The sequence below is a fragment of the Roseovarius sp. MBR-6 genome (assembly GCF_040547525.1).
GTDB lineage: Bacteria > Pseudomonadota > Alphaproteobacteria > Rhodobacterales > Rhodobacteraceae > Roseovarius.
Genome location: NZ_JBEPPW010000009.1, coordinates 1 through 114324, shown reverse-complemented (window position 1 = coordinate 114324; position 114324 = coordinate 1). Strand labels below are relative to the sequence as shown.

The following is a 114324-nucleotide window of genomic DNA, read 5'->3' as shown; positions in this document are numbered from 1 at the left end:
GTTGTTGCCCGACTGGTTCGTGAAGTCGAGCGCGTTGCCCTGGCTGTCGAGAATGCGGATCGTCGAGCCGTCATCCGAGGTGGTGGTGAAGCGGTAGGTGCCCGCATCGGGCGAGAACAGCGTCGATGTCAGGATCACCCCGAAATCGTTGGGGTCGGCCTGCCCGGTGGCGGCCTGCCCGAGCGGGGTGATGTTGAGCGTGTCGGTGGTGCCCGACCCGGCCAGCGTGCCGCTCTCGATGGTGAAGGCCTGCCCGTTGGCGGAGGTGAAATCCTGCGTGAAGACCTCATAGGCCCAGCGGGCCGAGGCACCGTCGCCAAAGAGCGTGTCGGCCCCGTTGCCACCCAGCACCGTGTCATTGCCCGCGCCGCCGGTCAGCGTGTCGTTGCCGCCCTCACCGAGCAGGCTGTCATTGCCCGCGCCGCCGAGGATGGAATCGGCGCCGGTGCCGCCGAACACCGTGTCATCGCCAAGCCCCGCGAACACCGTGTCATTGCCCGCGCCCGCCTCGATCACATCGGCATTGCCGCCACCCACCCCATCATTGTTGTCGACCCGGTCCGAGCCGTTGGGGATCGGTTCGATGTAACCTGCGTCGATCAGGTCATTTCCCGCCGTGCCCTGCACGATACCGTCGTCGATCCCGATATCGGCGCGGTCTGCCCCGAGGTTCGTGTTGGTGGAGGTATCGACCGTATTGAAGGTGACGGATTCGATCGGGCGCGCTGTCAGGGCCGCGATATTGCCCGCATTCGCGGCGGTCGTGTTGAGCGGCGGGGCAAGGAAGAGATGGCCGGTCGTGTCCTGAGCCAGCACCGCGAGAAATGACGCGGTCGTGCCATCGGTATAGGTGATGGTCGCATTGTAGGTGGACAGACCGTCAAAGATGAAGGTCTGCGGTCCATTGCCGATATCGGTGGTGAACTGGTCGTTCGTCACCGCATTGTTCATGTCGAGCGCACCCGCCGCCCCACCATTGTCGATGGTCGTGGTGCGCGTGACCTGCTGAAAGAGCGGGTTTGCCGGGGATCCGAAGGTCAGCCCGGTAAAGAGCGCAGCCCCCTCGGCGTTGCTGTTGCCCTCGGTCGGATCGAGGATAAGGCTCGATTGTCCCAGGTAGATCCAGTTGAATGTCGTCGGCATCCCGGTAACCCGCACATTTTGCGCAAAAGCGCGTGACTGTTTCCAAAACGGATACGGCCTGACTGCGGCGGGATTTTTAGCGCGGTGCGTTGAATTTTAGGCAAATTGAGGCGGAAATCGGGTTTTGCCGCCGTGGGGTTGCGCGTCGCCGCTCAGGTGACGGCGGCGCGTGTGCGATATTCGGGCCGGTCCCAGAGGCGGCCTGCCATGACCTCGGACAGGTGTCGCGCGGCGGCGCGCACCTCGTCCGCACCCAGATAGAGCGGGGTAAAGCCGAAGCGCAGGATGTCGGGCGCGCGGAAATCGCCGATCACGCCGCGTGCGATGAGCGCCTGGATGATGGCATAGCCCTCGGCGTGGCGGAACGATACCTGAGAGCCGCGCCGGGCCGGATCACGCGGGCTGGCGAGGCTCAGCATCGGGCAGGCGGCCTCGACCTCGGAAATGAAAAGCTCCGACAGTTCGATCGAGCGCGCGCGCAGCGCGGCCATGTCCACCCCCTCCCAGAGATCGAGCGCCGCATCGAGCGCGGCCATCGCCAGCACCGGTGGCGTCCCGACGCGCATCCGCTCGATGCCCGGGCCGGGGCGGTATTCCTGCTCGAACGCGAAGGGCGCGTCATGGCCGAGCCAGCCCGAAAGGGCTGGAAAGGCGGCCTCGGCATGGCGCGGCGCGACATGGATGAACGCAGGCGCGCCGGGGCCGCCATTGAGATATTTATAGGTGCAGCCGACGGCGAAATCCGCGCCCGCGCCCGCCACATCCACGGGCAGCGCGCCCGCGCTGTGCGCGAGATCCCAGACCGTGAGCGCCCCCGCCGCATGGGCGCGCGCGGTCAGGTCCTTCATGTCATGCAGGCGGCCCGTGCGGTAATCAACCTCGGTGATCAGCGTGACGGCCACCTCTTCGGTGATCGCGTCCGCCACCTCTTCGGGGGCCACCACGCGCAACTCGTGGCCTTGGCCGAGCGCCTTTATCAAACCTTCTGCCATGTAAAGATCGGAGGGGAAATTGCCGCTGTCCGAAAGGATCACGCGGCGGTCGGGGCAGAGCGCAAGGGCTGCGGCGAGCGCCTGATAGACCTTGACCGAGAGCGTATCGCCCAGCACGACATGGCCCGGCTCCGCCCCGATCAGCCGCGCGATCCGGTCGCCAAGCCTGCGCGGTTGCGCCATCCACCCGGCCCGGTTCCAGCCGGTGATCAGCATCTCGCCCCATTCGTCGCGCATCACCCGTGCCATGGCCGCCTCGGCGGCGCGGGGCAGGGGACCCAAGGAGTTGCCGTCGAGATAGATTACCCCCTCGGGCAGGTGGAACATGGCGCGGGTAGCGGTGAAATCGGTCATGGTCTGTCTCCTGCTCCCTGCGTCCGAAGGACACGCGCCGTCATTGCCCGGCGCGACCGGGCAATCTCCGGCCTCCCGCCTTGGGGGAGATGCTCCGGTCGGGCCGGAGCATGACGCGCGCCCGGGGCGATGGTGTCCCGCCCGCTCAAAACTGCCCGCCTGCAATCTCGATGGCCTGACCGTTGACGCTCTGCGATCCCGGCCCGCAGAGCCAGAGCACGGCCTGGGCCACCTCCTCGGGGGCGATGAGCCGGTTGTGGCGATTTGCGCTGACCATCATGGCGCGCGCCTCGTCGGGCGAGACGCCGGCGCGATCAGAAATGGCGGTCACGTTGCGGCTGACGATCTCGGTATCGACATAGCCGGGGCAGATGGCGTTGAATGTCAGGCCCGTGCCGAGGTAATCTTCGCTCAGGGATCGGATGAGACCGATCATCCCGTGTTTGCTGGCCGAATAGGCCGCCGCCCCCTTCAGACCCTTGAGCCCGGCAATCGAGGAAATGGCGATCACGCGGCCCCACTCCGCCTTGCGCATGTCGTGCAGACATTCGCGCACCGTGTAGAACGCGCCGTCGAGATTGGTGGCCATGATCTGCCGCCAGAACGCGGCGTCGGTCTTGTGCAGGGCGCGCCCCTCGGCCAGCCCCGCGTTGGGGATGCAGATCTGCACCGGGCCGCGCGCGGCGACGGCGGCCTTGACGCCTGCTGTCACCTGCGCCTCGTCGGTCACGTCCATGACCAGCGGGTGAAGCCTGCCGCCTGCCGCCTCGTCCAGCACGGCGCCGCGCCGGCCGGTGATCGTGACCTCGGCCCCCGCACCCGCAAGTGCGCGCGCGATGGCCAGCCCGATGCCCGAGCCTCCGCCGGTGACAAGGGCATGTTTTCCGTCGAGTTTCATGGGGGCCTCCGGGTTGCCTGGGGGGAGCGTAGCGGTGACAGGGGGCGCGGCCAAGGGGGAGGTTCGGAATGGGGAGCTAAGGGGGACGTTGGATGCTTGGTGCTCTTGCGCGGCTCTCTCCCGCCATCCCCTTCCGGCCAAAAACTCCCATGCAACCATTCGCCCTTTTGACATCGTCCTTCCGCCGTGCATTCTGCCCGCGACACCCCATACCGGAGCGTTGCCACAATGCTGAAATGGATCGACATGCCGCCTGTCTGGCTGGCCGGGTTCCTGGCTCTCGCCTGGGGGCAGGCCACGTATTTTCCGATGGGGCTGCGCCTTGGCGGTGGCTGGGTCGATTTCGTGGGGGGGCTGCTGCTCGGCGCGGGCCTCTTGCTCATCGCGCTGGCGGCGATGGAGTTTCGCCGCCACAAGACAACCATCGTGCCGCATGAGACGCCCGCGCGGCTGATCACCTCGGGGATATTCAAGCGCACGCGCAATCCGATCTATCTGGGCGACGCGCTCATCCTTGCAGGGCTGATCCTGCGGTGGGAGGCGGTGCTGGCGCTGCCGCTGATTCCCGTCTTTGTCTGGGTGATCGAGAAACGCTTCATCGAACCCGAAGAGAACCGGATGCGCCGGACCTTCCGTGCCGATTTTGCACGCTACTGCGAAAAAACGCGGCGCTGGGTGTAATCCCTGCGGCAAAGTTGATATCGCCAGTCGGGAAAGAGTGTGAAATAACCGCTTTCGGACAAACCATCGGGCCCCGCATTGCCGGGGCCTACTGCACATGATCTGCCAGAGGGGGAGATGACAGGTGAAGATCGGAACGCCTAAGGAGGTGCTGGACGGCGAGAACCGGGTGGCGATGACGCCCGATTCGGCGATTCAGCTACAAAAGCTGGGTCATAGCTGCGCCATCGAGACTGGTGCGGGCGCGCGCGCGGGGTTCACCGATGCGGCCTACGAGGCCGCCGGGGTCGAGGTGATCAAGACCGCCGCCGCGCTCTGGAAAGAGTGCGACATCGTCGCCAAGGTGCGCATCCCGACCGACACCGAGCTCAAACGGCTGCGCGAGGGGCAGACGCTGATCACCTTCTTCAACCCGGCGGGCAATGCCGAGGGGCTGGAGACCGCGTCGAAAAAGGGCGCGACGGTCATCGCCATGGAAATGGTGCCGCGCATCAGCCGTGCGCAGAAGATGGACGCGCTCTCAAGCATGGCCAATATCGCGGGCTATCGCGCGGTGATCGAGGCCGGCAACAACTTTGGCCGCTTCTTCACCGGGCAGATCACGGCGGCGGGCAAGGTGCCCCCGGCCAAGGTGCTCGTGGTGGGCGCGGGCGTGGCGGGGCTGGCGGCCATCGGCACGGCGACAAGCCTTGGCGCGATCACCTATGCGTTCGACGTGCGCCCCGAAGTGGCCGAACAGGTCGAATCGATGGGCGCGCAATTCGTCTATCTCGATTTCGAGGAAGCGCAGCAGGACGGTGCCGCCACCGGCGGCTATGCCTCTGTCTCCAGCCCCGAATTCCGCGAGGCGCAGCTTGCCAAGTTCCGCGAACTGGCCCCCGAGATGGATATCGTCATCACCACGGCGCTGATCCCCAACCGCGAGGCGCCGGAGCTTTGGACCGAGGACATGGTGAAATCCATGAAACGCGGTTCCGTGATCGTCGATCTGGCCGCCGAGAAGGGCGGCAACTGCAAGTTGACGGTGATGGACGAGAAGATCGTCACCGAGAACGGCGTGACGATCATCGGCTACACCGATTTCCCGAGCCGGATGGCCGCGCAGGCCAGCACGCTTTATGCCACCAACATCCGCCACATGATGACCGACCTCACCCCCGACAAGGATGGCGCGGTCAATCACAACATGGAAGATGACGTCATTCGCGGGGCCACCGTTACCCACAAGGGTGAGATCACCTGGCCGCCGCCACCGCCCAAGGTCGCGGCCATCGCCGCCGCCAAGCCCAAGGAAAAGGCCAAGGAGCTGACCCCCGAGGAGAGGCGCGCGAAGGAAATCGCAACCTTCAAGGCGCAGACCAAGAGCCAGGTCACGCTTCTGGTGGTCGGTGCGGCGCTCCTGCTCGCGGTGGGTCTGGTGGCCCCGGCCAGCTTCATGCAGCATTTCATCGTTTTCGTGCTGGCGGTCTTTGTCGGCTTCTCGGTGATCTGGAACGTGAGCCACAGCCTGCACACGCCGCTGATGGCGATCACCAACGCGATCTCGTCGATCATCATCCTCGGCGCACTGGTGCAGATCGGCTCAAGCTCTGTTCTCATCACGATCATGGCCGCGCTCGCAGTGTTCATGGCCGCCATCAACATCTTCGGTGGCTTCCTCGTGACGCGGCGGATGCTCGCCATGTTCCAGAAATCATAAGGCGGAGGGCGAGATGGATTTCGGTTTCACGATTGCGGCCTATGCGGTCGCGGCGGTGCTCTTCATCCTCAGCCTTGGCGGTCTGAGCGGGCAGGAGAGCGCCAAGCGCGCCATCTGGTATGGCATTGTCGGCATGACCATCGCGGTTCTGGCGACGCTGATCGGGCCGGGGCAGGGGCTGTGGCTTCTGTCGGTGGTGATGATCGGGTTGGGCGCGGTGGTCGGGCACCAACTGGCCACACGGGTGCAGATGACGCAGATGCCCGAACTTGTGGCGATCATGCACAGCCTTGTCGGCCTTGCGGCGGTCTTTGTCGGCTTCAACGCCGATATCGAGATCGGGCGCGTCGCGGCGGCCTTTGCCGGCGCGAACCTGCCCTATCCGCAGCCCGAGACGGTGGCGGCGGAAGCGGCGGCCTTCGCCAAGACGTTCTCCGGCTTTGCCGCCATCGTCGCCAAGAAGACGGCGGTGGAGGTCACCATCCTGCGGGTGGAGCTTGTGCTCGGCATCTGGATCGGCGCGGTCACATTTACCGGCTCGGTCATCGCCTATGGCAAGCTGGCGGGCAAGGTGAACACGGCGGCCAAGCAGCTTCCGGGCGGGCACATGCTCAATGCCGGTGCGGCGGCGCTGTCGCTGGTGTTCACGCTCATGTATCTGGGCGGCGCGGGAAGCTGGACGCTTGTGCTGCTCACGCTGCTGGCGCTTTTCATCGGCTATCACCTGATCATGGGGATCGGCGGCGCGGACATGCCGGTGGTCGTCTCGATGCTCAACAGCTACTCGGGCTGGGCGGCGGCGGCGATCGGTTTCAGCCTTGGCAATGACCTCCTGATCGTGGTCGGCGCGCTTGTCGGCTCCTCGGGTGCGATCCTGAGCTACATCATGTGCAAGGCGATGAACCGTCAGTTCGTGAGCGTGATCCTCGGCGGCTTCGGGGGAACCTCGGGGCCTGCGGCGGAGATCGAGGGCGAGCAGATCGCCATCGACGCGGATGGTGTGGCAAGCGCGCTCAACGAGGCCGACAGCATCATCATCATTCCGGGCTATGGCATGGCGGTGGCGCAGGCGCAGGGGGCGGTGTCGGAACTGACCTCGAAACTGCGCGCACGCGGCAAGAATGTCCGCTTTGCCATCCACCCGGTGGCAGGACGCTTGCCGGGGCATATGAACGTGCTTCTGGCCGAGGCGAAGGTGCCTTATGACATCGTGATGGAAATGGACGAGATCAACGAGGATTTCCCCTCGACCGATGTGGTCATCGTCATCGGCTCCAACGATATCGTCAATCCGGCGGCGCAGGACGATCCCAACTCGCCCATCGCCGGCATGCCGGTGCTGGAATGCTGGAAGGCGAAACAGGTGTTCGTGTCCAAGCGTGGGCAGGGCACCGGCTATTCCGGGATCGAGAACCCGCTGTTCTACAAGGAAAACACACGCATGTTCTACGGTGATGCCAAGGCCAGCGTGTCGAGCCTCTTGCCCAAGATCGAGTGATCGGGGCAAGGACCTGAGACAGGGGGCGTGGCCTGCGGGCCGCGCCCTTTTCGTGTGCTGCGACGCGTGGTGGCGTCGCAAGATCGAGTATTTTTTGAACGATGAAGGGCAGGGCGCGCGTGGTATGCGGTGGTGTGCGGCTAAGGCTCTGTGTTTGAAGGAAAAACCACTTTGAGTCGGGCGCAGGGCGCGCTAGATTGCGCGCGGACAAGGAGACAGGCCATGCCGCCCATCGAGGATCATCCGCTGCGCTACATGCTCTCCAACGAGTTGCACGCGCGCCCCTTTCCGACGCTGACCGCGCCCTCTACCGCCGTGTTTCTGGCGATCAAGCAGCCGCAGGATGCGGCCAAGCGCGACCGGGCGGCGGACATGGCGCATCTGGTGGCGCTTCTCGAGCGTTACGGCGTCAAGCATCCGCAACCGGGGGCCACGCATTATTCCGGCGAGATCGGGCGTCATGTGCTCAAGTGGGAAAGCCATACCGAGATGGTGACCTACACGGTCTTTACCCAAGGGGTGAGCAGCCGCCCGTTCGATCCGGCGGATTTCGATGTGTTTCCGGCCGACTGGCTCGAGTCCGCGCCGGGGGTGCGGATCACCTCGGCGATGATCCGGGTGGTGCCTTGGGCCAGCCGCGAGGCCACGCGCACCGATATCGACGGCTGGTTTGTCTCGGAAAGCGTGGCGGTGGCGCGCGTGCTTGACGATGCGGGGGTTGTCGCGGGCGATTTCCGCATCGACCCGGCCGGGCATCAGCGGTTCTCGCTGCATGTGGCGCCAAGCACGGGGGCGCGGCGGATCGGGCGGATCGTGCAGCGGCTCTGCGAGATCGAGACCTACAAGACCATGTCGATGCTGGGCTTTGCCCGCGTGCGCGAGATGGGCCGCCAGATGGGCGAGACCGAGACGCAGCTGAGCCGTCTGGTGAACGACATGACCGAGGGGGGACAGCCTGCGGAGGAGACGCTGAAGGGCCTCTTGCACGTCTCGGCGGAGTTGGAGGCACTGGTGGCGCAATCCTCGTTCCGGTTCGGGGCGACGGCGGCCTATGAGCAGATCGTGCATCAGCGCATCGGCGCGCTGCGCGAGGACCGGTTCGAGGGGCGGCAGACCTTTGGCGAGTTCATGATGCGCCGCTACGATCCGGCGATGCGCACCGTCACCGCCACCAAGGAGCGGCTGAGCGCCATGTCGGACCGGGCGATGCGGGCGGGGGACCTCTTGCGCACGCGGGTGGATGTGGAGCGCAGCGCGCAGAATCAGGCGCTCTTGGAAAGCATGGACAAGCGCGCGGATGTGCAGCTTCGGCTTCAGCGCACGGTCGAGGGGCTGTCAGTGGTGGCGATCAGCTATTACGCCGTGTCGCTGGCGGGCTACCTGCTCTACCCGGTGGCCGATGCACTTGGTGTCAGCAAGGGCATGGTCACTGCCGCCGTGACGCTGCCGGTCATCGCCCTTGTGTGGTGGATGGTGCAGCGGATACGGAAAAAGCTGCACTGAGTCTGCTCAGGTGACGTAGTGCAGCCGGTCGAACGTCTGTCGCCACTCCGATACCTCGGGCAAAAGCGCGGCGGGATCATTGCAGCGCAGCGCGCGGGCGATGAGGGCTGCCATGCGCGGGGCATGCTCGGGCGTGATGCCCCAGCGGACAAGTTCCGGCGTGCCGATGCGCAGCCCGTTCATGTCGCCCGCCACGTGGGCCACGGGCAGGCCGATGCCGCAGGCGAGAAAGCCCGCGCGGCGCAAGGTCTTTGACGCTGCCTGACCGCCGCCGAAGCCCGCCGCCATGAGCGCGAATTGATGCGAGGCGGTGGCTACACCTTGGGTCTTGAACACCGGCAGCCCCTCGGCCTCCAGTGCCCCGGCCAGCGCCTGCGCCACCGCGATCATCTGCGCGGCATAGGCGCGACCATGGGTTTTCCAATCGCACAGCGTGATGGCCAGCGCCGCCGATTTGGCGGCGTCGAAATTGGCGGTGAGGCCGGGAAAGGCGATAGCGTCCAGGCGCTGCGCGAGATCAGCGTCATTGGTGACGATGAGGCCGCCCGCCGGGCCACCAAGGCTCTTGTAGGTGCTCATCGTCATCAGATGCGCGCCCTCGGCAAGCGGGTTCTTCCACGCGCCCCCGGCGATGATGCCGCATTGATGCGCCGCGTCGAAGAGAAGATGCGCGCCCACCTCGTCGGCGATGGCGCGGGTCTCGGCCACGGGGTGTTCATGCAGGTTGAGGCTTGCCCCCAGCGTAATGAGGCGGGGCCGCACCCTTTGGGCCAGCGTGCGCAGGGCGTCCACATCGACCGTGTAGCCGTCCGCGTTCACCGGGGCCTCGACGATCTTGAGGCCATAAAGCCCCGCGCAACCGGGGGCGTGATGGGTGACATGGCCGCCGATGCTGGCAGGCGGTGCGATGATCGTGTCGCCGGGGCGGCAGGTGGCCATGAAGCCCATGAGATTGGCCAGCGCGCCCGAGGGCACGCGGATCTCGGCATAGGCCGCGTCGAACACCTCGGCGGCGAGGGTGGCGGCGATGATCTCGATTTCCTCGATCGCCTCCAGCCCCATCTCGTATTTGTCGCCGGGATAGCCCAAGGACGGGCGCGCGCCGATACCCGAGGCCAGCATCGCCTCGGCGCGGGGGTTCATCACGTTGGTGGCGGGGTTGAGATTGAAGCACTCGGCCTCGTGGATACGGCGGTTGTCCCCGGCCAGCGCCTCGATACGCGCGGATGTGGCCTCGGGCGGCTCGGCGGTGGTGCGGGTGGCGATGTGCTCGATCAGGTCTTCGCAGGGCTTGGGCACCCAGGGGCGGCGGGCAAGGGGCATGGTGTTTTCCTTCGGTCGATGCGCGCAGTCTGCGCGAGACCTGCGCGGGGCGCAAACGGGAAATGCGGGGGCGCTCGGCTCTGGCCATTGCCGCGCGGCTGCGCTATCCGGGCGGGGCTTGAGAAGGGGGCGCGCCATGACCGACAGAGCCGCATTCGAGACGCCGGGGCCGGTGGAGACCGATCTGCGCGAGGCGATATCGCCGATCGAAGAGATCATCAATGACGCGCGCCGGGGCGCGATGTTCATCCTCGTCGATCACGAGGACCGCGAGAACGAGGGCGATCTGGTCATTGCCGCAGAGTTCGCCACACCGGAGGCGGTGAATTTCATGGCCACGCACGGGCGCGGCCTCATTTGCCTGCCGATGACCGCAGAGCGGATCGACCGGTTGGGCCTGCCGATGATGGCGGTCAACAATTCCTCGCGCCACGAGACGGCCTTCACCGTGTCGATCGAGGCGCGCGAAGGGGTGAGCACCGGCATATCCGCCCATGACCGCGCGCTGACCATTGCCACGGCGATAGGTGAGCAGAACACGATGGCAAGCCTTGCCACGCCCGGCCATGTCTTTCCCTTGCGCGCGCGGCGCGGCGGCGTTCTGGTGCGCGCGGGCCATACCGAGGCGGCTGTGGATATCGCGCGGCTGGCCGGGCTGAACCCGTCGGGTGTGATCTGCGAGATCATGAACGAGGATGGCTCCATGGCGCGGCTGCCGGACCTGATCGGCTTTGCCAGACAGCACGGGCTGAAGATCGGCACCATTTCCGACCTGATCGCCTATCGCCACAAGCACGACAACCTGGTGATCGAGACCGGCCATGAGAGCGTCACCTCCTGCCATGGCGGCGACTGGGAGATGCGGATTTTCGCCGACCAGATCACCGGGACCGAACATGTCGTGCTGATCAAGGGCGACATCACCGATGGTGCGCCGGTGCTGACGCGGGCGCATGCGCTCAACGCGCTGGAGGATGTGCTGGGGATCGGCGCAGAACCCGCGCACGGGCCCGCGGGCAAGCTGCCGCGCGCCATGGAGATCATCGCGCGGGAAGGGCGCGGCGCGGTGTTCCTGTTCCGCCAGCCACGGCCCAAGCTCGCGGGCGAGATGGAAGAGGATGACGGGCCGCGCATCATCAAGCAGACCGGGCTTGGCGCGCAGATCATGGCGGTTCTGGGGATTCACAAGCTGATCCTGCTCACCGACAGCCCCGATACGCGCTATCTTGGCCTTGACGCCTACGGGATCAGCATTGTGGGCACCCGGCCCCTGAAAGAGGTGTGAGAGAATGGCCGAACATGAATACAGCCTGCCGCGTGCCGAATTCGACCGGCCGGTGAAGATCCTGATCGTGGTGGCGCCGTTCTACCGCGACATCGCCGACAACCTGATTGCGGGGGCCGTGGCCGAGATCGAGGCGACGGGCGCGACCCATGAGATCGCCGAGGTGCCGGGCGCGCTGGAAATTCCCACCGCCATCGGCATCGCCGAGCGGATGGCGAATTTCGACGGCTATGTGGCGCTTGGCTGCGTGATCCGGGGCGAGACCACGCATTACGAGACGGTGTGCAATGACAGCTCTCGGGGGATCACGCTTCTGGGTCTTCAGGGTCTGTGCATCGGCAACGGTATCCTGACGGTGGAAAATCGCGCGCAAGCCGAGGTGCGGGCCGATCCAAAGGCGATGAACAAGGGGGCAGGGGCGGCGGCTGCGGCCTTGCATCTGGTGGCGCTGGCCCGTAAATGGGGCGGCCCGCGCAAGGGGGTGGGGTTTGTCCCTGCCTCCGAGGATTACCGTATCGCGGGCGGAACCAAGGATACCCCCACCGCATGAGCGCCCCACAGACCCGCCATTCCCTCAAATCCGCGGCACGGCTTTATGCCGTGCAGGCGCTCTACCAGATGGAGCAGTCGGGCCAGACCGTCGAGGCGGTGCGGCGCGAGTTTCTCGAATTCCGCTTCGGCGAGGAGGTCGAGGACGGCGTCGAGATGGCCGAGGGCGATGCCACGCTTTTCGGTGAATTGCTGGACGCGGCGGTGAACTGGCAGGCCAGCATCGACCAGATGACCGACCGGGCGCTGGTGGCGAAATGGCCCATTGCGCGGATAGACCCGGTTCTGCGCGCGCTTTTTCGCGCGGCAGGGGCCGAGATGAGCCAGACCGGTACGCCGCCCAAGGTGGTGATCATGGAATTCGTCGACGTGGCCAAGGCGTTCTACCCCGAAGGGCGCGAGCCGAAATTCGTCAATGCCGTGCTTGACCACATGGCGCGCGAGGCGCGGCCCGAGGCGTTCTGAAAGGCCACTGCAAGACGCGCCATCGTGGTGCGCGCCTGACAGGTGTTTTCCGATGGCGGTCGGACCCGGACAGTTGCGGTGTTCGTGTGGGGTAGTCGTGGTTATTGGCCTGTTGCTGCCGTCCGATAAGACGCACGGAGCCGCGCATCGACGGGCCGCGGTGCGGCGATCCAAGGTTCGTTTGGCAGCGCTTTATCTCGTCAAATCCGAAAAACCTCTTGGCACGGCGCAGGTGGCAGCCAAATCGCCGTGCCGGGGGGCGGCCCGGCGATGCGCGGCGGCGCGTTCCGCGCCTTGATTCCGCGCAAGGGGACTGCGCCTTGAATGTCCCCTTCAGGCCAAATGCCGCCCCCACAGCACCGGGCACCTGCTACCAGGTGCCGAACACGCCCGCCTGCACGTCCCGCCCGGCGGCTCAGCCGCGCCCGCCAAGCCCCTTGGCCAGACGCAGCAGTTTCTTGCCGGTATGTGTGCCAAGGCGCGAAATACGCTGCGCCTGAAGCGCGAGCGGGTCCGAGCGCACCCAGTTCACCTGCACCATGCGCCGCTCGCCGTCAAAGCGCTTGTAGCCGTGATAGCTGTTGTTCGACCGCTTGAACCCCAGAAGCGTGCCGCCGATCGGCGTCACCTCGGCCACGTAATCCTCGATGTCATGCTTGCTGCGCAGCATCCGCAGCTTGCCGCCCTCCTGATGCCATTCGGGGTTGAAGTAGAGCAGCACGGTCATGATCTTGGACCAGTGATCGGTGTGGATATTGCCGTCGCTCGGCTCCGACAGCTTGCGCACGGTGATGGTCTTGGTGGTCTGGCTCAGGTCGATGTCGAACTTGCGCGAGATCATCCGCTCGAATTCGGGGCTGTCGAGATCCTCGAGGATCTGCGCGAAGAGCGGGCCGTAGGTCAGGCTCTCGGGCTTGAAGTTGGCGGGCCGGTCGATATGCGGGTAATCCGCGTTCACCCGCTCCAGCATGTCCGCCGGGATCACGTCCTTGGCGACCATGAAGCTGAACGGTTCGGTGGTGAGCGGGGCCTTGTCGACGGCGTCGAAATTCAGGAGTTTGGTTGCTGTGGTGGTCATGTCTGCATCTTTCTTTCGATGAAGGAACAGGGGGCGGGCAGGGGCGGGCCCTCAGGTCGGGGCAGGCTGCGGCGCGGGGGCCGCCTTGGCATAACGCTGAAGCACAACATAATCATCGACCGAGTCGACGTCCACCGAGGCGTGCGCATAGGGCAGCACGACCACGCCGATGCGCAGCCCCGCCTTGCGCGACAAAAGCGCCAGCGCGCGGTCGAGCGTGAGCCAGCCCATCCGGTAGCGCAGCACCGCAAGCACGCCCAGCATGCGGATCACCACCAGCGGCTTCTTGCGCTCGCGCTCGATCCTTCGCCAGAAATCGGCCATGCGGCGGCCATCGGCGGTGAGGAAGGCAAAGAGGTTGCAGCCGCAATATTGCCCGTCGGCAAAGCGCAGCACGGTTTTCTTGAGGTCGGGATAGGCCCCACGCACCAGATCGTAGGGCGCGAGCCCCACCACCACGTCACAGCCAGAGCGCGCCGCGTCGCGGCAGAAATGATCGACGATCTCGCTGGACAGAAGCGGATGATCGGCGGTGGTGATCATGACCTTTTGGCCCTCGGGAAAACCGGTGAGCATCGCATAGGCGCTGGTCGAGGGGCTGGGTCCCGGCGCGGTCCAGTCCACGCGCCCCGCCTCGATCAGCCCCGAGAGCACGTCCGAGCCGGTCACGACCGCCTCCGCCGGGCCGCTCAGATGCACCGAGGCGACCCGCGCGGCCCCCTCGAGCGCCGCGATGACCCGCGCGATCATGGGCTTGCCCGCGATCTCGATCAGCGCCTTGCTGGCAACGCCTGCGTGATCGCGCAAATCGTCCTGCGCGTCGCGCTCACCGGCAAGGATGACGGCGGCGAAATCGGGCGTCTGGGTCTCGGGTTCGGTCATGGGGGGCCTCAGAGCGGCTTTTGATAGAGGCGGTAGCGTTTGTGGATGGTGCTGCCGACCTCCTCGATGATGTGGCGCATACCGGCGTTATCCTCCAGAATCCAGCCCATCTCGACCCGGCTCACGCCGCGACGGATCATCTGCTTGCGCACCGCGTCGATCACCAGAAAGGCCACCGTCGGCCCGAGGCGCGAATACTGGTGCTCCTTGCGCACGCCCATCAGCGCGACGCGCGTGCTTTTGGCGCCGCGCACCTTCAGCCGCCACAAAAGCTTCGCCCAGCCGAACGGGAACAGCCGCCCGCGAAGGTCGTGGATCATCTCGTTGAGGTTCGGGAACGCGGTGATGAAGGCCACCGGCTTGCCGTCGATCTCGGCAAACTGGATATAGTCGTCGGGCAAAAGCATCAGGAGCGCCTTGGCGGTCTCGTCGAATTCCTCGGGCGTAAAGGGCACGAACCCCCAGTTATCCGACCAGGCATCGTTGAAGATGTCGCGCATCGCCGCAATGTCGGCGGCCTTGTCCTTGCGGTTGAAGGGGCGGATCCTGACCTTGCGGCTGGCGCGCTCCGCCAGCTTGGTCATGACGGGCGGTGCCACGAAATCGGGCTGCACCATGTAGGTCAGCAGGTCCTTGACGCCCGCAAAGCCCTGTTGCTCGATGCGCGGGCCATAGTAGCGCGGCGCATGGCCCATCATGATGTAGGGGGGGCTGTCGAAATTCTCGACCAGAAGGCCGATTTCCTCGTTGATCGTCAGGTTGTAGGGGCCGCGCACATGTGCCGCGCCGCGCGCGCGCAGCCACGCCCCGGCCGTCTCGAAGAGGGCCGCGAACACGGCCGCGTCATCGACCGCCTCGAGCATCCCGAAATAGCCGAGCTTGCCGCCCTCCACCTCGGGCTGGAGGCGGTCCATCTGCGCGGTGATGCGGCCCACGGCCTCGGCCCCGCGATACGCCACCCAGCGGGCCACCTCGCAATGCGCGAACAGCGGCTTGTTCTGATAGACGCGCTGTTTCTGCTCGAAGAGGAGCGGCGGCACAAAGGCCGCGTCACCGGCATAAATCCGCTCAGGCAGGCGCAGGAAATCGCGCGCCGCGCGGCCACTTTCCGCCGGACGGACGTCGATCGGGGCGCTTGCGGGCGCGGGGATTGCCATCTGGTGCCTTTCGTTATGCCGGGGGCGGATGCCTTGGCGGTCCGTCTGCAGACGCTCAAGCCTTGCCGCATCGGGGCCATGAAGGGCAAGCCCCCCTGCCTGCCGGGGATCCGAAACCGGTAAGATTGTTACAGATCCGTGCGCCACGGGCGGCGGGCCCATGCCACAAAAGGCTTGCAGATCAGAGGTCAAACCCCGATGAACCGGGGACAACCGTTCACCGCTCAGGGGGCCGTCTTGGCCAAGTTCATCCTCGGAAGCCATCTCCGCCACAAGGCGCTTGAAAGCCGGGCCGTTAGCAATGCGTTGTGGTTCGTCGATCTGGCCTTTGTCGGCACCATGGCGGGGTTTTTCCGGATTCTGCCGCTGCCGTGGGCCTCGGCCACGGGGGCGGGGTTTGGCCGGTTTCTGGGCCGCATCTTCAAGAACCGCACCCGCCATGTGCGCGCCAACCTGACGCTCGCGCTGCCGGGCAAATCGCCCGCCGAGATCGACCGTCTGGCCGAAGAGGTCTGGGGGAATGCGGGCGCGGTCTTCGCCGAATATCCGCATCTTGCCAAGTATACCGACCCAAAGCGCGGCCTTCTGCGCATCGAGACGGTCGAGAATGACCCGGCCTATTGCCGCCCCGGCACGCCCGTGGTCTTCGTCGCCGCCCATCTCGGCAACTGGGAGGTGGCCTGCGCCGCGATGACGCAGATGGGGATCCGCTCCTATGCGCTTTATGCGCCGCTGGCCAATCCGTGGCTGGACAAGATCATGCTGCGCTATCGCGCGCGGCTTGGCTGCGAAACGGTGTCGCGCGACGCCGGGGTGCGGGTTTTCATGCAGGCGCTCAAGAAGGGCGAGGCCCCGGCGATGATCATCGACCGCCGCGTTGAAGGGGGCAAGCCGATCCCGTTTTTCGGCGCGGACAAGGACAGCTCCACCCTGCCTGCGGGCCTTGCGCTGCGCTTTGGCGCGCCGCTTGTGCCGGTGCAGGTCGAGCGGCACGCGGGCGCGCGCTTTACCGTGCGCTTTCACGCGCCGCTTGTCCTGCGCAACCCCGAGGCCGACACGGACGCGCAGGCGCTCGACCTCACCCGCCAGATCCACGAGCGGTTCGAGGAATGGATCACCGCGCGGCCGGGCGAATGGCTTTGCACCAGCAAAATCTGGCGCGGCGCTGTTCTTCGGGCGAGAACCGACATATATAAGCCGGTATGATGCCGCGCATGCAGCCAAGAGGCCACCCGATGTCCGATCTTCAACCCAGCCGCCGTCACCGCGTGGACGACTCTGTCCGCCTGTTCAAGAATCCGCTGCTGGAAAAACTCAGCCATGTGCATCCGATCGTGCCGCTGCTGGTCTGGGGGCCGGTCGCGGTCTGGCTGATCTGGCGGGCGGTCGTGGTTCATAGTCTCGGCCTGGGCGGGCTGGCGATCATCGGCGTGGCGGGGCTGGTGACATGGACGCTGGCGGAATACCTGCTGCACCGCTACCTGTTTCACTTCGAGCCGAAAACCGATCTGGGCCGCCGCTTCATCTATCTCTTTCACGGCGTCCACCACGACACGCCGCAGGACAAGACGCGCCTTCTGATGCCGCCCGCGGGGGCACTGCCGATCATCGCGGTGCTCTATCTCATGTTCTGGCTGGTGCTGCCCTATCCCTGGGCCGAGCCGTTCACCGGTTTCTTCATCATCGGTTATCTGGTCTACGACTATATTCACTACGCCACGCATCACTTCCCGATGAAGCATCCGGCGCTGCAATTCCTCAAGCATTACCACATGCGCCATCATTTTTCGGGGGAACATGGGCGCTACGGGGTATCCTCGCCGTTCTGGGACCGGGTGTTCGGCACCTATCCCGAGAAATCGGACCGCGCCGCCCGCCGCTGAGGCGCGCGGCGCCGGGATCGAGCCATGGCGAAATACTACCTGCTGCCCAAATCCCTGATGGACCGCCTGCCGGGCCTGCAAACCCCGGTCTGGCTGCTGGAGGCGGGGGTGTTTCACCTGCTTTACGGGCTGGCGCGGCTTATGCCGGTGGATGCGGCGGGGCGGGTCTTTGGCTGGCTACTGGGCACGCTGGGAAAGTATAACCCCAACAAACAGCGCCCTGTCCGGCGCAATCTCGCGGTGGTGATGCCCGAGGCGGATGAGGCCACGCGCGAGCGGGTGATGCGCGAGATCTTCCGCTCCACCGGGTTGGCTGCGGTGGAGTTGTTCCTGCTCGACCGGATCTGGCGCGGGCGCGACCGCTATCTGGAATTCTCGGTCCACCCCGAGGCGGAGGCCCTGATCCGCCGCAAGGCCCCGATCGTGTTTGCCACCGCCCATACCGGCGCGTGGCAGTTGACCAGTCTCATCGGCCGCAAGCATGACCTGTCCATCGCCGTGCTCTATGCGCCTGACAGCAACCCCTGGATGGACCGTTTCTTCCTTGCGCGCAGGCGGCATTTCGGCGGGCCGCTGGTGCCAAGCGCGGGTGGTGCGCGCGACACGCTGCGCGAACTGGCCGCCGGACGCTCGGTCGGGGCGGCGTTCGATACGCGCATCGACGAGGGCGAGCCGGTGCCGTTCTTCGGCGTGCCCGCGATGACCAACACGCTGCCCGCCATGCTGGCGCTGCGCGGCTATCCGCTCATTCCGATCCGGGCGGTGCGCCTGCCCGGCGCGCGCTACCGGATCGAGGTCATGGCCCCGCTCGCCCCCGCCGACACGGATGCCCCGCGCAAGGATCAGGTGCTGGAGCTGACTGCGCGGCTCAATGCCGTGTTCGAGGGCTGGATCCGGGAGGATCCGGGCCAATGGCTGTGCATGAAGCGGCGCTGGCCCAAGCCCCGCCCGCCACGGGCCGCCGATGTCTGAGCCGCGCGTCTGGGTGCTCGACGCCTACCGCGCGGGCGAGCGCACGCAACTCAGCGCGCTGGCGACGGCGCTTGGCTGGCCTTTCGAGGTCAAGCGGCTCTCCTATCGCCGGTTCGGGCTGGCAAGCGCGCTTTTCCTGCGCAACGATCTGAAGGGCGTCGATCCGGCGGGGTCCGATCCGCTTGGCCCCCCCTGGCCCGATCTGGTGCTTTCCATCGGGATGCGCAACGAGCCGGTGGCGCGCTGGGTCCGCGACCGCTCGGGCGGGCGCACGAAGCTTGTGTTCCTCGGGCGGCAATGGGCCGATCCGCGCCATTTCGACCTGATCATCACCACGCCGCAATATCCGGTGCCCGACCGGCCCAACGTCTTGCGCAACGCGCTGCCGTTGCACGGGGTCACGCGGGCGCGGCTCGATGCGGCTGCCGCCCTCTGGGCATCGCGCCTGGCGCATCTGCCGCGCCCCTGGCTCACGGTGAATATCGGCGGCACGAGCGGGCCCTATGCCTTTGGTCCTCATGCGGCCGCGCGCCTCGTGCGCGATACGCTGGCGCTGGCGCGTGCGCGGGGTGGCTCGCTTCTGGTCAGTTCCAGTGCGCGCACACCGGCCGTTGCGCTCGACGCCTTTGCCGCACAGCGCGAGGTGCCGATGCAGCTCTATCGCTGGCGGCGCGACGATCCGGACAACCCCTATCTGGGCTTTCTGGCGCTCGCCGATGAGGTGATCGTGACCGCCGACAGCATTTCCATGCTGGCCGAGGCCCATGCCACGGGCCGCCCTGTGCATATGTTCGATACCGGCGCGGGGCTGGGTTCGATGCGTCATGACATGCTCTGTGCTGCGGGCGAGGGGGACGCGGCCCGCGCATGGGCCAAGGCTGATCCCGACCGTGCCGACCATGCCCCCGGCGCGCGCGCCTATCGCGCGCTGATGCGCTATGGCTGGTCCTATCTGAGCCGCGATATCAGCCGGTTGCACCTGCGGCTTGTGCGCTCGGGGCGGATGGTCTGGCTGGGGGACGCGCCGCCGCCCTCACGCGGCGGGCAAGAGCCTGACGACATGGCCCGCGCCCGCGACGCCATTCGTGCGCTTATCCCGCGCGGCTGAGCGTGCCGCCCACCTCGAGCCGGTGCACCACGTCTGCGGCCTGCGCAAGGCTCTCGTTATGGGTGATGGCGAGGATCGTCAGATCGGTCTTGAGCGCCTGAAGCGTGGCGATGATATCGGCCTCGCTTTCGGGATCGAGCGCGCTTGTCGCCTCGTCGAGGATGAGCAGGCAGGGCGCGTTGATCAGCGCGCGGGCAATGGCGATGCGCTGGCGTTGGCCACCCGAGAGCCTGCCGCCACGCTCGCCCACCACCGTCTCCAGCCCCTCGGGCAGGGCGCGCACAAACTCCCAGGCCCCGGCCTTTTCCAGCGCGGCGCGCGCCTGTGCCTGGGAAATCGCCGGGTCGCCAAGCGTGACATTGTGCAACACCGTGTCGTGCAGAAGCACCGTCTCCTGCGGCACATAGCCCACCATCCGCCGCCAGACGCGAAGATCGACCGTCTCGAACGGCACGCCATCAATACTGATCTCGCCACGTTCGGGGCGCAGAAGGCCGATCACCAGATCGACGATCGTGGTCTTGCCCGAACCGGACGGCCCCACCAGCGTGGTGATCCGGTGCGCGGGGATGTCAAGGTCAAGCCCGCCAAGGACCGCATGCCCCTCATAGGCAAAGCGCACATCCTTTAGGGTGATCCCGCGCTCCAATGTCGGCGTGACATGGCCGCCCAGATGCTCCTGTTCGGCCAAGGCACGCGCGCTGGTTTCCTTGAGCGACCAATAGGCGCTCTCGGCCTGCGCGAGCTTCTGATATTGCTTCTGCACCTTGCCGAGAAAGGCGAACGTCCGCCCGAGCGCCACCGCGAGGATGAGCACGGTGGCGAATTCCATCGAGAGCACGCCAATCGCCAGATAGACGCCGAAGGCGATCAGCATGACGAACATCAGGTCCTGGCCCGCATCGAGCGCCGCCCCTGCCAGCACCTGCTTGCGCAGCGCCTTGTTGAGGCGGTTGGTCTCACCGCGCAGCATGTCGTCGGTCTGGTTCTCGCGCGCCATCGCCTTGAGCGGCTTGACCGATTGCAGCATGTCGGTGAGGTGCGACATGAGCGAGATCATCAGCTCGGTCTGCCGCTTGCCCGCCCGCCGCGTCATCCGCACCAGGAAATGCGACACCCAGATCACCACCGCCCCGGCCATGAGGCCAAGCACCGTTGCCTTCCACGACACGGCAAGCGCGACAGAGCCATAGACAATCGCCTGAATGAAGAAGGTGAGGGCGGTTGCGCCGAACATGTAGGCGTCCGCCCCCCGCTGTGCCTCGGTGGCAAGCGCATTGGTCAGCTTGCCCGCCGGTTGATGCAGGAAAAAGCTCCAGCGGCTGCGCATCATGTTGCGCAACACTTCAAGGCGCATGTCCGTCGCCACCCGCGCCGCCGTATAGCCGACCTGCCGCTGCGCCACGAGCAGCAGGATCGCCTTGAGCGTCGCCATGGCCACGATGAGCAGCAAGAGCGCCCCAAGCGTCGGTGGCACCCCGAGCCAGGCCAGCACGTCAAGCACCACCTGTTCCAACTCCCCCGGCGGGCTGGCATTTTCGGCACCCTCGCCCGAGGACAGCGCGATCTTGAGCATCGGCAGCATCGCCGAGAGGCCCAGGCCCTCGGCCAGCCCTGACAGAAAGAGCGCCAGCACCATGAGGAAACTCGGCATCGGATAGGCGCGGAAGAGGTGGATCATCAGGCGCATGGCGTGGCTTTCCGGTTGAGTGTGCGCTCTATCGCCTCGGGGCGCGGGAATGTCCACCGGCCCCGGGCGCGTTACGGCGCGGCATGGGCGCGCGCGAGGTGATGGGTGGCGGCATGGCTTGTCTCCATGCCGTCGGTCGTGTGGCGACGGGCCGTCAGAGCGACCTGCCAGCCCCCCGCGACCGGGGCGATATGGTAGAGGTGGTAGGCGGCCGCTTCGGGATGGGTGGCCGAGGCGGAAGGCACGCCGATCACCGGGGCCACGCCGCTGGCGGTGTCCATCTGCTGGTGGTGGCTGCGGTGGCTGTGGCCGTGGAGCACCAGTTCCGCTCCCTCGCGCGCCAGCACCGCGCGCAGCGCGGGCGCATCCAGCAGCCGCTTGCGCGCCGTCACCGTGCCGTCGAGCGGCGGGTGATGCACCATGACCACGCGGCAGAGGCCCTCGGCGCGCGCCTGTGCCAGCACCCCCGCCAGCCGGTCAAGCTGCGCCGCCCCCACCGCGCCCACGGCACGGCCGGGGGCAGAGGCGACGGCACTCGACACGCCGATCAGCGCCAGTCCCCCGCGCTGCCGCAGCCAGGGAAAACCACCCCCGTCATCGCCCTGCCAGTAGGGCCGCCACGCAGGCGCGCCCGCCTCCCACGAGCCGCGCACCAGCGCCTCGTGATTGCCGGGAATGAGCATGACGCGGGACGCATCGCCCAGTGCGTCGAGCCATTTGCGTGCGCCGTCATATTCCACCGGCAGGCCCAGATTGGTGAGGTCCCCCGTCACCGCGATCAGATCAGGCGTGGCCGCTTGCATATCGGCCACCAGCCGCGCCAGAACCTCGGGCCGGTGCACCTTGTGCCGCTTGCGCCGCCAGGACAGCAGGCTCAGCGCGCGCTTGTTGAGCACGTCGCGCCAGTCCACGCGCGCGGGCAGCGGCAAATGCACATCCGACAGATGCGCCAGCATCACGCCGCGCTCGGGGGTTGCCTGCACCGCCTGCCGCCTCCTGCCGTTACTCGGCCACCGCCGTGGCAGCCCCGGCGCGCACAGTCTCGAAGGCCGCCAGGATGCGGTCGATCTGATCGAAGCTGTGCCCGGCGCTCAGACTGCACCGCAGCAGCGATGCGCCCTCAGGCGCGGCAGGCGGCACCACGAGGTTGACATAGACCCCCTGATCCAGGAGCGCGTTCCACATGCGCGCGGCCTCGTCATGCGAGGGCACCTGCACCGCGATCACCGGGCTTGGCCCCGAGGCGAGCCGGAAGCCAAGGGCCGTCAACCCTTCATGCAGCCTGCGCGCATTGGCCCAGAGGCTTTGCTTCAACTCGGGCCGCCCGCGCACCGCCTTGAGGGCGGTATGCGCCGCTGCGATGCTGGCGGGGCTGGACGAGGCGGTAAAGATATAGGGCCGGCTGCCATAGCGCAGAAGCTGCAATTCGGGGTGGCGGCTGACGCAGAATCCGCCCAGCGAGGCGAGGCTTTTTGAAAACGTCCCGGTGATGAAATCCACCTGATCGAGGATGCCCTCCTCCTCGCACAATCCGCGCCCGGTCTCGCCATAGACGCCGAAGGAATGCGCCTCATCGACCATGAACCAGGCGCCGAATTCCTTGGCCACGGCGCAGAGATCAGAGAGCGGCGCGGTATCGCCCCACATGCTGTAAAGCCCCTCGGCGATGACGAGCGACCCCTCCGCCGCGCCGCCCAGACGGCGCAGCCGCTTGCGCAGGTCCTCCGCGTCATTGTGCTTGAACGCGAAGAAATCCGCGCCGCTGATCCGGCAGCCGTCATAGATGCAGGCATGGCTGTGGCTGTCCAGCACGACCTTGTCGCCGGGTTGCAACAGCGCCATCAGGAGGCCGAGATTGGTCTGATACCCGGTGGAAAACAGCATCGCCGAGGGCACGCCGTAAAAGCGCGCGAATTCCTCTTCAAGGGCGGCATGGCTGGAAAAACTGCCATTGGCCATGCGCGAGCCGGTGGTGCCGCTCCCCTCTTCGTGCATCGCCTTGCAGGCGGCCTCGATGATTTCGGGATCGAACGTCAGGCCCATGTAGTTGTTGGTGCCGGCAAGGATCGTCGGGCGTCCCGCGATCACCGCCTCGGTGGACGAGAGAAACCGCTCCATCACGATGCGGCTCGGGTCGGCCTTCAGCCCGCGCAGCCCGTCGCGGACCTGCGCCATCTCATTGAACCGTGTGGTGATGCTCATGCCCTGTCCTCGATGAGTTGCGTGATCTTGGCGGCCAGTTCGCGGATCGTGGTGATATCGGCCATCATGTTGAGCGGCAGGCCGATATCATAGTGATCCTCGATCTCGACCAGCAATTCCATCAGGTTGACCGAATCGAGGCTCAGATCGTCGGCCAGCTTCGTGTCGGGGCCAAGATTGCCGGCGGCCTTGGGGAACCGCTCCAGAAAGCCGTAAAGCGTCTCGATGATCTCGTCCTGTGTCTCAGTTGACATGGCTCTTGCCTCTCTCGGGTTGCGGCTGTGGTGCCTGCCAGAGCCCGCGAAGCCCCTCGGCCAGCGGGATGTGCGGTTGCCAGCCGGTGGCGGCGCAGAGCGCGGTATTGTCGGCCACCCAGTCGGGGTGCCGCAACTCGCGCAGCTTGCCGGGGCTCAGCATCGGCTGATAGCCGAAAAGCCGCGCGGCGAAAAGATTGGTCGTGGCGATCATGTGCATGAGCGCGCCGGGAAGGGGGATGCGCCAGCCGCGCCCGCGCCCCGCGACGCGCTCGACGATGGCCGCGATCTCCTCCCAGCCATAGCCGCCCGCGCGCCCGTCATCGAGCTCGAACGTGCCGGGGACGGGGTGCGCCATGAGCGCGAGAATGGCGCGCGCCAGATCGTCGACATGCAGAAGCGAGGCGCGCGCGCCCTTCGCCCCCGGCAGCGGCACGATGCCGCGTGCCATGGTCTCGAAGAGCGGCACAAGCTCGCGGTCGCCGGGGCCGTAGATCGCGGGCGGCCGCAGGATGGTGTGATCAAGGCCCGAGGCGGCCAGAAGCGCCTCACCCTCGCGCTTGCTTGCGGCGTAATGCGAAAGCTGCGGCTCCCGCGCGGCGAGCGAGGAAATCAGGATCATGCGCGGCGGTGTGGGCTGTGCCTTGGCGATGCCCGCCACGCGCGCCACGCCTGTCGCATTGACGGGGCGAAAATCGCGCGCGTCGCGCCCGCGCACCACGCCTGCCACATGAATCACGGTGCCCACGCCCGCCATCAGCCGCCCGAGCGCCGCCTCGTCGGCAAGGTCGCCCGTCACGCTCTCAAGCGCGGGATGCGAGAGGCCGAGCGGCGTGCGGTGAACCAGCGCGCGCACGCCGTAGCCCTCGGCCAGAAGCCGCGCGACCAGGGCCTGCCCGACAAAGCCCGCAGCGCCCGTGACCGCGACCCTTTGGGTCATGCAATGTAACGGATCGGTGCCTCGTCCACGGCCTCGGGTTGCGCAGGGGCAGGCTGCACGGGCACCGAGGCCGCCGCCTGTTGCCGCGCCATATGGTCCAGCCGCGCGCGCGCGCGCGCCAGCTTGCCCGAAGAGGTGCGCGGCAGCGTCCGGGTTGGCACCAGTTCCACCCGGCAATCAATGCCGAATTCGCTGCGCACCATGCCGGTGATGGTCTTGACCAGACGCGCGCGCTTGATCTCGTCGCGCTCGCGGCATTGCACCACGATCACCGCCTTTTCCGTCTGACCGTCCTCGGACGGCACCGAGAAGGCCGCGACATCGTTATAGCTCACCCCCGGCTGGCTTTTCGCCAGATGTTCGAGGTCTTGCGGCCAGATATTGCGGCCGTGAATGATGATCATGTCCTTCTTGCGGCCCGTCAGGAACAACCGCCCGCCCGCGAGATAGCCGATATCGCCGGTATTGAGCCAGCCATCGGCGCTCAGCGCCTCGCGCGTCATCTCGGGGTCCTGGAAATAGCCGCTCATCACGCTCGGGCCACGCAGATGGATCACGCCCGCGTGCCGCTCGGGCAGGGGCCGGCCGTTTTCGTCACGGATTTCGATGTCAAAGGTCGGGAGCAATGCACCGCAATCGACATAGCGCGCAACGCGGCGTTCGGTGCCCTCGGCCTCGGCGGGGTCGAGCGGGCGGGCGATGCCGTCATGCTGCATGTCCTCGGAATCGATATGGTCGATCCGCACCTCTTCATCGAGGCCGAGAAAGCTGATCCCGAGCGAACATTCCGCCATGCCGTAGCAGGGCAGGAAGGCGGTCTTGCGGAAACCGGCGGGGGCCAGCACCTCGGCAAACCGCTCGAGCGGCTCGGGGGTGATCATCTCGGCCCCCACGCAGGCCACGCGCAGCGCGCTGAGGTCGAGCCCCTCGGCATCGCGCGCGCGAATACGCATCACCGCCAGTTCATAGGCAAAGGGCGGTGCGGAGGTGATCGTGGCACGGTTGGCCGACATCATCTCAAGCCATTTGCGCGGGCGCATGGCGAAATCATGGGTGCCGAGAAAATCGACCGAGCGCTGCGTCGCCATCGGCATGATGATGAAGGCGACAAGCCCCATGTCGTGATAGAAGGGCAGCCACGAGGAGAACCGGTCGTCCTCGTGCAGCTTGAGCCCGTTCTCGGCCATGTCGCGGATATTGGCCAGAACCGTCTTCTGGTCGATCACCACGCCGCGCGGAAAGCGCGTGCTGCCGGAGGTATACTGGATATAGGCGGTGCTTTCGGGGGTCACGCCGGGCAGATCGCCCGTGGCCTCGGGCAGCGCGTCAAACGTCTCGGGCGTGCCCGCGCAGGCAAGGTCCATATCGGCCACCGCCTCAGCGAGGAAATCGGCCCAGTCCGCTGTCGCCATCGCCGCCGAGGCCCCGCAGTTGCGGATCAGTTGCGCCAGCTGCGCCACATAGGCCGCGTGCCCGCCGATCTGGATCGTGGCAGGCATTGGCACCGGCACGAGGCCCGCATACTGACAGGCCCAGAAGAAGCGCACGAAATGCGGCGAGGTCTCGGCCACCAGCGCCACGCGCCCGCCACGCTCGATCCCGAGGCCCATGAGGCGGCGCGCCAGCGTCATCGCCTCATTGCGCAACTCGGCATAGGTGGACGAGGCATAGATCTCGCCCTTCGCGTTGTAGAAATTGACCCCGGTTGTCCCTTGCGCGGCGTAATCAAGCGCCTCGCACAGGGTGGAGAAATCAGCCTTTCGCAAGGCCAGATCATGCGAACTGCCGGTCGCTTGCATCGGGTTGTCCTTTGTCCTCGGGGCCTCGTTCTGCCAATCCGTCGGGCATCGGGCCATTCTGCTCGCCACGTCTGGTGGGTGACAGCTTGGATAGATACAACCTGTCGTTTTATGTCAAGCGTGCTGCCCGATGGCCCCGGGGGACACCGGAAAACATAGGCGATATCCTGCGATTTGCGTCACGAATGGTTTCCGTTTCGTAACAGTGTGACGAAACCGGGGCACGGGCTGCGCGCGTTACCCGTCGCAAGACCCTAGCCCACGGGCGCGAAACCGCGTTAGGATCGGGCAAACCTGCCCCATCGAAAGGCCCTGCCGATGACCCAAGCCGCCCCGTTCCGCTCTGGCATCCACCGCGTCGAGGAAGGCTGGATCGACTATAACGGCCACATGAACATGGGCTATTATACCGTCCTTCTGGATCGTTGTGGCGACGAGGCCTTTGCCGCGATGGGCTTTGGCCCCGATTACGTGGCGGCGCGGGGGCTGACCACCTACACGGCGGAATTCCACATCCGCTACCTGCGCGAGGTCAAGCTGGGCGACCGGCTTTTCAGCACGTTCTATCTGCTCGATCATGACGAAAAGCGGTTTCATGCGTTCCAGGAGCTTTACCACGAGGATGGCTGGCTTGCCGCGACCGGCGAGGGGCTGACGTTGCATGTCGATCTGTCGGGTCCGCGCGTCGTGGCCATGCCCGACGATATCGCGGCGCGCGTGGCCGACATGGCCCGCGCCCATGCCGACCTGCCGCGCCCCGAAGGCGTGGGCAGCCGCATCGGCATCCGGCGCAAATAGCCCTCAGCGCAGCCGCAGCACCGGTGCGGGGCCGATGGGCACCGGCCCCAGCCAGATGCGCCCGCCCCGCAATCCCAGCGGAATGTCGAGCGTCTCGGGGTTGCCCGCCATGCGCGCCATCATGCCCAGCCCCGACTCGACGCTGCCCGCAAGGCTCTCGGGCAGGACGCCCGCCACGCGCATCAAGGTCACGATCTCGCGCCAGTTGCGCGCCTTGAGCGTGATCTCGCCCTCGGGGAGGCCTTGCGCATCCACCTTCACCGTGCCCGCCGCCTGAAGCTGCAACTCGCCCCAGCGGCCATCGGCAAGCGCGACCTTGATTTGCGTGGGCTGCGGGCGGGCGCGCTCGATGGCGCTTCGGTCCCAGGGCTTGTCAAAGGTCACGGTCAGATCGGCGCTGGCCCCGCTGATCTGCTGCGGCAGGCGGTTCTCGGGATCGAGCATCGCGCGCCAGGGCGCGGCGAGGGTCAGCCCCTCGGCGCGTAGCCCAAGGCGATAGGTCGCCCCCTCCATCCGCTCGGCGGCCAGTGTGAGCGCCGAGAGCGCGGTGGTCTCATCAACCCGCGCCTGCGGTGTCACGCGCAGGAACTCGGCGGTCAGCGTCATCCGCCGGGGGGCCAGCGCGGTATCCGGCGCGATGACCAGCGAGGCCCGCATGTCGCGGCTCTCGACCACGAATTTCTCCTGCGGGGTGGCGACAAGCTGCCGGTCGGGCCAAACCGCGATGACATGGTTGGGCCGGTAGCTCAGCGCGTTGATCTGAAAGCGCGGCACCTCCCACGCAAGCCCGCTGCGCGGATCGGCCAACACCAGATCCTCGAACACCGTGTCGAACCGGTTGGGAAACCCCTGCACGCCGAGCGCGCCGGTTTCAGCCACCCAGGCTTCGGCGCGGCGCGCGTCGAACCACTGCGCGAACGCCGCCTCGATCCCGCGACTGCCCACAAACCAGTAACCGCCCCAGAGCGACGCGCCCAGAATGAGGATGGCAAGCAAGCTGCGCATGACAAAAGCCCCTTTCATGCCCGGTTCGAGCCGTGTTTATAAGGGCGTGTGCGCGAGGAACAGGGGAAACGGCATGTGGGTGTTCGGCTATGGGTCGCTGGTGTGGAATCCGGGCTTTGACACGGTCGAGCGCGTGATCGCGCGGCTGCCGGACTATCGGCGCAGCTTCTGCATGCGCTCGATCCACCATCGCGGCACGGTCGAGGCACCGGGGCTGGTGCTGGCGCTCGACCGGGTGCCGGGCGGCGCGTGCGAGGGGGTGGCGCTGCGCGCCCATCCCGACCGCGCCGAGGAGGTGCTGGCCTATTTGCGCGAGCGCGAACTGATCTCCTCGGCCTATCTGGAACGGCAACTCGACCTTTCGCTCGCCGATGGCCGCCGCGTCGCGGCGGTGACCTATGTGGTCGACCCCGACCACGATCAGTATTGCGGCGGGCTCGATCTTGAGGAACAGGCGCAGATCATCGCCCGCGCCCATGGCGGGCGGGGGCCGAATACCGAATATCTCTTCAACACGACCGCCCATCTTCAAGAGCTTGGCCTGCACGACTCAGAGCTGGACTGGCTGGTGCGCCGGGTGCGCCATATCTGTGGATAAGCCTTGGCTTGACCGCCCAAGCCGCGTAGGCTGCGCGCGATAAACACCGTGTCGGGAGCGTCCACATGGACCAGCCGGACCGCGAGGTCGAGCCGCAGTTTTCCTATCCCTACCGCCAGATCGTGCTCATGCTCGTGGTTCTGGGGCTGACGGCGCTTGGTGCCTTCGTTGCCGCCCCGCGCGTGTTGCCGGTCTTCGAGGCCAACCCGTGGCTCAACGGGTTCATCTTCTTCGTTTTCGTGCTGGGCGTGATCGCCACCTTCTGGCAGGTCGTGCAACTGATCGGCTCGGCGCGCTGGATCGAGGGCTTTGCCGGCGAGGTGCCGGGCCACGAGATGACGCGCCCGCCCGCCATGCTGGCACCGCTGGCCACGATGCTGCGCGGGCGCGGGCGGCGGATGCAGATCGCCTCGACCTCCGCGCGCTCGATCCTCGATTCGGTGGCGCAGCGCATCGACGAGGCGCGCGAGATCACCCGCTACATCGTCAGCCTGCTGATTTTCCTCGGCCTTCTGGGCACGTTCTATGGCCTCGCCACCACCATTCCGGCGGTGGTGGACACGATCCGCAGCCTCGCGCCGCAACCCGGAGAGGAAGGGGTGGATATCTTCAATCGCCTCATGACCGGGCTCGAGGCGCAACTGGGCGGCATGGGCGTGGCTTTTGCCTCGTCGCTTCTGGGGCTGTCGGGCTCCCTGGTAGTGGGGCTACTCGAACTCTTCGCAGGTCACGGCCAGAACCGCTTTTACCGCGAGCTTGAGGAATGGATTTCGACCATTACCCGTCTGGGTTTCGCCGAGGGAGAGGGCGAGGGCAGCGGTGTGGCCCATGTGCTCGACGCGATGGCCGAGCAGATGGGCGAGCAGATGGACGCGCTTCAGGCGATGTTTTCGCAGGCCGAGATGAGCCGCGCGGTGGTCGACGAAAAGCTTGGCGTGCTGGCCGACTCCCTTGAACGGCTGACCCACCGGATGAGCGAGCAGAACCCGGTTCAACTGGCGCTCTTGCGCGTGGCCGAGGGGCAGGAGCGGTTGGCCGAGGCGATCGAGGCGCGCGAAACCTCCGAGGGGCTCGATGCCGAGAGCCGGATGCGCCTGCGCTCGATCGACTTGCAGATGCTGCGCATCCTCGAAGAGATCAGCGCCGGACGGCAGGAAACCATGACCGAATTGCGCACCGATCTGGCCGCGCTCAGCCGCCTTCTGGGACAGGCGCGGGCGGGGGCACCACGCCCGGTGCGCCCGGTTGTGCCGCGCGGCGAGGAGGGTTGAGATGGCGCTCTCGCGGCGCACGGGGGCACGGTTTCAGAGCGCGATCTGGCCGGGTTTCGTCGATGCGATGACCGGGCTTCTCTTGGTGCTGATGTTCGTGCTGACGATCTTCATGGTGGTGCAATTCGTGCTGCGCGAGGAAATCACCGGTCAGGCCTCGCGCCTCGATACGCTCTCGGCCGAGGTGGCGGCGCTGTCGCGCGCACTGGGCCTTGCCGAGGATCGCAACGCCGACCTGTCGGCGCGGGTCGGCACGCTGACCGCCACATTGGGCGACGCGCGCGCGCGGGCCGAGGAACAGGCGGCGCTCATCGCGCAACTGCGCAGCAGAGGCACTGAGCAGGCCGCCGCGCTGGAGGCCGCCGAGGGGCGCATTGCCTCGTTCGAGGAGCAGGTCGCCAGCCTTCTGGCCGAACGCGACCGCGCCCTAGGGCAGGTGGCGGATCTCGAAGGGGAGCGTGCGGCGCTGCGCGACGAGCGGGCCGCGCTCGACCTCGCACTTGCGGGCTTGCGCGATGAGGTGGACGCCCAGACCGAAGCCGCGCGGCTGGCAGCGGCGCGGCGCGAGGCGCTTGAGGCCCTTGTCGCCGATCTGCGTGCTCGCGAGGCCGAAGCGGGCGCGGCGCAGGCTGCGCTTGCCGAGGACGTGGCCACACTTGAAGCGCAACTGAGCGAGGAAGAGGCCGCGCGGCTGACCGAAGCGGCAGCGGCGGAGGCGCTGCGCGCGCGGCTGGAAGGGGCGCAAACGGAACTTACCGCGATGACACTGGTACTGGAAGAGGAGCGCCGCCGCGCCGAGGAGACGCTGACGCTTCTGGCCGCCGCCGAGACCGCGCAGGCGGATCTCGACAGCCAGTTGGCGCAGGCGCTGTTGTCGCTTGAGACGACCGAGGCGGCGCGCGCGGCAGAGACGGCGCGCCTTGAGGCGGCGCTGTCCGAGGCCGAGGCGGCACTCGGGCGGACCGGCGGCACGCTTGACGAGACCCGCGCCGCGCTGGCCGGGGCCGAGGCACGCATCGCGCGGCTGGAGGCGCAACTTGCCGAGGCGTTGGCGGCGCGCGAGGCCGAGGCGCTTGATGCAGCACAGGTGCGCGACCGGCTGGTGGCCGCATTGGCGGCGCGGCGCGCAGCGGAGGCCGAGGCCGAGGCACGGCTGAGTGCCGCAGAGGAGCGCGCGGCGCTTCTCGCGCAGGCGCGCGCGCAGCTTTCGACGCAGGAGGCCGCGACCGAGGCCGCGCAGCGCGAACAGGCATTGCTCAACAGCCAGGTGGCGGCGCTGCGCACGCAGCTTTCGGAGTTGCAGAGCCTGCTTGACGATGCGCGCGACCGCGAGTCCGAGGCGGAGGTGCAGTTGCAATCGCTCGGCAACGAGCTCAACACCGCACTGGCCCGCGTTGCCGCCGAGGAACGCCGCCGCCGTCAGGCCGAGGAGGAGCGCGCCGCGCTCTTGCAGGCCGAGGCCGAACGGCTGGCCGCCGAAAAGGAGGATCTGGAGAAATACCGCTCGGATTTCTTCGGACGGATGCGCGACATTCTCGGGCAGCAACAGGGCGTGCGCATCGTCGGCGACCGCTTCGTGTTCTCGTCCGAGGTGCTGTTTTCCCTTGGTTCGGCGGACCTTTCGGAGGCGGGCGCGCGCGAGATCGCAGGCGTGGCGGACATCCTTCTTGGTGTCATCGGCGAAATCCCCGAAGGCATTGACTGGGTGTTGCAGGTCGATGGCCATACCGATGATCTGCCGCTCGCCCCCGGTGCGCGCTTTGCCGACAACTGGGCGCTGAGCCAGGCGCGGGCGCTTTCGGTGGTGCGGTATCTGGTTGAGTTTCTCGGGTTTCCGCCGGACCGCCTATCGGCCAACGGCTATGGTGAGTTCCAGCCCGTCAATCCCGCCGACACGCCCGAGGCGCGCGCGCAGAACCGGCGGATCGAGTTGAAGCTGACGACGCGCTGACGCTCAGCGCCTTACCTCTATATCGGCATGGCGCGTGGCGATAAGGACCTCACCGCGCCAGAGCCGGACATAGCCGCGATAGGCCCCCTCGGGCCAACCGTCCGGTGGGGCCTTGCGCCCGAAGGCCCGGAAAAGCTGCGCTTTCGGGTCGTCGAGCGTGACGGCGTTTGCAAGGATCTCGCCCTTGGGCCCGTTTGCCTCAAAGGTGAGTTGGTCTCCGGCCTCTGCATGGAACACATGGCCGTAGAGCACCAGCGCAGAGCCGGGTGCGACGCTGTCTTGCCGCGCCGCGCCGGATTGAACATCGGCGAAGTCGGGCACGCGCCCGGAGAATCCGGCGGTAAAAAGCCCCGTCTTGTGATAGGGCAGGTCGATCTCCCAGAGCGTCGGGCCGCCCGTGCCGCAGCTCTCACGGTTTTCCGGGTTGAAGGGGTCGACGATCCGGCCCTCGTGCAGAACGCCCAGATGCAGGTGCGGCGCGTTGGTGAGGCCGCTGAGACCGACCTTGCCCAGCACGTCGCCCGTCTCGACCCTGTCGCCCTGCCGCACGGCGATCGAGCCGCGTTTCATATGGCAATAAAGCGTCTGCCAGCCCTGCCCATGGTCGATGCGCACCGCGTTGCCGCATTCGCGCCCCGCGATCTGCGCGCGGTTCCCGGAGGTGACGGGCCTGTCCTCTACCCCGTCGCGGGTGGCGGCGACCACGCCGGGAGCGGCGGCAAGCACCGCAACACCAGCCTCCAGCGCGGCGAAATCGGGGAGCATGAAGTCGACGCCGCGATGATCGTCGCGGCTCTTGAGGCCGCAGGTATAGTCATGCTGGCCGGGGCCCGGATCGGCATCGACGTAATCCTCGATCACGCAGCTTCGCCCGTAATCGCAGTCAAGCGGCAGCGACAGGCGCGGCGGTTCGGCGGCGGCCGGGGCCGCCGCCAGCAGAAGCGCGAGCGCCGCCGCCCTCATTCGGCGGTGAGCAGCGGCGGCTTTTTCTTGCCGGTCAGGCGGCGCGTGGCCGGACCCTCGACATCAAGTGCTATCTTGCCGTCGCGCAGGCCCACCTTGACCACACCGCCCTTGGCGAGCTTGCCGAAGAGCAACTCTTCGGCCAGCGGCTTCTTGATGCTTTCCTGAATGACGCGGCCAAGCGGGCGTGCGCCCATCCGGTCATCATAGCCCTTTTCGGCCAGCCAGAGCGCGGCCTCCTCGGTCAACTCGATGGTCACGTCACGGTCGAGCAACTGCGCTTCGAGCTGAAGCACGAATTTCTCGACCACCTTGACGATCACCTCGCGCGGCAGCGCCCCGAAGGAGATCACCGCATCGAGCCGGTTGCGGAACTCGGGCGTGAAGGTGCGCTCGATGGCGGCGGTATCTTCGCCTTCGCGCCGGTCGCGGCCAAAGCCGATGGCCGATTTCGCCTGTTCGGCAGCCCCTGCGTTCGAGGTCATGATCAGCACGACATTGCGGAAATCGACCTTGCGCCCGTTGTGATCGGTGAGCGTGCCGTGGTCCATCACCTGCAGAAGTATGTTGAACACATCCGGGTGCGCCTTCTCGATCTCGTCGAGCAGCAATACGCAATGCGGGTGCTGATCGATCCCGTCGGTCAGCAAGCCGCCCTGATCGAACCCGACATAGCCCGGCGGCGCGCCGATGAGGCGGGAAACCGCGTGTTTCTCCATGTATTCCGACATATCGAACCGAAGCAGTTCCACGCCGAGGGTTTCGGCAAGCTGCTTGGCCACCTCGGTCTTGCCCACGCCCGTGGGCCCGGCGAAGAGGTAGTTGCCGATGGGCTTTTCCGGCTCGCGCAGACCCGCGCGTGCCAGCTTGATCGCCGAGGACAGCGCCTCGATGGCGGTGTCCTGACCGAAGACCACGCGCTTGAGCGCGCCTTCCAGATCGCGCAGCACCTCGGCGTCGTTCTTGGAGACGTTCTTGGGCGGGATGCGGGCGATCTTGGCGACCACATCCTCGATTTCCTTGACGCCGATCGACTTGCGCCGCTTGGAGGCGGCCACCAGATGCTGCGCCGCGCCCGCCTCGTCGATCACGTCGATGGCCTTGTCGGGCAGCTTGCGGTCGTTGATGTAGCGCGCCGAGAGGTCAACCGCCGTGCGGATCGCGTCATTGGTGTATTTGACCGAATGGTGATCCTCGAAATAGGGCTTGAGGCCGAAGAGGATCTTGATCGCGTCCTCCACCGTCGGCTCGCTCACGTCGATCTTCTGGAAGCGGCGGGCGAGCGCACGGTCCTTCTCGAAATGCTGGCGGAACTCCTTGTAGGTGGTGGAACCCATGCAGCGCAGCTTGCCCCCCTGAAGCGCGGGCTTGAGCAGGTTGGAGGCGTCCATCGCGCCGCCCGAGGTGGCCCCCGCGCCGATCACGGTATGGATCTCGTCGATGAAGAGCACCGCGTCGGGGTGTTTCTCAAGCTCGGTCACGACCGCCTTGAGCCGTTCCTCGAAGTCGCCGCGATAGCGGGTGCCCGCCAGAAGCGCGCCCATGTCGAGCGAATAGATCGTGGTGCGCGAGAGCACGGCAGGCGTGTCTCCCTTGACGATCTTGTGCGCGAGCCCCTCTGCGATGGCGGTCTTGCCCACGCCGGGATCGCCCACCAGAAGCGGGTTGTTCTTGCGCCGACGGCACAGCACCTGGATGCAGCGCTCCACCTCGTGATCCCGCCCGATGAGCGGGTCTATGTCGCCGCGCCGCGCCTTTTCGTTGAGATCGACGCAGTATTTGGCCAGCGCGGAATCGCCTGCCTCGACCGCCTCGGGTTCGAGCTTGGCGCCGCTGGCCTCATCCTCCATCTCGGCGGCACCCGTCACGGGCCGGGATTCGCCGTAAGCGGGGTTCTTGGCGACGCCATGGGCAATGAAATTCACCGCATCATAGCGCGTCATGTCCTGTTCCTGGAGGAAATAGGCCGCGTTCGATTCGCGTTCGGCAAAGATCGCCACCAGCACGTTGGCGCCCGTCACCTCGGTGCGCCCCGAGCTTTGCACATGGATCGCCGCACGCTGGATCACCCGCTGGAAAGCGGCCGTCGGCACCGCCTCGGATCCGTCGATGTCGGTGATGAGATTGGCGAGATCCTCGTCGATGAACTCCACCAGCGTGGTGCGAAGATCCTCGGTATCGACGCTGCACGCCTTCATCACGCGGGCGGCGTCGGGCTCGTCCACCAGTGCGAGCAGCAGGTGTTCAAGCGTTGCGAATTCGTGCCGTCGCGCATTGGCAAGCGCGAGCGCGGCGTGGATTGCCTGTTCGAGTGTTGTCGAGAATGAAGGCACGGTCGTGCTCCTTCTGATCTTGGCCGTCAGGCAGTATGCCGGACAACCATGGCCTCATAGTGTTAAAGTTTGGTCGATGACGGCCCGGCTTCAAGGTTTATTTTGTAAATCCGCCTCACATTTCATCAGCCTTTCGGGCGTGTGTCGTAACATTGCATCAGAACCGGTCCTTTCTGCTGCGGATTTCGGCGAAAACATCGGCGTCGCTCGCCCCGTCCATCCCGAGCCGCGCGCGGATCGCCGGATCATGGGCGCGCAAAAACGGGTTGGTGGCCAGTTCCTCTTCCAGCCGCGAGGGGACGGTAGGGCGATTTGCGCCGCGCGCCACCTCGATTTCGCGCACCCGCGCGGCAAGGTGCGCGTTGTCCGGGTCGATGGTGACGGCAAAGCGGGCATTGGCGGCGGTGTATTCATGGCCCGAGTAAACCAGCGTGTCGGGCGGCAGAGCGGCCAGCTTGGCAAGGCTGCCATGCATCTGCGCCATCGTGCCCTCGAACACCCGCCCGCAGCCGAGCGCCATCAGGCTGTCGGCGGTGAAGACCGCGCCGCTTTGGGGAAAATGAAACGCGACATGACCGACCGTGTGCCCGGAGACGTCGATGACATGGCCGGTCTCGGAGCCGATCCCAACCGTGTCACCCTCGGCCACGGCCCGGTCGAGCGGCGGCAGGCGATGCGCATCCGCCGCCGCCCCGATGACGCGCGCCGGGGCCTCCGAGAGAAGTGCCGAAAGCCCCTGAACGTGATCGGCGTGGTGATGGGTCAGCAGCACATCCGAAAGTGTCCAGCCCTGCGCGCGCAGCGCGGCAAGGATCGGTGCTGCCTCCGGCACATCGACCGCCGCCGTCGCGCCGGTTGCCGGATCATGGGCCAGATAGGCGTAATTATCCGAAAGGCAGGGAATCGTGACGATCTGCAAGGCCATGCTCTGTTCCCCCGTGTCGTTTCTGCTGTTAGGCTCAGAGTGACGCATCAGGGGCGGCACTTCAATGCATCTCGACGTGCAGGACTTGCGAAACTTCTATTACCGCAACCCACTGGGGCGCGCGGTGCAAAAGACGTTGCGCGCGCAGCTTGCCACGTTCTGGCCCGAGGCGCAGGGGCAGACGGTGGCGGGGTTCGGGTTTGCCGTGCCGTTTCTGCGGCCTTATCTCGCGGATGCGCGCCGCGTGGTTGGTCTCATGCCCGCGCCGCAAGGCGTGATCGGCTGGCCGCAGGGGATGCCCAATGTCTCGGTGCTCTGCGAGGAAACGCTCTGGCCGCTGGAAACCGGCCATGTGGACAAGCTTCTGGTCGTGCACGGGCTGGAGACATCGGAGCGGCCCGGCGATCTGCTGGAGGAATGCTGGCGCGTGCTTGGCCCCGGCGGCTCGGCGCTTTTCGTGGTGCCGAACCGGGCCGGGATCTGGTCGCGCACGGACCGCACGCCGTTCGGATTCGGGCGGCCCTACAGCCAGACGCAACTGGAAAACCAGTTGAAATCGCATAACTTCCTGCCTGAGCGGCACGCCACCGCGCTTTATCAACCGCCCTCGGACCGCCCGTTCTGGCGGCGCACGGCGGGCATGTGGGAGCGGATGGGCATGCGGTTTTCCATGGTGGCCGCGGGCGGGGTGCTGATGGTGGAGGCGACCAAGCGCGTGCAGGCCCCGAGCGGACCGGGTCTGCGCGAAAAGGTCAAGCGGCCCCTTGGCGTGCTGGTCCCGCAGCCCGAGGCCAAGCCGGTCTAGAGTGTGTCGCGTTCATTCGAATTCACACGATACGCTCTAACTTATTGATTTCGAGTGTTCGAGAAGCTCAAAACCGGTTCCCACTTTTGAGCAACATGCTCTAGCCGCCAGCGCCGTCATAGCCGAAGACTGGATCAAGCCGCCCCTCGACCATCGCATCGACCTGCGCCAGCTCTTCGGGTGTGAAGTAGTCGCGGTAGCCGCCGACCTTGCCGCGCCGCACCTTGAAGCTGTCGGGATTGCTCTCGTCGCCGGGTTTGACGCGCTGGCCGCTGGCGCGCATCCCCTCGTTTTTCGCCTCGCGCTTTTTCATGTTCTCATAGGCGGCATAGTCGCGCGCGGCCTCGATATGCGCAGGATCACCCGGCGTGCCGGTATGGGTCACGGCGGCTTGCAGCGCGGTTGCGGGGTCGGCGCGCATGTCCTCGTAGCGGATCATCAGAAGGTCGTCGCCCATCATCGGCATGGCCCGCGCCCAGCCATTGAAATAATCGACAATGCGCGGGATGCCGCAGTCGGGGTTCGCCACAAAGTCGAAAATCTCCACCTCGGCCCCGTGGGGGGGATAGAAATTCAGCTCTTTCTTGCCGGGCAGCATCCGGTATTTCCACTGGAAATACTGCGACACCGCCACGTCGCGCGGATCGCGCACCAGCAGAACCACCTTCTTGCCCTTGAAATGCGCAAGGCTCTCCCATTCGCGCAGATAGTCGCGCATGTAGTTGTTATGGCTGAACAGCACCTTGGGCGCGGCCGGGTTCAGGCGGTGGAAATTGTCAAACTCCAGCATGTTCTCGGTCGGCAGGGCGAAATGAAGCTGGTAAAAGCGCGAGAGCATGACGCGAAACCAGGTGCGCCCGCTCTTGCCCCAGGACATCAGCACCCAGTCGGTTTCCTGCAATTTGCGGTATTCTTCGCGGCCCCGCAGGCGCCGCTCAAGCGCAAGCTTGCGGGGCTTGGGCAGGAAGAAGAGCGCGCCGAGGATCAGGTGGCGGCTGGCCGTGGCGCGGATTTCCCGGGGTGTGGTGTTGAACATCGTGAGGCGTCTTTCGGGCGGTCGGGGCTTTAAGTCGCGGGGCGATCCGGTGCATAGGAGGCTGGGGCCGGACCGCGCCCCTTTGAACGCAAGCGGCGGGATGATGCAAGCGAAAGTCTGGACATTGCTGGGCCGCAAGGCGGGCGACAACACGCAGGTGGAGACGTTGGCGGCGATGCTCGGCTGGCCGGTCGAGGCCAAGCATATCCGCGCGCGGGCCTGGGAATTGCTGCCGCATCTTGTGTTGGGCGAGACGCTTCTGGGCATCGACCGGGCGGCCTCGTCGGCGTTGGCAACGCCCTGGCCCGATCTGGTGATCAGCGCGGGACGGCGCAACGAGCCGGTGGCGCGCTGGATCAGGGCGCAGGCCGGGGGGCGGGTCAGGTTGGTGCATGTGGGTCGGCCCTGGGCACCACCCGAAACATACGACCTCATCGTCACGACGCCGCAATATTTCCTGCCCGAGGGGGGCAATGTGCTGGTCAATCCGTTGCCCTTGCACGGTCTCAACCGCGATAGCGTGGCCGGGGATGCGGCGCGCCTCGCCCCGCGTCTGGCGCATCTGCCGCGCCCCTGGGTGACGGTGCTGATCGGCGGCGACAGCGGGGCGTTCGTGTTCACCCCCGAGACGGGGCGGCGGCTGGCGGAGGGGGTGGGCCGTCTGGTGGCGGCGACGGGCGGCAGCGTTCTGGTGAGCGACAGCGCGCGCACGCCCGCGCCCGCGCGCGCGGCCTTTCAGGCGGCGCTCGATGTGCCCGCGGCCTGTTATTGGTTCGACGCGAAAGAAGCCTGGCCCGAGAACCCCTATCGCGGGTTTCTGGGGCTGGCGGAGCGCTTTGTCGTCACCGGCGAGAGCATGTCGATGCTGGCCGAGGCCGCCGCCATGGCCCGCCCGCTCTATGTGTTCGATCCCGCTGAGCCGGGGCCGTGGTGGCGGCGCGCGCATCATTACGGTGTGAAACCGCTCAGCCACCGGCTTGCGATGCGGTTGGCACCGATGAGGATGCGCCGCGATGTCGGGCGGATACAGGCGGCGCTTGTGGCCCAAGGCCAGGCGCGCTGGCTGGAGGAGGCCCCCGGCCTGATCGCGGCGGGGGAGGGGTGGTTTTCAGCGGCAGAGGTTGATCCGCTGAGTGGTGCGCGCCGCGCGGCGGCGCGCATCCATGCTCTTTTTGACGCCGCTTAGGCCGCCATCGCCAGATTGCCCGCGCTCAGCGGATGCGCCGGGGCAGGGGGCAGGTCTGGCGTCCGCTCGAGCATCTCGAAGGCGTCGTGGCGGACGTGGTTCTGCGCCATCTCGCTGCGCAGAAACTCCTCCGAGATCTTGCCCTCGGTCACGCATTCCTTGAGCAGGCCCATGAAGAACCGTTCCTGGTTCTTGTCGGGGTGCGCCTTGTAATTGCCCATCAGACCGTATTCGCCAAAGAGCTGGCGGCGCAGGCGCAGCACCCATCCGGCGGGCGGGAAGGCGCGGAACCGCTCGGCGGGCCGCCAATCGACCTTGAGGCCGGTTTTCCACGGCTGGGTCTTGCGGCGGGTGGTGTGCAGCATCTTGGTCTCGACCGTGAACTTGTCGAAATCGTTCCACTCTTTCTCGATGAACTCGATCGTCTCGCGCGGTTCCTTGCGCAGGCCGATCCAGTCCTGATAATCGAGCGTGCCCGCGAACATCGCGCGAAATTGTTCCTCGACCTTCCAGTGGGTCAGTTTCGAGCAGTCGAGCAGCATGACCGAAGAGGCGACATTGCCATCAATGAGGCCCTTGGGGCCCGAGCGCATCCGCGCCATGATCGCCTTGCCGTGCATATCGCGGCTGAGCAGATCCCAGATGTCGGCGCAGGCGAACACATCGGGGTCGATCACCACCGCGCGCCCCTCGTAGCCCATCAACTCGGGCGGCATCATCCGGGTGGGCGTAAAGGATTGCAGGTCGTCATTGAGCCACACGCGCTTGACCCCGTCGCGCAGGTATTCGCGGCCCTCGTGCTCGGCGAAGAACGGGTAGTCGCGGCTGTCGACGATATGAATGTCGAACTTGTCGTTATGCGACGAATAGCGCCGCAGGGCATGCTCGGCCACGATCGCGCCGACGATCTGTTTGTGGTTGGTCTGGATGAAGACACCGTATTTCATGGGCGAGGTCCGTCCCTTGTCTGTTTTCTGTCATTGTCGATCTTACATGAAGGCGGCGCGGGGTTCCATGACCGCTGCGTTCACGATCAATGAAACACGCCGCGCCGGTAAAGCTGCCAGAAGAGGCCCCAGATATGCAGGAGCGGGCGGCGGCGCACCTTGTCGGGGATCACGACCTGCTGCCCGGAATGGCGCGTGAGCTTCCAAGCGAGATAATCCAGGCCCCCCTCGAAGGTAAAAAGCCCCTTGATGAGCCGCGCCATCGAGAGCACCTTGCCCTGCACGCGCCGCAGCCCCCAGAGGAGCGGCGCGAACCGGCGCGCGCGGGCCGGGAGTTGCGCGGTGTATAGAAGCGCGCCGTCGCGCGCGTGGAGCGTGATCCGATCGCCCAGGCGCGGCAAGAGCGCGCGCGTCATCGCGGCGTAGAAATCGCGCCCGTGGCCCGCCAGTTCGGCGGCGCGGGTCTTGCGCTCGGCGCGCAACTCGGTGGCATAGCTGAGCGCGAGCGCGCCCTGCCAGAGCGCCTCGACGGAACCCTCGGGCGGCAGGGCGGGCAGGGCACGGCGCAAAAGCGTCTCGCCAGCGGTGAGAAAGGCCGCGTGGAGGCGCGCCCTGGTCGCGGGGCTGTCGGCCCAGATCACCCGGACCGGCTGTGCGAAGCGCCCCCAGAGATAGGATTCGAACCGGCCCGGTCCGGTGCCGCGCTCGAATTGGCGCAGGCTGAGCACGGCATATTTGCAGCGCACGGTGGCCTGCCCCAGCGGCGCCTCGAGGTAATAGACATTGGGCGGCAGCATCCGGCCCGCCAGCCGCAGCGCCGCGCGCGGCTCGGCGCGCGGCGTGGGATCGACCAGCACATAAAGATCCACCAGCCCGTCGAGCAGATCGCCGCCGCGCAGGCACGACCCGTAAAGGATCACCGCCTGAAGCCCCGCGCCGAACCGCGCGACCAGAGCGGCATGAAGCACGCCGAGCGCGGGCGTGTCGTCGAGCGTGGGGCCGGGGGCGGCGGGATAGGTCATGCGGGCCTCATCGTGGCGGGCGCAGGAACTGGATCGGACCTTGCGCGCTCACGATAAGCGGATTTTCGCTGGCGCTGGTCACGAAAAGCTCTCCATCAAGGTTCAACTCGCCGTCGAGATACATCTCGATGCGGTCGCCCCGAAAGCTTTCATAGCCATTCTCGGGCGTGGCGTGGCGATTGGGCCGCCCGCGCAACACCGACAGGATCGTGCGCCCGAACTGTCCCGCGCCGCCCTGAATGGCCGTCAGGCCGATGCGCCCGCTTTCCCGCGCCCAGAACGGGCGCATCCCCAGAAAGAGCCGGTCGAGCGTGCTGGCCACGAGGATCAGCATGGGGGCCGCGTCACGTGTGACGGGGCCGCCCGCGCCAGATATGCCAAGACCCACATGGGTGGGCTGGTAGAACCGCGGATCCTGCCGGATCAGCCCCCAGAGCGCGCGGATGAGGATAAGCCCGAGGCTCAATTCCCCGCCCAGACCCCGCGAATGGACATTGTCATGGGCAAAGCGCGTGGCCTGCATGATCGCGCCGGTGCCCAGGAACATGCCGTAGCGCACCGTGCCATCGGTGCCCCCCTCGACCCGCATGATATGGCGGCTGCGGATGTCCGCGCCGACCAGTGGCGCGCCCGCGTCGAGCCAATCGCAAAGCCGGTCGAGCGCGCGGCGCGGGCCGGAGGCCAGACCGATATCGCCCGCCGTCATGTTGGCGGTGCCTCCCGGCAGCAGCATGATGAGCGGCAGGTCCTCGGCGCGCCACTGCTCCAGCATCAGGCCGAGCGTGGCGGCAATCGTGCCGTCGCCACCGTTGATCACCACCACCTCGGGGGCCTCGGTTCGCAGGGCGGGCATCAGCGCGCGCGCCTCCTCGGGCGAACGGGTGACATGGTGGGTCACCGCGCGGTAGGCGGCAAGGCGGTCGGTGACAGCCTCAAGCCCCTTGCGGTTGTTGCCGCTCACGGCGTTGGACAGGACGCAAACGCGGATCATCGGGCCTCTCGCGGCAAAAGGGCGTCGATGCGCGCCAGCATGCAGGCCATATCGGCATCGGTCTCGGTGGCGGTGGCGGTGTCGGCGCGTGTGGCCGTGCCGTCGTCACCGATCCAGGTGGCAAGGCCCCGGTCGATCAGGGTCTGGTGAAAGCGCGGGAAATGCCGGGTCTGCGGCATGAGCCGCAACCGGAAAAGGGCCCGGGCAAGTGCTATGCGCGCAGCCTCAAGGGCGCTGCCGTGCTGCGGCGGCTGGAAGAGCCGGCTGGCCGCCTGCCTGCGCACGTGATCGAGCCAGCCAAGCCCACCCGTGGGCAGGGGCAGGATTTCCAGCGGTTTGCCAATGCGCGCCACCTCCACTTGCATCGAGATGCTGTCGCCGGTGACCACGAACCGCTCGCCAAGTGCCAGCAACCCGGCATAGGGGTTCTCGCCCTCGGGCGCGTGCCAATCAAAGCTGCGCGCGCCCGCCATCCCCTCGGAAAGCGCCGTGATCAGCCCTTCGGGCGTGCGGCGCGAGCCGACGATATAGGGCGTGCCGCCCTCGGCCAGCACCGCCGCAATGCGCGCGCGCAGCCGCTCGGCGACGCCGGCATCATAGACAAAGGGATTGGTCGGGCCGCCGATGAGGAAGGCCACGAGCGGGCGGGGCAGGGGGCCAAGCCGCGCCTGCCACTCCGCGCGCCCCGTGTCGAGCCGCGCGGGGTCGATGCGCATCAGTGGCAGGCCGATGTTGACGACATTGGGAAAGGGCGCGACCAGGGTCTCGGCGCTGGTGATGATGAGGTCGAAATGGTCCATCATCCCTGAGGGCTTGCCCACCAGAACGATGCGCGCGCGCCCGCCCGATTGCGCCTTGATCCAGAGGGCCGCGTTGGCGGGGCGGCGGCCGCTGGTCAGGATGAGGTCGGGCCAGGGCGGCGCGAGCGCGTCCGAGCGGGCCATGTCGAGATGCGAGAGCGACGCGGCGACGGGCGGCTTGCCCAGCACCCATTGGGGCTGCATTTCGAGATGGCGCAAGTCCGAGGTCCAGCCGCGTTCGCGCAAAAGCGCGTTGGCGATCATCTCCACCTGACCGTTATCGCCGCGCTTGTCGCCAAGCACCCGCCAGATGCGCGGCCCCGTTGCCCCCGCGCTCATGGGCGCCTCACAGCGCCTGCGTCGCGGCCGCGCCGATCCCGAAGAGGGTTTTCAGGCGCGGCGCAAGATCACGCTCGACCAGCGCCTCAAGCTCCGCCACCTGAGCCTCGTCGAAGTAATCGCGGTAGCCGCCCACCTTGGCGCGGCGCACCTTGAAGCTTTCGGGATCATTGGCGTTGCGCAGGGTCAGGCCACCGGAACGGAAAAACCCCTCGCTCTCCATCTTGCGCAGGTTGTCGAAGGAGGCGAATTCGACCGCGTCGGCGATCTCGGCCTCGTCAAAGCTGTCGCCCATCAGCGTCGTGATCTTGCGCAACACGCCGGCCGGATCGGCGCGCAACTCCTCGTAGGAGGTGAGCAGCGTGTGCGGCAGCGCGCCAAGCGCCGCATCCCAGTAATTCAGAAACGCGATGAGCGAAGGCAGGCCGATCTCGCTTTCGCGGACAAACTCCCACATGCCGATATTGCGCCGGTCCACGGGGTTCGAGAGGCCCGCATTGATCAGTTCCTGCTTGTGATCGGACTGCCGCTTGGTGAACTGAAAGAACCATGACACGGCGATGTCGAGCGGATTGCGCGCCAGCAGAACCACCGGTTTCGCGGCCAGATCCCGGTCCTGACGGCCCGGTTGCAAGAGGTCGCCGACCGCGCGTTCATAACTATACCAGCCATTCGTGGCGGCAAAGCCGGGGATCGCGGGGTTGGCATCGGCCAGCGCGGGATAACGGGCGAAATCGCTTTCCGGGATGCCGTGGCGCTGGGCGTAAAGCCGCGTCAGCATGACCTTGAGCCAGGTGTTGCCGCTCTTGGGATGGGCGATGATGATGAGCGAGGAGCGCCGCGCGATATCCACCTCGAGCGCGCCGAGCCGCGCCTTGCGGGCAGAGATGCGCAGGCGGGCAGGCAACACGGCGGTGCTGCCGATGATGGCGGCCTTGCGGATATTGTCGCGGCCGAGATTGCGCAGGGAGGGAATAAGGCTCATGGGATCGGTCCAAAGATGGGGCAGGGATGCACCGGGGCGCGGTCAAGGCCAGCCCTTTGCCGCATCCGGGGCGGGAAGTCCACCCCGGCGGCCCGCGCCCGCCCGCTCAACCGCCGCCCGGGCCGTCACAGTGTTTCGGCGGCGTGAGCGAAACCGGGACGATCCTGCCCGCCCGCCGCCCGCTGCGGTGATGCGCGCGGTTGACCTTGACGGCCCCCCCCGGATATAGCCACCGCGACGCGTGGACAGTCCGATGACTTCGCTTGACAGGTCCGCCACCGCGCACGGGCGGGAGCCACCGGAAAGCGGGTGACGGGATCGAGGATTGGAAAAGACGATGACACAGACCACCCCCCAAGACACCGCCAAAGAGAACGCCAAGGATTACTGCGTTTTCATTCAGGCCAACCACAAGCAGTATATCGGCGCGCTCATCGCCGAATACGCGATCCGGCGGAATTCGAAACACAACGACAAGTTCGATATCCGCATCATGCATTACGATGATTTCCCCGTGTTCAAGGCGCATGAGGGCAAGAAATTCCTGCGCGACGGGGAATGGCGCGAATGGGTCCGCAACGATCTGCAATCCTTTACGCCGACGCGCTTTGCCCCGCCGCAGCTCATGGGGTTCAAGGGCCGCGCCATCGTGATCGACCCCGACGTGTTCGTGATCGCCGATATCTGGGATCTCTTCTCGCGCGACATGCAGGGGGCCGCCGTGATGTGCCGTCCGAAATCGGGGTCCAAGGGCAAGCGCGGGGCGCTCGCCACCTCGGTGATGCTGCTCGACAACGCCAAGCTCACCCACTGGAAATTCGACGAGCAGTTCGCCGCCATGTTCGACGGCTCGCGCGATTACATGCCGTGGATCTCGCTGAAATACGAGGATATCGACACGGTTGCCCTCTTCGAGAACGAGTGGAACGATTTCGACCATCTCGACGAGAACACCAAGGCCATCCACAACACCCAACGCAAGACGCAGCCGTGGAAGACCGGCCTGCCGGTCGATTACCGCGCCGCCGATTCGTTCCGCATCTTCCCGCCGCGCCACTGGTTCCGCCGTGCGCGCCGTGCGCTCTTCGGCGATTACGGTATGGCGGGGCATTACAAGCGTCACCCCGACCCCAAGCAGGAGGCGTTCTTTTTCGGTCTCGTGCGCGAGGCAGTGGAAAAAGGCGTCATCTCGGAGGAGATGCTGCGCGAGGAGATGCGCCAGAACCACGTTCGCCACGATGCGCTCGACCTGATCAAGACGGTCCCGCCGGTCGCCTATCCGGTGACGGCCTGATCCACCGGGTTTCCCTGCGGGCGGGGGGTCGCCCGCAGTCCCCGGTTACTGTTACGAAGCCACCTTTTCCTACAATGGGCACGTCAAAATCGCGGGCATGGATTTGGAGAGGTGGTCGCGAAATTTCGGACCAGTTGTATCGTCGGATGGACGCGGATCCGCGCCACCCGGAGGTGGGGCGCGATCCATCGCGCATCTGCGGTGACGTGATGCCGAGGGCCGTTTCCGGCCCCCGCTTCAGCCTTTTGCCAGCCCGATTCCCCGAAGCGCGTCCTTGATCTCGTCAAGGATTGCCGGGTCGTCGATCGTGGCGGGCATCTTGTAGTCCTGCGCGTCGGCGATCTTGACCATGATCGCGCGCAGGATCTTGCCCGAGCGGGTCTTGGGCAGCCGGTCCACCACCACCGCCAGCTTGAACGCCGCCACCGGGCCGATCTGATCGCGGATCAGTTTGACGCATTCGGCGGTGATTTCGGCATGGGGGCGGTTGACGCCCTTGGTCAGGCAGACAAATCCCACCGGCGTCTGGCCCTTCAATTCATCCGCCGCGCCGATCACGGCACATTCGGCCACGTCCGGGTGGCTGGCCAGAACCTCCTCCATCGCGCCGGTGCTCAGGCGGTGACCGGCCACGTTGATCACGTCATCGGTGCGCGCCATGATCCAGAGATAGCCATCCTCGTCCTTCATGCCCGCATCGCCTGTCTCGTAATAGCCGGGGAAGGTGTTGAGATAGGATTTGCGATAGCGCGCATCGGCATTCCACAGCGTCGGCAGCGTGCCCGGTGGCAAGGGCAGCTTGACCGCAATCGCGCCCAGCGTGCCGGGGGGCACCTCGTGCCCGCCCTCGTCGAGGATGCGCACATCATAGCCGGGCATCGCCACGGTCGGAGAGCCGACCTTGACCGGCAGCGCCTCAAGCCCCACGGGATTGCCCGCGATGGTCCAGCCGGTCTCGGTCTGCCACCAATGGTCATAGACCGGCACGCCCATCTTGTCGGCGGCCCAGTTGATCGTATCCGGGTCTGCCCGCTCGCCCGCGAGATAGAGCGCGCGCAGGTGCGAGATGTCGTATTTCGCCAGTTCCTTTGCCTCGGGATCGTCGCGCTTGATCGCGCGCAGGGCCGTGGGGGCGGTGAAAAAGCTGCGCACCTTGTGCTCGGAGATCACGCGCCAGAACGTGCCCGCATCGGGGGTGCCCACCGGCTTGCCCTCGAACACGATGGTGGTGTTGCCGTGGATGAGCGGCCCGTAGCAGATATAGCTGTGGCCCACGACCCAGCCCACATCGGACGCCGCCCAGAACACCTCGCCCGGATCGACATTGTAGATGTTCTTCATCGTCCAGTTGAGCGCCACCAGATGCCCCCCCGTGGGGCGCACCACGCCCTTGGGCGCGCCGGTGGTGCCGGAGGTATAGAGGATATAGGCCGGGTGATTGCCCTCCACAGGCAGGCATTCGGCGGGCTCCACCCCGTATTGGAAGGCGTGCCAGTCGAAATCGCGGCCCTCGATGAGCTTGGCCACCTCTTCCTCGCGCTGGAAGATCACGCAGAATTCGGGCTTGTGCGCGGCCTGCTCGATGGCGCCGTCCAAGAGCGGCTTGTAATGCACCACGCGCCCCGGCTCGATCCCGCAGGAAGCGGCGATGATGCATTTGGGGGCGCAATCGTCGATCCGGACCGCCAGCTCATGCGCGGCAAAGCCGCCGAACACGACTGAGTGCACCGCGCCGATGCGCGCGCAGGCCAGCATCGCCTCCAGTGCCTCGGGCACCATCGGCATGTAGATGATGACGCGGTCGCCCTTCTCCACGCCCTTCGCACGCAGCGCCCCCGCCAGACGGGCCACGCGACTGCGCAGTTGCGCATAGCTGATCTTGTGCTTGGTGCCGGTCACGGGGCTGTCATGGATGATGGCCGCCTGCGCGCCGCGCCCGGCCTCGACATGGCGATCCACCGCGTTCCAGCAGGTATTCACCAGCCCGTCGGAGAACCATTCATAGAGCGGGGCATTGTCGTCAAAAAGCGCCTTCGAGGGCTTTTGCACCCAGTCGATCTTGTCGGCCTCTTCCATCCAGAAGCCTTCGGGGTCCGCCAGCGACCGCGCATAGATATCCTTGTATCCCATGGTATCCTCCTCCGATCCATTGCAATCCTGTTACGAGGCCACTGCCCTTGCGGCAAGCCTCATGGGCACGGGCGTGGCAGAAGGCCGCGAAAAATTTGCAGAAATCGGAGAGATGTGGTTGCAAACTTATGCAAATACCCCCTGCATATGCCTTCAGGGCCGGTTCTGAACCGGATTTTGCAAATTCATGCTGGATCGCCTGCGAAGCGGCGATTCTACCCGTAATGCGCCACCGGCGTACCTGCGATGGCCGCCATGTTGAGAAGGCCGCGCGCCGTGATCCCCGGTGTCACGACATGCGCGCGGTTGCCCATGCCCATCAGGATCGGCCCCACCTCAAGCCCGCCGGCCTTCATCTTGAGGATGTTGCGCACGCCCGAGGCCGCGTCGGCATGGCCGAAGACAAGCACGTTGGCCGCGCCCTCCAGCCGGTTGCCGGGCAGCAGCCGCTCGCGCAATTCCGGATCGAGCGCGGCGTCGATGTTCATTTCGCCTTCATAGGCGAAATCGCGCGGCGCGCGGTCGAGAAGGGCAATCGCGGCGCGCAGCCGCTGCCCGGACCCCTCGGCCTGGTTGCCGAATTGCGATTGCGAGCAGAACGCCACCTTGGGGGTCAGGCCGAAGCGGCGCACATGGCGCGCGGCGCCAATGGCGATTTCGGCCAGGTTTTCGGGCGTGGGGCGCGAATAGACATGGGTGTCGGCGATGAACAGCGGCCCGTCCTCGAGGATCATCATGCTGAGCGCGCCATGCGGGTGGTGCGTCTCGTCCTGAAGAAGCTGCGTGACATAATTGAGATGCCAGCGGAATTCCCCGAAGGTGCCGCAAATGAGGCAGTCGGCCTCTCCGCGCTGCACCATCACGGCGCCGATGGCGGTGGTGTTGGTACGCATGACGGCCCGTGCGATATCGGGCGTCACGCCGCGCCGCGCCATGATCGAATGGTAGGTTTCCCAATAGTCGCGGTAGCGCGGATCGTTTTCGGGGTTGACGATGGTCAGGTCGCGCTCGGGGTGGATGGTGAGGCCCGCGCGTTCGCATCGCCGCGCGATGACCTCGGGGCGTCCGATCAGGATCGGCTGTTCCGTGGTCTCCTCAAGGATCGCCTGCGCGGCGCGCAACACGCGCTCGTCCTCCCCTTCGGCAAAGACGATGCGGCGCGAGGCGCTGCGCGCGGCCTCGAAGACCGGGCGCATGAGCAGCGCGGATTTGAACTGGCTCGCGTCAAGATCGGCCTTGTATTGGGCAAGGTCCTCGATGGGGCGCGTGGCCACGCCCGTCTCCATGGCCGCGCGCGCCACGGCGGTCGAGACGACGCCGGCAAGGCGCGGATCAAACGGCTTCGGGATCAGGTAATCGGCACCGAATGTCATCTCTTCGCCGCGATAGGCCGCCGCCGCCTCGGCGCTTGTCGTGGCGCGGGCCAGCTCTGCGATACCTTGCACGCAGGCCACCTGCATGGCGTCGTTGATCTCGGTCGCGCCCACGTCGAGCGCCCCCCGGAAGATGAACGGGAAGCACAGCACGTTGTTGACCTGATTGGGAAAATCCGAGCGGCCCGTGGCGATGATCGCGTCGGGCACAGCGGCACGGGCCAGATCTGGCATGATTTCGGGATTGGGATTGGCGAGCGCAAAGACGATGGGCCGCGCGGCCATCTGCGTCACCATCTCGGGCTTCAGGATATCCGGTCCCGAAAGGCCGAGGAAGAGATCCGCGCCGCCGATCACCTCGCCAAGCGTGCGCAGGTCGCTCACCTGTGCAAATGCCGCCTTCTCGGGGTTCATATCCACCTCGCGGCCCTCGTGAACCAGCCCGTGAATGTCGCACAGCCATACATTCCCGCGCTTCACGCCCAGCTTCAGCAGCATGTTGAGGCAGGCGATGCCCGCAGCACCGCCGCCGGTCGAGACCACCTTGATATCCTCGAACCGCTTGCCCGCCACATGCAGCGCATTGACCGCCGCCGCCCCGACAACAATGGCTGTGCCGTGCTGATCGTCGTGGAATACGGGGATGTTCATGCGCGCACGGCAAATCCGTTCAACGATGAAACAATCGGGTGCCTTGATGTCTTCGAGGTTGATCGCGCCAAAGGTCGGCTCCAGCGCGCAGACGATCTCGGCGAGCTTTTCGGGGTCGGGTTCGTTCACCTCGATGTCGAAACAGTCGATATGGGCGAATTTCTTGAAGAGCACGGCCTTGCCCTCCATCACCGGCTTGGAGGCCAGCGCGCCAATGTTTCCAAGACCCAGAACGGCGGTGCCGTTGGTCACCACCGCAACCAGATTGCCGCGCGCGGTAAAACGGCGCGCGCTTTGCGGATCGGCCTTGATTTCGAGACAGGCCTCGGCGACGCCGGGGCTGTAGGCGCGCGCAAGGTCGCGCCCGTTCGCCATCGGCTTGGTGGCGCGGATTTCCAGTTTGCCGGGCTTCGGAAACTCGTGGTAATCGAGCGCCGCCTGCCGCAGCGAATCCCCGTGGCTGTCCGTCATGTCCATCCTCCCTGCCGATAACTGGTTTAGCGTTAAACCATCTCCCGGCGTCGTCATAAGCAGCCCCGCGCCGCAATACAAGCGCAGCTTGCACCCTGCCGCGCTGTCCCGCAATCCCGGCGTTGCCTCAAGCGGCATTTTCTGGAATGACACGCCAACCCGACCGCAAGAGGCCCGCCATGACCCAGCATCTGACCATCGTCGAGCACCCGCTCGTGCAGCACAAGCTGACGCTTATGCGGCAAAAGGAGACCTCGACCGCCGTGTTCCGCCAGTTGCTGCGCGAGATAAGCCAGCTTTTGGCCTATGAGGTCACTCGCAGCCTGCCGATGTCCACGCGCCCGATCGAGACCCCGCTGACCGAGATGGACGCGCCGGTGCTCGCCGGGCGAAAGCTCGCGCTCATTTCCATCCTGCGCGCGGGCAACGGACTTCTGGACGGGATGCTGGAGCTGATCCCGTCGGCGCGTGTGGGCTTTGTCGGGCTATACCGCGACGAGGAGACGTTGCAGCCGGTGAAATACTATTTCAAGGTGCCCGACCTGCTGGATCAGCGCCTGACCATCGTGGTCGATCCGATGCTCGCCACGGGCAATTCATCGGTTGCGGCGATTTCCATGCTCAAGGAGGCGGGCGCGCGCGATCTGCGCTTTCTGTGCCTTCTGGCCGCGCCCGAAGGTGTGGCGCGGATGCGCGAGGTGCATCCCGATGTGCCGGTCGTCACCGCCGCCCTCGACGAGCGGCTCAATGACAAGGGCTATATCCTGCCGGGACTAGGGGATGCGGGCGACCGCATGTTCGGCACCAAATAAGCTATTCACTGTTTACTCACTGCGCAAAATAAGGCAATCTTGCCATGTTTTGTTCGGGGGGACGACATGACGGTTTCCAGACTTGCGATCCTTGCCGCTGTCGCGGCCATTTCCGGTGCATCTGCCGCATCCGCACAATCGCTGCGCAACCTGTCCACGCCGGCAGAGTTTCCGCCATCGAGTTTCGCCGGAAATCAGTATGTTGACAGCAAGGGCTGTGTCTTCATCCGCGCCGGTGTCGGGGCGAACACCAATTGGGTCCCGCGCCTGACCGGCGCGCGCCAGCAGATGTGCGGATTCGAGCCGTCCCTTGCCCGTGCCGCGCCCGCCCCGCAACCGCAGGCCGCGCCGCAGACCCGGACGGCCACCGCCCCGGCCCCCCGCGCTCAGCGGGCACCGCAACCACAGGCCCGCGCACAGGCCCGCACCGCCGCACCCGCACCGCAAACCCGCACCGCAGCGGCCCCGGCCCCGAGCGCGCAGCAGCAGCCACCGCGCGCGGTGGCCACTGCTCCGGCACCGCGCCAGCAGGCGGCCCCGCAACAGACTGTCCGTGTCGCTGCGCCTGCGCCTGCGCCCGTGCGCGCCGCCGCGCCGGCACCGCAGGTGGTCCGGGTCGAGACCACGACCGTGCCCCCGCGCCCGACCGGCACCGCGCGCGTCCTGACCCCGCCCGATCCGGGCCGGACAGCCTGCGCCGGGGCCTCCGGTGTTTCTGCGGCCTATATGGTGCAGCACAACGGCTCGCCCGTGCGTTGCGGCCCGCAGGCGGCACCTTATGTCACCTATGCACGCGGCAGCGGAACGCGTGGGACCGTGGTTTCTGCCGCACCCCGCCCCGGCACCCGCGCCACGCCCGCCACCGTGCCGCCGCAAACCCGCATCGCGCCGCGCCAAGTCTATCAGGAGCAGGTCACGAGCCTTGCCGGGATCGCGGTGCCACCGGGGATGAAACCCGTCTGGGACGATGACCGCCTCAACCCGCAGCGCGCCCACCAGACGTTCGAGGGCAGGGAGCAGATGCAGGTGATGTGGACAAACACGGTGCCGCAGCGTCTGATCGACCGGCGCACCGGGGCGGATGTGATCCACAATTTCCCCGGCCTCCAGCCCCCGTTCACCAGTTTCGAGGAGCAGCGCGCCGCCGGTGTGCGCGTTGCCACGCGCGGGGTCTATGTGCCCGATCCGGTGACCGTGCGCAGAAGCGGGACGGGCGCGCCGCGCGCCACCGCAGTTGCGCGCGCGGCGCAATCCCCGGCCCCGCAGGCAGTGGCACAGGCCCCGGCGGCACCGAGCGCCACGGTCTCGACCCGCTCCGCGCCGGACGCCGCGCGGCCGCGCTATGTGCAGGCCGGGCTCTATGCCGACCCGGCACAGGCGCGCGCGGCCGCCGGACGGATCGCCGGGGCGGGCCTGCCGGCACGCCAGGGGACGTTGACACGGAACGGGCGCGACCTCACGCTGGTGCTCGCCGGTCCCTTTGCGTCACAGGCAGAGGCGCAACGCGGCGCGGCGCGGCTGTCGGGCATGGGATTCGCCAATCTCCGGCTGAGATGAGGCCCTGACGCCCGCATCGACGCCCGCATCGGGCTTCGGCGGGGGCAAGGGGCGCGCGTCGGGCCGCGAGGGCCTCCGTTCGCGGTCAAATGCCCTGCATGACGCCCTCGCGCGACTACAAATATCCGCGACATGTCGCTTTTTCGGCGTAATCCTGCATACATTGAAAAGAGAGCGCGACACGCGCGCCTGACCAAAAGCAGGTGAGCCATGCCCTGGCGTGACTGGACAAAGGCGATCTATGACTGGCTGCGCCCCGGCCCGACCGGAGAGCATACGGCCTTTGCCCATCGGCGCGGGCCGGTCAATCATGTGCTCATCCTCGACGGCACCATGTCGACGCTGGCCAAGGGCTATGAGACGAATGCGGGCCTCACCTTCAAATTGCTGCGCGAGGTGGCGGGGCCGGACCTGTCGCTGTTCTACGAGGCGGGGATTCAATGGCGCGACTGGCGTGCGACCGGCGATATCGTGCTGGGGCGCGGCATCAACCGGCAGATCCGCCGCGCCTATGGCTATCTGTCGAGCCGGTATCGCCCCGGCGACCGGATTTTCCTGCTGGGCTATTCGCGCGGGGCCTATGCGGTGCGCTCGCTGGCGGGGGTGATCGACCGGATCGGCCTGTTGCGATCGGAGGTGGCGACGGAGCGGAACGTGCAGGCGGCCTACCGTCACTATCAATGCCATCCCGATGGGGCGGCGGCGCGCGCCTTTGCGCAGGCCAATTGCCATGCCGATACCCATGTCGAAATGATCGGCGTCTGGGATACGGTCAAGGCGCTCGGCCTGCGCGTGCCGATCCTGTGGCGGTTCCGCGCGGACCGTCACGGGTTTCACAATCATCACCTTGGTCATACCACGCGCCACGGATTTCACGCGCTGGCGCTCGATGAGACGCGGCGCGCCTATACGCCGGTGCTGTGGGAGTGCCCGCCCGGTTTCGACGGGCATGTGGAGCAGGTCTGGTTTCGTGGCTGTCATTCGGATGTGGGCGGGCAGTTATGCGGTTTTCATGCCGCGCGTCCGCTGGCGAATATCCCGCTGGTGTGGATGCTGGAGCGGATGGAGGGCTGTGCCCTGCCGCTGCCCGAGGGCTGGCGCGCGCGGTTCCCGACGGACGTGACGGCGCCCTCGACCGGGACTTGGGCGGGGTGGAGCAAGATCCTGCTGCTGCGCGGCCCGCGCGTGGTGGGGCGCGACATGTCCGAGCGCCTCCACGAGAGTGTGACCGGCCCCTTGCGGCGCGGCTGGCGCGGTCCGCGCCTCACCGGGCGGCTCAGCGAGACGGCGGATGTCCCGGCGCCGGGCGTTACCCGGGACGCATGACAAGGCAGGTGGTGGAGCCGGTGGCGTAGAGCCGGCCGTCCTCGATCCCGCGCAATTCCCCCATGGCGACGGCGGTAGAGCGGCCCTTGTGCTGGATGAGGCCGGTGGCGCGCACGGGCAGATCAAGCGGCAGGGCGCGGGCGATGTTCACCTTGAATTCCAGCGTGGTATAAAGCTCTCCGCGTTCCAGTTCGGTCATCACCGCGCAGCCCATGCAACTGTCGAGAATGGCCCCATACCAGCCGCCATGCACGCCCCCCATCGGGTTCATCGCGTCGAAGGTGGCGGCCCCCTCGAACGCCACCCGCCCGCGCGCGGCCTCGGTTGGCGCAAAGCCGAGCGTGCGCCCGATGGGCGGCTGTGGCAGGCGGCCCGCGATCATGTCTTCGATGAAATTCAGCCCCGTGCGCGTGAGGATCGCGTCGCGGCCGGGCAGGTCGGCGGGGGAGGCGGCAAAGGTCATGACGTGGTCTCCGGTCGGTGATCCCTGCCTTGGTAGGCAAAGCCGGGACGGTCGGCAACCGCCCAGTCGGCAACCGCCCAGTCGCCAACCGCCCGGTCGCCGGATCAGGCGTCGCAACCTCTCGCGCGGGCCTGCCGCCGCTTGTGGCGCGCATAGATGACCCGCGCGACGATATGGGTATAGCCCCAGCGGCATAGGGTGTGGACCCCCGGCACCCGCCCGATCCGCGCCAGCCAGCGATAGCGCGGCATCTGGTCCCAGAGCACCAGAAAGGCATCGAAACCCACATGGAGCCGCCCCTCGTGCAGCACATGCAACAGGCGCGCGGCCTCGTCTTCGGTCACGCCCCAACGGTCAAGATCGGTGCGGTTGAGATCGTCAAACGCAATTGGCAGGGCCGCGCGCGCGGCATAGCCCTCATAGACGGCCATCTCGGATTTGCAGACCGGGCAATCGCCGTTGAAGAGCGCGCGGGTATGGGGGGCGGTGGTCATGGTTGAGCTTCCTTTCAGTCGTGGAAGTGGCGCGCCGCCCGATCATGTCCAGAGGCCGATTGCCGCAGCGCGCGCTTGCAAATGCGGGGGGGCGCGCGCATATCCTGCGGGCATGACACGGATCCTCACGCTTTGCGCGGTGCTCTGGACCGCGCTTTTCGCCCCGGCCCTGGCGCAAGTGCCCCAGAGCCGCGCAGAAATGTCGCTCAGCTTTGCCCCGGTGGTGCGCGAGGCCGCCCCGGCAGTGGTCAATATCTACGCCAGCCGCGTGGTCGCCGCGCGCGCCAGCCCGTTCCGGGGCGATCCGTTCTTCGAGCGGTTCTTTCAGGATTTTGGCGCGACGCGCCCACGGGTGCAGAACTCGCTTGGCTCGGGCGTGATCCTGTCGTCGGACGGCATCGTTGTCTCGAACTATCACGTTGTGGGCGAGGCCACGGAAATCCGCGTGGTGCTCAATGACCGGCGCGAATATGCGGCAAGGGTGCTTCTGGGCGATGAGGAGGCGGATCTGGCGGTGCTTCAGGTCGAGGGTGCGCCGGTGTTGCCCGCGCTCGAGTTGCGCGACAGCGATACGGTCGAAGTGGGCGAGTTGGTGCTGGCCATCGGCAACCCGTTCGGCGTGGGCCAGACCGTGAGTAGCGGGATCGTGTCGGGGCTGGCGCGCTCAGGCACGGCCATGGGCAATGCGCGCGGCTATTTCATCCAGACCGATGCGCCGATCAATCCGGGCAATTCCGGCGGCGCGCTGGTCGATATCAATGGACGGCTCATCGGCATCAACACGGCGATCCTGTCACGTTCGGGCGGCTCGAACGGGATCGGCTTTGCCATTCCCTCGGGCCTTGTGGCGCAGTTCGTGGCGCAGGCGCGGGCGGGCAAGGCGGAGTTTGCGCGGCCCTGGGCGGGCCTGGGCGGTCAGCCGGTGACGCCCGATGTGGCCGAGGGGCTGGGGCTTGCGCGGCCCGATGGCATCGTGATCTCGCAGGTTCATCCGCAGAGCGGCTTTGCCGGGGTGTTGCGCCCCGGCGATGTGGTGGCGGCGGTGGATGGCGCGCCCGTCAACAGCCCTGCCGAGATGGTTTACCGCCTGTCGCTGGCCGGGATCGGGGCAGAGGCCAGGATCACCCGGCTGCGCGAGGGCGAGGAGGAAGAGATCACCGTGGGTCTGATCGCCGCGCCGGATGATCCGCCGCGCAACCGTATCGTCACGGGGCCGCGCGCGGCATTGCCGGAGGTCACGCTTGTCACCATCAACCCGGCGGTGATTGACGCCTTTCGCCTGCCGCTCTCGGCGGAGGGGGTGCTGGTCGAGGCGCCGGGACCCTACGGCGCGCGCGCGGGACTGCGGGCGGGCGACATCCTGCGCGGCGTGAATGGGGCCGGGACGCGCGACAGCGCCGAGGCGGCGCGGGCGCTGGAGGCGGCGGGTCGAACCCTTGCGTTGGAGGTCGAGCGGGGCGGGCAGCGGCGTGTGCTGCGGCTGAGGCGCTAGGCGGTGGCGGACCTTTTCGACGGCGACACCCCCGCGCCCCGCGCCGCCCCGCCGCGCCCGCTTGCGGACCGGTTGCGCCCGCGCACGCTCACAGAGGTGATCGGGCAGGATCAGGTGCTGGGACCGGAGGCCCCGCTTGGCGTGATGCTGGCCTCGGGCAGTCTCGGCTCGCTCATCCTCTGGGGGCCGCCGGGGGTGGGCAAGACCACCATCGCGCGGCTGTTGGCCGATGAGACCGACCTGCATTTCGTGCAGATCAGCGCGATTTTCACCGGCGTGCCGGAATTGCGGCGCGTGTTCGAGGAGGCGCGGCACCGGCGCGGCAACGGTCAGGGCACGCTGCTTTTCGTCGATGAGATCCACCGCTTCAACAAGGCGCAGCAGGACGGGTTCCTGCCGCATATGGAGGATGGCACGATCCTTCTGGTGGGGGCGACGACGGAAAACCCGTCATTCGAGTTGAACGCGGCGCTGCTCAGCCGGGCGCAGGTGCTGGTGCTGGAGCGGCTGTCGCTGGCGGAACTGGAGCGGCTGGCGCAGCGGGCCGAAAAGGAGCTGGGCCGCGCGCTGCCGCTGGATGGCCCCGCGCGCGAGACGCTTCTGGAGATGGCCGATGGCGACGGGCGCGCGCTTCTGAACCTGATCGAGCAGGTGGCGGCGTGGCGCGTCGAGGAGCGGCTGAACAGTGCCGCGTTGGCCGCGCGGCTGATGAAGCGGGCGGCGCAGTATGACAAGTCGGGCGATGCGCATTACAACCTGATTTCGGCGCTGCACAAATCGGTGCGCGGCTCGGACCCGGATGCCGCGCTTTACTGGCTGGCGCGGATGCTGGCGGGGGGCGAGGACCCGCGTTATCTGGCCCGCAGGATCACGCGCATGGCGATCGAGGATATCGGCCTCGCCGACAGCCACGCGCAGACGGTGTGCCTGCACGCCTGGGAGGTCTATGAGCGGCTGGGCAGTCCCGAGGGCGAACTGGCGCTTGGTCAGGCGGTGATCTACCTCGCGCTCGCGCCCAAGTCGAACGCGGGCTATGCGGCGTTCAAGGCGGCGCTGCGCGAGGCGAAGCGGACGGGCAGCGAACCGCCGCCCAAGCATATCCTGAACGCGCCCACCCGGTTGATGAAAGAGCAGGGCTATGGCGCGGGCTATGCCTATGACCACGACGAGGAAGACGGGTTCTCGGGGCAGAATTACTTTCCCGAAGGGATGAAGCGGCCTGTCCTCTACACCCCGCCCGAGCGCGGTTTCGAGCGCGAATTGAAGAAACGACTCGATTATTTCGCCAGGCTGCGCGCGCGGAAGGGGTGATCTTTTCGTCGGATTTGTCGGGCGATGTCGTTTTCTGACATGCCCCTTTAAGACAAAAACCTTGGCATCAAGGGTGGCAACGCGGGATATTTCGTGTTTTGATACAGTCATGTCGTTTTTGAGCATCCAGACAGACCCCCTGGCTAGGAAGCTGAAGTCCAAGGCCGCGCCTGCGCGTCTTGCAACGACAGATCAACCAAAAAACAGGGAAAACACATGACCAGGAAAACCGACCAGATGTTGATGGACAAGCTGGCGATGGCGGCCCGTTCGGGCAGCATCTCGCGCCGCTCGTTCATGCACTATGCCGCCGTGGCGGGGGTGACCACCTCTGCCGCGACCGGGCTTTGGACCAAATCCGCCGCCGCGGCACCGCAGCGCGGCGGCACATTCCGCTGGGGCGTGCATGACGGCAACACCTCGGACACACATGACCCGGGCACCTATGTGACCCGGCAGATGATCTATCTGGCCCATACCTATCGCAGCTACCTGACGATGATCACGCCGGAAAACGCGCTCGGCCCGGATCTCGCCACCGGCTGGGAGGCAAGCCCCGACGCCGCGGAATGGACCTTCTCGCTCAATGAGAACGCCACTTTCCACAGTGGCCGGAAATGCACGTCTGCCGACGTGGTGGCGAGCTTCAATCATCACCGCGGCGATGACAGCACCTCGGCGGCCAAGGCGCTTCTGAGCGATGTGACCGACATTCGCGCCGATGGCGATTACAAGGTTGTCTTCACGCTGTCGCGCGGCAATGCCGACCTGCCCTGGCTGATGACCGACTATCACTTTGCCATTTGTCCGGCCAATGACGACGGGTCGATCAACTGGCAGTCGGGTGACGGCACCGGACCCTACAAGATCGAGACCGGCAATTTCGGTATTCAGTGGGAACTCTCGCGCCACGATGGCTGGCACGGCGAGGGGGCTTATTTCGACAGGGTCAACATGATCGTGCTCAACGACCCCAACGCGCGCCAGACCGCTCTTGTGACGGGCGATGTGGACGCGGTCTCGCTCATCGAGCTCAAGACCATGGCGCTGTTGCAGCGCAACCCCGACATCAACGTGGAAAACGTCCCCTCAGGCGGGGCGATCACCATGCCGATGTTCTGCGACACGGCACCCTTCAGCGATGTGCGCGTGCGCACCGCGCTCAAGCTGGCGATGGACCGCGACGAGATCATCGAGAAGATCGCGTTCGGCGCGGCCACCAAGGGCAACGATTTCCACCTCTCGCCGGTCCAGCCCTACTGGCCCGACGACATCCCGCAGCGCGCGTATGACCCGGACCAGGCGAAATCGCTGCTGAAAGAGGCTGGTCACGACGGGCTTTCGGTCAACATGTCGGTGGCCGAGACCGTCTATACCGGCGCGGTGGACATGTGCGTGCTCTATGCCGAACAGGCCAAGGCGGCGGGCATCAACATCAACGTCGTGCGCGAGCCGAATGATGGCTACTACTCCGATGTGTGGCTGAAAAAGCCGTTCTCGGCCGTATCCTGGGGCGCGCGCCCGACGCCGGACGTGATGTTCACGCTGGCCTACAAGGACGATGCCGCCTGGAACGAAAGCCGCTGGCAGAACGAGCGGTTCAACGAGCTGCTGCTCAAGGCCAAGGCAGAGCTTGACGACACCCTGCGCGGCGAGATGTATCGCGAGATGTGCCTGCTCATGCGCGATGATGGGGGCACGTTGCTGCCCTTCTTCAACAACTGGGTCTATGCGCGCGGCAAGGGCGTCGAGCGTGCCGAGAACATCGCGGCAAGCTGGGAGTGCGACGGCGCACGCGCTGCGAGCCGCTGGTGGTTCTCGGCCTGATCGCGGCCCATTGAGACGGGTTCGGCCCCCTGAAGCGGGGGCCGGACGCCCATTTTGGCGGGAAGCCGGGAAAAAAACGGCACCGCCCACGAAAAAAGCCGCTACGCTGGTCGCATGAGTCTGCGCGACGTCGCGGGCCAAGAAAAAGAATAACAACAGGAGGGAAAGATGGGGGATATCCTTGGGCTGGTCGCCAAGCGGCTTGGTCTGGGACTGGTCATTTTGCTGATCATTTCCGTGATCATCTTCTTCATGGTCGAGCTTTTGCCCGGCGATATCGCGCAGGCCGTGCTGGGGCAGGGGGCGACACCCGAAAACCTGGCCGCGCTGCGCAAGGAGATGGGGCTCGATCAGCCGGCCATCGTGCGGTATCTGGACTGGCTTTCGGGCGCGGTGATGCTCGATTTCGGCAATTCCATCGTCACCGGCGCGAGCGTCTCGGAGACCATCGGCGAGCGGTTCGCCAACACGCTGTTCCTCGCCACCTACGCGGCGGCCATCGCGGTGCCGATCTCGATCATCCTCGGGGTGCTGGTGGCGCTGGCGCGCAACTCGATCTTCGACCGGGTGGCGAACGTGGCGACGCTGACCTCGATCTCCTCCCCCGAGTTTTTCCTCGGTTACATCCTCATCCTCTATCTCGCGGTCAAGACGGGCATGTTCCCGGCCATCGCAAGCCTGCGGGAGGGGATGGATTTCTGGGATCTGCTTTACCGCACCTTCCTGCCCGCGCTGACGCTGGTGCTGGTGGTGACGGCGCATATGATGCGCATGACGCGGGCGGCGATCATCAACCTTCTGGCAAGCCCCTATATCGAGATGGCGCGCCTCAAGGGCACACCGCCCTGGAAGGTGATCGTGAAACACGCGCTGCCCAATGCCTGGGCGCCGATCATCAACGTGGTGGCGCTCAACCTCGCGTATCTCATCACCGGCGTGGTGCTGGTGGAGGTGGTGTTCGTCTATCCGGGCATCGGTCAGGCGCTGGTGGACGCGGTCAGCAAGCGCGATTTCCCGGTGGTTCAGGCCTGCTGCCTGATCTTTGCGGCGACGTTCATCCTGCTCAACCTCGCGGCGGATGTTGGGGCAATCCTCACCAATCCGCGTCTGCGGCATCCGAAATAAGGGGGCAGAGACATGAGCGTTTTCGTCATCATCTACTATACTCTGCTTCTCGGCGCGTCCTGCCTTGCGGCCTATTTCAACAAGCGGTCGGCGTTTTTGCTGATCTTCTCGCTCACGCTGGTCTCCTTCGTGCTGGGGATCGTGGGCGGGGTGGGCGCGCTGCGCGGCGTGGCCATTGCGGCGGGCTTGCTGGCGCTGGCGGCGATGGTGTCCTACGCCTTCCGCGAGTTCCTGATTGCCATCGCCTCGCACAACATGGCCAAGGAGTTGCGCACCGCGCCGCTGACGGCCGCCTTTGGCATGTTCGTGATCTTCACCTATGCCATCGCAGGCATCTTCGCCCCCTGGATCGCGCCCTTCGGCGAGGCGCAGGTGATTTCCTCGGCCTTCGCGCCGGCGGATGAGAACATGCTGCTCGGGGCCGATCAGCTTGGCCGCGACATGTTCAGCCGGATCATCTATGGCGCGCGCAACACGGTGGCGCTGGCGCTGGCGGGGACGGTTCTGGCCTTCACGCTGGGGGCGATGGCGGGGCTTCTGGCGGCGACCACGGGGGGCTATTTCGATCAGTTCCTCGGGCGCATGTCCGACGTGATCATGTCGATCCCGTCCTTGATCTTCGCGCTCTTGATGCTGTCGATCTTTGGCGGCGAATTGGCCAACGACACCACGAGCTTCTGGCTCCTGACCGGGTTCGCGGTGCTGGTGGGGCTCTTGTTCGTCACGGCGGTGGCGGAGGGCAATATCCTGTCCTGGGTCATCGGGCTTGCGATCATGGTCGGGGTGGCGGTGGCCTTTGCCGGGGGGATGTTGGTCATCTTCAACCCCTCCGAGATCATCCTCGTGCTGGTCGTGGCGGTGATCTACAGCCCGCGCGTGTTCCGACTGACGCGGGCGGTCGCGGGCAACGTGGTGGTGATGGATTATATCGAGGCGGCCAAGCTGCGGGGCGAGCGGCGCTGGTATCTGATCCGCCGCGAGATCCTGCCCAACTCGGCCGCGCCGCTGGTGGCGGAATTCGGCCTCGAATTCTGCTTCGTGTTCCTGCTCATCGCGGGGCTTTCGTTCCTCGGCCTCGGGATTCAGCCGCCAACGGCGGATTGGGGCTCGATGGTGCGCGAGAATGCGACGCTGATTTCGTTCGGCGAACTGACCCCGCTCATCCCGGCCGCGGCCATCGCGCTTTTGACGGTGGCGGTCAACTTCGTGGTGGACTGGATGCTCTACCGCTCCTCCGGCCTGAAGGTGTGAACCCATGATCAAGAAAAAAGACGTTCTTCTCAAAATCCGTGACCTGAAGATCGAGGGCTATTCGGACGAGACCTGGGTGCCGATCATCAAGGGGGTGGATCTGACGCTCCACCGGGGCGAGGTGATGGGCCTCATCGGCGAGTCGGGGGCGGGCAAGTCCACCATCGGGGCGGCCTGCATGGGCTATGCCCGTGACGGTACGCGCATCTCGAACGGGTCGATCGAGTTCGACGGGATGGAGTTGACCACCGCCACCGAGGCCGACCGGCGGATGCTGCGCGGCTCGCGCATCGCCTATGTCGCGCAATCGGCGGCAGCCTCGTTCAACCCGGCGCACAAGATCATCGACCAGCACACCGAGGCGCCGCTGCAATACCGGCTCAAGAAACGGCTGGAGGCGCAGGAAGACGCGATGGAGCTTTATGAAAAGCTGCGCCTGCCCAATCCGCAGGAAATCGGCTTTCGCTATCCGCATCAGGTCTCGGGCGGGCAGTTGCAGCGCGCGATGACCGCGATGGCGATGTCGTGCCGCCCCGATCTCATCATCTTCGACGAGCCGACGACCGCGCTTGACGTGACCACGCAGATCGAGGTTCTGGCCGCGATCCGCGATATCGTCGACGAGTTCAACACAGCGGCGATCTACATCACCCACGATCTGGCGGTGGTGGCGCAGATGGCCGACACGATCAAGGTGCTGCTCAAGGGCGAGGAGGTCGAGGAGGCCCCGACCAAGGAGATGCTCGACAACCCGCAGGAGGAATATACCAAATCCCTCTGGGCGGTCCGCAGCTTTGAAAGCCCGCAGAAACATCGCCCCAAGGACGGCGTGCCGCTCATTTCCGTGCGCCATGTCGATGCGGCCTATACCAAGGGCGAAAAGATCCTCGATGATGTGAGTTTCGATATCTACGAGGGCATGACCGTGGCCGTGGTGGGCGAATCCGGCTCGGGCAAATCCACCACCGCGCGCGTGATCACCGGGCTGTTGCCACCGATGAAGGGCGAGGTGCTGTTCAAGGGCACGCCGTTCCCGCCGGATTATCGCAACCGCACCAAGGACCAGTTGCGCCAGTGCCAGATGATCTATCAGATGGCCGATACCGCGCTCAATCCGAAGCTCAGGATCTCGGAACTGATCGGGCGGCCGGCGCAGTTCTATGGCGGGCTGAAGGGGGTCGCGCTCAAGAACCGGGTGGATGCCCTTCTTGACATGATCGAGCTGGAGCCGTCGCAATATTACAACCGCTACCCGACCGAGCTTTCGGGCGGGCAGAAGCAGCGCATCGGCATCGCCCGAGCGCTCGCCGCCGAGCCCAGCTTCATCGTCTGCGACGAGGTGACATCGGCGCTCGATCAGCTTGTGGCCGAGGGCATTTTGCGCCTGCTCGACCGGCTGCAACGGGATCTGAACCTCGCTTACATGTTCATCACGCACGATCTTGCGACCGTGCGTTCCATCGCCGACGAGGTGGTGGTGATGCAGCATGGCAAGGTGGTGGAGCAGGGGCCCAAGGACGACATGTTCACGCCGCCGCACCATCCCTATACCGACCTTCTGCTGAGTTCGGTGCCCGAGATGGATCCCAACTGGCTGACCACGCTGCTGGAAGAGCGTGGCATCGACAATGTGGGCGACGCGGCCGCGGCCCGCCTTGATCCGAAGGACCCCAAGCTGACGGGGGCCGATGCCTGATCGACTTGCCCCGGCCTTGTGTGATGCAGGACCGGGGCAAGGATCCGGGCGCTACCGCTTGCCGTAGTAGAGGCCGACCACATGCTCGGCCTCGGCGAAGAACAGCCAGCGCGAGGCGGCGATGCCCGCAAGATGACTGACCACCGCAAGGGCAGCAAGCGCATGGCCGAAGGGCAGGGCGAGCAACACCACCGGCACCGCATACCCAAGCGCCAGCGCGATCACACGCAGACGGCGCGCATGTCTGCGCCCGACCTCGTGGACCATCTCGCGCAGAAGGTAGTTCGTGCCGGTGTGCGGCGGGGCAAAGCTGCGCACGGTGCCGATGCGCCCCAGCCCCGTGGCGCTGGCGATGTCGGTCGCGCTCTCGGCCAGGGCCCGGTCGCCCCGCCGCCACCAGATGAGTTGCACCAGCCCCGCGAGCGCCAATAGCGCCATCGCTGCCGTGACCTGTCCCGCCAGCAGCGCCCCGCCGCCGAGCGCGATGGTGATGAAGAGGGCCGGGGTGAGCGGGCTTTGCCAGCGCGGCACCGTGCGCAACTGCGCATAGATCATCGAGGTGGTGAAGACGGTGCCGAGGCTGAGGGCCGCCCCAAGCCACCCAAGCGGTGCCAGCCGCGTGCCGAAAAACACCAGCCCCGCGCCATAGGCCCCCATGCTCAGAAGGGCCGCCACCGCGCAGACGCCTTCGCGGCTGAGCCAGCTTGACCGCCACTGGCTGAACGCCTTCCACGCGCGCTCGGGGTGGCCGAGATGGAAGGTCGAGGCCATGAGACCGCCCGCCGCGAGCGCGAAGGCGATGGCGAAAAAGACGAAGGCCACCCAGCCGGTGACGGCAGGCAGGCCAAGCCCCAGCCAGAAGAGCAGGCCGAAGCCCGCGCCGGAGAGAGTGGTAAAGGCGATGACGGACGGGGCCGGGTGCATGTCAGAGCCTTTCCAGCGCGCGGTCGAGCCAGCCGAGAAAGCCCGTGGGCTCTGCCGCCACGGGGGCCAGCAAGGGGGCGAGCACGTCCACCTCGTCCAGCCGGTCGCGCGGGCGCGGCGGCAGGTATTTGTTCACGGGCTTCGTGCCCTGTTCGGGCATGAGGTCCATGCCGCCGCGTGTCGCCACAAGCTTCGAGACATCGCTCTCGGGGTCGCCCAGATCGCCGAAATGGCGCGCACCCGCAGGGCAGGTGCGCACGCAGGCGGGCACCCGGTCCACCTCCGGCAGGTTCTCGTTATAGATGCGGTCCACGCAGAGCGTGCATTTCTTCATCACGCCCTCGGCCTGATCCATCTCGCGTGCGCCGTAGGGGCAGGCCCAGGCACAGAGGCCGCAGCCGATGCAATCGCTCTCGTTGACCAGAACGATCCCGTCCTCCACGCGCTTGTAGCTCGCGCCCGTGGGGCAGACGGTGACGCAAGGCGCATCCTCGCAATGCAGGCAGGATTTGGGGAAATGCACGAGTTGCGCGGTGCCGGTCGCGGGCTGCACCTCGTAGCTGTGGATGCGGTTGAGGAAAGTGCCGGAGGGGGCGGCACCGTAGGGGTCCTGATCGCTGAGGGGCGCGCCGTAATTCTCGGTGTTCCAGCCTTTGCAGGCGATAACACAGGCATGACAGCCGACGCAGGTGTCAAGGTCGATCACGAGGCCGAGTTTGCGGGTGGTGGCTTCGGGAAGCGTGGTCATGGTCAGCCCTCGCTCTGGTGGTTGGGGGTGGACTGGGGCGCTGCCCCAGACCCCGGGATATTTCGGGCCAGAAGAAACCGGGTCATTTTCCCACCGTCCATGCGAGGTGATCGGGGCCTTGCCCGACCGGCGATTTGATCGGCGCGAAGCCGGGTTGCGCCTCTGACGGGGCGGTGGCTTTCTCGATCTTTACCCGCAGGTCGAACCATGCCGCCTGCCCGGTGATCGGATCGGAGTTGGACCATCTGAGGCCGTCGCCCCTGGGCGGCAAAAGCTCGTGGATGAGGTGGTTGAGCAGGAAGCCGCGTGTCGCCTCCGGCGCGTCCTCGGAGAGTGCCCAGGCCCCCTTGCGCTTGCCGATGGCGTTCCATGTCCAGACGGTGTTCTCATTCAGCGCCGCCATATGGGCCACGGGCACGGTGATCTCGCCATGGGGCGAGGTGACGCGCGCCCAATCGCCCGTCGCAAAGCCGTGCTTCTGCCACAGCTTTGTCGGCAGGTAGAGCGGGTTGTGCCCGTGGATCTGCCGCAGCCAGGCGTTTTGCGTGCCCCAGGAATGATACATCGCCATCGGGCGTTGCGTGAGCGCGTGGATGGGGAATTCGTCGGTATCGATGGCCGTATCCTCGAAGGGCGGATACCAGATCGGCAGCGGGTCCATCGTGGATTTGATGCGGTCGCGCAGGTGATCCGGGGGCTGACGCTCGCCATGCCCCTCGGCGGCCAGTTGGAACCTGCGCATCGGCTCGGCGTAGAGGTCGAAGATGTAGGGCTGGGGTTTGTCGAAAATGCCGATGCCCACGGCCCAGTCCTGATAGGCCCTGTTCCAGGGTTTGTAATACTGCGCCGCCTCGGGAATGTGGCTGACGAAAAAGCCGCCGTTCTCGATATAACGGTCGATCTGCGCGGGGTTGGGCGCGCCGCGCCCCGTATCAGACCCGTCGCCGCGAAAGCCAATGAGCGGGCCGATGCCCGGCTTGCGTTCGTGGTTGACCATGTAATCGGCGTAATCGGTGTAGCGCGCGGTGCCGTCCTCGGTGGTGAAACCGGGCAGTTTCAGCTTGTTGGCAAGCTGCACAAGCACCGTCTGGAAGCCGCGCACGTCGCGGTCGGGCGTGACCACCGGCCAGCGGATCGCATCCGCCGCCGCGTCCGCCTCGCAAATCGGGCGGTCGAGCAGGGAAATGCAGTCGTGCCGCTCCAGATAGGTGGTATCGGGCAGGATCAGGTCGGCATAGGCGACCATTTCGGAACTGTAGGCGTCCGAGTAGATGATATGGGGAATGACATAATCGCCGTTTGCATCCCGGTCGGTGAGCATCTCCATCACTCGGGCCGTGTTCATCGAGGAATTCCACGCCATGTTGGCCATATACATGAAGAGCGTGTCGATCCTGTAGGGATCGCCCGCATGGGCATTGGAGATGACCATATGCATCAGCCCATGCGCCGACATCGGGTTTTCCCAGGTGAACGCCTTGTCGATGCGCGCGGCGCTGCCGTCTTCCTTGAGGGCGAGATCTTCGGGGCCGCGCGGATAGCCCAGATGCGGGCCATCGAGCGGCTGGCCGGGCGTGGTTTTGCAATGCGGCGTGGGGTGGGCGCTGACCGGTCTGGGATAGGGCGGCTTGAACCGGAAACCGCCGGGCACCTCGACCGTGCCCAGCAGGATTTGCAGCACATGCAGCGCGCGGGCGGTCTGAAAGCCGTTGGAATGGGCCGAGATGCCGCGCATGGCGTGAAAACTCACCGGGCGACCCACCATCGTCTGATGCGTCTCGCCGCGAAAATCGGTCCATGCGTGATCGAGGGTGATTTCCTCGTCAAAGGCCACGCGGGCGATCTCGGCGGCGATGCGGCGGATCTTGTCGGGGCTGATGCCGCAACGCGCGGCCACCGCCTCGGGGGCGTATTGCGGATCGAGATAGCGTTCGGCCATCAGGTGCATGACCGGGCGGTGGGTGATGCCATTCGCTTCATGGGTGGCGCTGAGGTCGGGGCGCACGCCGGGGGTGTCAAAAGCGGTGAGTTGGCCGGTGGTGCGGTCGATGACCAGCGGCTTACCATCGGCGTCGCGCATAAACAGCCCGTATTCGGGCGAGGCGGGATCGCCGTTGATGAACACCGGCGCGTTGGTGTAGCGGGCGAGGTAATCGAGGTCGATCTTGCCCGCGCGCATGAGCACGTGCACCAGCGACAGGATGAAGAGCCCGTCGGTGCCCGGCGTGATCCCCACCCAGTCATCGGCCACGGCGTTATAGCCCGTGCGAATGGGGTTGACGCCGATCACACGCGCGCCACGCGCCTTGATGCGTCCGATCCCCATCTTGATCGGGTTTGAATCGTGATCCTCGGCCACCCCAAAAAGGATGAATAGCTTGGTGTGGTCCCAATCGGGCTGCCCGAACTCCCAGAACGCGCCGCCCATCGTGTAGATGCCCGCCGCCGCCATGTTGACCGAGCAGAACCCGCCATGGGCGGCATAGTTGGGCGTGCCGAAATTCTGCGCCCAGTAGCTGGTGAAGCTTTGGCTCTGGTCGCGCCCGGTGAAGAAGGCGAGTTTCGACGGGTCGTCGCGGCGAATGGGTTCCAGCCAGTCGCAGGCGATCTGCAGCGCCTCGTCCCAGGAGATTTCCTCGAACTCGCCCGAACCGCGCGGGCCCACACGCTTCAGCGGCGCGCGCAGGCGGGAGGGCGCGTTGTGCTGCATGATCCCCGCCGAGCCCTTGGCGCAGAGCACGCCGCGGTTCACCGGGTGGTCGCGGTTGCCCTCGATATAGGCGACCTTTCCGCCCTTCATGTGCACGTTGATGCCGCAGCGGCAGGCGCACATGTAGCATGTCGTGCGGCGCACCTCGTCCGAGACATGGGGCGAGGTATCGAGCCGGGGTTGGTGTGTCATGCGCGCGCGCCTCCTTGGGCGGGAGATTAGGACAGGATCGCGGGGCTTGCGACCCGTATTCCGCTAAATTCCTGTTTTCCGAACATATGTTTTGGCAATCCGAAAATCACAGGATGGACGTTCCCCCATCAGGCACCGAGCAGGGCAAGCGCATCTGCCGCGATGCGCGCCTCTTCGGCGGCCGGGACGATCCAGATGGGCAGGGAGCCTGCCGCGTGAAGGCGGGGCGCGCCTGCCTCGTTGGCCACCGCGTCGAGCCGCGCGCCAAGCCAGTCCAGCCCCTCGACGATCCGCGCGCGCACCGGGGCTGCGTTCTCGCCGATGCCCCCGGTGAAGGCGAGCGCATCGACGCCGCCCATGGCGGCGATCAGCGATCCGGCTTGGCGCGTGGCCCAGTAGCAGAAATGATCGACCGCAAAGGCGCTGCCCGGGGACGGATCGGCCAGAAGCGCGCGCATGTCTGACGGCCCGCCCGAGAGGCCGCGCAACCCGCTCTCGTGGTTGAGCAGGTGGCGGGTGGCGTCGATGCCGTCCTCCTCGGCGAGACGCAGCACCGCGTTGCCGTCGATCTCACCGGCGCGGGTGCCCATGGTCAGCCCGCTGAGCGGCGAATAACCCATGGTTGTGGCGACAGACTTCCCGTCGCGGATGGCGCAGAGCGAGCAGCCGTTACCCAGATGCAGCGCCAGAAGGCGGGCGGGCAACGGCGCACCCGAAAGGCGCGGCAGCGCCTCGGTGAGCGCGGCGAAGGAGATGCCGTGAAAGCCGTAGCGCCGGATGCCGCGCGCGGCGATATGGGCGGGCACGGCGTAGCGGGTGGCCAGATCGGGGTTGGTGGCGTGAAAGGCGGTGTCGAAACTCGCGGTTTGCGGCAGGTCGGGGGCCAGCCGCGCCAGCGTTTCGATCGCGGCGAGGTTGTGGGGGTTGTGCAGCGGGGCGAGCGGGATGGCGGCGCGGATGGTGGCAAGGGTGTCGGGCGTGAGGCGCGCGGGCGCGGTCAGGCTACCGCCATGCACCACGCGATGCGCCGCCGCGCGAAAGGTGTCGAGCGGCGCGCCCTGCCCGCTCAGCGCGTCGAGAAGCGCCGAGAGCGCGGCGGCGTGGTCGGGGAAATCTCCCTCGCGCCGCGCGTCGCCCAGCCGCAGCCGCCCCGCGCCGCCGATCCCCTCGACCAGCCCCGAAAGCCGCGCCGCGCCGCCCGCAAACACCGCCAGCTTGATCGAGGAGGACCCGGCGTTGATGACCAGAACCGGCGGTTGTTTCCGTGCCTGCATGGTGTCAACCACGGGTGTTGAGGGGCGGCTTGCCGGGGCCGCCTATTCTTCGGTTGTCTTGGCCGCCGTTTGGGCGGCCTTGGCCTCTTCGGCTGTCATGATCTTGATCGGAGGCTTGCATCCCTTGGCATCGTGGCGGGTCGCCAGCCCGTTGATCCGATCCTGCAAGGCCTTGGCCTCTTCTTTCGCCGCCCCTTTCAAATTCATGAAGAACAGCGCGGGGAAAAACACCACCGCGCCAACCACGACGGCTGCGGTATTCTTGCCCTGAATCTCTTTCTGGTCGCCAAGCAGACGCGACAAGTTTTGCGAGCTGATTTCGATTTCCTGACGCAGTTCGCTGCAGGAAAGACCAGAATCTCCCTCTTGAATGGTTTGAACGGGGTTTGCATCGCGTCCCGCGCAGCCGCTGACAATCACTGCACTCAGCACAACGGCCGAAGACGTTTTCTTCATAATATCGATCCACTTGACACTCGCCGGGTAACGGCCCGACGGGCGTTTTCATGGGGTATCGGAGTGGGGTGCGCAACCCTGAATTCATACTTTTTGTGCACGCATGTCGGCGGGGTCGATCCCGGCCACGGCCACCGGTTTCTTCATCGCATCGCGGCGGAACGGTTCGCCCAGTTCCTGATTGATCATCGCCTCGATGAGGGTGGTCTTGCCATGCTCCATCTGGTCGCGGATGGCGGTTGCCAGCGCGGCGGTCAGCTCTTCCATGGTGCGCGCAACCACGCCTTGCAGGCCGCAGGCGCGGGCGATGCCTGCATAGCTGACCTGTTCGTCAAGTTCGGTGCCGATGAAATTGTCGTCATACCAGAGCGTCGAATTGCGCTTTTCCGCGCCCCATTGGTAGTTGCGGAACACGACCTGCGTGATCGCGGGCCATTCGGGGCGGCCGATGGCGGTCAGTTCGGTGACGGCGATGCCAAAGGCCCCGTCGCCAGCGAAGCCCACCACCGGCACATCGGGGCAGGCGATTTTCGCGCCGACAATGGACGGCAGACCATAGCCGCAGGGGCCGAAAAGCCCCGGCGCGAGGTATTTCCGCCCCGCCTCGAACGACGGGTAGGCGTTGCCGATGGCGCAGTTATTGCCGATGTCGCTGGAGATGATCGCCTCTTTCGGGAGTGCGGCCTGAATCGCCCGCCAGGCCATGCGCGGGCTCATCCAGTCGGGCTTGGCCTTGCGGGCGCGCTCGTTCCAGGTGGTGCCGGGATCGTCCTCTTCGTGGTCCATCGAGGACAGCTGCTGCGCCCAGGCCGATTTGCGTTGCGCAATCTCGGCGCGGCGCTCGTCCCGGCCCGCGTCGCCGGCGCTCTCGGAAAGGTGGTCGAGGATCGCCTCGGCCACCTGTTTCGCGTCGCCCACGATGCCCACAGAGACCGGCTTGGTCAGGCCGATGCGGTCGGGGTTGAGATCGACCTGGATGATTTTTGCTTCGCGCGGCCAGTAGTCGATGCCATAGCCCGGCAGGGTCGAGAACGGGTTGAGGCGGGTGCCGAGGCAGAGCACCACGTCGGCCTTGGAGATGAGCTCCATCGCCGCCTTGGAGCCGTTATAACCCAGCGGCCCGGCAAAGAGCGGGTGCGAGCCGGGGAAGGCGTCATTGTGCTGATAGCCCACGCAGACCGGCGCATCGAGCCGCTCGGCCAGCGCGCGCGAGGCCTCGATGCCGCCTGCGAGCACCACGCCCGCGCCGTTGAGGATGACCGGGAATTTGGCCTCCGACAGCAGCCGCGCCGCCTCGGCAATCGCCGCAGCCCCGCCCGCGGGCCGCTCGAAGGCCACCATGGCGGGCAGGTCGATATCCACCACCTGCGTCCAGACATCGCGCGGAATGTTGATCTGCGCGGGCGCAGAGGCACGTTTGGCCTTGAGGATCACGCGGTTGAGCACCTCGGCGATGCGGCTGGGGTCGCGCACCTCTTCCTGATAGGCGACGCAATCGGCAAAGAGGTTCATCTGTTCCATTTCCTGAAACCCGCCCTGCCCGATGGTCTTGTTGGCGGCCTGCGGCGTGACCAGCAGCAGCGGCGTGTGGTTCCAGTAGGCGGTCTTGACCGGCGTCACGAAATTGGTGATGCCGGGTCCGTTCTGCGCGATCATCATCGACATGCGGCCCGAGGCGCGGGTATAGCCATCGGCCATCATCCCGCCCGAGCCCTCATGCGCGCAGTCCCAGAAGGTGATCCCCGCCTTGGGGAAGAGATCGGAAATCGGCATGAAGGCCGAGCCGATGATCCCGAAAGCATGTTGAATCCCATGCCTTTGCAGGGTTTTGACAAAGGCTTCCTCGGTGGTCATCTTCATGGGCGTATCCTCGGGAATGGGGGTATCATCGGCGCGGATGTTAGCGGCCCCGGTCGGGCGGGGTTAGGGCCAGTTGCGAGGGGCATTTCATGCCAATGGGCGTCTGCAAGCCGTCATGCGCGCCGCAAGAGCACCGCGACGCCCTGACCGACACCGACACAGAGCGTGGCGATGGCCATGGCGGCCTCGCCCTTCGAGATGGCCAGGGCCGCCGTGCCGACAAGGCGCGCGCCTGACATGCCAAGGGGATGGCCGAGCGCGATGGCCCCGCCGCGCGGGTTGATATGCGGCGCGAACGGGTCGAGGGAAAGCGCGCGACAGGTGGCGATGGCCTGTGCGGCGAAGGCCTCGTTCAGCTCGATCAACTCGATCTCCGCCACCGCCACCCCTTGCCGCTCGCAAAGTCGCGTGACCGCCGGAACGGGGCCGATGCCCATGACGCGCGGTGCCACACCCGCCGAGGCCGCGCCGACATATTCCGCGAGCGGCGTAAGGCCGTGGCGCGCCACCGCGCGTTCCGACGCCAGAAGCAGCGCCGCCGCGCCGTCATTGACGCCCGAGGCATTGCCCGCCGTCACGCTGCCGCCCGCACGGAACGGCGTGGGCAGGGCGGCGAGTTTCTCAAGCGTGGTCGCGCGGGGGTGTTCATCGCGGTCGACAATGACGGCCGCGCCCCGGCGCTGCGGCAGGGTCACGGGGGCGATCTCCTCGGCCATGCGGCCGCTGTCGATGGCGCGGGCCGCGCGGGTCTGGCTGGACAGCGCAAAGCGGTCCTGATCTTCGCGGCTGACGCCATGGGCCTCGGCCACGTTTTCGGCGGTCTCGGGCATGGAGCAGGTGCCGAAGCGGGCCGCGATCACCGGATTGACGAAGCGCCAGCCGATCGTGGTGTCGTGGATTTCCGCGCGGCGGTCATAGGCGGTGGCGGGTTTGGGCATCACGAAGGGCGCGCGGCTCATGCTTTCGGAGCCGCCTGCGATGACCAGATCACCCTCGCCGCACTGGATCTGGCGCGCGCCCGCGATGACCGCATCCATTCCCGAGGCGCAGAGCCGGTTGATCGTGTGGGCGGGCACGCTCTCGGGCAGGCCCGCGAGCAGCACCACCATGCGCGCGAGGTTGCGATTATCCTCGCCCGCCTGATTGGCGGCACCCATCACCACCTGATCCACTGCCGCCCAGTCGAGATCGGGCTGCCGCGCCATCAGCGCCTGAACGGGATGCGCGGCCAGATCGTCGGCGCGCATCGCCGCCAGCGCGCCGCCATAGCGCCCGATGGGGCTGCGGATATAGTCGCAGACAAAGACGCGGGTCATTGCAGATGCGCGGTGGCTTCGATCTCGACCAGCGCCTCGTCCTCGATCAGACCCGCGACCACGACCATGGACATGGCCGGAAAATGCCGCCCGAACACCTCGCGGTAGGCGGCACCGACCTCGGGCTGACGCGCGAGATACTCGCGCTTGTCGGTCACGAACCAAGTCAGGCGGGTGACATCCTCGACCCTGCCGCCCGCCGCCTCGACAATGGCGCGGATGTTGTGCAGGGCCTGACGCATCTGGCCTATGAAATCGTGGCTCTCGAAACGCTGCTCACCGGTCCAGCCGATCTGGCCGCCGATGTGCAGCACGCCGTCGCGCGTGAGCACGCCGTTGGCATAGCCCTTGGCGGGCAGCCAGCCGTCGGGCTGAATGATCTTGTGGGTCACGGGGTTGGCTCCGTTCTCTGGGTCAGTTTGTCTCGGATCGCATCGGGCCATGGCACGGGGCGGCCACCCGGCCCGATCAGGACGAGGGTGGCGCGGGTCTCGAAGCGGGGTTCGCCGTCGCAGGCGGCGGTAAGGAGATAGGTCAGGGAGGTGCGCCCCACGGCGCGGATGGCCAGACGCAGGATCAGCGTTTCACCATGGCGCGACGGCGCGGAAAACCGCGTGTCGATCTGCACCGTGGGCACCGCGCCCTGGCCGTGCAGCCGTTCCCACGGCCAGTCGAGCTCGTCGGCGAAGAAGCCCTCGAGACAGTCGTTCACCATCTCGAAATAGCGCGGAAAGAACACGATCCCCGCCGGGTCGCAGTGGCGGAACAGCACCTTTTGCGTGACGTGATAGCCCATCACACCCCCACGTAACGTTCGCTGAGGTCAGGGGTAAGATCATCCATGGCCCCCGCCCAGACGGTGCGCCCGCGCTCCAGAATCACGGCGCGGTCCGACACGCCCGCAAGCTCGCGCACCGATTTGTCGATGAGCAGGATGGAAAGCTGTGTGTCACGTTTGAGCGCCCGGATCGCGGACCAGATTTCCTGCCGCACGATGGGGGCAAGGCCCTCGGTCGCCTCGTCGAGGATCAGAAGGCGCGGATTGGTCATCAGCGCCCGCCCGATGGCCAGCATCTGCTGCTCGCCCCCCGAGAGCGAGGCGGCGCGCTGCGTCAGCCGCTCGCCCAGACGCGGGAAAAGCGCGGTCACGCGCACCTCGGTCCAGTCGCCGGGGCGCGCGGCGGCGATCAGGTTTTCATGCACCGTCAGATCGGCGAAACAGCGCCGCCCCTCGGGGACCAGCCCGACACCCAGCCGCGCGACGCGGTGGCTGGGCAAGGGGTGCAGGTCCTGGCCCGCAAGGCTGAGATGGCCGCCCGATTGGATCATGCGGCAGATCGCCTTGACGGTGGTGGTCTTGCCCATGCCGTTACGGCCCATGAGCGCAACCACCTCACCCTCTGCAATCTCCAGATCGACACCGAAAAGCGCCTGAGAGGTGCCGTAGCTGGCCGTCAGCCCGTGGAGATTCAGCAAGCTCATGCCTCCTCTCCCAGATAGGCGGTGCGCACGGCGCGGTCGGCGCGGATTTCGGCCACCGTGCCGGAGGCGATGACACGGCCCGAGGCCAGCACGCTGATCCGGTCGGCAAGCGCGAAAACCGCGTCCATGTCATGCTCCACCAGCAGGATCGGGGCCTCGTCGCGCAGCCCGTCGAGGAACCCGGTCAGGCGTTTGGAGCCGCCCGCGCCAAGCCCCGCCATCGGCTCGTCCATGAGAAAGGCGCGCGGGCGGAGCGTCAGCGCCACGGCGACTTCAAGCTGGCGGCGCTGGCCGTGGCTCAATTCCGAGGTGCGCTTGTCATGGTCCCCGGCCAGCCCGACACGCTCCAGCGCGACCATGGCGCGCGCGCGCAGATCCTCGTCCCCCGTGGCGCGCGACCAGAACCGCCAGGGCCGCCCCTCGGCCCCGAGCGCGCCCAGCAGGACGTTTTCAAGCACGCTGTCCTCCATCGCCAGCGCCGAGATCTGGAAGGTGCGGCCAAGCCCCGCGCGGGCGCGGGTCGCGGTGCCGTCCTGCGTCACGTCGCGGCCCATCAGCATGACGCGCCCCGCATCGGGCCGCAGCCCGCCCGAGATCTGCGCGATCAGCGTCGATTTGCCCGCGCCGTTGGGGCCGATGAGGGCATGGATTTCGCCCGCGCGCAGGTCGATCGACACATCGTCGGTGGCCCGGAGCGCGCCGAAGCTTTTCATCAGGTTGTGGGTGGCAAGGATGGTCTCAGACATGCGGCCCTGCCTTTCCGGTGAGCATCCCCACGATGCCGCCGCGCGCGAAGAGAACGATGCCCAGCAGGATCACCCCCAGCCAGATATGCCAGAACGCGGTCAGCGCGCCCAGCCAGTGTTCGAGCAGCACGAAGAGGCAGGCCCCGATCACCGGCCCCATCAGCCGCCCCACGCCGCCGATGACGATGAGCACGATCAATTCGCCCGAGAGTTGCCAGCTGAACATGGTCGGGCTGACGAACCGGTTGAGATCGGCGAAAAGCGCGCCCGCAAGCCCGGTGATCGCGCCCGAGATGACGAAGGCCACCAGCTTGAGCCGCAGGGGCGAGAGGCCCACCGTCTCGACCCGTGCGGGCACCTGCCGCGCGGCATTGAGCGCAAGGCCGAAGGGCGCGTCGCGCAGCCGGGCAAAGACCAGCAGCGCGCCGCACAGAAGCACGAAGCACAGGCCGAAGAACTGGATCGGGTCGAGCGTATTGAGCCCCGGAAAGCCGTTGCGCACATAGACCGACAGGCCATCCTCGCCGCCATAGGTGCTCCAGGAGATGGCGAAGTAATAGAACATCTGGCCGAAGGCGAGGGTGATCATGATGAAATAGACCCCCGAGGTGCGCAGGCTCAGCAGCCCGATCAGCAGTGCGGCCAGTGCCGAGGCCACCACCGCCACCAGCCAGATCAACGGCATGGACTTGCTGCCCGCGATGGAAAAGGGCCCCAGATCGAGCGTGGTATAGGTCTGCGCGTGATAGGCGAGGATGCCCATGGCATAGCCGCCGAGACCGAAAAAGACAGCATGGCCAAGGCTGACCAGCCCGCCGATGCCAAGCGCGATGTTGAGGCCCACGGCCGCCAGCGCAAGGATCGCGGCGCGGGTGGCCAGCGTGATGGTGAAGGGCTGATCCACCGCCAGCGCCCAGAGCGCGACACCGGCCAGCCCCGCGAGAACGGCAAGCGTTACAAGGCGTTCGGGGATCATGCGCGCGCTCCGAAAAGGCCCGAGGGCCGCCAGATCAGGACAAGGCTCATGACGATGTAGATGGCCATCGAGGCCAGCGCCGAGCCGGTCTGCGTGGCCACGTCGGGGGCCATGAAAAGCTTGAACGCCTGGGGCAGGAAGATGCCGCCCAGCGTATCTGTGAGCCCCACCAGCAGCGCGCCGACAAAGGCCCCCTTGATCGAGCCGATCCCGCCGATCACGATCACCACGAACGCGAGGATCAGCACCGGCTCGCCCATGCCGACCTGCACCGACTGGATTGCGCCCACCAGCGCCCCGGCAAGCCCCGCCAGCGCCGCGCCGAGGGCAAAGACCAGCGTATAGAGCTTCGAGATGTCCACGCCGAGGGCTGCGATCATCTCGCGGTCATTCTCGCCCGCGCGGATCTGGATGCCGATGCGCGTGCGCGCCGTGAGCCACCACAGAAAGAGCGCGACCAGAAGGCCCACACCGATGAGGGTGAGGCGGTAAAGCGGATACTGGATCCCCCCCGGCAGCGTCACCGGCCCCGAGAGCGCCCCCGGCACATCGAGAAAGAGCGGGAAGGAGCCGAAAACATAGCGCGTGCCCTCCGAGAAGATGAGGATCAGCGCGAAGGTCGCCAGCACCTGATCGAGATGGGCGGCCCGGTAGAGCCGCCGGATCACCAGCACCTCGATCAGCACCCCCGCCAGCGCCGCGCCCGCCAGCGCCGCAATCAGCGCGAGCCCGAAAGAGCCGGTCGCCCCCGCGACCCAGGCGGCGGCGAAGGCCCCCACCATGTAGAGCGAGCCATGCGCCAGATTGATGAGCCCCATCACCCCGAAGATGAGCGTGAGCCCCGCGGCCATGAGAAACAGCATCACCCCGGACTGAAGCCCGTTGAGGATCTGCTCTGCGATCAGGATGCCGGACATGGTGCGCCTTTCATTCCCCGCCGCAGCGCCCCGGCCCGAAGGCCGGGGCGCGCGCGCTTACATCTTGCACTCGGCGGCGTAGGCGTCGCCGTGATCCTCGAGCGCGACACCGATCACCTTGTTGGTGAACACATCGCCCTCCTGGATCACCTCGCGGGCATAGATGTTCTGGATCGGGTGATGGTTCGGCCCGAAGCGGAACGCGCCGCGCGTGGAGGCGAAATCGGCGGCGCGCAGCGCCTCGCGGAAGGCGTCGGCGTCCGACACATCGGCCTTTTCCAGCGCCGAAACCAGCAGGTTCGCGGTGTCGAACCCCTGGCTGGCATAGAGCGAGGGCAGGCGGCCATACTTGGCCTGAAACGTCTCGACAAAGGCCACGTTGGCGGCGTTGTCGAGGTCCTTGGACCATTGCGAGGTGTTCACCACGCCAAGTGCGGCCGGCCCCACGGCCTGCAAGATGCCCTGATCGAAGCTGAAGGCGGGACCCACGACCGGCAGGCCCACGCCCGAATCGGCATATTGCTTCAGAAACGAAATCCCCATGCCGCCGGGCAGGAAGAAGAACACCGAATCCGCCCCGCTGGCGCGGATCTGGGCGATCTCGGCGGCGTAATCGGTCTGGCCAAGCTGGGTGTAAAGCTCACCCGCCAGTTCGCCCTCATAGAACCGTTTGTAGCCGGTGAGCGCGTCCTGCCCCGCCGGATAGTTGGGCGCGAGGATGAAGCTGTTCTTGTAGCCCGCCGAATTGGCATAGGCCCCTGCCGCCTCGTGCAGGTTGTCGTTCTGCCAGGCCACGTTGAAATAGTTCTGGTGACAGCCCTTGCCCGCCAGAGCCGACGGTCCGGCATTGGGCGAGAGGTAAAACTTGCCCTGCGCGACCGCGCCCGGAACGACCGCCATGGCGAGGTTGGACCAGATGATGCCGGTCAGCACATCGACCTTCTCGGACTGGATCATCTTGTCGGAAAGCTGCACCGCGATGTCGGGCTTTTGCTGATCGTCCTCGATCACCACCTCGATATCGCTGCGCCCCGATTGCTCGATCGCCAGCATGAAGCCATCGCGCACGTCGATCCCAAGCCCCGCGCCGCCGCCCGAAAGCGTGGTGATCATCCCCACCTTGACCTCGGCCGCCGCGCCCGTGGCGGCAAGCGCCAGCGCCGCCGCGCTCATCATCAGTTTTTTCATTGTCGGTTCTCCCTTTTGGTTCTGGCCATTTTCCCTCGTCATGTCGCAGCGCCCGGCCTCAGGCGAAATCTTTGTATCTTGCCGCTCTCGGTCTTGGGTAGCCCCTTCGTGAAGATCACCGAGCGGGGATATTTGAACGGCGCGATCACGGCCTTCACATGCGCCTGCAAGTCCGCGATCATCGCCTCCGAAGGCGCGTGGCCCTCGGCCAGCACCACATGCGCCTCGACGATGGCGCCGCGCTCGGGGTCGGGTGCGCCGATCACGGCGCATTCGGCCACCGCCGGGTGCGCGAGCAACGCCGCCTCCACCTCGGGCCCGGCGATGTTGTAGCCGGAACTCACGATGATGTCGTCATTGCGCGCGGCAAAGTGGAAATAGCCCTCGGCGTCGCGGGTAAAGCTGTCGCCGGTGATGTTCCAGCCGTTTTGCACATACTCGGCCTGCCGCTCGCCATGCAGATAGCGGCAACCGGTCGGCCCGCGCACGGCAAGCCGCCCGATCTCGCCCGGGGCAGCCTCCTGCCCGTCCTCGGTCAGAACCCTGGCCTCGTAACCCGCGACCGGCTTGCCGGTGCAGGCGGGGCGGTGATCGCCGAAGCGGTTGGAGATGAAGATATGCAGCATCTCGGTCGCGCCGATGCCGTCGAGCATGGATTTGCCGGTTTTCGCCTGCCACTCCTCGTAGACGGGGGCGGGCAGGGTCTCGCCCGCCGAGACGGCGGCGCGCAGGCTGCTGAGGTCCGCGCCCTCCTCCATCGCGCGCAGCATGACGCGATAGGCGGTCGGCGCGGTCAGGCAGACCGTGGCGCGGAATTTCTCGATGATCTCGATCAGGTTCGGCGGCGAGGCGTTTTCCAGAAGTGCCGCCGACGCCCCGAAACGCAGCGGGAAAATCGCCAGCCCCCCCAGCCCGAAGGTAAAGGCCAAGGGCGGCGAGCCGACAAAGACATCCTCGGGGGTCACCCCCAGAACCTCGCGCGCATAGCCGTCCGCGATTATCAGAAGATCGCGGTGAAAATGCAAAGTCGCCTTGGGGTTGCCGGTGGACCCCGAGGTGAAGCCAATGAGCGCCACATCGTCCTGCGCGGTGTCGGCGGCGTCGAACGTGACGGGCTTTTCCAGCGCCAGCCGGTCCAGTTCGGCATCGTGATTGGCGGTGCCGTCAAAGCCCGCGACGGTGCGCAGGAACGGGCTGTCCCTGGCGGCAATCGCCAACTCGTCCATCAGCCGCGTATCACACAGCGCGTGGCTGATTTCCGCCTTCTCGATATATTTCGCCAACTCGCCCGCGCGCAAGAGCGGCATGGTGTTGACCGCGACCGCGCCCGCCTTGGTCACCGCCAGCCAGCAGGCCACCATCGCCGGGTTGTTGGCCGAGCGGATCAGCACGCGGTTGCCCGGCCTGACGCCCAGATGATCGACAAGGACATGGGCAAGCCGGTTGGTCCAGTCGGTCAGCTCCTTGTAGGTGCGCCGCCGCCCGTTGCCAATGAGCGCGGTGCGGTCGCCAAAGCCCCGCGCCACCATCGCATCGGTCAGTTCCACCCCGGCGTTGAGGCGGTCGGGGTAATCGAACCCGTCCAGCAGCAGGTCGGGCCATTGGTCCTTTGGAGGCAGGTTGTCGCGCGTGAAGGTGTCGGTATGGGCTGATGGTCTCATGCCTCTTTCCCTCCCTCATGGGCGGCCAGCGTCTGACGCGCGATCACCACGCGCTGCACATCGCTTGCGCCCTCGTAGATGCGCAGGGCGCGGATTTCGCGGTAGAGCCGCTCAACCGTCTCGCCCGCGCGCACCCCGTCGCCGCCATGAAGCTGCACGGCGCGGTCGATGACCTCTTGTGCCGTTTCGGTGGCGAAAAGCTTGGCCATCGCCGCCTCTCGCGTGACACGCGGCGCGCCCCGGTCCTTGGCCCAGGCGGCGCGGTAGATCAGCAGGGCGGCGGCATCGACATCGAGCGCCATGTCGGCGATATGGCCCTGCACCATCTGGAGTTGAGCCAGCGGCGCGCCCTGCACATGGCGGGTGGTGACGCGGGCCAGCGCCTCGTCCAGCGCGCGGCGGGCAAATCCGAGGGCGGCAGCGGCGACGGTGGAGCGAAAGACATCGAGCACCGACATGGCGATCTTGAAGCCTTGCCCCGGTGCCCCGATGAGCGCCCTTGCCGGGATGCGGCAACCATCGAAGCGCAGCCGTGCCAGCGGGTGCGGCGCAATGGTTTCCAGCCGTTCGGCCACGCTCAGCCCGGCCGTGTCGGCAGGCACCACGAAGGCCGAAAGGCCCCGCGCGCCGGGGGCCTCGCCGGTGCGGGCGAAAACGGTATAGACATCCGCGATGCCGCCATTGGAAATCCAGGTCTTTTCACCGTCGAGCACATAATCGCCGCCGTCGCGCGTGGCGGTCATGGTCGAATTGGCCACGTCCGAGCCGGAGCCGGGTTCAGTGAGGGCAAAGGCGGCAATCGCCGCGCCGCTGCGCGTGCGCGGCAGCCAGCGGGCCTTTTGCGCGTCAGAGCCGAAAAGCGAGAGCGCGCCGGTCCCAAGCCCCTGCATGGCAAAGGCGAAATCCGCAAGGCCGTCGTGGCGCGCCAGCGTCTCGCGCGCCAGGCAAAGCGCGCGCACGTCGAGCGGGCCATCAAGGCTGGCCGTCGCCTCGAGCAGCCCCGCCGCGCCCAGATCGCGCACCAGCGCGCGACAGGCGCCATCGGTGTCGGTGTGATCGACGGCAAGTTTGGCCGCAACAGCCTCCACCCGCGCGGCCCAGTCGCGGTGACGGGCGTCGAAGAACGGCCAGTCGAGATAGGTGTGATCGGCCATCAATCGCCCTCGAACACGGGTTTTTCGCGGGCGACGAAGGCCTCGTAGGCGCGGGTGAAATCGCGGCCCTGCATGCAGATCGCCTGCGCCTGTGCCTCGGCCTCGATCGCCTGATCGAGGCTCATCGACCATTCCTGCGCCAGCATCGTCTTGGTCATGGAATTGGCAAAAGTCGGTCCCGCGACGATCCGGCCGGCCAGCGCCAGCGCCTCCATCTCCAGCATCTCGGGCGCAACGAGGCGGTTGAAAAAGCCCCAGCGTTCGCCCTCCTCGGCGCTCATGCTGCGCCCGGTATAGAGCAGTTCCGCCGCGCGGCCCTGCCCGATGAGGCGCGGCAGGATCGCGCAGGCCCCCATATCGCAGCCCGCCAGCCCGACGCGGTTGAACAGGAACGCGGTTTTCGCGCATGGCGTGGCGATCCGCAGGTCCGAGGCCATGGCGAGGATCGCACCCGCCCCGGCACAAACCCCGTCCACCGCCGCGATGATCGGCTTGCCGCAATGGATCATCGCGCGCACCAGATCGCCGGTCATGCGGGTGAAATTCAGCAGGCCCTTCATGTCCATCCGCGTCAGCGGGCCGATGATCTCGTGGACATCGCCGCCTGAACTGAAATTGCCGCCATTGGGCAGGATCACCACCGCGTGCACATCCTCGGCGTAGCTGAGCGCGCGGAACCAGTCGCGCATCTCGGCGTAGCTGTCGAAGGTGAACGGGTTCTTGCGCTCGGGCCGGTCATGGGCGATGCGCGCAATGCCGCCCGCGATCTCGCAGCGGAAATGGGTGGTCTCATGGATATTCATTCTTGGCCCTCCCGTGCCATCGCCTGCTTGACGAGCCGCGTCATGGTGGCGATCTCGGCCCCGTCGAGCGCGCCGAGTGCGGCGTCAACCCAGCCCTCATGATCGGCGGCAAGGCGGTCGAACACCTCGCGCCCCCGCGCCGTCAGCCGCGCCGTCTGCGCGCGCCGGTCGCCGGGCACCGCCATACGCAGCGCGAGCCCCTCTTCGGTCAGCCGGTCCACGATGCCGGTCACATTGCCGTTCGAAACGCGCAGATAGCTGGAAAGCTCACTCATCCGCAGCCCCTCGGGATGGCGCGCGAGCGCCGCCATCACGTCAAAGCGCGGCAGGGTGGTGTCGTGCGCCTCCCGAAGGTTGCGGCGCAACCCCGCCTCGATCCCGCTGGTGAGCTTCAAGAGCCGCAGCCACAAGCGTAGCCGATCCTTGGAGAGGTCCTGCGCCTCTGCCTGTGCCCGCCCGATCATGCCTCGCCCCCCGAGACCGAGAGCGCGTGGCCATTGACCGAACCCGCAGCGGGAGAGGCGAGGTAGAGCGCGGCGGCCGCCACCTCCTCGGGGGCGATGAGGCGGCGCATGGGGTTGCCCGCGACCACCATGGCGGTTGCGGTGTCGCGGTCCAGGTCAAGGCGCTGCATCAGCCCGGTGATGGCGGTGTCTGCCATTTCCGTCTCGGTGAAGCCCGGACAGATCGCGTTGCAGGTGATACCGGACCGGGCCACCTCGAGCGCGACCGAGCGCACCAGACCCAGCACGCCGTGCTTGGCCGCGGTATAGGCAGGCACGCTGGCATTGCCCTTGAGCGCTGCGGTCGAGGCGATGGCAATGAGCCGCCCGCCCGCGCCCATGCCCCGCAGGCCCGCGCGAAACGTCAGGAACGTTCCGGTGAGATTGACGGCAAGGGTCCGGGTCCAGTCGTCGAGCGTCACCTCCGAGAGCTTGCCCGCGCGGCCCGTTCCGGCATTGGCAATGACCACGTCATAGGGGCGTTCGAACAGTGCCTCGATCTGCGCCTCGTCGGTCACATCGGCCAGGCGGCAGGTCATGGCATGGCCCTCCGCCGTCTCCTGCAAGGGTCCGGGCCGCCGTCCGGCGATCGTGACCTCATCGCCCGCCGCGGCAAAGGCGCGGGCAATCGCGCGCCCTATCCCTGAGCCGCCCCCCGTGACCAGAACCCGCCTCATGCGCGCAACACCTCCGCTTCGCGGTCCGCGAGCCGCCAGAGCTGATCGCGCCCCGCGAGATAGGGCAACGGCCAGTCGGGGGCGTCGCGGTCGCCGATGCGCGCTGCCTCGTGCAGCGTCCAGTAAGGGTCACTCAGATGCGGGCGGCCCACGGCCACCAGATCGGCGCGCCCTGCCATCAGGATCGAATTGGCGTGGTCGGCCTCGTGGATATTGCCCACGGCCATGGTGGGGATACCCGCCTCGTTGCGGATACGGTCGCTGAACGGGGTCTGGAACATGCGGCCATAGACGGGGCGCGCGTCAGGCGTGGTCTGCCCCGCACTCACGTCGATGAGGTCGGCCCCGGCCCCGTGAAAGGCGCGGGCAATCTCCACCGCCTCTGCGGGCGTCACGCCCTCGTCGCCCATCCAGTCATTGGCCGAAATGCGCACCGACATCGGCTTGTCCCCGGGCCAGACGGCGCGCATCGCGGTGAACACTTCGAGCGGATAGCGCAGACGGTTTTCCAGACTGCCACCATGGGCATCGGCGCGGATATTCGAGACCGGCGAGATGAAGGACGACAGGAGATAGCCATGCGCCGCGTGCAGCTCGATCATGTCGAAACCTGCGCGCGCCGCCATGTCCGCCGCCGCGACGAACTGATCGCGGACGCGCTCCATATCGGCGCGGGTCATCTCGCGCGGGGTGGCGTTCGCGCGCGACCATGGCAGGGCTGAGGCTGACATGACCTCCCAATTGCCGTCAGGCAGAGGCCGGTCCATCCCCTCCCAGCCGATCCGGGTCGAGCCCTTGCGTCCCGAATGGCCGATCTGGCAGCAGATCCGCGCGTCGGTCTCGGTATGGACGAAATCCACCAGCCGCCGCCACGCCGCCTCGTGCTCGGGCGCGTAGAGGCCGGGACAGCCGGGCGTGATCCGGCCCTCCGCGCTGACACAGGTCATTTCCGTATAGACAAGCCCCGCGCCGCCCTTGGCGCGTTCGCCGTAATGCACCAGATGCCAGTCGGTCGGGCAGCCATCCACCGCCTTGTATTGCGCCATCGGCGAGACCACGATGCGGTTCTTGAGCGCCATGTCACGCAGCCTGAACGGCGCGAACATCGGCGCGCGCACCGGGGCCTGCGCGTCAACGCCCGCGCGGGTCTGGAACCACCGCTCGGCACTTTCCAGCCACTTCGGATCGCGCAGACGCAGGTTTTCATGGGAAATGCGCTGCGAGCGCGTGAGCAGCGAATAGGCGAATTGCGCCGGGTCGAGATCGAGATACCGCTCGACCTGCTCGAACCATTCAAGGCTGTTGCGCGCCGCCGATTGCAGGCGCAGCACCTCGATCCGGCGCTCGTCCTGATAGCGCTCGAACGCCGCTTGCATGCTCGGCTCGGAATGCAGGTAGCTGGCCAGCGAAATCGCGCTGTCAAAGGCCAAGCGCGAGCCGGAGCCGATCGAGAAATGCCCGGTCGCCGCCGCGTCGCCCATCAGCACGACATTCTCGTGATGCCATTTCTCGCAGATCACGCGGGGAAAATTCATCCAGACGGCCGAGCCGCGCAGATGCGCCGCGTTCGACATCAGCTCATGCCCGCCCAGATGCGCCTCGAAGATGCGGCGGCAGGTTTCGACCGTCTCTTCCTTGGACATGGCCTCGAATCCCCAACGGTCCCAGGTGCCCTGCTGGCATTCGACGATGAAGGTCGCTGTGTTGTCGTCGAACTGGTAGACATGCGCCCAGACCCAGCCGTGTTCGGTCTTTTCGAAGATGAAGGTGAAGGCGTCGTCGAATTTCTGGTGGGTGCCGAGCCAGACGAACTTGCATTCGCGCATGTCGATATCGGGGCGGAAGATATCGGCGTATTCATTGCGCACGCGCGAATTGATGCCGTCGCAGGCGACGACAAGGTCGTAATCTTGCCGGTAGCTCTCGGCGCTGGCGAATTCGGTCTCGAAACGCAGCTCGACGCCCAGTTCGCGGGCGCGGTCCTGCAAGAGGATGAGCATCTGCCGCCGCCCGATCCCGGCGAAACCATGCCCGCCGGAGACAGTGCGCACGCCGCCATGCACCACCGCGATATCGTCCCAATAGGCAAAGTGGTCGCGGATCGCCTGCGCGCTCTGGGGGTCGTTTTCCTTGAGGTTGTCGAGCGCGTCGTCCGAGAGCACCACGCCCCAGCCAAAGGTGTCGCGGGCGCGGTTGCGCTCGATCACCACAACCTCGTGCGCGGGGTCGCGCAGCTTCATCGAGATGGCGAAATAAAGCCCCGCAGGGCCGCCCCCAAGACAGGCAACACGCATCCTCAGCCCTCCCTATCGCGCCGTCGCAGACCGACGATTCGCCTGGTTCCTGGCCTGATGCTAAAACGGGCCCGCTTTTATTTCAAGCTTGAAATATTCAAGCCTGAATGATACAGGGGAAAGACGCCAAAGGAGGCCCCGGATGACCGTCCATATCGAGACGCGCGACGGCATCGCGCTTGTCACCATCGACAACCCGCCGGTGAACGCGACCGGCCATGCCGTGCGGCAGGGCCTGTGCGAGGCGGTCGCGCGCACCGAGGGGGAGAGCGCCGTGCGCGCCGTTGTGCTGGCCTGTGCCGGGCGCACCTTCATTGCCGGGGCCGATATCCGGGAGTTCGGCCAGCCATCGAAGCCGCCGCACCTGCCCGATGTGCTGGCCCGGATCGCGGCGGCGACGAAACCCTGGGTGGCCGCCATCCATGGCACGGCCCTTGGTGGCGGGCTGGAGACGGCGCTTGCCTGTCATTACCGCATCGCGGCACCGGGTGCCGCGCTCGGCCTGCCCGAGGTGACGCTTGGCCTTGTCCCCGGCGCGGGCGGCACGGTGCGCCTGCCGCGCCTCATTGCCGCCGATCACGCGCTTGAGATGATCGCCTCGGGTGCGCCGGTGTCGGCGGTGCGTGCCCGGGAGCTGGGATTGATCGACGCCATCGCCGAGGGTGATCTGGTCACTGACGCGCGCGCCCTTGCGCACAGGGCCGCTGACCGACCCTTGCCCGCCCCGCTCGATGACCGCCCGCCCAGACCCGAGAGTGCCGCAGGCGCGTTCAATGCCGTGGCGGCACAACACACCAGACGCGCGCGCGGACAACGCGCGCCGCTGGCCGCCATCGAGGCGTTGCGCAACGCCCAAACCCTGCCCGTGGCCGAGGCGCTGAGCGCCGAGCGCGCGCTTTTTCAGGCGCTGCGCGACGGCGGGCAGTCAAGGGCGCTGCGCCATGTCTTCTTTGCCGAGCGTGCGGCGGGGCGGCTTGACCGGCTCAAGGGGGTCGCCCCGCGCCCGCTTGCCCATGTCGGCGTGATCGGCGGCGGCACGATGGGGGCCGGGATCGCCGCTGCCTGCCTTCTTGCCGGGCTGGGCGTCACCATGATCGAGCGCGACGAGGGCGCCGCCGAGGCGGGGCGCGCGCGGGTGGCGGGTCTCCTCGACGGGGCGCTCAAGCGCGGCAAGATCACGCCCGAGGCGCACGCCGCCCGCCTTGCCGGTTTTGCTGCGCGTGACCGCTACGAGGCCCTTGCCAAGGCCGATCTGGTGATCGAGGCGGTGTTCGAGGATATGGCGATCAAGCACGAGGTCTTTGCCGAACTCGACCGGGTCACGCGGCCCGATACGGTGCTTGCCAGCAACACCTCCTATCTGGACGTGGCCGCAATTGCCCGCGCGACGGATACCCCCGCGCGTATTCTGGGCCTGCATTTCTTTGCCCCCGCCCATATCATGAAATTGCTCGAGATCGTGACGCCCGAGGGAGTTGACGACAGCGCGCTGGCAACGGGCCTCGCATTGGCCAGGCGCCTTGGCAAGATCCCCGTCATCGCCGGGGTCTGCGACGGGTTCATCGCCAATCGCATCATGTCGCGCTATCGCCGGGAGGCGGAGTATATGCTCGAGGATGGCGCGCTCCCGTGGGAGATCGACGCCGCGATGGAGAGCTACGGTTTCCCCATGGGGATTTTCCGGATGCAGGATCTTTCCGGCCTCGATATTTCATGGGCCATGCGCAAACGCCGCGCCGCCACCCGCGACTCCGCCGAGCGCTATGTCGATATCGGCGACCGGCTCTGCGAGGCGGGGCATTTCGGGCAGAAGACAGGGCGCGGCTATTACCGCTATGACGGGGATGGGCGCGCGCAGCCCGCGCCGGGGACCGAGGCGCTGATCCTTGCTGAATCGACGCGCAAGGGTATTGCCCGCCAGCCCATCCCCGAAACCGAGATCATGGTGCGCCTGCTTGCGGCCATGCGGGAGGAGGGCGCGCGCGTCCTCGACGAGGGGATCGCGCAGAGCGCCGCCGATATCGACGTGGTCATGGTCAACGCCTTCGGCTTTCCGCGCTGGAAAGGCGGGCCGATGTTCGCGCGCGACGGGTAGGCCGCGCTCAGGCCACGCCCGCGCGCAAACAGTCGTGGATATGGACAAGGCCGCACAGGCGGTTGCCCTCTTCCACCACGAAAAGCGCGCCGATCTTGTGACGGTTCATCACCCCGAGCGCCTCTGACAAGAGCATGTCGGGCGTGGCGGTGCGCGGATCGCGGGTGGCCACCGCGCCCGCGTTGCACCCCATCAACCCGTCGAGATTGCGCCGCAGGTCGCCATCGGTGATGACCCCGCGCAATATGCCGTCCTCGGTCAGCGCGGCGATGCCGAAGCCCTTGGCGCTCATCTCGATGAGGGTCTCGCCCATGGGCGTTTCGGGCGCGACCTGTGGCAGGGCCGCACCCGTATGCATCACGTCGCGCACCCGCACGAATTGCGCGCCGAGCTTGCCGCCGGGGTGAAAGACATGGAACGCGTCGGCCTTGAATCCGCGCTCCTCCATCAGGGCCACGGCCAGCGCATCGCCAAGCGCCAGCGTGCAGGTGGTCGAGGTGGTGGGGGCCATGCCGATGGCGCAGGCCTCGGGTTTGTCGGGCAGGATGAGCGCGACATCGGCCTGCCGCGCCAGCGTGCTGTCCGCCACCCGCGTGATGGCAATCATCGGAATGTCGAAACGGCGGGTATACTGGATCAGGTCCGACAGTTCCCGCGTCTCGCCGGAATTGGACAGAAGGATGCAGACATCGCCCGCCGCCACCATGCCCAGATCACCATGGCTCGCCTCTCCGGGATGCAGGAAGAGGGCAGGGGTGCCGGTGGAGGCCAGCGTCGCCGCGATCTTGCGCGCGATATGGCCCGATTTGCCCATGCCGGAGGTGACGACCCGGCCCTTGGCCGCAAGGATCATCCGCGTCGCGCGGGCAAAGCCCTCGGGCGGGCAATCGGCCATCGCCATGAGCGCCTCGGCCTCGGCGCGCAGCACCCGTGCCGCCACGCTGCGTATCCTGTCGTGATCCTCTTTGGCCAGTCCGGTCATCGCCGCATCCTCTCGCACTGCGCATCGCGCCCCGCCATAGCGCCGGAACGGGCCATGGTCCAGCCATGCCCTTGCACAGGCGGGGGCAGGGGCCTAATCAAGGCCACTCGCAACCCCGGAGGCCCCATGCCGCAACCCCGCGCCTGGCAAAAGATGCTCTCGGGCCGCAGGCTCGACCTGCTCGACCCGACGCCCGTCGATATCGAGATCGAGGATATCGCCCACGGTCTCAGCTTCGTTGCGCGCTGGAACGGGCAGACGCAGGGCGATTTTCCTTATTCCGTGGCCGAACATTCGCTGCTGGTGGAGCGGCTCTTTGACCGGCTCAGCCCCGGCATCTCGGCGAAATGGCGTCTGGCCGCGCTGTTGCATGACGGGCCGGAATACGTGATCGGCGACATGATTTCGCCGGTGAAGAACGCCGTCGGGCCGGGCTATGACGAGCTTGACAAGCGGTTGGCGGCGGCAATCCATATCCGGTTCGGCCTGCCCGCCGCGCTGCCCGCGCTGATCAAGAAGCAGATCAAGCGCGCCGACAAGATCAGCGCCTGGATGGAGGCCACGGAAATCGCGGGCTTCTCGGTGGCCGAAGCCGACCGCTTCTTCGGCAAGCCGGAGCCTTCGGTGATAACGGGCCTCTCCCTCACCCTGCGCCCGCCGGTCGGGACGCGCGCGGCCTATCTTGCGCGGTTCGGGGATCTCATGGCGGAGATGGGTTAGACCCACCCCCCCCGCGACATGAGCCCCAGCCCCTCAAGCTGACGCCAGCCGGTGAGGCGCGTGGAGCGCGCGCACCACAGGTCCGGGTCGGCGGCGAGCGCGTCGTAATAGCCCTCGTAAAGCGCGCTGTTGGCGAAATGCTCCTGCCGGTGCTTTTCCTCGGTCGCGCGGTCCACCACCGTGTTTAGGAATTTCGAGTGCAACAGCACGCCCGAGGTGAGTTCCCCCCCGTCATCGGCATAGACATGGTTAAGGTGGCGCGGCAGGGCCGAATGGGTGGAGCTGACATAGGCATAGCGCCAGTGCCATTTGACCAGCGGCACCTTGCCCATGGTGGGCGCGCGGCGGGGATCGGCGGCAAAGAACATGCGCGCGCGCGGGCCGCCCTGAATCCAGAGGTTCTGCAAATCCGGCTTGCGGCGCATGGAATAATTCCCGGCATCGAACCAGTTGAGCGTCTCGAACGGATCGCTGCCCGCGCGATAGGGATGCGCCGAAAGCGGGCCGCGCGGATACAGATCCAGCATCAGCGCGCCCATGGAGACACGCCCCTGCGCCTCGAGCCAGCCGCAGAGCGCGGGCAGGGGGCGGGTGTCGTGATAGGGGTAGACCAGGCATTCATCGGCATCGAGCGTCAGGCACCAGTGCCCGTGACCGTGCCGCATCATCAGCCATGTCAGCCAGTCCATGCCAAAGCGCGCGCGCTTGTAGCTGTGCGACGTGCGCCAGAGCGAGACATCCGCTTGCGAGGCGAGCAGGGCGCGGGTGCCGTCGCTGCTGTCGTTGTCCACCATCAGAAAATGGCCCACGCCCAGACGGCGGTGGTGGTCGAGGAAATGCGGCAGGCGCAGTGCCTCGTTGCGCACCGTGGCAAAGCACAGGATTTCGCCGCGCGCGATCTGTCCGGTGCGATTGTCGACAGCCGTCAATTGCCGCCGCTTCGCCACCGCCCGCGCCAAAAGACGCCGCCGCCGCCAGCGCAGCCGATAGGCCATGCCCAAGTCGTTCAACAGCCCCATGCCGTTCCTGCCGGTCTCGATGCTCCGGCGGGCAGCGTCGGGGCTATTTGTCGTAATGTCCAGCCTCGTGCCAGCGCCACGCGTCCTCGATCATCTCGTGCAGGGTCGAGCGCTCGGGCGTCCAGCCAAGCTCTGCTCCCGCCCGCGTCGAGCCGGAAACGAGCCGCGTGCAATCACCCGGACGGCGCGCGCCCTCGATCACCGGCACGGTCGCGCCGGTCACTGCCTCGGCGGCCTCGATCACCGCGCGCACGGAAAACCCGTGCCCCGTGCCAAGGTTGAACACCCGGCTGCCGCGCCCCGCCTCCAGCCAGCGCAACCCGAGAACATGCGCCTCGACCAGGTCGATCACATGCACGTAATCGCGGATGCAGGTGCCATCGGGTGTGTCGTAATCGGTGCCGAAGATCGTGAGCGCGTCGCGCCGTCCGGCGATTGCGTCCAGCACAAGCGGCACAAGATGCGTCTCTGGCTGGTGGAACTCGCCCACCTCGGCCTCGGGGTCGGCACCCGCCACGTTGAAGTAGCGGAAGATCACGTGGCGCAGCCCATGCGCCGCCTCGAAATCGCGCAGCATGTCCTCGATGGCGCGTTTGGAGGCCCCGTAGGCGTTGATCGGGTGTTGCGCGCAACCCTCGTCAAGCAGCACGTTGTCCTGATCGCCGTAAGTGGCGCAGGTGGAGGAAAACACGATATCAAGGCATCCCGCCGCCACCGCCGCCTCGATCAGGCAGAGCGATCCGGCCACGTTGTTGTGCCAGTAAAGGCCCGGCGCGCGCATGCTCTCTCCCACCTGGCTCAGGGCGGCGAAATGCATCACCGCCTGCGGCTGGTAGGCGGCAAAGACCTGATCGAGCCGCGCACGGTCAGTCAGGCAACCCTCCTCGAAGGGCCCGAATTTCACGGCGTCACGCCAACCGGTGCAGAGATTGTCATAGGTGACGGGGGTATAGCCTGCCTGCGCCAACGCCTTGCAGGCGTGGCTGCCGATATAGCCCGCGCCGCCGGTGACCAGAATATTGCTCAAACCCGCCCCCGCGCCGCGCCTTATTGCGCGGCCTTGTCCGCATGGACCATGTCGGTGATGTAGTTCCACAGGTCGTCACGCAGATCGTCGCGTGCCAGCGCGAAGGCGACCGTCGCCTGAAGAAAACCCGCCTTGGAGCCGCAGTCGAACCGTTGCCCCTGAAAGCGGTAGCCGTAGACCTCTTCGCCGTCCTCGCGCGCGGCGTCGATGGCGTCGGTCAACTGGATCTCTCCGCCCGCGCCGGTCTGTTTCTTGTTGAGCTTCTGCAACACGGTGGGCGTCAGGATGTAGCGCCCGATCACGGCAAGGTTCGACGGTGCCGTGCCCGGCTCGGGCTTTTCCACCATCCCCTTGGTCGACACGAGACTGCCCATGTCATCCTTGACGTCGAGGATACCGTAGGATTTGGTCATCGCGTCGGGCACTTCCATGGCCGCGACCATGTTGCCGCCGGTCTCGTCATAGGCTTCGACCATTTGTTGCAGGCATGGCTTTTCGGCGGCGATCACGTCATCGGGCAGGATCACGGCGAAGGGCTCGTTGCCGATGAAGCGCCGCGCGCACCAGACCGCGTGACCGAGACCGAGCGGCTTGTGCTGGCGCATGTAGGCAATCTCGCCCGAGTCCATGTTGGTGGATTTCAGGATCTCCAGAAGCTCGTCCTTGCCCTTGCGACGCAATTCCTGCTCAAGCTGCGGGGCATTGTCGAAATAATCCTCAAGCGCGCTTTTGCCGCGCGAGGTGATGAAGATGAATTCCTTGATCCCCGCTGCGCGCGCCTCGTCAATCGCGTATTGGACGAGCGGGCGGTCCACCAGTGTCATGATTTCCTTGGGAACCGATTTGGTTGCGGGCAGGAATCGTGTGCCAAGGCCCGCTACCGGAAAAATCGCCTTTGTTACCCGTCTGCGCATCATCTGCTCCCACGACCTCTTTTTTCACACAACATACATAACAGAGAAACGTTTTGCACTGTGTTAAGGGGAAAGTTTGAATTTATTGTGTTGATGTGGTGCATAAGCGAGAAAAACCGCGCGGAACGCATGTCCGCGTCGGTATCGGGCGTCAGTCCAGACCCATCTCGCGCATCATCGCCTCAAGGCGCGGCACGTCCTCGGGGTTGTTGAGTTCCCAGAACTGTCGCCCGCGCGCCTCGACCTCGACGCAGAGCACAGAGCGCCCGTTCTCGAGGAATCGCAACTGTTCCAGCCCCTCCAGCCCCTCCAGAGGCCCCGGTGTCCAGCCCGGATAGCCCGCAAGCGCGTCAGGGCGGTAGGCATAGACGCCGACATGGTGAAAGACCGGGGTGGGGGCTGCATCATCGTAGTGCGTGCCCGTATATGGGATCACTTCCTTGGAGAAATAGAGCGCATGGTGCCGCCGGTCGAAGACGGCGGTGGTGCCGCCGACGCGGCCCCCGGCGCGATCTTGCAGAAAACCGTTGAGCGCGCGCCCGTCGCAGCGCAGCACCGGCGTTGCCACCTCGGCGGCGTGGTCGGCGCGCAGACCAGCCACGAGTTCCTCGATGAACCACGGCGGGGTAAGCGGCGCGTCACCCTGAAGATTGACGACGATCTCATACCCGCTGCCAAGGGCCGCATGGGCCTCGGCGCACCGCTCGGTGCCGTTGGCGCAGGCATGGGACGTCATCACCACTTCGGCGCCGAACGCCTCTGCCGCGTCGCGGATGCGCGCGTCGTCGGTGGCGACCACCACCCGGTCAACCCCCCGGACGGCCATCGCCGCGCGCCACGAGCGTTCGATCAGCGTACGTGCCTCTCCGCCCGCGCCGGTGAGTGGCACCAGCGGCTTGCCCGGATATCGGGTCGAGGCGTAGCGCGCGGGAATGGCGATGAGAACGGGCATGGGGTTCAGCCTTGCTTGAGGTCGACGCCCGGCGCGCAGGCGATGAAAAACGGGTTCTCGAACCCCGGCTTGCCATAGCCGAGCGGCGTCAGGTCATCGAAACGCAGCACGCGCCCGCCCGCGCCCAAGAGAACGGCGTGGCCCGCGGCGGTATCCCATTCCATCGTGCGGCCAAGGCGCGGATAAAGGTCGGCCTCGCCGGTTGCCACGAGGCAGAACTTGAGCGAGGAGCCCGCGCTCGTCATGTCGCGGACGGCATATTTGCCGATATAGTCGTCCGTCGCCTGATCACGGTGCGATTTGGAGGCCACCACCATCAGCGCGCCATTGTCGGGCGAAGAGACCGCGATGGGGTGCGTCTTGCCCGGCGTCTCGGGGTCGAACGGCCCGGTTTCCTCGACCGCGCCACCACCCGCAAGGGTGTAGAACATCCGGCCCTTGGCTGGCGCATAGACGATACCACGGGTGGGCTGTCCGTCCTCGACATAGGCGATATTGACGGTAAAATCGCCGCGCCGGTTGATGAATTCCTTGGTCCCGTCCAGCGGATCGACGATCAGGAAAGTGCTCACACTCTGCCCGTGCGAGGCGGCCTGTTCCTCGGTCACCAGCGCCACGTCGGGAAATTCCGCCCGCAGACCGGCGGAAATCAGCGCATCGGCGGCCTCGTCGGCCTCGGTCACGGGGCTTGCGTCTGATTTCACCTTCACGTCGAAATCGTCCGCGTCATAGATTTCCATGATGCGCGCGCCCGCCTCCAGCGCCAGCCGCCGCATCACCGTGACAAGTCGTTCATACTCCAAATCGCCATTCCTTTGCCTGTTTGCCGCCATCTTGCGGTGCTATTGCGTGAGTCATTCGCGCGTCGTTATGATACGGGTGTGCGACAACGGCAAGAAACCATTGGACGCAGGCCCGGAGGCGAAAGGCGAGACACGATGTTCAGGACGGCACGCCCGAAATCATCCCTCCAGTCCGCTTTTACCATTCTGGAACTGATCTATCACGACACCGTCTACAGCATCCGAAAGACCCACAACAACGCTTTCATGGCACTGTTCTTGAACATCATGACCGTGATCATCATGGTGCTGTCCTTCTACCTGCTCTTCACCGTGCTCGGCCTCAAGGGGGCGAAAATGCGCGGCGATTTCCTGCTGTTCATGATGTCGGGGATCTTTATCTATCTCACCCATATCAAGGCGGTCGGGGCCGTGTCGGGGGCCGCCGGGCCAGCCTCACCGATGATGCAGCACGCGCCGATGAATACCGCGATCTCGATCGCGTCGGCGGCGCTCGGCTCGCTCTACATCCAGGTGCTGTCGCTCATTATCGTGCTTTTCGTCTATCATACCGTTTTCGTTCCGATAACGATCTACCAGCCGATCTATGCCTTTGGCATGGTGATGATGGCGTGGTTCACAGGCTGCGCGGTGGGCCTTGTGCTGCTGGCGCTGCGCCCGTGGTTCCCGGGCTTCGTCAGTCTGTTCCAGATGATCTACCAGCGCGCCAACATGATTGCGTCGGGCAAGATGTTCGTCGTCAACACGCTGCCACCGTTCATGTACAACATGTTTTCCTGGAATCCGCTCTTTCACAACATCGACCAGGCGCGTGGCTTTGTCTTTATCAATTACTTTCCACACAAGACCTCGCTCATGTATCCGATCTACATCGGCCTCGTTCTGGTGATGCTCGGGTTGATCGGCGAGTTCTACACGCGCCGTCATGCGTCGCTCTCCTGGGACGCCCGCCGCTGAGGGACGATGCGCGGGGGCTTTGCCCAGGCGCCGATGATCACCTATTATATGCCCAAGCCGGGTTGACAACCCGGTCCGCAACATGTCGGTGCGCGGAAAAGGTGGGCTTTTGACCGAATGAGACAGTTTATTTCCCGATTTCTGACACGACGCGCGCCAATCGGGCCCGTGGAGGAGCCGCCCCCTGTCCTGCCCGATCAGCCCTTTGTGGCGATCGGCGACGTGCACGGGCGCGCCGATCTTCTCCATGCGCTCGACCCGCTGATCGAAGCGCAGGCCAACGGATTGCCGGTGGTGTTTCTGGGCGATTACGTGGACCGGGGCGACCACAGCCGCGAGGTGGTCAAGATGCTCATGTCCGCGACGGCGCATGATCCGCTGCGGATCACCTGCCTGATGGGCAATCACGAGCGCATGATGCTCGACGTTCTGGACGAGCCCGAAACCCATACCGCGCGCTGGCTGCGCAATGGTGGTTTGCAGACGCTCGCAAGCTTTGGCGTGCCGTCGCCACAAGGCCGCCTGAATGACATCGACGCGGTTTTCGACATGCGCGCGGCGCTGATCGAGGCCATGGGACCCGCGATGATCGACTGGCTGCGCGCGCGCCCGCTGACATGGCAGAGCGGTAATGTCTGGGCCGTTCATGCCGGGGCCGACCCCGCAGAGCCGATGGCGGCACAGGCCGAGGACGTGCTCCTCTGGGGCCATCCCGCATTTCGCAAGGAACCGCGCACGGACGGGCAATGGGTGATCCATGGCCACACGATCGTTGACGCGCCGCAGGTCTCGGGCGGGCGTATTGCCATCGACACGGGGGCCTATGCCACCGCGCGCCTTACCGCAGCGATCGTTCGGGATGGCGATGTGACCTTCCTTCAGACCTGAGGCCCGGATTTCAAACGCGTTGAGAGAATTCATCATGATGCAGGGTCACGCTGCCTCTGCCTCTGATCGTGACCGACGGAGCCGGACATTCACCGGCTCACGTCTTCGACAGCTCGGCCAGCGTCATCTCCTCGCGGGTCGCCTCAAGCGCGACCTTCGCCTCGGATACCAGGCTGCAAGCTCTCAGCAACTATCCGCGCCTTGACCTCATCAGGCCACCGCCGCTTGCCCCGCCGCCGCGGCTCAACAATCTCGCAACGCCCAATGACCCCCTCACCACCATCCGCCATGCCAAATCTCCATCTGCTCACGCAGACCTTCTCGCAGGCGCGTCGCGCGTCAGGAACACATCACATCAATGCGGCTTAGCCGTCGCATAAGGAAAATCAACTTATCCCGGCTGTTCAGATTTCCGGAACCACCTCTGCTCGAAGCGGCGCAGTGCGTCAGGCCATCAAGGACGTTGTTCGATATGAGGATACCTGGGCATCACTGGGTTATGCCTGATTGTGCCTTGGTCGCCAATCGTTTAAACGTCGATTTGACGGCCCCTTAGCTCAGCTGGATAGAGCATCCGCCTTCTAAGCGGAATGTCGCACGTTCGAGTCGTGCAGGGGTCGCCATCTACGATGGCGGTTGGTTTTGTTCGACATCCAAAGACCGACTTTTCGACAGAAGTTGGTTTTTTAGGATCATGGGACTGCAGTAAACGCTTTAGGGATTTTTTCAGTATTTCTTCTTTTTCAGCATTTCAAAGTGTCTCTTTGGCGTTGCCGTGCATTTCCAGCCATGTCACCTGTGATCAGGCGATTGTCTTGCCTGCGCCCCATAGCCATAGACGGGATCAAGCCGCTCGGCCACCAGAGCGTCGATGGCGGCGATCTGGGCATCGTCGAAATAGTCGCGGTACCCGCCCACCTTGGCGCGGCGCACCTTGTAGCTGTCGGGATTGTCCTGATCACCCGGGGCCATGCGCCCGCCCGAGAGGCGGAACGACTGGTCGGTCTCTTTCTTCTTCATGTTCTCGTAAGAGGCAAAATCCACGGCGTCCTGCACCGCTACGGCATCCGCCGGAATATCCAGAAACCGGGCCACCCGCGTCATCGCCTCATGCGGATCGGCGCGCATGTCTTCGTAGCGCACCAGTTCCAGTGCGCGGACCTTCGCCATTTCCTGCGCCCAGAGGTTCATGAAGGCGATGACCTTGGGCAGCCCGCCCCCCTCGTGCATGACGAAATCGAAAATGGGGCTCTCGTCGCCATCGGGCAGGTAGTCGTTGAGCGCCTTCTTGCCCGGCCGCATCCGGTAGCGCCACTGAAAGAACTGCGACACCGCCACATCGCGCGGATCACGCATCAGAAGCAGCACTTTCTTGTCGTAGAAATCGGCCTTGGTGTCGGTATTGCCGGTATAGTCGCCGATGTAGTTGTCATGGGTATAGAACACGCGCGGGATGCGGGCGTCCATGTTGTGGAAATTGTCGAACCCGATGAGGATATCCTCGGGCAAGTCATAAACCTGCTGATAGAGCCGCGACATCATCACCCGCAGCCAGGTCCGCCCGCTCTTGCCGTAAGAGACAACGGCCGCATCGGCGCGTTTGAGCCGCGTGAAATGCTGGTATCCGCGCAACCGGCGTTCGGCGCGCAGCCGATCCTCCTCGGAGGCACCCGCAAGCGTCAGCCGCAGATCAAGCAGGCGGCGCGCGGCCTTGCGCCAGATGACCTTGCTGGCCTCGGGCAGGGTGGCGCGCAGAAGGCGGAGGGTGTCGCTCATTTTCTCTGTAGTTTCCCTTTCAGGTCTCGCGCCACGTGGTTGTGGGAATGATCATAGGGGTCGATCATCTCATATCCGAGAAGTTCGAAGTCACGCGCATAGATCCGGTTCACCTTTTCTGTTCGCTCGGCCACGCTGGTCACGTCCTTGGATGAAATCATCTGGACGCTTTTGTTGTGCTGTTCCTCCACGTCAAACCGGAGATTGTAATGCGTCTCTAGGTGACGCGCGAACTCGTCCATCTCTTCCAGCTTGAAGGTCTTGTCCACAAGAAGTTTGCCGTCAGCGCCCATGAGCCAATCGGTCATCGGATTCGCGACTGACAGGTTGGCTACGTTGTAGAGGCCGATAGGCGGGCGCAGGTGGATACGATCCAGAAAGTGATCGAAACACTGCCCGTCCACAAGATCGCGCTGTCTGAGGTAATTGTAAAGCGATGCGACTCGCGAATAGGGATTGCGCGCAAACGCGAACTTGAAAGCACGACCATGAAACTCTCTGCTGACGATGCCAGCCTCAAGGAGTGAGAGGTAGTGCAGATGCCCGAAGGTGACGGCACCACGGTTTGCAAAAGCCATCGCCTGTTTCGCGGTCTTGAGCTTTTGCATACCAACCCTTTCAGCGAGAAAGGCGAACACGCTGGTTCCTGCCGTCTTTGGCACCCAGATAAAGACCATATCCGGGCTATCAGACGCGTTCCCGATAAGCGGGTCCCTCGAAAAACGACGTGATATTGCGCTTGCAATACGCGCGGTTCTGCCACCCCATCCATGCTTTCTCGGATGATTTTTGATCATCGTTTCACCATTGCCGCTACGGAATGTTCGACCTTTCGACGTTCTTGGCCGAGTAAGCATAAGCTCTTGATGCGGACACCCCCTCTATTCACCGCGTTTTTCCGGTTCAAGTGTCAAATTTTGCTGCTCTTGTGAGAGGTCCAGCACTTTGGCAATCATCGGCCCAAACAAGCGTTCGCCACAAGGGCTGAAATGGTCCACGTCCCAGAACGTGAGACAGCCCTCCTGCACGAGAGCGTCCTCATCGAAGGCCAGCGCATCGACCAGTGAAATATAGCGATAGGCCGATTGGCTGGCCGCCTGCGCCTTGAGCATCGCATCCAGTGCCGCGAAATGCGCCAGCGACGTCGGATTGAAGCGCAGGCGGTCGGGGTGATAGTTTTCCGGGTTGCTCAGATCGACCCGCCCCTCGGCGAAGGGACCGAGCCAGACCACGTCAACCGCGGCGGGAAACCGCGCGAGATAGGCGGCGGTCCTGTCGATATTGTTCTCGGCGATGCGCAGTGGCGCGCCCGGCACGAAGGCCGCATCGCTGTCGCCCTCGCCACGATGGTCGAGCATGTAATGCGAGCCGGAGACGTGAAAGATCAGATGCGAAATGCTGTCCGGACGCTCTTCGACAAAGGCCACCGCCGCATCGTAGGAACATTTCTCCTTGGGCTGGTAGGGACGGCAGCCGCCCCGCGAGAGTGACACGAAGAACGGCGGCAATTCGGTGGAGCGCAGCGCTCTGTAGATGTTCGCGGCATGGGAATCGCCCAGCAGGAACACGGCCTGCCCATGGGTGCGGGCGCAGTCCTCGAAGCGGGTCACGAACGTCTCGCTGAAGATTTCATCGCGGAACCGGCAGCCCTCATCCGGCACGCGGGCGCGCGTCGTGTCGGGGTTGTAGCGCTCGAAACTGGCGCGGGTTTCTGCGTCAAGCCGGTGCTCGAGATAAAAGGCGAGAAACCCATCGGTTTTCTGCCCCGCCAGTCCCAGCCCGCCGAGCAGCACCATCGACAAGGCCGCCGTTCCGAAAAGGCGACCGGCAGGGACCCCCTGCATCCGGCGGATCGGGCGTTCCACATAGCGCCAGCTCAGGCAGGCAAGCGCGAAGGCAATCGCGCAGACCCCCAGCATGAGCGCCACGTCGTCGCGCCCGGTGCCGATCCGGGTGAAGGCCAGCAGGGGCACGTGCCACAGATAGAGCGAATAGCTCACCAGCCCGACAAAGACCATCGGGCGCAAGGAGAGCAGCCGTCCGGCAAGGCATTGCGGCGTGGCGCATAGGATCACCAGCACCGCGCCCAGAACGGGCGGCAGAGCGGCAAGGCCCGGAAAGCGCGTCTCGCCATCATAGGCAATGACCGCGAAAAGGATGAGCGCGAGCCCCAAAAGCGCGCCATGACGCAGCCGTCCGCCCGCCCGCAGCGCGTGCCCGCGCGGCGATGCAAGCCAATAGGCGGCGAGCGCCCCGGCCATCAACTCCCAAAACCGGGTTTGCAGCATGAAGAAGGCACGATCTGCCTTGCCCTGCGTGATGTCCCAATGCGCTAGCCCGAGGCTCAGCACCGCCAACCCCGCGAAAAGCGCCACCTGCCGTCGCGCGCCCATCCGCCATGTCAGCAGCACAAGCGCGGGAAAGACGAGATAGAACTGTTCCTCGACCGCAAGACTCCAGGTGTGCAGGAGCGGCTTGACCTCGGCGGCGGTGGCGAAATAGCCGCTGATATCGTAGAAGAACGCATTGGCCAGAAACACCGTGGCCGCGGTGACGCTGCCTGCGAATTCGGCCATGGCAAAGGGTCCCATCACCGCAAAGGCAATCGGGTAAGAGGCCGCCATCATCACGAAAAGCGCCGGAAATATCCGCCGGATGCGGCGCGCGTAGAAATTCGTCAGCGAAAAGCGCCCCGCGCGCCGCTCCGCAAGGATGATCGAGGTGATGAGATAGCCCGAGATGACAAAGAACACGTCCACCCCGACAAAGCCGCCGGACACCCACGACAGCCCCGCGTGATAGAGCACCACCGGCAGGATCGCCACGGCGCGCAGCCCGTCGATCTCGGGCCGGTAGGAGAGGGCGTGGTCACTCATCTGTGCGGATCGCGGCGGCTTCAGGCCATGCGCTCCACGGTCTGATATTCCTTGCGGCGGTTCTTGGCGAAACCGAATTTCTTGCGCCGCCCGGTCTTGGTGGAGGTGACAAGCCGGTAGGAGATATCGGTATGGCGCATGGCCACGGCGTGAAACACGCCGGCCCACCACTCGGGGTCGCGGAGGGTGCAATGCACGTTCTCGCCATTGGGCAGGAATTTCACCGCCGGGTAGCAGGCGACATTGGCATAGACGAACCTGGTGGCATAGGAAAACATCTCGTCCACGATCCAGGGCACGTCGGGCGCGGTGATGTGTTCAAGCACATCGGTGCAGATCACCCCGTCATACCGGCCCTCGGGCAGCGCGCTGAACGGCGCGTGGCCGGGATCGTAGCAGCGGATTTCCTTGGTGCCCCAATAGTCCTCGATGCTGGGCACCGTTTCGCCACTGCGCAGCTTGATGTCGCGGCGCAGATAGCCGCCGCCCTTGCCCGCGCCGTAATCGAGGATGGTCCGGGCACCGGTGCGCGCAATCATTTCCTTGATGCCCGGGGCGTGCTGAATGAGCATCTTGCCGGCAAAGGTCTCGTCGCCTGACTTCTTCGACGAGACCTCGCCCTCTTCATGCAGGCGCTCATACATGGCGACCATGTCGCGGTATTCGGGGCTTGGATTGTCGCGGCCATAGCTGCTCATGAGTGGTGTCCTTGGCGCATTCTGAACTCTCTGCGCCGCGCATAGCCGGTCTTGGCGCGGGATTCGACCGGAAATTTGTCGCGGGGCACACCAAGCCCGGCAAGTTCCCGCGATATGGGCGCGCAATGCGGGTGCGCGAAACACGCACCGCCGCGCGATCCCTCGCGCGGCGGTGCGGCGTCGTGTGGACGGTCTTACTCGGAGAAGGTCGCCAGATAGGCGGCCACGTCCTCTGCGCCCTTGCGCAGCTTGAAGGTCATTTTCGAGCGGCTGCCGAGGAATTCGCTCGGGTCGGTCGTGTAGGCCGCAAGGCTCTCTTCGGTCCAGACCTCGCCCGCGTCATGCTTGGCAATAAGCCCGTCGGAATACTTGAACCCCTCGACGCCGCCCATGGTGCGGCCGATCACGCCATAAAGGTTAGGCCCGGTCTTGCCGCCCTTCACGATCACCTCGGTGGGCGATTCGATCATGTGGCAGGCCTTGCACTGGTTGAAGGTCTTCTCGCCCGCAGCGGCGTCGCCCTCGGCCATGGCCGGCAGGGCAAGGGCCATGATGGCGGCGGAAGTCATGACAAAGGTTTTCATAGCGTTTTCTCCATATTGGTTCGTGTCAGAAGTCGGGTGAGACCTTGTCGCCAAACTAACCCGCCACGCCGGTCTTGCAAGGGCCAAGCGTCGCCGGGCGGCGGATTGCCTCAGCCGAACGCGCCCGCAAAGCTGCGCCGCAGCGCCGCGTCGAGGTCATCCATGGCGACGGGCAGGCCCAGATCGACAAGGCTTGTCACCCCGTGCTCGGCAATGCCGCAGGGCACGATGCCGGTGAAATGCTCCAGATCCGGTTCCACGTTGATCGAAATCCCGTGAAAGCTGATCCATTTGCGCAACCGGATGCCGATGGCCGCGATCTTGTCCTCTTGCCGCGCGCCCGTCGCCGTCAGCGGCCTGTCGTCGCGCGCGACCCAGACGCCCACCCGGCCGGGGCGGATCTCGCCACGGATGTTGAACTCGGCCAGGGTGGCGATCACCCATTGCTCCAACTGGCGCACGAAGCAGCGCACGTCGCGGCCCCGGCGGCCCACGTCGAGCATCACGTAGACCACACGCTGTCCGGGTCCGTGATAGGTATATTGCCCGCCGCGCCGCGCCTCATGGACCGGAAAGCGGTCAGGCATCAGCAGATCGGCGGGGTTCGCCGAGGTGCCCGCCGTATAGAGCGGCGGGTGTTCGAGCAGCCAGATTGCCTCGGGGGCCGTGCCCCGGGCGATTCGCTCGACCCGCGCCTCCATCGCCGCAACCGCCTCTGGCCAGGGCGTAAGGTCGGCGGAATGGTGCCATTCCACGCCGTTTTGATCGGTTTCGAAGGGGTTTTGCAGCATTTGTCTCGACTCGTCGGGCAGATGGGGAAAAACTCATGCTATTATAGAGACGGTAGAACGTTACCTGATTAGGGGAGATGTGAGATGTTTACAAAGCGGTTTGTCATGGCGGCGCTGATGACGAGTGTCGCGGCGCTGCCCGCCTCCCAGGCGGTTGCCGATTTCAAGGATGGCCTCGTCGGCGGCTTGGTGGGCGGTGCCGTGAGCGGCATCATCGTCAATGAAAGCGCCAAGGCGCGTGAGCGCAAGCGCACCACCACCACCACGCAACGGGCCTATCGCGCGCCGACGGTATCGAGCCAGCAGGTCCGCGAAGAGCAGACCGCGCTCAACTATTTCGGCTTTCCGGCGGGCACGCCCGACGGCGTGAGCGGACGCAACACCCGCAATGCGGTGTCGACCTATCAGGCGCATATGAACTATCCCGTGACCGGCTATCTTGCCGATTACGAACGGCAGTTCCTGATCTCGTCCTATTATCGGGCGCAATCGGGCGGCATGGCCACATCGCAGCTTATCGCGCAGCGCGGGCAGGGCACGCGCGGCCTGCTGCATGCCTATCGTGACGAGGCGGCCGGCGCACCGCCGGTCTATGCGGCGGCACCCGTGCCCGTGCCGCAGCCGCAATTGCAGTCGCCGGTGATGGCGGCGATCCCGCAGGCGGCGCAGGTGCCGCAACCCGACGTGCAGCCGGTGGCACAACAGGGTGCCGGATTGGGTGCCTTGCCCAATCTGATGGCTTCGGGCGGGGAAGGGCCGTCGCTTGCGTCGCATTGCAACCAGGTGAGCCTCGTCACCAACTCGAACGGCGGGTTCGTCACTGCCGCCTCGATGCAGGACCCGCGTTTCGCGCTGAACGAGCAGTTCTGCCTCGCGCGGACCTATGCCATCGCCGAGGGCGAGACCATGGCCGCAGCACTCAAGGGGATCACGCCCGAGCAGCTTGAGGAGCAGTGCCGGGCCTTTGGACCTGCCATGCGCGATCACGTCGCCGCGCTCTCGCTCAAGGATCGGGGCGAGGTCATCGACGGGGTGCGTGGCTTCGTGCTCTCGACCGGGCAATCGCCCGCGCAGCTTGCCGGCACCGCCAAGATCTGCCTCTCGGTGGGGTACCGGATCGACAACATGACTGTGGCGCTCGGCTCGGGGCTGTTGCTGACCGCGCTCGGTGAGGAGGCTTATGGCGAATTGATGGGCCACCACCTCAACGAGGGGTTCGGCACCACCAAGCGCTCCGATCTGGCACAGGTCTGGTATCGTGCGGCTGTCGACGCGGTGGAGAACGGTGCAAAGCCGGTTTTTGCGCCGGGCGATTCCGGGCGCAACGATCTTCTGCGGCGCGCGGCCTTCGGCGGTGCGGCAGCGCAGGGCGGCATGGTGCAGCCCGCCGCGGCCCTGCCGACCTTCAAGCTGGATTGAGGGCGCGCCGAGGCGCATGAAAAAACCCGAAGGGGCATGCGATTTGCCCCTTCACAAGCCCCGAACCATTGCTTATACGGCGCGACACCTACCTGATCACGTGCGGTCGTGGCGGAATTGGTAGACGCGCAGCGTTGAGGTCGCTGTGGGGTAACACCCGTGGAAGTTCGAGTCTTCTCGACCGCACCATCTCGCTTTTTTGGTTACAAATTCCCGCTAACACCTTGAAGGGAAAGGCGGTTTTTATAGTTCGATAACCGTTTTCCCGCGAGTATCGCAGGGGCTCTGGAAAGGCCAGTCTAAGCACTGTTTGCTTCATGGTCAGGCTTCCATTTTCGTAAATATTCCAAGGCCTTGCCAGAAATTCGAGCGATAGTTCAATAAACTCTTCAAACCTCCCCTTTGGCGGCACGATGCGGCTGGCGCGGTCGGCCAGTCGAATCTTCTCTCGTTCCAACTTTGCGATGCGCTTCTCATAGGCCGTCACGACGGTAGGGCTCGACGCATCGACGATGCGATCAAGCAGACCCTCAATCTGTGCCTCAGCGTCCTTGCATTGCTTCTCCAGCGCCCTCTTGGTGCTTTCAGCTTCCGTCAGGCGCATGTTCCAGGCGTCCTTGAACATGGCTCTCGCCAGATCGAAGAGCTCACGGCTCGGCTGTAGGTTTCTCAAAATCTCGGCGAACCCATCCTCGATCTTGGCGCGCGCGATGGACTTACGCTTCGACGGGCAGCCGCGCGTGTCGCAGAGGTAATAGGGATAGTGACGACGGCAGCCCTTGGACCATGCAGCCGTCATCGGTTTACCACAGTCATCACACACGACGAACCCGCGCAGCGGAAAGTCGGCGTTGATGTCCTTGCGGGCCGCTGGTCGTGCGCCCTCCTTGAGGTTTTCTTGTATCTTCTCGAACGTATCCCAACTGATAAGTGGCTCATGATGCCCCTTGCGCAGTCCCACGTCCCACTTGGGGACCTCGATATAGCCCGCGTAAGTCGAGCGGGTGAGCATCTTGGTGACTTTCCAGGCGCGAATTTCGCCGTTGGGCAAATCCTTCGGAAACTCGGGCTTTGCTTCCAGAAAGCGCTTTACCTCGGCCTGCGAACGAAACCGCTCGTTCGCGAACCCTTCCAGCGCTTCCTGAACGATGGAGGCAAGCGGCTCGTCCCGCACTAGCAGCTTGCCGTGTGTACGATCCGAGGCGTATCGATATCCAACAGGCGCGTGAAAAACCCAATAACCGTTCTCGACGCGGGCTTTCATCTTCTGGATCACCTGCCGCCGGTTTTGCTCGCGCTCAAGCTCGCCTTGAGCGGCAAAGATCGTCTCGACGAATTTGCCTTCCGGCGTGTCGTCGAGCTTGAAGTTCAGGCATTCAATTTGTGCGCCGCGCGTCTGAAATTCACGCCGCAGCTTGATGTGAAACTCCGTATCCCGCGCGAAGCGCTTGAGGTCATCGAAGATGACCACGTAATTCTTGTCCGGCTGCGCATCCAGAAAACTCAGCAGCGCGACCATGCCAGGCCGCTTGATGAAATCGCCGCCGCCAGACGCATCGTCGGGGAACACGGCCTCGACATCATAGCCCTGCGCCGCCGCATACTGGCGGCAACGATGCTCCTGACTGTCGAGACCGCCACCTTCGGTTTTCTGCCGCGTGCTGGACACGCGGCAGTAGATGACAGCGCGCATATCCGTTTTATCTTTGTTTTTGCTTGTCATCATACCTCCGGCGTGCCCGGCGGATCGGGCTTCTCAAGGGGTTTAGCAGTATCATTATCCTCCGATAATACCGCATCAGCGGCCTGAGCGGGAGGCCGAGCGTCAGTCTCGTAGACTTTTCCACAGGCTTCTTGCAGCGGATGGACGCCATAGCCCAGCTCGACAAAGGTGACGACGATGCTCCACATCGCCCGCAGGAACGCGTCTTTCTGCTCCGGCGTCAGCTCAGCGCCGTCCAGATAGGCCTGGTATCTGTCGATATCGATGCTGAGCGTCGGACGCGCAGCCGTTGAATATGTTTCGATAAGTTTTTTGGTGTTATCGGCACCATTGTAGTGTTTCATCGGTCTCTCCGATCTGTTCAACACGCTACACCAATGCCTCTCCTTATATTTTACCGCACTGGGCGGCATTTTTGCAAAAAGAGGCGGTTCGTTTATTCGCTCTCATCTCTTTATGAGCGCGGGCTGACCCGTTTCGATCCGTTTCAGCCCGCCTCGCTCTTCATGCTGCACTTTTCTCCCTCTCATCTGCACAATGGCCGGTTTGGGCGAGCGCCTGTTCAAGCCGCAGCTTGATCAGCGTCGGCCTTGTCTGGTCGCCATACACGCTGGCCACACGGATCAGCCCGTCTTCATGCTGGAGCATCACGTCATATCCCGTCCGGTGATTGGGCAGGATCAGCACCTGTTCGACCGCAGATCGCGCCACGCTTTTCGAGCGAAAAGCGCTGTGCCGGACGACCAGGCTCTCATCGTCCATGATGATGGTGACGTGCTCGCGATTGGTCAGCCAGGTATAGAGATCGAGCAGCCCGAAATTCAGGAACAGGAAAACCCCGCCCAGCCAGTAGAAGGCGAACAGCCAGCCACGCAGGTTTTCGAGCGGCACATCCTCGGTTTCGGGACGGGCGACCGCCGTAAGCGCCTCAATAGCGTTTGACAGTGCCATTATGGCAATGGCCGCATTCTCCAGCAGGACATTCGTATCCGGCGCGAAACGGGTTTCGGGCTGATACTCCCAGATCAACGTCCCCACCGCAGCAACCGTGCCAAGGAGCCAGAAGGCCGCCGCCTGTTCGCGCCCGCTCCGTGGCAGGCGATGCGCGGCCTTGATCCTCATGCTGTTGCCGCGCCTGGTCATGCGGGGCTCGCCATTGATCCAGTGTCTTTTGAGCTCAAGAATATTCATTGTCCTTTCCTCTTCTTGTTATCCGTTTCAGCCCGTGACTTTCACGATCAGCGCGGACCAGTTGACCGGCAGCATGGTCACGAGCGGGCAATTCCATTGCGGGCCGAGATACTCGCGCATGCCCTGCACCCCGACATACCGGCACTCGAAACAGCGCGTGGCCTGGGTGCCGACCCCGTTGCAGCGATAGGTCACGAGCACATGCGGCGTCCCGAAGGTCACGGTGACAGTGGCCAGCGCCGCCGCGATCCAGGTGAGGGCGCGCGGCTTCATCAGCCAGCGCGCGGCACCAACGATGCGCGCGCCCATGCTGCGCCGCCCTCCAAGGGCTTGCATCCGCTGGCCGAAATGCCGTTTGCGCCTGCGCGGACGCGGGGCCTTCCGGCTCACGACTTCAACCTTGATCCGGCTCATGACTGTCTCCTTGTCTTGGCGTAGCGCAGGCGGAAAACGGGCCTGCCTCTGCGCGGGTGATCGCCTTCCATCGGGTTCGGATCGGCTTGTTCGCGCCACGGCGCGACATCCCAGTAGCGCACCTTCTCGGCCAGGACCGGCGGGGCCGCCTTGGTGAGCAGGAGCTGGCTGTCATCCGGCAGCGCCATGATTTCCTGCGGCAGCATCAGAGGCACACCGCGTTCCGAGGTACTGACGCCGACCTCGTGATCGGGGCGCTGGCCCAGATTATAGTTGCGCGTCATGATCGAGCATTCGCCCAGCAGCCGCGACAGGCGCTGCGCAAGGTCCATGTCCTGCACCGCGAAGAACTGTTTTACTTCGGACTGGCTCAGGATGATGTTGGCCGTATCGCGCCCGTAAACCTGCGCCAGATGCGAAAGGTCCTGCACGATGACCCAGACCCGCACGCCATAGCCGGGCAGCAGCGTCAGCGCTTCAGAGAAGCCCGCGATCCGGCCCATATTGGCGAACTCGTCGAGCAGAAACAGCACCTGCCGGTTACTGCGCTGCGCCGCGACCGCGTTGATCGCGTGCCGCGCCACAAGCGCCAGCCACTTGCCGTAGTCCCCGATCCGCTCCGCCGGGATCATCAGATAGACGGTCGTATCGTCAGACTTGAGGTCTTCGAACCTGACATCGGAACCGGACACGGCATCGGCCAGCGGCCCGCCAGGCCGGAAGACCTGAAGGGCGTTCGACGCGCCGTTGCGAAAATCATCGAATTGCCGCCCGCCTTCCAGGAACTGGTGAAGAAGCTCTTTGCCATAGGCGGCGACAACGCCGTCGAGCGCACTGGATTCCGCCATGTCGCGCAGCGTCAGCTCCAGCAGGTCGCTGTCCTTGATGATCCGCCACAGCTCCGGCAGTGTGCAGCGTTCCGGCCTGCCGCGCGTTGCAAGATGGAGCTGCGGCCCTTCGAGCATGTTGCGCGTGCCGTCACGGAAATGGCGGTTCTTCTCGTCGCCGTCCGGTTCCGGCTCCAGCATGAAGGCGTTGGCCCGCACCGCATCGCCCAGCTCATGATGACGGCGCGGATCGGTCGCCATGTCGAGCAGGGGCTGAAGCGGGTTATACCGGTCGCACGGCAGGCCGTTCAGCTTCCACGGATTGAGGAAGACAACCTTTTGCCCGAATGTCTGCTCACGGTGACGCGCGGTGATAGCCGCGAGCTCGCCCTTGGGATCGGTGACAAACACCGAGCCGGGATAGTGCAGCAAATTCGGGACGACGACGCTCGCGCCTTTGCCCTGCCGCGCGGGCGCGACCGTCAGCAGATGCGCCTTGCCGCCCGCAAAGAGCGGCACGCCATCCAGAGCGCCGAGGAACAGGCCGTTCGGATCGGTCAGGCCGTGATCCGCACAATCGCGCAGATCGGCAAAGGCGGCTTCGCCGAAGATGCCAGTCGGCGTTTCGGCCTTCCGGCGCTCGATCCACAGGAACAGGAGCCGGAACAGATCGAAGATGCCATGCGCGATGCTCCCGAGACCCGCCAGAAACAGGAGCCCCAATGCAATGGCCGCCACCGGATCATTGAGCGCGTCCAGCGGGAACAGCAGGCGCGATATAACACCGGCGATCAGGACACCGGCCAACATCCGGCCAAGCGGGTTCGGTGGCCGCTGCGCATGCATGGCATTTCCTCTCTAATCATGTTGCTTGCGATGGTGAGGGGCGGGGCGGCTTGTGCCGCCCGCACCCCGTTGCTCAGGAAGGCTTACTTGTTCTGCTTGCCTTTGTTCACGGCGGCGTCGATGCGCTCTTTCTCCTGATGGGTCATGCCATGCGTGTTGACAGTGCCACCGTTCTTGCCGATTTCCTGGGCCTTCTGAGTGCTGATGGTCATCGCTTTCTCCCTTCGTGGTTTGCGAATGACCCCCAAATATGGCGCATCAGCTTGCACAGATAGAAAGGTTAAAAAATTACTTGCGCGCACAGATTTCGTATATGAGCGTATATATGCGAACAAATGCGAAGAGCGCGTCTTCGCCGCCATGGGAGGGACAAAAGCCATGCCGTGGGAAGGAACGCGGGCGCAGGACGAGCAGCTCTGGCAAGCGCTCGATGAAGCGCTCAATCAGCAGGGCTGGCCCGCCCAGCGGCTCGCCGCCGCGATCAACAGCGACCGGCAGGCGCTGGACGTCATCAAAAGCTGGGGTGACAGAAGAAAGAGTGTCATTGATGACGGCACGCTTACCCGCTGGCATACCGAAGGCGTTGCCAAGGTTGCGGGGGCACGCGCGCATAAAAAGCAGGCCATTTATGAGTTTTTCGAGCGGACCGCCAGTCCGCGCACCGCGCTTTACCGGCCAGCCGACGGGCTGCCCGCAGGATTGGCGTCATTTGCTGCGCAATACAGCGAACGGATCAGAGAACCGTTTGCGGAAGACCTTTCAAGTCTGGACGGCGTTTACCGGATGTTTCGTCCCGCGTGGACAATCCCGAAGCTTGCCAATGAGCGGATACTGATCTCGCGGTTTCAGATCGAAACTTCGGGCGGTTTTACGCGGTTTCGGGAGCGCCAACTCTATCATGATCCCGATTCCCCGAATATCTTTATCGATCAGACCGACGACGGTGGCGTTATGTCGATGAGCGGGAATTTCGTGTTTTTCGGCATCGGGCGTGACGGTCACGGCTGCAAACTATTTACGAGCTGGGACTATTACCCATTGCCCAAAAGAGGCGTGCAGGTGCAGCGCCTCGTGGGAAGCATGATGGCGATAAACGGCAATGGTCCCCATCTCAGTTATCCGTTTGTCGCCACCCGCACATCTGACTCTTGGGACGACATCGACACGGGCGTTTTCCGTCCGCCGCATGAAGACCTGACCATCGATATTCTGGATGATCTGAATTACCGCACGTAGAACATCACCGCACACGCCCCGTTGCGCGTGACGTCCATCGCGTTGCTGCCCGTTGGCTCGGCAGGCGGCGTGTCGGCGTGGTAATCGAGCCGCGCGAGTTGCCCGTTATCGAGAACATGGAAGCCGACATAGTTTGCCGCTTCCTGTCCGCACTGAAGGAAATCGTCGCCTTGCCGCGCCGTGATACGAAAGACGCTGCCGCCCGCGCGCACAGCTTCGAGTTCTGCCTCCGGCCCCGCCGCGAAGCGCAGCCGCTCAGGCGCAACCGTCATCGCGCCCAGCCATTCCGCCGGACGGCTGAACGGTTGCCAGACGCCACCAAAATCGCCGCCTGCGCTCACCGTGCCTGGCACCGCCATAAGGCCAGCGAGCAGGGCAAAACGTGCCAGCGTCTTTGACCAAATCTTCATGGCGGAACCTCCTCAGCCGCAACCATCGCGATCCTGTTCTGATCCTATCAAAAAGCACACAGAAAAGCAGCCGACCCCGCGCAGCCAGAGAGGCGGCAGACAACAGCAAGGCGGCACGGTCCGTTTGCGTATGGCCCACCTTGCCGTTTTGTAGTACAAGTGGCTGAACGTACTACATTTTGCCGCTAAGACCGACCGCAAGATGTGTGTTGTACTACAACACATCTTGGCAAGGGGGCCGCTGCGCGCCCCCGTTGCATCCCCCAGCCCGTGGCTCTTTCAGGGCATTGAGCCCGTTCCAGAGCCAGCAGACCGTATCGCCGGTCAACCACTCGCAGGGCTTGGAGACGTCCCTCTCCACCTGCACCGAACCATGGATCAAAGGGCGTATCGCCGCCCCTTGAAACCCACTCGCAAGGGAGCCTTCGGGGCTCCCCTGCACCCCATCGACTTGGCGGGCGTTCCTGCCCCCAAGACCCCTGACCACTTCATGGAGACGACTTCACCGAGACCATGGAAGGGAGCTTTCGCGCTACCCTTGCCCTGGACCCATCCCAGCGAGCAGGAGCGTGTCACGCCCCTTGCATCCCCGACCAATCGTCCGCCGTTTGGATGCCGCCAGCGCGTCGGCGCTGGACCCGATCAGAGGTTCGCTGGCATCCATGCACACAGCCCATCAGCCTGATGCGCTGTCACAGCACGGGCACCGGACACCGCTCCGTTGAGCTCTTGCCTTGTGGATAACTTGAGGTTGTGCCGAATTCTGGATGCAGGCACAGGACATGGCTGCTATCGTCGGCAAAAAGTACAACGGGGGCGATAGTTGAAGATGGCAAGCACGGACATTCAGAATCTCGGATCATTCGTATGGTCCATCGCCGAAATTCTGCGTGGCGACTTCAAGCAATCCGAATACGGCAAGGTTATCCTGCCGTTCGTCGTGCTACGCCGTCTAGACTGCATTCTCGAAGCCAGCAAGGACGCCGTTCTAGAAGCTGAGAAGTCGTTACCCGACGGTGTGGACGAGCCAACTCGTGATATGATCCTTTTTGGTGCGGTCGGGAATAATGTAAAGGTGTACAACCTGTCCGCATTCACGTTTTCCAAACTCAAGGGCCAAGACCCCGGTCAGCTCCACCAGAACCTGGTCGATTACATCACCAAATTCTCGCCCAACGTACGCGACATCTTCCTCGACAAGTTTCTTTTCACGGATCAACTCAAGCGCCTAAAGGACGGGGGCATCCTCTGGAACGTCTTTGAGCGTTTTTCCGAAATCGATCTGCACCCCGACACGATCAGCAACATCGAGATGGGTTATCTCTTTGAGGAGCTGATCCGACGCTTCTCTGAAATCTCGAACGAAACCGCCGGTGAACACTTCACCCCGCGTGAAGTCATTCGCCTGATCGTTGATCTGCTCATCGCCAACGATGATAGCAAGCTCACAGGGCGCGGCATCATCCGACAAGTCTACGACCCAGCTTGCGGGACAGGCGGTATGCTCGCGCTGACCGAAGAAGCGCTGAAGGACTTCAACGACGCGATCCGCGTCGAGCTTTTCGGCCAGGAGCTCAACGGCGAGTCCTTCGGCATCTGTAAATCGGACATGCTCGTGACAGGCCACGACCCTGAGCAGATCGCCTTCGGCAACACGCTCACACAAGACGCCCATGCGGACAAGCGCTTCCACTACATGCTCTCCAATCCGCCTTACGGCGTGGACTGGAAGAAATACCAAGACCCGATCAAATCTGAGGCCGAGAACCTCGGGATGGACGGGCGCTTCGGGGCAGGGACGCCCCGTATCTCTGACGGCCAGCTCCTCTTCCTTCAGCACATGATCTCCAAGATGCGCGACGACGAGATCGGCTCGCGCATCGGTATCGTCATGAACGGCTCACCCCTCTTCACCGGCGGGGCGGGCTCTGGCGAAAGTGAAATCCGCCGTTGGATGCTCGAAAACGATTGGGTCGAGGCCATCGTCGCCTTGCCCACCGACCTGTTCTACAACACCGGCATCCAGACCTATGTCTGGCTTCTGACCAACCGCAAACCCGCCAATCGGCAGGGCAAGGTGCAGCTCATCGACGCGAGCGGCGAACGCTTCTGGAAATCCATGCGCAAGTCCCTCGGCAGCAAGCGCCGCGAAATCACAGACGAAGCGCGCACCGAGATCGTGCGCATCTACGCGGGCTTCCTGAACGGCGAGAGCGGGGAGGGCGACGTCTCCCGCATCTTCGATACGACCGACTTCGGCTATCGTGAAATCCGCGTCGAGCGTCCATTGAAGCTGAATTTTCAGGTCAACGCCGAGCGGCTCGCCCGGCTGGCAGACCAGAAGCCATATGCAAGGCAGGATGAAACTGATCGGGCTACCATCGAGGCTGCGCTTCAGACCATAGGCGACCAGCTTTTCACCAACCGCAACACCTTCGAGAAAGCGCTCTCCAAGGCGTTGAAGACCACGGGGCTGAAGATCGGCGCACCGATCAAGAAGGCGATACTCGCTGCGTTGTCCGAGCGGGATGACGAGGCCGACATCTGCATAGGCACGGACGGCAAGCCAGAGGCCGACACCGATCTGCGCGACCATGAGCTTGTGCCCTTGTCTGAGGACTGGCGCGACTACATGAAGCGGGAGGTACTGCCCTTCGTGCCTGACGCCTGGGTCGATGAAAGCCACAGGGACGCCCGTGACAAGCAGGTTGGGCGCGTCGGTTATGAGATCAACTTCAACCGCTACTTCTACCAGTATGTGCCCCCTCGTCCGCTCGAAGAGATTGATGCCGAGCTGAAGGCACTCGAAGCCGAGATCGCAGGGCTTCTGAAGGAGGTGGCGGCGTGACGGCAATCCGACTTCGACATATGGTGAAGATTGGACCCCGCCCAACTTTTCCTCGCGATCTAGGGGCAGAAGCCGAGGTCACATTCGCGCCAATGGATGCGCTTTCGGATGGTCTTGGCGGCTTGGACACATCACTCACCCGCCCGCTCAATGAGGTGGCGGCGGGAAGCTACAACTTCTTCGCAAATGGCGATCTACTTGTTGCGAAGGTTACACCCTGTTTCGAAAACGGAAAGAAGGCTTATGCCCGAGAACTCGCAAATGGAGTCGGCTTCGCCACATCCGAAGTTCACGTTGTTAGACCGGATAAACGTCGCGTCCATCCGCAGTATCTTTTTTACATTCTGAGTTCTGAGGATTTTAGGGCCGCTGGCATGGCCAGTATGACCGGTGCTGGCGGTTTGCGGCGAGTTTCCGAGGCCGCCGTGCTGGACTATCGACCGAGCATTACTTGCCTCAACACACAAAAAACCATCGTGGATTTTCTCGACCGCGAGACCTCCCGCATCGACCAACTGATCGAGAAGAAGAACGCTTTTGCTAAAAGATTGTGGGAGCGTGAGGATGGACACACGCGAAACCTTCTGTCTGGAAAAATGTCAGAAACGCATAGTCGTATGACTACCTCAGCGCCATGGCTGGATTCCGTTCCAGCACATTGGCGAGTTTTTCCGCTCCGCCGACTGGTACGCATCTCCACAGGTGGACGAGATACCCAAGATCGAAAGGATGATGGTGCGTATCCGTTTTTTGTTCGATCCATGAATATCTGTCACATCCCGGAAGGTAGTATGGCTTCTTCCTGAACAACTGCGGCTTGAGTTTGTGCCAGTCCTTCATCGCCTGCAAGGGCGACCTGCTGCC

100 protein-coding genes, 2 tRNA genes and 1 pseudogene (1 of these 103 only partly in view) are annotated in these 114324 nt (G+C 65.5%); 37 read left to right on the top strand and 66 right to left on the bottom strand.

Features of this window, described 5'->3' with window-relative positions; genetic code table 11:
* The 3 genes from ABIE57_RS12755 to ABIE57_RS12745 form a co-directional block, all read right to left on the bottom strand.
* A protein-coding gene (locus tag ABIE57_RS12755; RefSeq protein ID WP_354539410.1) for a Hint domain-containing protein crosses the window boundary here: on the bottom strand, window positions 1–1143 show its 5' portion. The gene continues 1125 nt to the left of window position 1, outside the view; the window shows 1143 of its 2268 coding nt (coding positions 1–1143); the start codon lies at window positions 1141–1143; the stop codon falls past the left edge of the window.
* A 152-nt stretch (window positions 1144–1295) separates the two neighbouring features.
* On the bottom strand, window positions 1296–2489 hold the full coding sequence (gene kynU, locus ABIE57_RS12750) for a kynureninase (protein ID WP_354539409.1): 1194 nt from the start codon (window positions 2487–2489) through the stop codon (window positions 1296–1298).
* Between the two features lie 145 nt (window positions 2490–2634).
* Entirely contained in the window at window positions 2635–3387 is a 753-nt protein-coding gene (locus ABIE57_RS12745; protein WP_354539408.1) for an SDR family NAD(P)-dependent oxidoreductase, read from the bottom strand.
* A 228-nt stretch (window positions 3388–3615) separates the two neighbouring features.
* Here ABIE57_RS12745 and ABIE57_RS12740 point away from each other — a divergent pair, with 228 nt between their 5' ends.
* The 4 genes from ABIE57_RS12740 to ABIE57_RS12725 all read left to right on the top strand — a co-directional run bounded on the left by ABIE57_RS12740 (window position 3616) and on the right by ABIE57_RS12725 (window position 8768).
* The gene (locus tag ABIE57_RS12740) at window positions 3616–4068 is read left to right on the top strand and encodes a methyltransferase family protein (RefSeq protein WP_354539407.1); all 453 of its coding nucleotides are present in this window, start codon (window positions 3616–3618) and stop codon (window positions 4066–4068) included.
* A gap of 124 nt (window positions 4069–4192) precedes the next feature.
* On the top strand, window positions 4193–5767 hold the full coding sequence (locus ABIE57_RS12735) for a Re/Si-specific NAD(P)(+) transhydrogenase subunit alpha (protein WP_354539406.1): 1575 nt from the start codon (window positions 4193–4195) through the stop codon (window positions 5765–5767).
* Between the two features lie 13 nt (window positions 5768–5780).
* Window positions 5781–7265: an NAD(P)(+) transhydrogenase (Re/Si-specific) subunit beta gene (locus tag ABIE57_RS12730; RefSeq protein WP_354539405.1), complete on the top strand. Its 1485-nt coding sequence runs from the start codon at window positions 5781–5783 to the stop codon at window positions 7263–7265.
* A 222-nt stretch (window positions 7266–7487) separates the two neighbouring features.
* Window positions 7488–8768, top strand: coding sequence for a DUF3422 family protein (locus ABIE57_RS12725; protein ID WP_354539404.1), 1281 nt, complete (start codon window positions 7488–7490; stop codon window positions 8766–8768).
* A gap of 6 nt (window positions 8769–8774) precedes the next feature.
* On the opposite strand, the gene glyA is transcribed toward ABIE57_RS12725, so the two are convergent.
* On the bottom strand, window positions 8775–10091 hold the full coding sequence (glyA, locus tag ABIE57_RS12720; protein WP_354539403.1) for a serine hydroxymethyltransferase: 1317 nt from the start codon (window positions 10089–10091) through the stop codon (window positions 8775–8777).
* A gap of 136 nt (window positions 10092–10227) precedes the next feature.
* Here glyA and ribB point away from each other — a divergent pair, with 136 nt between their 5' ends.
* From ribB to nusB, 3 genes are read left to right on the top strand one after another with little or no spacing between them, the layout of a single operon-like run.
* Window positions 10228–11376 carry a 3,4-dihydroxy-2-butanone-4-phosphate synthase gene (gene ribB, locus ABIE57_RS12715; protein ID WP_354539402.1) on the top strand — a complete coding sequence of 383 codons (1149 nt, stop codon included), beginning with the start codon at window positions 10228–10230 and terminating at the stop codon, window positions 11374–11376.
* A 4-nt stretch (window positions 11377–11380) separates the two neighbouring features.
* Entirely contained in the window at window positions 11381–11926 is a 546-nt protein-coding gene (locus tag ABIE57_RS12710) for a 6,7-dimethyl-8-ribityllumazine synthase (protein WP_354539401.1), read from the top strand.
* On the top strand, window positions 11923–12390 hold the full coding sequence (nusB, locus tag ABIE57_RS12705; protein WP_354539400.1) for a transcription antitermination factor NusB: 468 nt from the start codon (window positions 11923–11925) through the stop codon (window positions 12388–12390). The genes ABIE57_RS12710 and nusB overlap by 4 nt, the downstream gene beginning before the upstream one ends.
* Before the next feature lie 415 nt (window positions 12391–12805).
* Here nusB and ABIE57_RS12700 read toward each other — a convergent pair whose 3' ends face one another.
* From ABIE57_RS12700 to ABIE57_RS12690, 3 genes are read right to left on the bottom strand one after another with little or no spacing between them, the layout of a single operon-like run.
* Window positions 12806–13468 carry a 2OG-Fe(II) oxygenase gene (locus ABIE57_RS12700; RefSeq protein WP_354539399.1) on the bottom strand — a complete coding sequence of 221 codons (663 nt, stop codon included), beginning with the start codon at window positions 13466–13468 and terminating at the stop codon, window positions 12806–12808.
* Window positions 13469–13519: 51 nt separating this feature from the next.
* Entirely contained in the window at window positions 13520–14350 is an 831-nt protein-coding gene (locus tag ABIE57_RS12695) for a nucleotidyltransferase family protein (RefSeq protein ID WP_354539398.1), read from the bottom strand.
* 8 nt (window positions 14351–14358) lie between these two features.
* Window positions 14359–15507: a GNAT family N-acetyltransferase gene (locus ABIE57_RS12690; protein WP_354539397.1), complete on the bottom strand. Its 1149-nt coding sequence runs from the start codon at window positions 15505–15507 to the stop codon at window positions 14359–14361.
* A gap of 237 nt (window positions 15508–15744) precedes the next feature.
* Here ABIE57_RS12690 and ABIE57_RS12685 point away from each other — a divergent pair, with 237 nt between their 5' ends.
* The 4 genes from ABIE57_RS12685 to ABIE57_RS12670 are packed head-to-tail and all read left to right on the top strand — an operon-like array spanning window position 15745 to window position 19470.
* The gene (locus tag ABIE57_RS12685) at window positions 15745–16713 is read left to right on the top strand and encodes a lysophospholipid acyltransferase family protein (protein WP_354539396.1); all 969 of its coding nucleotides are present in this window, start codon (window positions 15745–15747) and stop codon (window positions 16711–16713) included.
* A gap of 29 nt (window positions 16714–16742) precedes the next feature.
* Window positions 16743–17390, top strand: a complete 648-nt coding sequence (locus ABIE57_RS12680) for a sterol desaturase family protein (RefSeq protein ID WP_354539395.1) — start codon at window positions 16743–16745, stop codon at window positions 17388–17390.
* A gap of 24 nt (window positions 17391–17414) precedes the next feature.
* Window positions 17415–18362, top strand: coding sequence for a lysophospholipid acyltransferase family protein (locus ABIE57_RS12675; RefSeq protein WP_354539394.1), 948 nt, complete (start codon window positions 17415–17417; stop codon window positions 18360–18362).
* Entirely contained in the window at window positions 18355–19470 is a 1116-nt protein-coding gene (locus ABIE57_RS12670) for a mitochondrial fission ELM1 family protein (RefSeq protein ID WP_354539393.1), read from the top strand. Before ABIE57_RS12675 ends, ABIE57_RS12670 begins: the two co-directional genes overlap by 8 nt.
* Here the strand turns inward: ABIE57_RS12670 and ABIE57_RS12665 are convergent.
* From ABIE57_RS12665 to ABIE57_RS12640, 6 genes are all read right to left on the bottom strand, one after another.
* Window positions 19454–21160, bottom strand: a complete 1707-nt coding sequence (locus ABIE57_RS12665) for an ABC transporter ATP-binding protein (protein ID WP_354539392.1) — start codon at window positions 21158–21160, stop codon at window positions 19454–19456. The genes ABIE57_RS12670 and ABIE57_RS12665 overlap by 17 nt on opposite strands.
* A 71-nt stretch (window positions 21161–21231) precedes the next feature.
* Window positions 21232–22143: a metallophosphoesterase family protein gene (locus tag ABIE57_RS12660; protein ID WP_354539391.1), complete on the bottom strand. Its 912-nt coding sequence runs from the start codon at window positions 22141–22143 to the stop codon at window positions 21232–21234.
* Window positions 22144–22162: 19 nt separating this feature from the next.
* Window positions 22163–23362: a serine palmitoyltransferase gene (gene spt, locus ABIE57_RS12655; protein WP_354539390.1), complete on the bottom strand. Its 1200-nt coding sequence runs from the start codon at window positions 23360–23362 to the stop codon at window positions 22163–22165.
* Window positions 23359–23616, bottom strand: coding sequence for an acyl carrier protein (locus ABIE57_RS12650; protein WP_354539389.1), 258 nt, complete (start codon window positions 23614–23616; stop codon window positions 23359–23361). The genes spt and ABIE57_RS12650 overlap by 4 nt, the downstream gene beginning before the upstream one ends.
* Window positions 23606–24556 (bottom strand): NAD-dependent epimerase/dehydratase family protein, encoded by a 951-nt coding sequence (locus tag ABIE57_RS12645; protein WP_354539388.1) that lies wholly within the window; start codon window positions 24554–24556, stop codon window positions 23606–23608. Before ABIE57_RS12645 ends, ABIE57_RS12650 begins: the two co-directional genes overlap by 11 nt.
* Complete coding sequence (locus tag ABIE57_RS12640; RefSeq protein ID WP_354539387.1) at window positions 24553–26355, bottom strand: fatty acyl-AMP ligase; 1803 nt, start codon at window positions 26353–26355, stop codon at window positions 24553–24555. Before ABIE57_RS12640 ends, ABIE57_RS12645 begins: the two co-directional genes overlap by 4 nt.
* A 318-nt stretch (window positions 26356–26673) precedes the next feature.
* On the opposite strand from ABIE57_RS12640, the gene ABIE57_RS12635 reads away from it, so the two are divergent.
* Complete coding sequence (locus tag ABIE57_RS12635; protein ID WP_354539386.1) at window positions 26674–27153, top strand: thioesterase family protein; 480 nt, start codon at window positions 26674–26676, stop codon at window positions 27151–27153.
* Window positions 27154–27156: 3 nt separating this feature from the next.
* On the opposite strand, the gene ABIE57_RS12630 is transcribed toward ABIE57_RS12635, so the two are convergent.
* Entirely contained in the window at window positions 27157–28158 is a 1002-nt protein-coding gene (locus tag ABIE57_RS12630) for a DUF2125 domain-containing protein (RefSeq protein WP_354539385.1), read from the bottom strand.
* A 73-nt stretch (window positions 28159–28231) separates the two neighbouring features.
* Here ABIE57_RS12630 and ABIE57_RS12625 point away from each other — a divergent pair, with 73 nt between their 5' ends.
* The 3 genes from ABIE57_RS12625 to ABIE57_RS12615 all read left to right on the top strand — a co-directional run bounded on the left by ABIE57_RS12625 (window position 28232) and on the right by ABIE57_RS12615 (window position 31978).
* Window positions 28232–28756 carry a gamma-glutamylcyclotransferase gene (locus ABIE57_RS12625; RefSeq protein WP_354539384.1) on the top strand — a complete coding sequence of 175 codons (525 nt, stop codon included), beginning with the start codon at window positions 28232–28234 and terminating at the stop codon, window positions 28754–28756.
* A 65-nt stretch (window positions 28757–28821) separates the two neighbouring features.
* Window positions 28822–30027 (top strand): biopolymer transporter ExbB, encoded by a 1206-nt coding sequence (locus tag ABIE57_RS12620; protein ID WP_354539383.1) that lies wholly within the window; start codon window positions 28822–28824, stop codon window positions 30025–30027.
* A 1-nt stretch (window position 30028) separates the two neighbouring features.
* Complete coding sequence (locus tag ABIE57_RS12615) at window positions 30029–31978, top strand: peptidoglycan -binding protein (protein ID WP_354539382.1); 1950 nt, start codon at window positions 30029–30031, stop codon at window positions 31976–31978.
* Between the two features lie 3 nt (window positions 31979–31981).
* On the opposite strand, the gene ABIE57_RS12610 is transcribed toward ABIE57_RS12615, so the two are convergent.
* The 3 genes from ABIE57_RS12610 to gloB all read right to left on the bottom strand — a co-directional run bounded on the left by ABIE57_RS12610 (window position 31982) and on the right by gloB (window position 36199).
* Window positions 31982–32941: a M23 family metallopeptidase gene (locus ABIE57_RS12610; protein ID WP_354539381.1), complete on the bottom strand. Its 960-nt coding sequence runs from the start codon at window positions 32939–32941 to the stop codon at window positions 31982–31984.
* On the bottom strand, window positions 32938–35274 hold the full coding sequence (clpA, locus tag ABIE57_RS12605; RefSeq protein WP_354539380.1) for an ATP-dependent Clp protease ATP-binding subunit ClpA: 2337 nt from the start codon (window positions 35272–35274) through the stop codon (window positions 32938–32940). The genes ABIE57_RS12610 and clpA overlap by 4 nt, the downstream gene beginning before the upstream one ends.
* A 157-nt stretch (window positions 35275–35431) precedes the next feature.
* Window positions 35432–36199 (bottom strand): hydroxyacylglutathione hydrolase, encoded by a 768-nt coding sequence (gene gloB, locus ABIE57_RS12600; protein WP_354539379.1) that lies wholly within the window; start codon window positions 36197–36199, stop codon window positions 35432–35434.
* Window positions 36200–36263: 64 nt separating this feature from the next.
* Between gloB and ABIE57_RS12595 the strand changes: the two genes are divergently transcribed.
* Window positions 36264–37004: a methyltransferase domain-containing protein gene (locus ABIE57_RS12595; RefSeq protein ID WP_354539378.1), complete on the top strand. Its 741-nt coding sequence runs from the start codon at window positions 36264–36266 to the stop codon at window positions 37002–37004.
* 100 nt (window positions 37005–37104) lie between these two features.
* On the opposite strand, the gene ABIE57_RS12590 is transcribed toward ABIE57_RS12595, so the two are convergent.
* Window positions 37105–38040, bottom strand: a complete 936-nt coding sequence (locus ABIE57_RS12590) for a sulfotransferase domain-containing protein (RefSeq protein ID WP_354539377.1) — start codon at window positions 38038–38040, stop codon at window positions 37105–37107.
* 100 nt (window positions 38041–38140) lie between these two features.
* On the opposite strand from ABIE57_RS12590, the gene ABIE57_RS12585 reads away from it, so the two are divergent.
* Window positions 38141–39226, top strand: coding sequence for a mitochondrial fission ELM1 family protein (locus ABIE57_RS12585; RefSeq protein WP_354539376.1), 1086 nt, complete (start codon window positions 38141–38143; stop codon window positions 39224–39226).
* On the opposite strand, the gene ABIE57_RS12580 is transcribed toward ABIE57_RS12585, so the two are convergent.
* The 5 genes from ABIE57_RS12580 to ABIE57_RS12560 form a co-directional block, all read right to left on the bottom strand.
* Window positions 39223–40173, bottom strand: a complete 951-nt coding sequence (locus ABIE57_RS12580) for a hypothetical protein (protein WP_354539375.1) — start codon at window positions 40171–40173, stop codon at window positions 39223–39225. The genes ABIE57_RS12585 and ABIE57_RS12580 overlap by 4 nt on opposite strands.
* An 86-nt stretch (window positions 40174–40259) precedes the next feature.
* The gene (locus tag ABIE57_RS12575) at window positions 40260–41195 is read right to left on the bottom strand and encodes a hypothetical protein (RefSeq protein WP_354539374.1); all 936 of its coding nucleotides are present in this window, start codon (window positions 41193–41195) and stop codon (window positions 40260–40262) included.
* 7 nt (window positions 41196–41202) lie between these two features.
* Entirely contained in the window at window positions 41203–42186 is a 984-nt protein-coding gene (locus ABIE57_RS12570; protein WP_354539373.1) for a diacylglycerol/lipid kinase family protein, read from the bottom strand.
* Complete coding sequence (locus tag ABIE57_RS12565; RefSeq protein ID WP_354539372.1) at window positions 42183–43325, bottom strand: mitochondrial fission ELM1 family protein; 1143 nt, start codon at window positions 43323–43325, stop codon at window positions 42183–42185. The genes ABIE57_RS12570 and ABIE57_RS12565 overlap by 4 nt, the downstream gene beginning before the upstream one ends.
* Before the next feature lie 7 nt (window positions 43326–43332).
* Entirely contained in the window at window positions 43333–44310 is a 978-nt protein-coding gene (locus tag ABIE57_RS12560) for a sulfotransferase domain-containing protein (protein ID WP_354539371.1), read from the bottom strand.
* Between the two features lie 337 nt (window positions 44311–44647).
* On the opposite strand from ABIE57_RS12560, the gene ABIE57_RS12555 reads away from it, so the two are divergent.
* A complete protein-coding gene (locus ABIE57_RS12555; protein WP_354539370.1) occupies window positions 44648–45604 on the top strand; it encodes a hypothetical protein in 957 nt (318 codons plus the stop codon).
* Between the two features lie 237 nt (window positions 45605–45841).
* Here the strand turns inward: ABIE57_RS12555 and prpE are convergent, their stop codons facing one another.
* Both prpE and ABIE57_RS12545 read right to left on the bottom strand, forming a co-directional pair.
* A complete protein-coding gene (gene prpE, locus ABIE57_RS12550; RefSeq protein WP_354539369.1) occupies window positions 45842–47734 on the bottom strand; it encodes a propionate-CoA ligase PrpE in 1893 nt (630 codons plus the stop codon).
* Between the two features lie 215 nt (window positions 47735–47949).
* Window positions 47950–50286, bottom strand: coding sequence for an NADP-dependent malic enzyme (locus ABIE57_RS12545; RefSeq protein ID WP_454283740.1), 2337 nt, complete (start codon window positions 50284–50286; stop codon window positions 47950–47952).
* Window positions 50287–50408: 122 nt separating this feature from the next.
* Here ABIE57_RS12545 and upp point away from each other — a divergent pair, with 122 nt between their 5' ends.
* The 3 genes from upp (at window position 50409) to ABIE57_RS12530 (ending at window position 53924) form a co-directional block, all read left to right on the top strand.
* The gene (gene upp / locus ABIE57_RS12540) at window positions 50409–51041 is read left to right on the top strand and encodes a uracil phosphoribosyltransferase (RefSeq protein WP_354539367.1); all 633 of its coding nucleotides are present in this window, start codon (window positions 50409–50411) and stop codon (window positions 51039–51041) included.
* A 66-nt stretch (window positions 51042–51107) separates the two neighbouring features.
* On the top strand, window positions 51108–52598 hold the full coding sequence (locus ABIE57_RS12535) for an SPOR domain-containing protein (RefSeq protein ID WP_354539366.1): 1491 nt from the start codon (window positions 51108–51110) through the stop codon (window positions 52596–52598).
* Window positions 52599–52808: 210 nt separating this feature from the next.
* Complete coding sequence (locus tag ABIE57_RS12530; protein WP_354539365.1) at window positions 52809–53924, top strand: T6SS phospholipase effector Tle1-like catalytic domain-containing protein; 1116 nt, start codon at window positions 52809–52811, stop codon at window positions 53922–53924.
* Here ABIE57_RS12530 and ABIE57_RS12525 read toward each other — a convergent pair.
* Together ABIE57_RS12525 and ABIE57_RS12520 are read right to left on the bottom strand one after the other, a co-directional pair.
* Complete coding sequence (locus ABIE57_RS12525) at window positions 53908–54387, bottom strand: PaaI family thioesterase (protein ID WP_354539364.1); 480 nt, start codon at window positions 54385–54387, stop codon at window positions 53908–53910. The genes ABIE57_RS12530 and ABIE57_RS12525 overlap by 17 nt on opposite strands.
* Before the next feature lie 104 nt (window positions 54388–54491).
* The gene (locus ABIE57_RS12520; RefSeq protein ID WP_354539363.1) at window positions 54492–54881 is read right to left on the bottom strand and encodes a thiol-disulfide oxidoreductase DCC family protein; all 390 of its coding nucleotides are present in this window, start codon (window positions 54879–54881) and stop codon (window positions 54492–54494) included.
* A gap of 112 nt (window positions 54882–54993) precedes the next feature.
* Here ABIE57_RS12520 and ABIE57_RS12515 point away from each other — a divergent pair, with 112 nt between their 5' ends.
* From ABIE57_RS12515 to ABIE57_RS12490, 6 genes are all read left to right on the top strand, one after another.
* Window positions 54994–56373: a trypsin-like peptidase domain-containing protein gene (locus tag ABIE57_RS12515; RefSeq protein ID WP_354539362.1), complete on the top strand. Its 1380-nt coding sequence runs from the start codon at window positions 54994–54996 to the stop codon at window positions 56371–56373.
* 3 nt (window positions 56374–56376) lie between these two features.
* A complete protein-coding gene (locus ABIE57_RS12510; RefSeq protein WP_354539361.1) occupies window positions 56377–57684 on the top strand; it encodes a replication-associated recombination protein A in 1308 nt (435 codons plus the stop codon).
* A gap of 216 nt (window positions 57685–57900) precedes the next feature.
* Window positions 57901–59511, top strand: a complete 1611-nt coding sequence (locus ABIE57_RS12505; protein WP_354539360.1) for an ABC transporter substrate-binding protein — start codon at window positions 57901–57903, stop codon at window positions 59509–59511.
* A 168-nt stretch (window positions 59512–59679) separates the two neighbouring features.
* The gene (locus ABIE57_RS12500) at window positions 59680–60636 is read left to right on the top strand and encodes an ABC transporter permease (protein ID WP_354539359.1); all 957 of its coding nucleotides are present in this window, start codon (window positions 59680–59682) and stop codon (window positions 60634–60636) included.
* Window positions 60637–60648: 12 nt separating this feature from the next.
* Window positions 60649–61887: an ABC transporter permease gene (locus ABIE57_RS12495; RefSeq protein ID WP_354539358.1), complete on the top strand. Its 1239-nt coding sequence runs from the start codon at window positions 60649–60651 to the stop codon at window positions 61885–61887.
* A 4-nt stretch (window positions 61888–61891) separates the two neighbouring features.
* Window positions 61892–63583 carry an ABC transporter ATP-binding protein gene (locus tag ABIE57_RS12490; protein WP_354539357.1) on the top strand — a complete coding sequence of 564 codons (1692 nt, stop codon included), beginning with the start codon at window positions 61892–61894 and terminating at the stop codon, window positions 63581–63583.
* Window positions 63584–63634: 51 nt separating this feature from the next.
* Here ABIE57_RS12490 and ABIE57_RS12485 read toward each other — a convergent pair whose 3' ends face one another.
* From ABIE57_RS12485 to ABIE57_RS12390, 20 genes are all read right to left on the bottom strand, one after another.
* Window positions 63635–64507, bottom strand: a complete 873-nt coding sequence (locus ABIE57_RS12485; RefSeq protein ID WP_354539356.1) for a dimethyl sulfoxide reductase anchor subunit family protein — start codon at window positions 64505–64507, stop codon at window positions 63635–63637.
* Window position 64508: 1 nt separating this feature from the next.
* Window positions 64509–65255: a 4Fe-4S dicluster domain-containing protein gene (locus ABIE57_RS12480; RefSeq protein WP_354539355.1), complete on the bottom strand. Its 747-nt coding sequence runs from the start codon at window positions 65253–65255 to the stop codon at window positions 64509–64511.
* An 82-nt stretch (window positions 65256–65337) separates the two neighbouring features.
* Entirely contained in the window at window positions 65338–68157 is a 2820-nt protein-coding gene (locus ABIE57_RS12475; RefSeq protein WP_354539354.1) for a molybdopterin oxidoreductase family protein, read from the bottom strand.
* 128 nt (window positions 68158–68285) lie between these two features.
* Window positions 68286–69431, bottom strand: coding sequence for an acetate/propionate family kinase (locus tag ABIE57_RS12470; RefSeq protein WP_354539353.1), 1146 nt, complete (start codon window positions 69429–69431; stop codon window positions 68286–68288).
* Window positions 69432–69473: 42 nt separating this feature from the next.
* Window positions 69474–69887: a hypothetical protein gene (locus ABIE57_RS12465; RefSeq protein ID WP_354539352.1), complete on the bottom strand. Its 414-nt coding sequence runs from the start codon at window positions 69885–69887 to the stop codon at window positions 69474–69476.
* An 84-nt stretch (window positions 69888–69971) separates the two neighbouring features.
* Entirely contained in the window at window positions 69972–71747 is a 1776-nt protein-coding gene (gene xsc / locus ABIE57_RS12460) for a sulfoacetaldehyde acetyltransferase (RefSeq protein WP_354539351.1), read from the bottom strand.
* A gap of 113 nt (window positions 71748–71860) precedes the next feature.
* Entirely contained in the window at window positions 71861–73063 is a 1203-nt protein-coding gene (gene pcaF / locus ABIE57_RS12455; protein WP_354539350.1) for a 3-oxoadipyl-CoA thiolase, read from the bottom strand.
* Window positions 73060–73455 (bottom strand): RidA family protein, encoded by a 396-nt coding sequence (locus ABIE57_RS12450; protein ID WP_354539349.1) that lies wholly within the window; start codon window positions 73453–73455, stop codon window positions 73060–73062. The genes pcaF and ABIE57_RS12450 overlap by 4 nt, the downstream gene beginning before the upstream one ends.
* Complete coding sequence (locus tag ABIE57_RS12445; protein WP_354539348.1) at window positions 73452–73859, bottom strand: acyl-CoA thioesterase; 408 nt, start codon at window positions 73857–73859, stop codon at window positions 73452–73454. The genes ABIE57_RS12450 and ABIE57_RS12445 overlap by 4 nt, the downstream gene beginning before the upstream one ends.
* Complete coding sequence (locus ABIE57_RS12440; RefSeq protein WP_354539347.1) at window positions 73859–74545, bottom strand: ABC transporter ATP-binding protein; 687 nt, start codon at window positions 74543–74545, stop codon at window positions 73859–73861. Before ABIE57_RS12440 ends, ABIE57_RS12445 begins: the two co-directional genes overlap by 1 nt.
* A complete protein-coding gene (locus tag ABIE57_RS12435) occupies window positions 74542–75291 on the bottom strand; it encodes an ABC transporter ATP-binding protein (RefSeq protein WP_354539346.1) in 750 nt (249 codons plus the stop codon). The genes ABIE57_RS12440 and ABIE57_RS12435 overlap by 4 nt, the downstream gene beginning before the upstream one ends.
* Window positions 75284–76267 carry a branched-chain amino acid ABC transporter permease gene (locus ABIE57_RS12430; protein WP_354539345.1) on the bottom strand — a complete coding sequence of 328 codons (984 nt, stop codon included), beginning with the start codon at window positions 76265–76267 and terminating at the stop codon, window positions 75284–75286. Before ABIE57_RS12430 ends, ABIE57_RS12435 begins: the two co-directional genes overlap by 8 nt.
* Window positions 76264–77184 carry a branched-chain amino acid ABC transporter permease gene (locus ABIE57_RS12425; protein WP_354539344.1) on the bottom strand — a complete coding sequence of 307 codons (921 nt, stop codon included), beginning with the start codon at window positions 77182–77184 and terminating at the stop codon, window positions 76264–76266. The genes ABIE57_RS12430 and ABIE57_RS12425 overlap by 4 nt, the downstream gene beginning before the upstream one ends.
* A 57-nt stretch (window positions 77185–77241) precedes the next feature.
* On the bottom strand, window positions 77242–78372 hold the full coding sequence (locus ABIE57_RS12420) for an ABC transporter substrate-binding protein (protein ID WP_354539343.1): 1131 nt from the start codon (window positions 78370–78372) through the stop codon (window positions 77242–77244).
* Between the two features lie 38 nt (window positions 78373–78410).
* Entirely contained in the window at window positions 78411–80033 is a 1623-nt protein-coding gene (locus ABIE57_RS12415; RefSeq protein WP_354539342.1) for an AMP-binding protein, read from the bottom strand.
* Window positions 80030–81187 (bottom strand): acyl-CoA dehydrogenase family protein, encoded by a 1158-nt coding sequence (locus ABIE57_RS12410; protein WP_354539341.1) that lies wholly within the window; start codon window positions 81185–81187, stop codon window positions 80030–80032. The genes ABIE57_RS12415 and ABIE57_RS12410 overlap by 4 nt, the downstream gene beginning before the upstream one ends.
* The gene (locus ABIE57_RS12405; RefSeq protein WP_354539340.1) at window positions 81187–81990 is read right to left on the bottom strand and encodes an enoyl-CoA hydratase family protein; all 804 of its coding nucleotides are present in this window, start codon (window positions 81988–81990) and stop codon (window positions 81187–81189) included. Before ABIE57_RS12405 ends, ABIE57_RS12410 begins: the two co-directional genes overlap by 1 nt.
* Window positions 81987–82454, bottom strand: coding sequence for a MarR family winged helix-turn-helix transcriptional regulator (locus tag ABIE57_RS12400; RefSeq protein WP_354539339.1), 468 nt, complete (start codon window positions 82452–82454; stop codon window positions 81987–81989). Before ABIE57_RS12400 ends, ABIE57_RS12405 begins: the two co-directional genes overlap by 4 nt.
* Window positions 82451–83170: an SDR family NAD(P)-dependent oxidoreductase gene (locus tag ABIE57_RS12395; RefSeq protein ID WP_354539338.1), complete on the bottom strand. Its 720-nt coding sequence runs from the start codon at window positions 83168–83170 to the stop codon at window positions 82451–82453. The genes ABIE57_RS12400 and ABIE57_RS12395 overlap by 4 nt, the downstream gene beginning before the upstream one ends.
* Complete coding sequence (locus ABIE57_RS12390; RefSeq protein ID WP_354539337.1) at window positions 83167–85464, bottom strand: bifunctional salicylyl-CoA 5-hydroxylase/oxidoreductase; 2298 nt, start codon at window positions 85462–85464, stop codon at window positions 83167–83169. The genes ABIE57_RS12395 and ABIE57_RS12390 overlap by 4 nt, the downstream gene beginning before the upstream one ends.
* A 142-nt stretch (window positions 85465–85606) precedes the next feature.
* Here ABIE57_RS12390 and ABIE57_RS12385 point away from each other — a divergent pair, with 142 nt between their 5' ends.
* Window positions 85607–87559: a 3-hydroxyacyl-CoA dehydrogenase NAD-binding domain-containing protein gene (locus tag ABIE57_RS12385; protein ID WP_354539336.1), complete on the top strand. Its 1953-nt coding sequence runs from the start codon at window positions 85607–85609 to the stop codon at window positions 87557–87559.
* 7 nt (window positions 87560–87566) lie between these two features.
* On the opposite strand, the gene ABIE57_RS12380 is transcribed toward ABIE57_RS12385, so the two are convergent.
* On the bottom strand, window positions 87567–88541 hold the full coding sequence (locus tag ABIE57_RS12380; RefSeq protein WP_354539335.1) for a KpsF/GutQ family sugar-phosphate isomerase: 975 nt from the start codon (window positions 88539–88541) through the stop codon (window positions 87567–87569).
* Window positions 88542–88667: 126 nt separating this feature from the next.
* On the opposite strand from ABIE57_RS12380, the gene ABIE57_RS12375 reads away from it, so the two are divergent.
* On the top strand, window positions 88668–89261 hold the full coding sequence (locus ABIE57_RS12375) for an HD domain-containing protein (RefSeq protein WP_354539334.1): 594 nt from the start codon (window positions 88668–88670) through the stop codon (window positions 89259–89261).
* Here ABIE57_RS12375 and ABIE57_RS12370 read toward each other — a convergent pair.
* The 5 genes from ABIE57_RS12370 to cysQ form a co-directional block, all read right to left on the bottom strand.
* Entirely contained in the window at window positions 89258–90280 is a 1023-nt protein-coding gene (locus ABIE57_RS12370) for a glycosyltransferase family 2 protein (protein ID WP_354539333.1), read from the bottom strand. The two genes, ABIE57_RS12375 and ABIE57_RS12370, sit on opposite strands and share 4 nt — an antisense overlap.
* Window positions 90281–90323: 43 nt before the next feature.
* The gene (galE, locus tag ABIE57_RS12365; RefSeq protein ID WP_354539332.1) at window positions 90324–91307 is read right to left on the bottom strand and encodes a UDP-glucose 4-epimerase GalE; all 984 of its coding nucleotides are present in this window, start codon (window positions 91305–91307) and stop codon (window positions 90324–90326) included.
* 20 nt (window positions 91308–91327) lie between these two features.
* A complete protein-coding gene (galU, locus tag ABIE57_RS12360; protein ID WP_354539331.1) occupies window positions 91328–92221 on the bottom strand; it encodes a UTP--glucose-1-phosphate uridylyltransferase GalU in 894 nt (297 codons plus the stop codon).
* Window positions 92222–92372: 151 nt separating this feature from the next.
* Window positions 92373–93173, bottom strand: a complete 801-nt coding sequence (locus ABIE57_RS12355) for a 3-deoxy-manno-octulosonate cytidylyltransferase (protein ID WP_354539330.1) — start codon at window positions 93171–93173, stop codon at window positions 92373–92375.
* A gap of 5 nt (window positions 93174–93178) precedes the next feature.
* Entirely contained in the window at window positions 93179–93976 is a 798-nt protein-coding gene (gene cysQ / locus ABIE57_RS12350; RefSeq protein WP_354539329.1) for a 3'(2'),5'-bisphosphate nucleotidase CysQ, read from the bottom strand.
* Between the two features lie 135 nt (window positions 93977–94111).
* Here cysQ and ABIE57_RS12345 point away from each other — a divergent pair, with 135 nt between their 5' ends.
* From ABIE57_RS12345 to ABIE57_RS12335, 3 genes are all read left to right on the top strand, one after another.
* A complete protein-coding gene (locus ABIE57_RS12345) occupies window positions 94112–94933 on the top strand; it encodes an ABC transporter permease (RefSeq protein ID WP_354539328.1) in 822 nt (273 codons plus the stop codon).
* 168 nt (window positions 94934–95101) lie between these two features.
* Window positions 95102–95821, top strand: a complete 720-nt coding sequence (locus ABIE57_RS12340; RefSeq protein WP_354539327.1) for a metallophosphoesterase family protein — start codon at window positions 95102–95104, stop codon at window positions 95819–95821.
* Window positions 95822–96367: 546 nt separating this feature from the next.
* Window positions 96368–96444, top strand: a tRNA-Arg gene (locus ABIE57_RS12335).
* A 169-nt stretch (window positions 96445–96613) separates the two neighbouring features.
* Here the strand turns inward: ABIE57_RS12335 and ABIE57_RS12330 are convergent.
* From ABIE57_RS12330 to lipB, 6 genes are all read right to left on the bottom strand, one after another.
* Window positions 96614–97597, bottom strand: a complete 984-nt coding sequence (locus ABIE57_RS12330) for a sulfotransferase domain-containing protein (protein WP_354539326.1) — start codon at window positions 97595–97597, stop codon at window positions 96614–96616.
* A complete protein-coding gene (locus tag ABIE57_RS12325) occupies window positions 97594–98274 on the bottom strand; it encodes a sulfotransferase family 2 domain-containing protein (protein ID WP_354539428.1) in 681 nt (226 codons plus the stop codon). The genes ABIE57_RS12330 and ABIE57_RS12325 overlap by 4 nt, the downstream gene beginning before the upstream one ends.
* 204 nt (window positions 98275–98478) lie before the next feature.
* Window positions 98479–100473, bottom strand: coding sequence for an acyltransferase family protein (locus ABIE57_RS12320; RefSeq protein WP_354539325.1), 1995 nt, complete (start codon window positions 100471–100473; stop codon window positions 98479–98481).
* Between the two features lie 20 nt (window positions 100474–100493).
* The gene (locus ABIE57_RS12315; protein ID WP_354539324.1) at window positions 100494–101171 is read right to left on the bottom strand and encodes a class I SAM-dependent methyltransferase; all 678 of its coding nucleotides are present in this window, start codon (window positions 101169–101171) and stop codon (window positions 100494–100496) included.
* Between the two features lie 194 nt (window positions 101172–101365).
* Complete coding sequence (locus tag ABIE57_RS12310; protein ID WP_354539323.1) at window positions 101366–101755, bottom strand: c-type cytochrome; 390 nt, start codon at window positions 101753–101755, stop codon at window positions 101366–101368.
* Between the two features lie 110 nt (window positions 101756–101865).
* The gene (lipB, locus tag ABIE57_RS12305) at window positions 101866–102546 is read right to left on the bottom strand and encodes a lipoyl(octanoyl) transferase LipB (protein WP_354539322.1); all 681 of its coding nucleotides are present in this window, start codon (window positions 102544–102546) and stop codon (window positions 101866–101868) included.
* Between the two features lie 105 nt (window positions 102547–102651).
* Here lipB and ABIE57_RS12300 point away from each other — a divergent pair, with 105 nt between their 5' ends.
* The gene (locus ABIE57_RS12300) at window positions 102652–103965 is read left to right on the top strand and encodes a peptidoglycan-binding domain-containing protein (protein WP_354539321.1); all 1314 of its coding nucleotides are present in this window, start codon (window positions 102652–102654) and stop codon (window positions 103963–103965) included.
* Between the two features lie 102 nt (window positions 103966–104067).
* Window positions 104068–104154, top strand: a tRNA-Leu gene (locus ABIE57_RS12295).
* 547 nt (window positions 104155–104701) lie between these two features.
* On the opposite strand, the pseudogene ABIE57_RS12290 reads toward ABIE57_RS12295, so the two are convergent.
* The 6 genes and pseudogenes from ABIE57_RS12290 to ABIE57_RS12265 all read right to left on the bottom strand — a co-directional run.
* Window positions 104702–105658, bottom strand: a pseudogene (locus tag ABIE57_RS12290) (recombinase family protein); the annotation flags it as partial.
* A gap of 29 nt (window positions 105659–105687) precedes the next feature.
* Complete coding sequence (locus ABIE57_RS12285) at window positions 105688–106032, bottom strand: hypothetical protein (RefSeq protein WP_354539320.1); 345 nt, start codon at window positions 106030–106032, stop codon at window positions 105688–105690.
* Window positions 106033–106192: 160 nt separating this feature from the next.
* Window positions 106193–106810 carry a hypothetical protein gene (locus ABIE57_RS12280; RefSeq protein ID WP_354539319.1) on the bottom strand — a complete coding sequence of 206 codons (618 nt, stop codon included), beginning with the start codon at window positions 106808–106810 and terminating at the stop codon, window positions 106193–106195.
* Between the two features lie 96 nt (window positions 106811–106906).
* Window positions 106907–107293: a hypothetical protein gene (locus tag ABIE57_RS12275; RefSeq protein WP_354539318.1), complete on the bottom strand. Its 387-nt coding sequence runs from the start codon at window positions 107291–107293 to the stop codon at window positions 106907–106909.
* Window positions 107290–108966: a type IV secretory system conjugative DNA transfer family protein gene (locus tag ABIE57_RS12270; protein WP_354539317.1), complete on the bottom strand. Its 1677-nt coding sequence runs from the start codon at window positions 108964–108966 to the stop codon at window positions 107290–107292. Before ABIE57_RS12270 ends, ABIE57_RS12275 begins: the two co-directional genes overlap by 4 nt.
* 83 nt (window positions 108967–109049) lie before the next feature.
* On the bottom strand, window positions 109050–109178 hold the full coding sequence (locus ABIE57_RS12265; RefSeq protein ID WP_354539316.1) for a hypothetical protein: 129 nt from the start codon (window positions 109176–109178) through the stop codon (window positions 109050–109052).
* On the opposite strand from ABIE57_RS12265, the gene ABIE57_RS12260 reads away from it, so the two are divergent.
* On the top strand, window positions 109171–110202 hold the full coding sequence (locus tag ABIE57_RS12260) for a hypothetical protein (RefSeq protein WP_354539315.1): 1032 nt from the start codon (window positions 109171–109173) through the stop codon (window positions 110200–110202). The genes ABIE57_RS12265 and ABIE57_RS12260 overlap by 8 nt on opposite strands.
* Here the strand turns inward: ABIE57_RS12260 and ABIE57_RS12255 are convergent.
* Window positions 110190–110612, bottom strand: a complete 423-nt coding sequence (locus ABIE57_RS12255; RefSeq protein WP_354539314.1) for a hypothetical protein — start codon at window positions 110610–110612, stop codon at window positions 110190–110192. The genes ABIE57_RS12260 and ABIE57_RS12255 overlap by 13 nt on opposite strands.
* 829 nt (window positions 110613–111441) lie before the next feature.
* On the opposite strand from ABIE57_RS12255, the gene ABIE57_RS12250 reads away from it, so the two are divergent.
* Entirely contained in the window at window positions 111442–113460 is a 2019-nt protein-coding gene (locus ABIE57_RS12250) for a type I restriction-modification system subunit M (RefSeq protein WP_354539313.1), read from the top strand.
* A gap of 92 nt (window positions 113461–113552) precedes the next feature.
* Window positions 113553–114266, top strand: a complete 714-nt coding sequence (locus ABIE57_RS12245; protein WP_354539429.1) for a restriction endonuclease subunit S — start codon at window positions 113553–113555, stop codon at window positions 114264–114266.
* The last annotated feature ends 58 nt before the right edge of the window (window positions 114267–114324 follow it).

Coding starts and splice junctions, on each gene's coding strand:
- kynU (WP_354539409.1), bottom strand. CDS start 2,489: ATGACCGATTTCACCGCTACCCGCGCCATGTTCCACCTGCCCGAGGGG.
- ABIE57_RS12745 (WP_354539408.1), bottom strand. CDS start 3,387: ATGAAACTCGACGGAAAACATGCCCTTGTCACCGGCGGAGGCTCGGGC.
- ABIE57_RS12740 (WP_354539407.1), top strand. CDS start 3,616: ATGCTGAAATGGATCGACATGCCGCCTGTCTGGCTGGCCGGGTTCCTG.
- ABIE57_RS12730 (WP_354539405.1), top strand. CDS start 5,781: ATGGATTTCGGTTTCACGATTGCGGCCTATGCGGTCGCGGCGGTGCTC.
- ABIE57_RS12725 (WP_354539404.1), top strand. CDS start 7,488: ATGCCGCCCATCGAGGATCATCCGCTGCGCTACATGCTCTCCAACGAG.
- glyA (WP_354539403.1), bottom strand. CDS start 10,091: ATGCCCCTTGCCCGCCGCCCCTGGGTGCCCAAGCCCTGCGAAGACCTG.
- ribB (WP_354539402.1), top strand. CDS start 10,228: ATGACCGACAGAGCCGCATTCGAGACGCCGGGGCCGGTGGAGACCGAT.
- ABIE57_RS12710 (WP_354539401.1), top strand. CDS start 11,381: ATGGCCGAACATGAATACAGCCTGCCGCGTGCCGAATTCGACCGGCCG.
- nusB (WP_354539400.1), top strand. CDS start 11,923: ATGAGCGCCCCACAGACCCGCCATTCCCTCAAATCCGCGGCACGGCTT.
- ABIE57_RS12700 (WP_354539399.1), bottom strand. CDS start 13,468: ATGACCACCACAGCAACCAAACTCCTGAATTTCGACGCCGTCGACAAG.
- ABIE57_RS12695 (WP_354539398.1), bottom strand. CDS start 14,350: ATGACCGAACCCGAGACCCAGACGCCCGATTTCGCCGCCGTCATCCTT.
- ABIE57_RS12690 (WP_354539397.1), bottom strand. CDS start 15,507: ATGGCAATCCCCGCGCCCGCAAGCGCCCCGATCGACGTCCGTCCGGCG.
- ABIE57_RS12680 (WP_354539395.1), top strand. CDS start 16,743: ATGTCCGATCTTCAACCCAGCCGCCGTCACCGCGTGGACGACTCTGTC.
- ABIE57_RS12675 (WP_354539394.1), top strand. CDS start 17,415: ATGGCGAAATACTACCTGCTGCCCAAATCCCTGATGGACCGCCTGCCG.
- ABIE57_RS12670 (WP_354539393.1), top strand. CDS start 18,355: ATGTCTGAGCCGCGCGTCTGGGTGCTCGACGCCTACCGCGCGGGCGAG.
- ABIE57_RS12665 (WP_354539392.1), bottom strand. CDS start 21,160: ATGCGCCTGATGATCCACCTCTTCCGCGCCTATCCGATGCCGAGTTTC.
- spt (WP_354539390.1), bottom strand. CDS start 23,362: ATGAGCATCACCACACGGTTCAATGAGATGGCGCAGGTCCGCGACGGG.
- ABIE57_RS12650 (WP_354539389.1), bottom strand. CDS start 23,616: ATGTCAACTGAGACACAGGACGAGATCATCGAGACGCTTTACGGCTTT.
- ABIE57_RS12645 (WP_354539388.1), bottom strand. CDS start 24,556: ATGACCCAAAGGGTCGCGGTCACGGGCGCTGCGGGCTTTGTCGGGCAG.
- ABIE57_RS12640 (WP_354539387.1), bottom strand. CDS start 26,355: ATGCAAGCGACCGGCAGTTCGCATGATCTGGCCTTGCGAAAGGCTGAT.
- ABIE57_RS12635 (WP_354539386.1), top strand. CDS start 26,674: ATGACCCAAGCCGCCCCGTTCCGCTCTGGCATCCACCGCGTCGAGGAA.
- ABIE57_RS12630 (WP_354539385.1), bottom strand. CDS start 28,158: ATGCGCAGCTTGCTTGCCATCCTCATTCTGGGCGCGTCGCTCTGGGGC.
- ABIE57_RS12625 (WP_354539384.1), top strand. CDS start 28,232: ATGTGGGTGTTCGGCTATGGGTCGCTGGTGTGGAATCCGGGCTTTGAC.
- ABIE57_RS12620 (WP_354539383.1), top strand. CDS start 28,822: ATGGACCAGCCGGACCGCGAGGTCGAGCCGCAGTTTTCCTATCCCTAC.
- ABIE57_RS12615 (WP_354539382.1), top strand. CDS start 30,029: ATGGCGCTCTCGCGGCGCACGGGGGCACGGTTTCAGAGCGCGATCTGG.
- ABIE57_RS12610 (WP_354539381.1), bottom strand. CDS start 32,941: ATGAGGGCGGCGGCGCTCGCGCTTCTGCTGGCGGCGGCCCCGGCCGCC.
- gloB (WP_354539379.1), bottom strand. CDS start 36,199: ATGGCCTTGCAGATCGTCACGATTCCCTGCCTTTCGGATAATTACGCC.
- ABIE57_RS12595 (WP_354539378.1), top strand. CDS start 36,264: ATGCATCTCGACGTGCAGGACTTGCGAAACTTCTATTACCGCAACCCA.
- ABIE57_RS12590 (WP_354539377.1), bottom strand. CDS start 38,040: ATGTTCAACACCACACCCCGGGAAATCCGCGCCACGGCCAGCCGCCAC.
- ABIE57_RS12585 (WP_354539376.1), top strand. CDS start 38,141: ATGATGCAAGCGAAAGTCTGGACATTGCTGGGCCGCAAGGCGGGCGAC.
- ABIE57_RS12580 (WP_354539375.1), bottom strand. CDS start 40,173: ATGAAATACGGTGTCTTCATCCAGACCAACCACAAACAGATCGTCGGC.
- ABIE57_RS12575 (WP_354539374.1), bottom strand. CDS start 41,195: ATGACCTATCCCGCCGCCCCCGGCCCCACGCTCGACGACACGCCCGCG.
- ABIE57_RS12570 (WP_354539373.1), bottom strand. CDS start 42,186: ATGATCCGCGTTTGCGTCCTGTCCAACGCCGTGAGCGGCAACAACCGC.
- ABIE57_RS12565 (WP_354539372.1), bottom strand. CDS start 43,325: ATGAGCGCGGGGGCAACGGGGCCGCGCATCTGGCGGGTGCTTGGCGAC.
- ABIE57_RS12560 (WP_354539371.1), bottom strand. CDS start 44,310: ATGAGCCTTATTCCCTCCCTGCGCAATCTCGGCCGCGACAATATCCGC.
- ABIE57_RS12555 (WP_354539370.1), top strand. CDS start 44,648: ATGACACAGACCACCCCCCAAGACACCGCCAAAGAGAACGCCAAGGAT.
- prpE (WP_354539369.1), bottom strand. CDS start 47,734: ATGGGATACAAGGATATCTATGCGCGGTCGCTGGCGGACCCCGAAGGC.
- ABIE57_RS12545 (WP_454283740.1), bottom strand. CDS start 50,286: ATGACGACGCCGGGAGATGGTTTAACGCTAAACCAGTTATCGGCAGGG.
- upp (WP_354539367.1), top strand. CDS start 50,409: ATGACCCAGCATCTGACCATCGTCGAGCACCCGCTCGTGCAGCACAAG.
- ABIE57_RS12535 (WP_354539366.1), top strand. CDS start 51,108: ATGACGGTTTCCAGACTTGCGATCCTTGCCGCTGTCGCGGCCATTTCC.
- ABIE57_RS12530 (WP_354539365.1), top strand. CDS start 52,809: ATGCCCTGGCGTGACTGGACAAAGGCGATCTATGACTGGCTGCGCCCC.
- ABIE57_RS12525 (WP_354539364.1), bottom strand. CDS start 54,387: ATGACCTTTGCCGCCTCCCCCGCCGACCTGCCCGGCCGCGACGCGATC.
- ABIE57_RS12520 (WP_354539363.1), bottom strand. CDS start 54,881: ATGACCACCGCCCCCCATACCCGCGCGCTCTTCAACGGCGATTGCCCG.
- ABIE57_RS12515 (WP_354539362.1), top strand. CDS start 54,994: ATGACACGGATCCTCACGCTTTGCGCGGTGCTCTGGACCGCGCTTTTC.
- ABIE57_RS12505 (WP_354539360.1), top strand. CDS start 57,901: ATGACCAGGAAAACCGACCAGATGTTGATGGACAAGCTGGCGATGGCG.
- ABIE57_RS12500 (WP_354539359.1), top strand. CDS start 59,680: ATGGGGGATATCCTTGGGCTGGTCGCCAAGCGGCTTGGTCTGGGACTG.
- ABIE57_RS12495 (WP_354539358.1), top strand. CDS start 60,649: ATGAGCGTTTTCGTCATCATCTACTATACTCTGCTTCTCGGCGCGTCC.
- ABIE57_RS12490 (WP_354539357.1), top strand. CDS start 61,892: ATGATCAAGAAAAAAGACGTTCTTCTCAAAATCCGTGACCTGAAGATC.
- ABIE57_RS12485 (WP_354539356.1), bottom strand. CDS start 64,507: ATGCACCCGGCCCCGTCCGTCATCGCCTTTACCACTCTCTCCGGCGCG.
- ABIE57_RS12480 (WP_354539355.1), bottom strand. CDS start 65,255: ATGACCACGCTTCCCGAAGCCACCACCCGCAAACTCGGCCTCGTGATC.
- ABIE57_RS12475 (WP_354539354.1), bottom strand. CDS start 68,157: ATGACACACCAACCCCGGCTCGATACCTCGCCCCATGTCTCGGACGAG.
- ABIE57_RS12470 (WP_354539353.1), bottom strand. CDS start 69,431: ATGCAGGCACGGAAACAACCGCCGGTTCTGGTCATCAACGCCGGGTCC.
- ABIE57_RS12465 (WP_354539352.1), bottom strand. CDS start 69,887: ATGAAGAAAACGTCTTCGGCCGTTGTGCTGAGTGCAGTGATTGTCAGC.
- xsc (WP_354539351.1), bottom strand. CDS start 71,747: ATGAAGATGACCACCGAGGAAGCCTTTGTCAAAACCCTGCAAAGGCAT.
- pcaF (WP_354539350.1), bottom strand. CDS start 73,063: ATGACCCGCGTCTTTGTCTGCGACTATATCCGCAGCCCCATCGGGCGC.
- ABIE57_RS12445 (WP_354539348.1), bottom strand. CDS start 73,859: ATGGGCTATCACGTCACGCAAAAGGTGCTGTTCCGCCACTGCGACCCG.
- ABIE57_RS12440 (WP_354539347.1), bottom strand. CDS start 74,545: ATGAGCTTGCTGAATCTCCACGGGCTGACGGCCAGCTACGGCACCTCT.
- ABIE57_RS12435 (WP_354539346.1), bottom strand. CDS start 75,291: ATGTCTGAGACCATCCTTGCCACCCACAACCTGATGAAAAGCTTCGGC.
- ABIE57_RS12430 (WP_354539345.1), bottom strand. CDS start 76,267: ATGATCCCCGAACGCCTTGTAACGCTTGCCGTTCTCGCGGGGCTGGCC.
- ABIE57_RS12425 (WP_354539344.1), bottom strand. CDS start 77,184: ATGTCCGGCATCCTGATCGCAGAGCAGATCCTCAACGGGCTTCAGTCC.
- ABIE57_RS12420 (WP_354539343.1), bottom strand. CDS start 78,372: ATGAAAAAACTGATGATGAGCGCGGCGGCGCTGGCGCTTGCCGCCACG.
- ABIE57_RS12415 (WP_354539342.1), bottom strand. CDS start 80,033: ATGAGACCATCAGCCCATACCGACACCTTCACGCGCGACAACCTGCCT.
- ABIE57_RS12410 (WP_354539341.1), bottom strand. CDS start 81,187: ATGGCCGATCACACCTATCTCGACTGGCCGTTCTTCGACGCCCGTCAC.
- ABIE57_RS12405 (WP_354539340.1), bottom strand. CDS start 81,990: ATGAATATCCATGAGACCACCCATTTCCGCTGCGAGATCGCGGGCGGC.
- ABIE57_RS12400 (WP_354539339.1), bottom strand. CDS start 82,454: ATGATCGGGCGGGCACAGGCAGAGGCGCAGGACCTCTCCAAGGATCGG.
- ABIE57_RS12395 (WP_354539338.1), bottom strand. CDS start 83,170: ATGAGGCGGGTTCTGGTCACGGGGGGCGGCTCAGGGATAGGGCGCGCG.
- ABIE57_RS12390 (WP_354539337.1), bottom strand. CDS start 85,464: ATGCGTGTTGCCTGTCTTGGGGGCGGCCCTGCGGGGCTTTATTTCGCC.
- ABIE57_RS12385 (WP_354539336.1), top strand. CDS start 85,607: ATGACCGTCCATATCGAGACGCGCGACGGCATCGCGCTTGTCACCATC.
- ABIE57_RS12380 (WP_354539335.1), bottom strand. CDS start 88,541: ATGACCGGACTGGCCAAAGAGGATCACGACAGGATACGCAGCGTGGCG.
- ABIE57_RS12375 (WP_354539334.1), top strand. CDS start 88,668: ATGCCGCAACCCCGCGCCTGGCAAAAGATGCTCTCGGGCCGCAGGCTC.
- ABIE57_RS12370 (WP_354539333.1), bottom strand. CDS start 90,280: ATGGGGCTGTTGAACGACTTGGGCATGGCCTATCGGCTGCGCTGGCGG.
- galU (WP_354539331.1), bottom strand. CDS start 92,221: ATGCGCAGACGGGTAACAAAGGCGATTTTTCCGGTAGCGGGCCTTGGC.
- ABIE57_RS12355 (WP_354539330.1), bottom strand. CDS start 93,173: ATGCCCGTTCTCATCGCCATTCCCGCGCGCTACGCCTCGACCCGATAT.
- ABIE57_RS12345 (WP_354539328.1), top strand. CDS start 94,112: ATGTTCAGGACGGCACGCCCGAAATCATCCCTCCAGTCCGCTTTTACC.
- ABIE57_RS12330 (WP_354539326.1), bottom strand. CDS start 97,597: ATGAGCGACACCCTCCGCCTTCTGCGCGCCACCCTGCCCGAGGCCAGC.
- ABIE57_RS12325 (WP_354539428.1), bottom strand. CDS start 98,274: ATGGTCTTTATCTGGGTGCCAAAGACGGCAGGAACCAGCGTGTTCGCC.
- ABIE57_RS12320 (WP_354539325.1), bottom strand. CDS start 100,473: ATGAGTGACCACGCCCTCTCCTACCGGCCCGAGATCGACGGGCTGCGC.
- ABIE57_RS12315 (WP_354539324.1), bottom strand. CDS start 101,171: ATGAGCAGCTATGGCCGCGACAATCCAAGCCCCGAATACCGCGACATG.
- ABIE57_RS12310 (WP_354539323.1), bottom strand. CDS start 101,755: ATGAAAACCTTTGTCATGACTTCCGCCGCCATCATGGCCCTTGCCCTG.
- lipB (WP_354539322.1), bottom strand. CDS start 102,546: ATGCTGCAAAACCCCTTCGAAACCGATCAAAACGGCGTGGAATGGCAC.
- ABIE57_RS12300 (WP_354539321.1), top strand. CDS start 102,652: ATGGCGGCGCTGATGACGAGTGTCGCGGCGCTGCCCGCCTCCCAGGCG.
- ABIE57_RS12285 (WP_354539320.1), bottom strand. CDS start 106,032: ATGAAACACTACAATGGTGCCGATAACACCAAAAAACTTATCGAAACA.
- ABIE57_RS12280 (WP_354539319.1), bottom strand. CDS start 106,810: ATGAGGATCAAGGCCGCGCATCGCCTGCCACGGAGCGGGCGCGAACAG.
- ABIE57_RS12275 (WP_354539318.1), bottom strand. CDS start 107,293: ATGAGCCGGATCAAGGTTGAAGTCGTGAGCCGGAAGGCCCCGCGTCCG.
- ABIE57_RS12270 (WP_354539317.1), bottom strand. CDS start 108,966: ATGCATGCGCAGCGGCCACCGAACCCGCTTGGCCGGATGTTGGCCGGT.
- ABIE57_RS12260 (WP_354539315.1), top strand. CDS start 109,171: ATGGTCATCGCTTTCTCCCTTCGTGGTTTGCGAATGACCCCCAAATAT.
- ABIE57_RS12265 (WP_354539316.1), bottom strand. CDS start 109,178: ATGACCATCAGCACTCAGAAGGCCCAGGAAATCGGCAAGAACGGTGGC.
- ABIE57_RS12255 (WP_354539314.1), bottom strand. CDS start 110,612: ATGAAGATTTGGTCAAAGACGCTGGCACGTTTTGCCCTGCTCGCTGGC.
- ABIE57_RS12250 (WP_354539313.1), top strand. CDS start 111,442: ATGGCAAGCACGGACATTCAGAATCTCGGATCATTCGTATGGTCCATC.
- ABIE57_RS12245 (WP_354539429.1), top strand. CDS start 113,553: ATGGATGCGCTTTCGGATGGTCTTGGCGGCTTGGACACATCACTCACC.